The organism is Nonomuraea purpurea (assembly GCF_042650645.1).
GTDB lineage: Bacteria > Actinomycetota > Actinomycetes > Streptosporangiales > Streptosporangiaceae > Nonomuraea > Nonomuraea purpurea.
Window position 1 is genome coordinate 112,383 of the sequence record NZ_JBHSBI010000010.1, and the last position, 111,079, is coordinate 223,461.

The window sequence follows — 111,079 nt, forward strand, 5'->3', positions numbered from 1 at the left end:
TGTCCGTCATGGGCGATGTGAAGATCATCGTGCCCGACGGCGTGAACGTGGACCTCGATGGCATGGCCATCATGGGCGACAAGAAGGTCGACGTGCTGGAGGCGGCTCCCGGCATGAACGTGCCCGTCGTGCGGGTGCGCGCGTACGCGGTGATGGGCGACGTCAAGATCGTCGGCGACTCGCAGGCGCAACCCCTGCAACGCGGGTTCGCGGCCTGGCGGGAGCACTGGCGGCGCATGCACGGCGACGACTGGCGCGCCCTTGGCCGCCGCCTCCGCGCGGAGAGCCGCGAACTGGGCCGCCAGATCCGCGACGAGCACCGTGACGTGGACCGCCAGATCCGCGACGTGCACCGTGAGGTGAACCATCAGCTTCGCGACATGCACCGTGACGTGGGCCGCCAGCTCCGTGGCGAGCGCCGCGACGACCGGGACGACCTGCGCCGCGGTTACTGACCCGCCGCACGCCCGCCAAGCCTGCGGCGAGCCCTTTGTTCAGCCGACGAGTGACACCGGCTGTCGCTGGGCGGCCTCGTAACGTTCCAGCAGGACGTTCGCCAGTTCGGGTGCGGGACCGAGGACGTCGGCCACGACGGCCGCCCCTGCCGCCAGCGCGGCCCGGCGCACCTTGTCGGCGAAGTAGCCCGGTGCCAGCAGGTACGGCGCGACGACCACCCGCGGCGCGCCCGCCCGCAGCAGCGCGGCGACCGCCTCCTCGGGAGCCGGCGCGGCGGCCGACGCGTACGCCGCCGTCACCGTCCACCAGCCGGACCGCCGCCACGTCCGCGCCAGCCCGGAGACCACCGCGTTGGCCCTGGCGTCGCTCGAACCCGCCGACACCAGCACCACCGCGGTATCGGGATCGCCGGGCCGCACGCCCGCCTCGGCCAGCCGCCGCTCCAGCGCGGCCAGGAGCAGCGGATGCGGCCCCAAAGTGCTGCCGTAGTGGACGCGCAGCCGAGGCTCGCGCGCCCGTACCTCGTTCAGCGCCGCCGGCAGGTCAACCCGGCTGTGATATGCCTCGGTGAGCAGCAGCGGCAGCACCACGGCCTCCTCAAGGCCGCACAGGGCCTGCCCGAGCGTGGGCGCGCAGTGGTCCAGGTAGGCCACACGGACGTCCAGCGGCACCTGGTCGAGCAGCGCGGCCACGGTGGCGGCGGCGCGCGGATCTTTCGACCCGTGCGCCACCGCCACCAGTGGCACGCGGCCGGGGGCCGTCCCGCCTGCCAACGGGACGGGTCCCCTGCTGGGGATCACAGGTGAATGCCGCATTCGACCTTCCCCAGGCCCGCCCAGCGACCGCTGCGCGGATCCTCTCCCTCCGCGACCTGCCGCGTGCACGGCGCGCAGCCGATCGAGGGGTAGTTGTCGTAGTGCAACGGGTTGATCAGTACCCCGTTGTCGGAGATGTAGTTGTCGACGTCCTCCTGGGTCCAGCCCGCGATCGGGTTGACCTTGACCATCTGCCGCTTGGCGTCCCACTCGACGGCCTTGGTGCCGGTCCGGCTGGGCGACTCGTCGCGGCGGATGCCGGAGATCCACGCCAGGTACGGCTCCAGCGCCCGGTTCAGCGGCTCCACCTTGCGCAGGTAGCAGCACAGGTCGGGGTTGCGGCCGAACAGGCGCGGCCCGAGGTCGCGATTCTGCTCCTCGACCGTCCGCGACGGCTTGATGTCGATCACGTTGACGTCATAGACCTGCCGCACCGCGTCCCTCGTGCCGATCGTCTCGGCGAAGTGGTAGCCGGTGTCGATGAACAACACGTCCACGCCGGGTTTGACCCTGCTCACCAGGTCGATGAGGAGCGCGTCGCTCATCGAGGAGGTCAGGCACAGCCGGTCGCCGAACGTCGCCGCCGCCCACCGGATGATCTCGCGGGCGGGGGCGCCCTCCAGGAAGGTCGCGGCGGATTCGACGATGTCCTGCAGGTCCAGCGCTCCGCCCTGCTGTTTCAGACCGACCTCGATGTCCACCAGCGTCATATCTTCACTCCGATTCCCAGGAATTTCAGCTTGAAGGCGCGGGCGCAGGCGCGGCAGTACCAACTGCCGTCGCCTTCGGTGTACGGCTCCAGGTCCTCGTCTGCGCAGTAGGGGCAGTGGAAGGGGACCGCTCGTGTCGTCATTTCAGGTCCGCCTCGTCGGCCCGTTGCACCCAGTCGGCGAACGATTCGCCTTCCTTCTTCTGGGTGTCGTAGTTGGTCACGACGCGTGCCACGTAGTCGGGCAGCGCCTTGGCGGTGGTCTTGAGGCCGCGGACCTTGCGTCCGAAGCCGGACTCGACGCCCAGCGAGCCGCCCAGGTGGATCTGGAAGCCCTCGACCTGCTCGCCGTTCTCGTCCACGACGAGCTGGCCCTTGAGGCCGATGTCGGCGACCTGGATGCGGGCGCAGGAGTTGGGGCAGCCGTTGACGTTGATGGTCAGCGGCTCGTTGAAGTCGGGCAGGCGCCGTTCGAGCTCGTCGATGAGCTGCGCGGCGCTGGCCTTGGTCTCGACGATGGCCAGCTTGCAGTACTCGATGCCGGTGCAGGCCATGGTCTGGCGGCGGAACGTGGACGGCTTGACCTGCAGGTCGTTGGCCTCCAATTCGGCCACGATCGAGTCGACCCGGTCGGGGGCGACGTCGAGGACGACCATCTTCTGCTCGACGGTCGTGCGGACGCGGCCGGAGCCGTGCCGCTCGGCGATGTCGGCGATCAGGTGCAGCTTGTCGCCGTCGAGCCGGCCCACCTTCGGCGCGAAGCCGACGTAGAAGTTGCCGTCCTTCTGCGGGAAGACGCCGACGTGGTCGCGGCGGCTGCCGCGCGGCTGCTCGGGCGCGGGCCCGTCGGGCAGCGCCTCCTTGAGGTACTCGGTCTCCAGGATCTCGCGGAACTTCTCCGGCCCCCAGTCGTTGACCAGGAACTTGATGCGGGCGCGGTGCCGCAGCCGCCGGTATCCGTAATCACGAAAAATCCCGACGACACCCTCGAACGCGTCGGTCACCTTCTCCGGCCGCACGAACACCCCGAGCCGCTTGCCCAGCATCGGGTTCGTCGACAGCCCACCGCCGACCCACAGGTCGTAACCGATCTCGCCCCGCTCGTTGACGACGCCGACGAAGGCCACGTCGTTGATCTCGTGCACCGTGCAGTGCGCCGGGCAGCCGCTCAGCGCCGACTTGAACTTCCTCGGCAGGTTGGAGTACTCCGGGTTGCCCACGATGCGCTCCTGAACCTGGTGGATCTGCGCGGTGGCGTCGAGGACCTCCTCGGAGTCGATCCCGGCCAGCGGACAGCCCAAGATCACTCGCGGGGTGTCGCCGCACGCCTCGGTCGTGGACAGGCCCACGGCCTCCAGCCGCTCCCAGATGTCGGGCACCGACTCGATCTCGATCCAGTGGATCTGGATGTTCTGGCGGTCGGTCAGGTCGGCGGTGCCGCGGCCGTACTCGTTGGCGATGTCGGCGATCACCCGGAGCTGGGCCAGGCTGAGCTGGCCGCCGTCGATGCGCACCCGCAGCATGAAGTAGCGGTCGTCGAGCTCCTCCGGCTCCAGGATCGCCGTCTTGCCGCCGTCGATGCCGGGCTTGCGCTGGGTGTAGAGGCCGTACCAGCGCATGCGTCCACGCAGGTCGGCGGGGTCGATGGAGTCGAAGCCCCGCTTGGAGTAGATGTCGATGATGCGCTGGCGGACGTTGAGGCCGTCGTCGTTCTTCTTGTTCTCTTCGTTCTTGTTGAGCGGCTCACGGTAACCGAGAGCCCACTGGCCTTCGCCGCGCGGGCGTTTGTGGTGTCGACTGGCGGGAGTGCGGCTGGCAGGGGTGCTCATTGCGCGTCCTTCGGTTCATGGGCGCGCGCACACTTCCTCCGGCCTCGTCATCGAGGGGCAGGGGTGTGGAGGAGATTTCGCGACGCGCTCAGCGGCAGAAACAGGTGAGTTAACGGGCGTCGCAACAGATGGCACTGCGGACACGCTGAAGATCGACGTGGCGCCGACCGACGAGCATGGGATCCGCTGGCATACTTCGAAGATACTCTGGCTGTCCCGTATGTCCAAGACCGGGTCCAGAGTGTGGACTGTCCTAGCCCTGGCGCGGCCAGTCGAGCTCCGACTCCTTGGGCTTCTCCTCGACCTGGTGCTGGCAGTCGCACCAGGAGCCGCCGCGGCAGTCCTCGTGGCGTTTGTCCTTGCAGCTTTCACAGATCACGCTCGCATTATTCTCCTAGAACGTTGTTCGGGTTACGCTGGCGCGCGTGGAACTGATGTCCGGATTGCTCGACGACCTGCGGGCCGAGACCGCCTCATTCGAGGCGCTGCTGGCGCCCCTGCGGGATGACGACTGGGACAGGCCCACGCCCGCGGAGGGCTGGGCCGTCCGCGATCAGGTGAGCCATCTGGCCTGGTTCGACGACGCCGCCGTGCGGGCCGTGACCGATCCAGAGGCCCACGCCGCCGCGCTGGCCGCCTTCAGGTCGGTCGACGATCTCGTGCTGGACTCACGCGGCCTGTCGCCGGCCGAACTGCGCGAATGGTTCCTCACGGCGCGCGCCCGCAGCCTCGCGGCGTTCGCCACGCTCGGGGCGCGCGAGCGGGTGCCGTGGTTCGGGCCGGCGATGTCGGCCGCCTCCTTCGTCACCGCCCGGCTCATGGAGACGTGGGCACACGGGCAGGACGTGGCCGACGCGCTCGGCGTGGTCAGGAAGCCGACGGCGCGGCTGCGGCACGTGGCCACGATCGGGTTCAGGGCCAGGGCCTACAGCTTCGCCGTCCACGGGCTGCCCGAGCCCGGGGAGCCGGTGCGCGCGGAGCTGACCATGCCCGACGGCACCACCTGGACGACCGGGCCCGCCGACGCGGCCAGTGTCGTGCGCGGCGCCATCCTCGACTTCTGCCTGGTCGTCACCCAGCGGATCCACCTGGCCGACACCGCGCTGCGGCTCGAAGGGGAGCCCGCACGGGCCTGGATGCCCATCGCCCAGGCCTTCGCCGGCCCCCCTGGGAAGGGCCGGGACCCGGCGTGAGGCCCTCCGCCAAACCCCTGGAAATCCTGAGGCCGCAGGTCGGGGGAAGTTCAGGGTGTTGCCGGATGACGCGCGTCACTCTTTCGGTGACATGCTGTAAGTATGCGGACAATTTTGAACGTCATCTGGCTGGTCTTCGCCGGGATCTGGCTCGCGCTCGGCTACGCGCTGGCCGGAGTGATCTGCTGCATTCTGATCGTCACGATCCCGTTCGGCATCGCCTCGTTCAGGATCGCCGCCTACGCGCTGTGGCCGTTCGGAAGGACCGTCGTGCGCGACCCGGACGCGGGCGTGTTCTCCTTGATCGGCAACATCATCTGGTGCGTGGTCGCGGGCATCTGGCTGGCGATCGGGCACGTGATCACCTCGATCCCGCTGTTCATCTCGATCATCGGCATCCCCATGGGCATCGCCAACCTCAAACTGATCCCCGTATCGCTTCTTCCACTGGGAGCGCGCATCGTCGACAACGACTAGGGCAGTGGTGGCAGCGTAAGCTGTCCGGAAGAGCCACTGCGAATAACCCGTTCGCACGGAGCATTGAGCGTTGGGTGCCATGACCTCCACCGAAGCGTCCTCCCGACCTAAGAGGGGGCTCGTTTCCAACGCCCGGGCCAGGCTGAGCTGGGTGCTCGACACCAAGTCGTGGGCGATCGTGCGCGCGGCCACGAACGCCGGAGTCACCTACCGGGTGACCGGCCTGGCGGGCGAGGCCGCGTTCTTCGCGCTGCTGTCGCTGCCCCCGTTCGTGCTGGGCCTGATCGGCGTGCTGGGCAAGCTCGGCACCTGGCTCGGGCCCACGGTGGTCACACAGGTCAAGACGTGGGTGATCGACCAGGCGGGGCTGCTGTTCACCGAGGACGCGGTCCACAAGGTGATCACCCCGCTCCTCACCGACGTCCTCAGCGACGACGCCGGCAAGGTGTCGATCATCTCGCTGGGCTTCCTGCTGTCGCTCTGGTCCGGCTCCCGAGCCCTGTACGTCTACGTCGACCTCATCTCCGTCGCCTATGGCCTCGGCGAGGAGCGCGGCATCATCCGCACCAGGCTCATGTCGTTCGGCCTCTACGTCGTCGGCCTGCTCATCGGCATCATCGTCATGCCGATCCTGGTCGTCGGGCCGACGCTGCTCAAGGACGCCCTGCCCGCCGACTACGGCGTCATGGTCGACCTGCTCTACTGGCCCGTGGTGGTCGTCGGCTCTGTGCTGTTCCTGACCGTGCTCTACCACGTCAGCGTGCCGGTGCGGACCAAGTGGTACCGCGAGCTGCCAGGGGCGATCCTGGCGCTGTTCCTGTGGATCCTCTGCGCCGCCGTGCTGCGGGCCGTACTGGCCGCGTGGTTCTCGCCCGTCTCCGTGTACGGCTCGCTGGCCGCGCCCATCGCGCTGCTGCTGTGGCTCTACATCACCGCGCTGGCCGTGCTCATCGGGGCCATACTGAACGCCGAGGTCGATCGGCTCTGGCCGGGCGTCAGCCGCACCAAGTAGGGCCCGGGTTCCAGAAGTTCACGAAGAATGAGCTCCGTGCCGGATCCGCTATCGTCTGTAGCGAGACGCGACTGGCGCATTCGGTGGGATCGACCACCAGGGAGCGAAGAGCGCGGAGGCCGGGCGCCTGGGTCTTCGCTGACCGTCAACCATCACAGGGGAGTCATGAGTTCTCTCGCTAGCGTCGACCCGCAGCTCGCCGAGCTCATCCGGGCTGAGGAGCGGCGCCAGGCCGACACCGTCAAGCTCATCGCGTCTGAGAACTACGTGTCCAAGGCCGTGCTCGAGGCCACGGGCACGGTGCTGACCAACAAGTACTCCGAGGGCTACGCGGGCAAGCGCTACTACGAGGGCCAGCAGGTCATCGACCAGATCGAGACCCTGGCGATCGAGCGCGCCAAGGCCCTGTTCGGCGTCAACCACGCCAACGTCCAGCCCTACTCGGGCTCGCCCGCCAACCTCGCGATCTACATGGCCTTCCTGCAGCCCGGCGACACCGTGCTCGGCATGGGCCTGCCGTTCGGCGGCCACCTCACCCACGGCTGGTCGGTCTCGGCCACCGGCAAGTGGTTCAACCCGGTCCGCTACGGCGTTCGCCAGGACACCGGGCGCATCGACCTCGACGAGGTCCGTCAGCTCGCGCTGGAACACCGGCCCAAGCTGATCTTCTGCGGCGGCACCGCGATCCCGCGCACGATCGACTTCGAGGGCTTCGCCTCCATCGCCCGCGAGGTCGGGGCCGTGCTCGCGGCCGACATCGCCCACATCGCGGGGCTGGTCGCGGGCGGCGCCCACCCGTCCCCTGCCGGCCACGCCGACGTGATCTCCACGACCACCCACAAGACGCTGCGCGGCCCGCGCGGCGCCATGCTCATGGCGACCAGCGACGAGCACGCCACGGCGCTCAACAAGGCCGTCTTCCCCGGCCTGCAGGGCGGCCCCCACAACCACACCACCGCCGCCATCGCCGTCGCGCTCAAGGAAGCAGCCACCGACGAGTTCAAGACCTACGCCCACCAGGTCGTCGCCAACGCCAAGGCGCTCGCCGACGAGCTGGCCGCCCGCGGGTTCGACCTGGTCTCCGGCGGCACCGACAACCACCTGATCCTGCTCGACCTCACGCCCAAGGGCATCGGCGGCAAGCCGGCGGCCCAGGCGCTCGACCGGGCGGGGCTGGAGACCAACTACAACACGGTGCCGTTCGACACCCGCAAGCCGTTCGACCCGTCGGGCATCCGGATCGGCACGCCGTCCGTGACCTCGCGCGGGATGGGCGAGGCGGAGATGCGGCAGATCGGCGCCTGGATGGACGAGGTCGTCACCGCGCTCGCCAAGGGCGACGCCGAGGACGTCATCACCCGCGTCCACAACGAGGTCAGCGAGCTCACCGCGCAGTTCCCCGCTCCCGGAATTTAAGGGCTTTTCTTTCCTGTACGGCGGGCCTGGTTGGCGCCACCCGCTGTACAGGGCTGAGGGCCTCCAGGAATACGCAATCTGACCCCGCACAGGGTCGGCCGCCGCTACGGCGTCCTGTTGGCCCTCTCCGTGGTTTTCGCCGGCCGCCTTCAGGACGATGTGGTGCTCCGGGGCGTCTACGTAGGTTTTTGCCAGGCGGAAGATTGTGGCGTGGTTGATCGTGTGCTCTGGGGACGGGGCCGAGTCGTCCCCAGAGCGGCCTTCAGCCCAGGAAGAGGTAGTCGGCGCCGTAGGGGACCTTGATCTCCGTGCCTGGCGTGCAGGTGCCTGTGGGGGCGGCGCCGTTCGTGGTGTTCAGGCGGAGGATCTGGGTGGTGTGGGCCAGCAGGCCGCCCTTCGCGCCGGACTGGGTGGCGTCCAGGACCAGTTCGGGGATGTTGCCGTCGCCGTTCGGCGTTCTGGTGACGACCGCGCCGCGCACCGCGCTGCCGTCGGGGGCGATCCACTGCGGCGGGCCCGAGGACGGCGTCACGAACGAGTGGTCGATCTCGCGCCGCAGCTTGGCCGTCACGCCGAGCTGGGTGAAGGCGTAGCCGCCCGAGGGCTGCTGGGCGCAGGAGTAGATCTGCGAGCCGCGCAGCACCTCGGCCGTGAGGGCGCGCGGATGCGTGAACGGCCGGTCTGAGAGCTGTCCGCGGACGCTGTCGCCCAGGTTGACGTAGTAGCGGCCGGGGTCGGCGGCGATCCGCTTGACGACCTTGGCGGCGACCGGCGCCTGGCCCGCCACGCCCGTCAGGTTGTCCGGCAGGGCCCCGGCGAACAGGGCGGCCGCCACCGGCCCGTTCTTGCCGGGCGCGCCCTTGCGCAGGTACCCGCCGGTGACCGCGCCGAGACCCGACCAGGAGGCGGTGTAGGCGATGGAGGAGCCGTTCGGACGCAGCCACCACACGGCCTGGCCGTCCTGGTCGCCGCGCTTCTTGCCGTCGCTCTCCTGGATCCCCTGCCCGCCGTCGGCGTGTGCGGAGAGCGTGGCCTGGTCGCTGCCGTGCAGCACGCCGTTGAGGTCGATGGGCTTGCTCAGCCGGTGGAACTGGCCGCGTACCGCGCCCTTGGGGTGCGCGGCGTCGTGCAGGTTGGCGTAGAAGCCGCCGGGGTCGTCGACGAGCGACTTGACCAGTTCGGCGTCGGTCTTGACGGTGCCGGTGACGCCGAGGACGGTCTTGGGCAGCGGCTTGGTGAAGAAGTCGAGCTTGACGTCGCCGTTCGCGCCCTTGGCGCCCAGGTGGACGTGGCCGGCGGCAGGGGCGCCGATCTTGTTCCAGCGGGCCGCGAACGTGATCTCGTTCCCGCTGATCTTGAGCACGACCGTCGAGCGGCCGTCGGCGTCGCCCTTGGCGCCCACCTCGTTCGCGCCGCGCAGCCCGGCCGCGAGAAACACCTCGTCACCGGAGGCGGCCTGGGCGGGAGCGGGCACGGCGAACAGGGCGGAAGCTAACAGAACGCCAGGAAGAGTGATCTTTCGGATAGACATGATGAAACCTCTTAAAAGGCTTGATATTCCGGTTGGTACGGCAGGCAGTACGCGCCGGAGCCCGAGGAGGTTCAACGGAATCAACCCGTAAAAATACACATAAGGGATTGGGCATGAAAAAGCCCTCCCACCAGCGGCGGGAGGGCTTGGAAGGCCAGGGGTTCAGGCCTGGATGGTGAGCAGTTTCTTGCCTGTGGAGGTGACGACCTCGAAATGATCGACGTCCTTCAGCGGCGTGGCGCTGCCGCCATGCATGTAGAGCGGATCGGGCGAACCCGGCACTCCGTACCCGGCTGGAGGTACGGACCACCCGGTCATGATCCGCCGCTCTCCCGACTTGGAGACGGAGACCAGCTCACATTCCAAGGGCCCCTTGACGCCGGCCAGCTTGAGCGCCGCGTGGGTGCCCCAGCCCTTCGACTCGACCACCAGGCCGCCGGTCACCCCGTCCACGCCCTTGCCGTCGATCGGCTTGCCGTCGGCGTAGAACTGCTCGGCCGGGCCCATGTCGTGACCGTGCCCCTGCGCCGCGACCTGTGGCGCGCCGCCCCCCGAGAGCTGCGTGCCGATCGTCAGCCCGCCGGCCACCAGCGTGATCGCCGCCGCCAGCCCGATCACGAACGTCCCCCTGCGGGTGCGCTTGTCGGAGACTTTCGTCCGCCGCAGCAGGTCGATCACGGGCTCAGGCGAAGGGGGGCGCGGATCCTCGACGGGGCCGATGCCGTCCAGCGCGCTGGCCACGCCGGCCAGATCGGCCAGTTCGGCCCGGCAGGGGGCGCAGCCGAGCAGATGAGCCTCGAACGCCTGCCGGTCGTCCTCATCCAGTAGTCCGAGCGCGTAGGCGCCCACATCCGTGTGCTCGACCCTCGAAGTCACGCTGTCACCCCCCTCTCCTCCAGCGCGATACGCAGCGCGCGAACCGCGTAGTAAACCCGGGACTTCACGGTGCCCACCGGGATGCCGAGCGCCCGCGCGGCGTCGTTGACCGACCGGTCCCGCAGGATCGTCTCGTTGAGGATCTCGCGGTGTGCCGGCGACAACGCCTTCAGCGCCTCAGACACGACCACCTGGTGCAGCAGTCCCTCCATCTCGTCCGGCACGGGCATGCTCTCCAGCGGTCCGTCGCCCGACTCCTGGGGCCGGGCATCCCGGCGTCGCCGGTCATCGATCACGATACGTCTGGCAACCGTGGCGAGCCAGGGCATCAGCGAGACCGAATTCTGGTCAAGCTGGTCCGAACTTCTCCACGCTCGGATCATAGTCTCCTGCACCACGTCTTCCGCCCACTGCCGATCACCCGCCGTCAGCCTGATCACGAAGGCCAGTAAGGGCCTGTGATACTCCCGGTAGAGCGCGGACACGACGACCTCGTCGTCCGGCCGCACACGCCGGATCAAGTGCCTGAAGCGCGGCTTGCCCACCGGGGCCACTCCCTCGGCCGAGGGCGGGGGATACGTGCCGACTCGCATCATTCCCCTTTCTCGTGTCCGTCGGGAGGTGGTACGGCCAGTCGCCCAGGCAGGGTTCAACAAATCGGGTAATGAAATGTGATTGCGTCGCACAGGTCAGGTGCGTAAAGTCGCTCCGGAATCGATCGAGGAGGTGAGGACTATGCGGGTCGTCCCGTTCACGCTGTCGTCCGTCCACCTCCGGGAGCTCCGCTGAGCTGCCCGTTCCTTCTCGATCAAAGGTTTCACCACGTTGTACAACGATCTTTCTCCGCTCGGCTGGGCCGATTCCCGCGCCGCCGAGCTGCCCGCTGACACCGTCCCCGCCCGCGTGGCGCGCGTCGACCGAGGCGCCGCCGAGGTGATCGCCGCCGATGGTCAGATGTCGGTCAAGTACAGTGCCCGTGTGCGCCGTGCCTCGGCGGCCGACCCGCTCGAACTGCCCTGCGTCGGCGACTGGGTCGCGCTCAGGCGGCTGCCGGAGGGCCGCCACGAGCTCGACGAGGTCCTGCCGAGGACGACCGCGTTCATCAGGGGCGGCGTGAGCCGTTCACTGGGGGGCGGCCTTTCCGGCGACGGCCAGGGCCAGGTGCTCGCGGCCAACGTCGACGTCGTCTTCGTGGCCGAGCCGTCCATGCACGGCGGCGACTTCGCCGACCTCGGCCGCATCGAACGCCTCGTCGCGCTGGCCTGGGAGTCCGGCGCCACGCCCGTCGTGCTCGTCACCAAGGCCGACCTGTTCGAGCAGGGCCTCGACCACCTGCTCGCCGACGTGCGCGTGGCCGCGCCGGGCATCGACGTGCACCCGGTTTCCCCGCTGCACGGCGACGGGGTGTCCCTCGCCGCGGGTTACCTCGAAGGCTCCCGTACGGCCGTCATCCTCGGCCCCTCGGGCGCGGGCAAGTCCACCCTGGTCAACGCCCTGGCCGGGAGCACGGTCATGGAGACCCAGCAGGTACGCGCCGGCGACGGGCGCGGCCGGCACACCACCGTGCACCGGGAGCTGATCCCGCTGCCCGGCGGCGGGATCGTCATCGACACGCCCGGCATCCGCAGCATCGGCATGTACGACATCGGCGACGGCGTCGACCGGGTCTTCGCCGACATCGAGTCGCTGGCCGAACGGTGCAGGTTCGGCGACTGCGGGCACCTCAGCGAGCCCGGCTGCGCCGTGCTGGCCGCCCTGGAGAGCGGGGAGCTGCCGGAGCGGCGGCTGACGAGCTGGCGCAAGCTGCAGCGGGAGGCGGCCTGGATGGCGTCCAGGACGGACGCCCGGCTGCGCAAGGAGCAGCAGAACAAATGGAAGGTGATCGACAAGGAGATGCGCCGCTCCAGCCGCAACCGCCCCTGACGCCACGCCCGCCACGCCCGCCCCGATAGGGCGGCCCTGAGCAGGGCGCGAGGAGCGCGTGTCAGCGGGTAGGCACAGGTCATGGAGCTTTTCGCAGACCGGGCAGAGGCGGGGGCGTTGCTCGCCGAGCGGCTGCGGGACGCGCGCGACCCCGTCCTGCTGGCGCTGCCCAGAGGCGGGGTCGCGGTGGCGGCGCCCATCGCGCGCCGGCTCGGCACCCAACTGGAGGTGCTCGTCACCAGGAAGATCGGCTATCCGCCGGCGCCGGAGCTGGGCGTCGGCGCGATGGCCGAGGGCGGGGAGCCGGTGTTCGACCTGCGGTTGCTGCACCGGCTCGGCCTGACGCCCGAGTCCGTCGCGGGCGTGGTCGAGCGGGAGCGGCGCGAGCTGGCCCGCAGGGTGCGCACGTACCGGGGCGATCGTCCGCTGCCCTCGATCGAGGGCCGTGAGGTGATCGTGGTGGACGACGGCCTGGCCACGGGTGGCACCGCGCGGGCCGCGCTCAGGGCCGTCAGGGCGGCCAAGCCCGCCAAGGTGACGCTGGCCGTGCCGGTCGGCGCGCGCGAAACCGTGATGTCGCTGCGGGAGGAGGCCGACGAGGTGGTGGTGCTGCGGGAGCCGGTCGACTTCAGGGCCGTGGGCCAGTGGTACGAGCACTTCGACCAGCTCAGCGACGACGACGTGCTCGAACTGCTCGGCAGGGGATGACCGGCGGGCCTCAGCAGGCGAGTATCGCCCAGACCTGCTTGCGCGCGCCGCCGGGGGAGACCCATCCCCACGTGGAGCACAGGGCGTCGATGAGCCGCAGCCCCCGCCCGAACTCGGCGTACACGTCGGCCGTCGAGGCCATCGGCACCGATCGGCTGTGATCGGTCACCACACATGCCAACTGGGTCTGGTACGACAGCAACCTGAGCTGAACGGCCCCGCCCCCGTGCCGCATGGCGTTGGTGACCAGCTCCGAGACCACGAGCTGAGCGTCGAAGGCGAATTCGAGCACGCCCCACGAGCCGAGCGTCTGATCGACGAACTTCCTGGCCGTCGCCACGCAGGCGGGCTCCAGGGCGGTGCGTTGATGGAAAGGGAACACCGCGTCGCACGCACCGGCGTGGCCGTCGAGCAGAATGGACGATAGCCATCCTGGTGGCCGGGAACCGATGACGGCTTGCGGCCGAGCGTCGAAAGTCGTCATTCAGGCCCCCGAAGCGCGGTCTGGTGATCCAATGCCCATCTTTACGGGGAGTGCTTACCAATGCAAGACTTTTCGTGGTTTACGGATGCAGATCGCATCTGCACGTGCAGATGATCTAGGAGCGGCAAGGTGAGCGCAGAGAGCGCGGAAGGGAAGCTTCTCAGCCATTCGCCGGGAAGCCCGACGGTGCTGCGGATCCTGCTGGGGACCCAACTGCGCAGGCTCCGCACGGAGAAGGGTATCTCGCGCGAGGACGCCGGGTACTCGATTCGCGCATCTCACGCCAAGATCAGTCGGCTGGAGCTCGGCCAGGTCAGCTTCAAGCAGCGCGACGTGGCCGATCTGCTGACCCTGTACGGGGTCAGCGACCCCGCGGAACGCGAGCCGCTGCTCGCCCTGGCCGAACAGGCCAACGCCCCCGGATGGTGGCACAACTACGGCGATCTGCTGCCTCCATGGTTCGAGGTCTACATCGGTCTGGAGGGCGCCGCCTCCAGCATCCGCACCTACGAGAACCAGTTCGTGCCGGGGCTGCTGCAGACCCCCGCCTACGCCAGGGCCGTCATCGAACTGGCCCACGAGAGGGCCACGAAGGCCGAGCTCGACCGGCGGGTGAAGCTGCGCACCATCCGGCAGGACCGGTTGGAGAGTGGGTTGACGCTATGGGCGGTGATCGACGAGGCCGTGGTCCGCCGGATGCTGGGCGGCCCGGAGACGATGCGCGAGCAGATCGGTCATCTTCTGGACGTGACGGCCGAACGCAACGTCACCGTCCAGATCATGCCGTTCGAGCGCGGCGGCCACGCGGCGGCCGGCGGCCCGTTCAGCATCCTGCGCTTCCCGGAGCGCGAGCTGCCCGACGTCGTCTACATGGAGCAGCTCACCAGTGCCCTCTACCTGGATAAACCCGCCGATTCCGACCACTACATGGAGGTCATGGACCGGCTCAGCATCCAGGCGGAGGAGCCCAAGGTGACCAGGCGGTTCTTGGAGCGCCTGATTTCCCGATGAGCTGCGGATACCTCTGTGATCCACTGCATATCGGGAATTTTGGCTGTCCTTTATATGGGGAACAGCCCCCTGCCGTATTGTCGCTTCGCAAATGCGGATGCACGTGCATCCGTAAGATCGCGAGGAGTGTCGCCCCCATGCATGAGTTCCGGAACGGAACGTCCGCCGGCCGCCTTCCCGTCGTCTGGCGCAAGAGCAAGCGGAGCAACCCCAACGGCAACTGCGTGGAAGTCGCGAACCTGCCCACCGGGGAGATAGCCATGCGAAACTCACGCTTCCCCGAAGGGCCGGCGCTGGTGTACACGCGCGCGGAGATCACCGCATTCGTCCTCGGGGCCAAGGACGGCGAGTTCGACGACCTGATCGTCTGACCGGCTCGGCGGGCCGCTGGTTCTGCTGTGACCGGCGGCCCGCCGTGGCTCACCGGTAGACGCGGGGGTCGGCCTTGAGGCCGTGCGTCAAGCGGATGGTGATGAACTCGTTGTCGTCCGGCTTGCCGGGCGTGCGCCCGTTGGAGAAGGGGAAGTTGTTGTCGTCGAGGACGGCGAGCGTGCGGTCGTCCAGGATGGCCACGTCCTCGATCGTCTGGAACGGGAACCTGAACGTCCCCGGCGCCCCGCCGAGCCCGCGCGGGTCGGCGATGTCGAGCAGGTCGGCGACTAGCGTCTTGTCCAGCGCGCCGTCACGGTCCTTGTCCCGCATGTCGGCCAGGTAGAGCCGCTTGACCTTGGCGGCCTCGCCCTGCAGGTTGTCGCGCTCGATGATCAGCAGACGGTCCGCGTCGACCGCGATCGCGTCGCCGATGGCGTGGGAGGGGTCGTCCAGCTTGTAGGTCCACCGCCGCTCGGTGTAGGCGCGCTTGCGCAGGTCGAACTCGTGCAGCCGCAGCGTCCCCGCGGGATCGCCGCTCACCGTGCCCTCCAGCAGCGGGTAGAGCTTGCGCCCGTCCACGGACCTGGCCATGCCCTCGAAGCCCTTGCTGCTGCCGAGGTTCGGCTGGCCGCCGTTCAGGTACGGGTTCTCGGGGGCCTTGACGCCGGGCAACTCGATCGGGGCCTCCATCAGGCGGCCCTTCTGGTCGAAGTGCAGCAGGAACGGGCCGAACTCGTCGCCGATCCAGTGGGTGCCGTCCTGCGTCCGCACGATCGACTCGACGTCGAAGTCGGCGCCGGTCAGCGTACGGTCCTGCCTGGTCAGGGCGAAGGGCACCAGCCCGCGCGGGTCGGTCAGGTTGAAGCCGCCGAGCACCTGGACGCTCTTGGCCTTGAAGTCGGGCTTGACGCGGTGGACGCGCAGCAGGAAGTCCGAGCTGTTGGCCTTGTTGCCGTAGCCGTTGTCGGACAGCACCTCGTAGGTGCCGTCGTGGCGGCGCACGATGCCGCTGAAGCCCTGGACGGGCTGCCCGGGGAAGGGCGGGGTGAGCCCGTTGACCGGGTCGGTGCCCAGCAGCGACCCGGAGGGCTCGCTGCCGGGGACGTAGGTCTGGGCGGGCAGCGACGCGAACCCGGTCAGCGTGGCCCGGCCGAACTCGGGGCGGTCGTGGCGCCCTGGCTCCGGATCGGCGGCGGCCGGCGCGGCCAGGGAGAGCACCGTGGCGCCGGCGCAGATCAGGATGGCGATGCGTTTCATGCCGGGCACCCTAGGGTGGGCAAATGACGCGATCCCGAACAGACGGCAACAGATAATGACGAATGGGCGTCGGGAGCGGCCATGTCGCCTCGGCACTGCCGCGGGAATGAGAAAAGCCCCGGAGGACCAGGGCATCGGATGGTGTGCTTGATCAGGCAGTTGTCCCGACCGGGTTCGCCGGAGCCTGCGCGTGGAGGGCCAGGCTCCGGTTCATCGGGACAACTGCTTGATCACGCGATGATCGTGTTTGCTGCCGGGTGTGTCAGGCGGCGGAGATGCCGGCGCTGGCCGCGCGGCGCATACGACGCCGACGCTCGGAGGCGCGCTCGTCTTCGTTGAGGCCGCCCCACGTGCCGTACTTCTCCGGACGGGACAGCGCGTAGTCTAGGCACTCGGTGCGAACGGGGCACTGGGCGCAGATCGCCTTGGCCTTCCGCTCACGTACGTCACGCTCGGGCTGCCGCTCCCCGTCGGGGCCGAAGAAGAGCACGAGGTCCTCACCCCGGCACGCGGCATCATCCTGCCAACCCCAACTGGGGCGCGGGCGGGCGAGCTGCCGACGTACCTGAGACATGAGAAAACCACCTTCGTGAGAGGTATTTCGGTAATTGAGCCGCATTGGACGCTTTTGGCGTCACTGTTCCAACGCAAGTTAGGGCCGTGATGTTCCCTGATCAGGCGAGGGCGGGCGTGGCGTACCGCACAGGCGTGAGCCTGTCCAGCGAAACCAGCCGGTAGGTGGTGATCGTCTCGGCGCAAGCCGTACCACACGGTGCTGTGAACACCGATGGCTCAACCACAACCTGGAACCGGACGTCGCCGCAGCGCACGATGGCTTCGGTGACGTCGCCGTCCGACCTGGAGGATTCCACGGCCACTGCGCCGACAGAACACTCTCCCGTATGGGCTCGGGCGAAGTGCTCGACGGCCTGCAATGGCTCAGGGATGCCTGCGCGTCCCCGGTAACGGTCGAGAATGATCTCGCCCGACCGGTACGCGTTAGCCGCTGCCAGTGCAGCAGCCTGAGACATGCTGCCGTAGAAAATTCCGTGTGGCAAGCACACGAGGTTGGCGGCGTAGCGATCGCCGCCAACGTGTGACGTTTCCCATACTCTGTCGGGCAGCGATTCGGCCAGCGACCGAGCGAGGGGTAGTCCAATGCGGGCGCAGCACGCATTGCGCTTGGCGTGCGTGCAGACCAGAAATACCGGCTCGTCTTCAAGTATGCAGGACCCGGGGACCACTCCGGCCACGAGCGCGTCCAGGTCAAGATCGTCAGGACCTGCGACGACGCCGCTCGCCAACCAGGGACGATCGCCCGCCGCGTGGGCCACTAGCACACGGATCCCCTGCTCCTGCGGGCGGGTCCGCTTTCCCGGCCGGCGGATCAACTGGGGCCTGATACCGCGTTCGAGCGCCCTGCGTACGAGTTCTGAGATTTTTTCAGGAAGTTCAAAGCTTTCGAGGTGTGACGGCCACGCTCCGGAGTACTCGATGAGCAGCCAGAGCCGGGCTCCCACGGTGGCGCTGGCCAGCGTGGGCACCTCCCCGGTGTGACACCCGACCGGATGCTCGCAACCCCTGGCCAACGCCGCTCTCCCCCTTCGCCACCGAATTAGGTAAGACTAACCTAACGTCATGGCGAGGTCAGAGGCGGGGGATTCGCTCAAATACCTTCCGTGCCGCCGGCAGGGCGCGGTCTCTGTCTTGTTTGACCAGGCCGATCCTCGTCCTCCTGTCCAGCAGGTCGCCCTCGTCGAGCGCGCCCTCGTGCCGGGCCGACCAGAGCAGCTCGCCCTCGGTGACGCCGAGCCCGGCCTCCTCCGGATGGGCCTCGGCGAGCTCCTGGACGGCCGCGGCCTCGCTGCCGTACCGGTCGGTCAGGCGCGGCGGCACCCCGGCGGGCAGGGGACCGGCTCCGACGAGCGGGAGCTTGCGCGTACGGCAGCGGCCCGCCCGGAGGTCTCTGGACGAGACCGCGCGATCGACCGCGTCCTCCGCCATGCGGCGATATGTCGTCAGTTTGCCCCCGACCACGGTCACGATCCCGCCCTCCGACAGCACCGCGTGGCTTCGCGACAGGTCGGCCGAGCGCCCGTCGGCCGCCAGAAGGGGCCTGAGACCCGCGTAGGAGCCCGCAACCGCCTCAGGGGTCACCTGGGTCTCAAGAACCCCGTTCAGTAGCTTCAGAAGGGCTCTCACGTCCTCCTCGGGTACTTCGGGGACGTCGGGCACCGGCCCGTCCACGGGTTCGTCCGTCAGGCCGACGTGGACGCGGCCGTCGCGCTGGGGGAGTACGAGCGCGAATCGGCTGGTCTCTCCGGGAACGGGCAGATGCAGGCCGGCGATCAGCCCGGGAAGCGTCCCCGGCGCCAGCACGAGGTGGGAACCGCGGGAGGGCCGCAGCTTCACCTGGGGGTCCAGGGTGCCGGCCCACACGCCCGTCGCGTTGATCACCGCCCTGGCGCGGAGGGTGAACTCCTCGCCGGTCAGCTCGTCGCGCACCCGCGCGCCGTGGTCGGTGAGCCGCAGGGCGCGGCAGCGGGTGAGCACGCGGGCCCCGTGCGCGGCGGCGGTCCTGGCGATCGCCACCACCAGGCGGGCGTCGTCGAGCAGGCGGCCGTCCCACGACAGCAGCGCGCCGCGCAGGCCCTCGGCGTTCAGCACGGGGGCCAGGGTGCGGGCGCGGGCCGCGTTCAGGCGTGTGGGGCCAGGCAGCAGGCGGCGCGGCGTGCGGGCGGCGGCGCGTAGCCCGTCGCCGAGCCGGTAGCCGGCCATCACCAGGGCGGCCTGCCGCCGCGAGACCTCCTCGGTCAGCGGCAGCAGGTACGGGTGCGCCTTGACCAGGTGCGGAGCCGTCGTACGCAGGAGGACGCCGCGCTCGGCCGCGCTCTCGTAGGCGACGCCGGCCTGCCCCCTGGCCAGGTAGCGCAGACCGCCGTGGATCAGCTTGGAGCTCCACCTGGACGTCCCGAACGCCAGGTCGTGCGCGTCGATAGCCGCCACGCTCAACCCCCGGGACGCGGCGTCGAGCGCGGCCCCCGCGCCGGTCGCGCCGAGCCCCACCACCAGCACGTCCATCCGCTCCTCCGCGACCTCGCGCAGTTCGCGGGCTCTTCTGCGGGCGTTGAGTGAGCTACTCGCCAAGGTAGGCCTCCAACAGGGCGGCGAGCTCGGCGTCGAGCTCGTCCATCGTCACGGGGTCGAGCATGGTGGGCGCCGAGAGCAGGAACGACTGCGCCACCAGCAGCACCGCCCTGGCCCTGCGCGCATCGCCGAGTGCCCGCTCCAGCACCTCGAGGACGGCCTCATGGCCGGCGCCCCGCCGGTCGAGCAGGTAGGGCAGGAGCAGCTCGGGGTCCGCCTCCACGATCTTCCGCCACAACGGGTGCCCGCGCAGCCCCCGCACCCCCGCGACGGCCGCGCGCACCGGGTCGGACATGTCCAGCGCCTCGACGAGGCTGACCCACTCCCTGGTCATCAAGTCCGCGACCAGCGTGCGCACGTCGGGCCAGCGCCGGTAGATGGTCATCCTGGACACCCCGGCCCTGCGCGCCACGTCGGTGAGGGTCGTCCTGCGCACTCCGTAGGCCAGCACGCAGTCGCGGGCCGCGTCCAGAACGCCGTCATTGTGACGAATCGACGTCATATGTCACAGTGTAAGCGTGCCTGCAGAATCCATGCTCTGGTCCGGCTGGGGCGACCCCGCCAAGGCCAGTGAGCTGCCCGAGCCCGTCCGCCGGCTGCTGCGCGACCTCCTCGGGGTGCGCGCGCCGAGCGTTCCCGCCGCCTCGCTGGAGTCGGTGCGCCTGCCTGAGGCGGCCCTGACGCCCGCGGTGCTGGACGCGCTGGCCGAAGTCGTCGGCGCGGAACACGTGCTGACCGGGCACGAGGCGCGCGTCCGGCACACCCGCGGCAAGTCCACCCCCGACCTGCTGCGGATGCGCGCGGGGGACGGCTGCGACGCGCCCGACGCCGTGGTGCTGCCCGCCTCCCACGAGGAGGTGGCCGAGCTGCTGCGGTTGTGCTCGCGCGAGCGGGTCGCGGTCGTGCCCTTCGGCGGCGGCACCTCGGTCGTCGGCGGGCTCGCGGCCGAACGCGCGGGTTTCCCCGGCGTGGTCGCGCTCGACCTGGGACGGCTCGACCGGCTGCGGTCGGTGGACGCGGAGTCGATGGTGGCCGAGTTCGAGCCGGGGGTGCGGGCGCCCGACGCCGAACGGCTGCTCGCCGCGCACGGCCTGACGCTGGGGCACTTCCCCCAGTCGTTCGAGTACGCCACGCTCGGCGGCTTCGCGGCGGCCAGGTCCAGCGGGCAGGCCTCGGCCGGGTACGGGCGCTTCGACGACATGGTCGTGGGCCTGACCGTGGCCACGCCCGCGGGAACCCTGGAGCTCGGCCGGGCGCCCAAGTCGGCCGCGGGGCCCGATCTGCGGCAGCTCGTCCTTGGCTCAGAAGGCGTGTTCGGGGTCATCACGTCGCTGCGGCTGCGGGTGCGGCGGGCTCCCGTCGGGTGGGTCTACGAAGGATGGCGGTTCGCGTCGTTCGAGCGGGGATCGGCGGCCATGCGGGCGCTCGCCCAGAACGGGCCGCTGCCCGCCGTGCTGCGGCTCTCGGACGAGACCGAGACCATGGTCGGCCTGGCCAAGCCGGACGCGATCGGCTCGGGCGGGTCAGGCTGCCTGCTGATCGCGGGCTACGAGAGGGCACCGACGGCGGAGCCCGAGGGAGTTCCGGTGACGGAGCCCGAGGGAGTGCCGGTGACGGCCCCCGGGCAGGCGGCGTCTGGGAAAGCGGCGTCCGGGGAGGCGGTGTCCGGGAAGGCGGGGGCCCGGAAGGCGGCGTCCGGGGAGGCGGGGTTCGAGGGCGCAACGGGCGTTCCGAGCGGCTTCGGGGGCTTTTCCGGCGACGACCGGCGCATCGCCGCGTCCGCCGTGCTGGCGCGGTTCGGAGGTGAGCCTCTTGGGGCCGAGCCGGGGCGGGCGTGGGAGCGCGGCCGGTTCTCCGCGCCGTACCTGCGCGACTCGCTGCTCGCGGCCGGGGCCACCGTCGAGACGCTGGAGACGGCCGGGTTCTGGGCGACCCTGCCCAGGCTCTACGACGCGGTCCGGCTGGCCCTGCTCGGAGCGCTCGGCTCGCCGCTGGTCATGTGCCACGTCTCGCACGTGTACGAGACCGGCGCCTCGCTGTACTTCACCGTCGTGACGCCCCAGGAGGACGACCCGGTGGCGCAGTGGGAGCGGGCCAAGGCGGCGGCGAACGCGGCCATCGTCGCGGCGGGCGGCACGATCACGCACCACCACGGGGTCGGGCGCGACCATCGGGGCGCCTACGCCGCCGAGTTGGGGCCCGTCGGGGTGGCGATTCTGGAGGCGGTCAAAGCGAGGCTCGACCCCGCCGGGATCATGAACCCCGGCGTGCTGCTCAGCCGTCCGGAGGGGTGATCCCGTCCTGCTCAGTCGTCCGGGGTGATCGCGTGCTGCTCAGTCGTCCGGTGGGGTGATCGCGTCGGCCTCGGCCAGCGTGGCGGCGGCCTCGCTGTAGCGGTGGAGCGCCTCGTAGGCGGAGGCGAGGCAGGTCAGCGAGACCACCAGCGGGGCCCCGCCGATCGAACGCGTCAGCGCGACGGCCTCCTGCGCCAGCGGCAGCGCCTGCACGGCGCGGTTGCGCTTGAGCAGGTGCCCGGCCGTGGTGCGCAGGCAGCGGGCCAGCAGCACCGTGTGCTCTTCCGGGGACTTCCCGGCCAGCGTCCTGCTGAGCGCGATGGCCTCGGTGAGGCTGCGCAGGGCCGCGCCGCCCCAGCGCGAACGGCTGTGGGCGTAGGCCAGCAGCCCCTCGACGGCATCCACTTCGGACGTGCCTTTCCTGGTGGCGTCGTCCGGCCCGTTACGCGTCATGGGAGCTCCCCTTGGCGGTCCCAACCGCTGGTTTGGGGGGTGAGGGTACACCATTGCGAACCTTCTGTGTTCTCGACAGTACGGAGCGTTCGGGATGCGTGAATCGGAGATCACGGTAAAGATGTGGTCATGGTGGAAGTCGCGGCCGAGCGCGGAAAGCAGCTTTCCTCACGGGTGTCGGAGGACGGCGCGGGATGGACCTGCACGCAGACCGGAACGTTTGCCCAGCTCAGGCCAGATGATCAGGGATTTTCCTGGCTGAATTTACGGACGTTGTGGCGCTCGCGCAACGAGATCCTGGCCGGGCTGTTCGGCGATCCCTCGGGTGAGGTGCGGGCGCGGTGGATCGCGGCTCAGGAAGCGCGCGGGATAGACCCGGAATTTCGCATCAAGCCACCTCTCGGGGGAAATTTCAGTTTTCTCCTGCTCGGTGATACCGGCGAAGGAGATGCCTCTCAGTACGCCGTTGTTCCGGGGATGCTGAAAGCCGGGAAGGACACGTCCTTCGCCGTCATAGCCAGCGATGTGATCTATCCGACGGGATCGGGGAACGAGTACGGGGACAAGTTCTTCCGTCCGTACAAGGACTACGACGCCCCCATTTACGCCATCCCGGGAAACCACGACTGGTATGACGGGCTCGGCGGGTTCATGCGGGTGTTCTGCGACACGCCGGCGCTCAAGCCCAAGCCGGACCGGGGGCTGCGCGGGCTGCTGTGGCGCAAACCGGACACGATCGACGAGACGCTGCTGACCGAGGCGCGCCGGTTCAGGGACAAACCATCCCAGCAGGCGACGCAGCCGGGGCCGTACTGGGTGATCGAGAGCGACAGCCTGCTCATCGTCGGGGTCGACACCGGCATCAGGAACGTCATCGACAAGGCGCAGACCGCCTGGCTGCGCCGCGTCTCGCTCGATCCCCGGCCCAAGATCCTCGTCACGGGCAAGCCCATCTACACCGGCAACGCCTACAAGCCCTCGAAGCTGGAGGAGGGCGGCACGATTGACGACATCGTGCGCGATCCGGCACACCATTACGTCGCGGCCATCGGCGGCGACGTCCACAACTACCAGCGCTATCCGGTCAAGGTCGGCGACCGGGTCATCCAGTACATCGTGTCGGGCGGCGGTGGCGCGTTCATGCACGCCACGCACACGATCGGCAGGGTGGACGCGGGCGGCGTGCACGAGGACGACTTCAGGTGCTACCCGCTGCGCGGCGACTCCCTGTCGTTCTACAGCCAGCTCTACGCCCGCAGGCTGCGCATGAAGTGGCTCGGGCTGACGCCGTCCGAGGGGCTGTGCATCATGTCGGAGCACATCAAGAACCAGCCGGTCAGGACGCCGGAGGGGCCCGTCACGATCACCCGCAGGATGCGGTGGGCCGCGCGGTTGCTCGGTGCCTGGCCGTGGCCGTTCAGGCTGCCCGTGGACAAGGTGTTCCACCGCTACCTGTCCGAGCTGTCCGACTGGGACACCCCACCGTTCTTCAAGCAGTTCCTGCACATCTCGGTCACCCAGGAGACGCTGACCCTGCGCTGCCTGGCCGCCACCGGATGCCTGGCCCAGGAGGTGGAGCCGCCGCTGGAGGACGAGGTGACGATCCGATTGTCGTAGCCGTTTGGCACCCTTGACCGCGTGTACGTCGTGGTCGCCGCGCAGACGGTGCTCCCTGTCGGGGGCGCGCTTCGCCGTCCCGCCGATCCGGCGAAGGCCGTTCGCGAGATGGAGGAGGCCGAGCGGCCTCGGTGGGTGTGGGCCGAGGCTCGGGAGGACTACGCGCCCCTGCTGCGCGCGGGCGTGCGGGTCGCGCGCTGCCACGACATCGCGCTGACCGAGGGGCTGCTGCTCGCCTACGAGGGCCGCTACGGCGAGCCCCGCTCGGCCAGGGCGGCCCACGCCAGGCTGCACGGGCTGCCCGTGCCCGATGAGCGGCCCAGCGCGCCCGACACGCTGTTCGCGCCCGAGCCGCTCGGCGCGGAGGCGATCGCCGAGGTGCTGGCCGACCAGCTCCGGCGCATCGAGGCGCTGCCCGAGCCCGGCAGGTTCAGGCTGCTGGTGGCGGCCGAGTCGGCGGGGGCGCTGGTGGCGGCCGAGATGTCCCACGACGGCATGCCGTGGCGCAGAGACGTGCACGACGCGCTGCTGACCGATCTGCTCGGGCCGAGGCCCGTCCACGGCATGCGCCCCGTCAAGCTGCAGGCGCTGGCCGACGAGGTGACGGCGGCGCTCGGCCAGCCGGTCAATCCCGACTCGGTGCAGCAGCTCGTCAAGGCGTTCAAGGGGGCGGGAGTGGCGCTGAAGACGACCAGGTCGTCAGAGCTCAAGCAGGTCGACCACCCGGCCGTCGTGCCACTGCTGGCCTACAAGGAGCTGGCCCGGCTGTTCAGCTTCCACGGGTGGGTGTGGGCCGACCAGTGGGTGCGCGACGGGCGTTTCCGCCCCGAATACGTGGTCGGCGGCGTCGTGTCCGGGCGGTGGGCCACCAACGGGGGCGGGGCGCTGCAGATCCCCAAGGTGATGCGGCGCGTGGTGGTCGCCGACGACGGATGGGCGCTCGTCGTGGCCGACGCGGCCCAGCTCGAACCGCGCGTGCTGGCCGCGATGGCCGGCGACGTGGGGCTGGCCGGGGCGGCGGGGGAGATCGACCTGTACTCGGCGCTGGCGCAGTCGTTCGGCGGGCAGCGCGAGAACGCCAAGATCGCGATGCTGTCCGCCATGTACGGCGGCACCAGCGGCGACGCCTCCAAACTGCTCGCCGTCATGCGGCAGCGCTTCCCCAAGGCCTACCAGTTCGTCGAGGACGCGGCCAAGACGGGGGAGGAGGGGCGGATCGTCCGCTCCTGGCTCGGGCGCACCAGCCCGCCCCCTTCGCCGCGCTGGCGGGAGCTGGTCTCGGGGCCCGAAGGCGTGCGGGCCGCCCGCGATCGGGGGCGCTTCACCCGCAACTTCGTGGTGCAGGGCACGGCGGCCGAGTGGGCCCTGGCCCTGCTCGCGGTGCTGCGCGGGCTGCTGCCCGAGCCGGCGCGGCTGGTGTTCTTCCAGCATGACGAGGTGATGGTGCACTGCCCGCAGGCGCAGGCCGAGGAGGTGATCGCGGCCGTCTCCGAGGCCGCCGCCGAGGCCACCCGCCTGCTCTTCGGCGCCACCCCGGTCCGCTTCCCGATGTCGGCGGTGGCGGTGAAGTCGTACGCGGAGGCCAAGTGACCTGCCGTCAGGGGCGGGCGGTGCGCCGGACGGCGGTGAGCCAGAGGCCGGCGGCGGCGACCATGATGCCGACCATGAGCCCGAGCGCCCCGAACGACAGCAGCCCCACGATGGCGCCGGCGGCGATCGTGCCCGTGGCGCCGCAGACGTTCATCAGCAGGTCCGACAGCCCCTGCACGGCCGGGCGGCGATCGAGCGGGACGGACTCGGTGACCAGGGCGGACCCGGCCACCAGCCCGCACGACCAGCCCAGCCCGAGCAGGACGAGCGCCGTGGTCACCTGCCACACCCGTGGTCCGGCCGTGCCCGCCAGCGTGGCCGCGCCGAGCAGCAGGGCCATGCCGAGTACCAGCACCGGCAGTTTGCCCGCCCGGTCGGCGAGCCAGCCCACGACGGGCGACAGGACGTACATGCCGGCGATGTGCAGGCTGATCACGAGGCCGATGACGTCCAGGTTCGAGCCGTCGTGGTGGAGTTTGACCGGGGTCATGGACATGACCGACACCATGGCCGTATGGCTGACCGCGATCACGATGAGGGCGCGGCGGGCCATCGGGGTGGTGCGCAGGGTCTCCCAGGCGGTCCTGATCGTCCGGGTGCGACCGGGTTTGTCGGTCTGTGTGCCGTCCAGGTCGCGGGCCAGCTTGAGCGGGTCGGGCCGCAGGAGGCCGAAGACGATGACGAGCGCCAGCGCGAACGCCAGCGCCGCGAACGCGAACGGCCCCGCCTTCTCCACCAGCCCGAGCCGCATGCCGATCTGGTCGGCGGGCTTGGCCAGATTCGGGCCGGCGACGGAGCCGATGGTGGAGGCCCACACGACCAGCGACAGGTGCCTGGCCGCGTGCCCCTGCGGCGACAGGTCGGTCGCCGAGTAGCGCGCCGCCAGGCTGGCCGCGCTCCCGCCGCCGACCAGCACCAGCCCGGCCAGCAGCAGCGGCCAGGAGCGCAGGCTGATCGCGGCCACGGAGATCGCGCAACCGGCGAGCGCCGCCATGTACGCCAGCGCCAGTCCGGAACGGCGCCCGCCCCTGCTGGACGCCCTGGCCATCGGCAATGCCAGCAGCGCCGCCCCGAGCACGGTCGCCGTGCCGGCGAAGCCGCTGATCACCGTGGATCCGGAAAGCTCGTCCACGACCACCGAGCTGAGCGCCAGTCCGACGGCCACCCCCACCCCGCCCACGATCTGGGCGGCCGACAGGACGGCCAGCGTGCGGCGCTGAATGCTCCGAATACGGTCAGGGGATGAGACAGCGGGCTTTGTGGGGGCACTGGTCACGTGTGAAGTCTCGCATAGGCCCTGACATCCCCCCAAAGGTCTACAGAACGACCACCGGGTCCCCCTGGGTGACGCGGCCCGGCGCGTCCGGGATCAGGTTGATGCCGAACCACACCTTGCCGTCCTGCTTCCTGTGCCGGGACAGCGTTCTGATGGGTTCTTTGCCCTTCGTGTAGGTGGTCGTGTCGATCGTCGTGAGCACACATCGATCGCACCTTTTGGACACCCGAAAGGGGACCTCGCCGATGCGCACCCGCTTCCACCCGTCCTCGGCGAACGCCGTCTCCACCCCGTCGATCACCACGTTGGGCCGGAACCGGTGCATGGGCAGCGGCGGCGGCGCCTCCTCACCGCGCTCCAGCGCCGTCTCCACGATCCAGTCGTTCAGCAGCGCGAGGGAGGCGGTGGTGGTGAGCAGAAGGGGGTAGCCGTCGGCCAGGCTCACCCGGTCTTCAGGGCGTCCGTACGCGGGGTTGACCGGACGGCGGGTCGGGTCGTCGAGCCACTTGAGCCGCACCCGCTGCCCCACCAGCTCCGACAGCCAGAGCGCCGCGTCGTCCCCGCAGTCGGTGAGCTCCACGGAGGTGCCCCGCATGTCCACCGCCGACATGACGCCGTTCGGGGTGACCCGCAGCGGGGCGGCATGCGGCCCCGTCAGCGTGAGCGCGTCGCCGTCGAGCTCGGCCACGCAGGCCAGCAGCCACGGTTCGGTCCGCGCGGTGAGCATCTCGCCGCGCGCGTCGGTGACGAGGTAGCGCCGGTCGCCCGCGAGCCCCCACGGCTGCACCTCGGCCTCTCGCACATGGTGTCCCGCCGTGGACTTGACGGGGTAAAAGTGGATGCTCGCCAGCTTCATGCGGCCGACCGTACCTCACCGCTCTGCGCGGTCCGCAGGGTCTCGACGCCCTTGCGCCCCAGGGCCGAGGCCAGGGCCACGCAGGCGAGGGCGAGCACGCCGATCGCGCCGCCGACCCAGGCCACGGACGGGTAGCCGAGACCGGCGCCGATGGTCAGGCCGCCCAGCCACGGGCCGACGGTGATGCCGACGTTGAACGCCGAGACGTTCAGCGCGGCGGCCAGCGTGGGGGCGTCCTTGGCCAGGGCGAACACGCGGGTCTGAAGCGCCGGGTTGGTGGCGAAGCCGAAGGCGCCGAGCAGGAAGATCAGCACGACGGCCGCCACGGGCAGGGATGCGGACACGGCCAGCGCGGCCGAGGTGACGATGAGAGCGGTGACCCCGGCGTACAGGACGGTGAACGGGCGCGCGTCGGCGTGCCTGCCGCCGATGGTGATGCCGATCAGCGCGCCCGCGCCGTAGAGCGCCAGGACGGCGGGCACCCAGGCGGGGTCCAGGCCGGTGGTGTCGACGAGCAGCACGCTCAGGTAGCTGAAGGAGGCCAGCAGGGCCCCGGTGGTGAGGGAGGTGATGCCGTAGGAGAGCCAGAGCCGGGGGTTGATCATCGAACGCAGTTCGACGCCCAGGTGGGGGCCGTCCCCGGAGGCCCCCTTCCCGCCGGGGATGGTGGCCAGGATGCCGGCCCCGGCGAGCACCGACAGCACGGCCACTGCCCAGAACGCGGCCCGCCAGCCGAGGTGCTGCCCGATGACCGTGCCCGCCGACAGCCCGATGACGGTGGCGACCGTCAGCCCGCCCGCCAGCACGCTCATCGCCTTGCCGCGCGCGTTGGCGGGCACCAGGCCGATCGTGGTGCTGGCCGCCACGGCCCAGAATCCGGCGTACACGAACGCCCCGGCCACGCGGGTGGCGAAGAGCATGCCGTAGCTGGTGGTCAGCGCGCCCACGACGTGGGTCAGGGCGAAGACGGCCAGGAACGCCAGCAGCACCGTACGCCGGGGCCAGCGCAGCGTGACCACGGCCAGCACCGGCGCGCCCACCAGCATTCCCATCGCGAACGCCGAGATCAGCAACCCCGCCTCCGGCACCGACACGCGCAGGTCGGCGGCCATCTCGGGGAGCAGCCCGGCCAGCATCAGCTCAGAGGTGCCCTGAGCGAAGATGGAAAGGCCCAGTATGTAGACCGCCAAGGGCATGGCGGACCTCCTTTTTGGATCGATCAGTTCAAAATGAGGGCGTGAAAAACTCAGAAGACGCTCAGCGCGGTTTTCGCGATGGCTTCGAGCGCGGCCCTGTCGGCCCCGCCCCGCGCGGCCACGCGCAGGCCGCTGACCGTGGTGACGACGAAACCCGCCAGGGCTCCGGAGCCGGCGCCGGAGTCGAGCTCGCCGCGGGAGCGGGCCGTCTCGATCGCCGCCCGCAGGATGCCGAGCCGCTTTTCCGTGTCGCGCCGCAGCAGTTCGGCGAAGTGCGGATCGCGCGGAGCCAGCTCGACCAGCGAGTTGACCACCAGGCACCCGGCCGGGTCTCCGGCGTCGGGGTCGACCGCCCACCACAACACGGTCCGCACCTTCTCCTTGATCGGCAGGTCGCCGTCCATCAGCTCGGCCAGCCGCTCGATGCGCTCGCCGGTGTAGCGGCGCAGCGCCTTCTCGAACAGCTCGCGCTTGCTCGCGAAGGTGTTGTAGATGCTGCTGCGCCCGAGCCCGGTGGCCGCGCACAGGTCCTGCGTCGAGGTGCCCTCGTAGCCCGCGGTCCAGAACGCGCGCATCGCCGCCTCGATCGCCCGGTCCTCCTCGAACGTCCTGGGTCGTGCCATGCCGAGCACGCTACCCGTTTTGGACTGGTCGGTGCAATACGTCTCAGGTGGTCTGCCGGAACGTGTCCAGGAACACCTTGCGGGTCTGCGCCTGGTCGTCCCACTTGAGCTCGGGCAGATCGAACGTGATCGTGAACGCCGTGCTCTCGTCGATCGAGACGTACCTGGTCAGCGCGTGCATGGGGACGCCGTTGGCGGTGGTGTAGGTGTACTCCCAGTCGGCCGCCTTCCAGCCCCGGTAGTCCACCGCCTGCAACTGCACCTGGATGTAGCCCTCGACCCCGCCCTTCGCCTCCCGCCTGTTCAGCTCGGCCAGCCCGCCGTCGGCCTGCGGCGTCGTCTCCTCGACCATGATCCGCATGCCGGAGTCCTTCGGCCCGGTGAACGTGGCCTGCCCGCTGGCGGACGCCGGCTTCCAGTCCTTGGGGACGGCCGCGGCGAACCCGGCGGAGGTGTGCTCGGTGAAACCGCCGGGCACGGCCGACGGCTCGGCGAAGGCGCTCGTGGCGGGCGTGGTCGCGGCGAGGGGGGCGGGCGCCGTAGGGGACGAGCCGTCCGTCGTGATCACCATCACGGCCCCGACGACGGCCGCGATCGCGATGAGCGTGGTGACGATCGTGAGCGGCGTCGGACGCCCGCCGCGCAGCCACGGGCCGTCGTCCTCTTCGCTCCTGCGCCTGCTCTTGCCCGTGCGCGGCGGTGCGCTCGGCAGTGTGGCCAGGCGGTTGCGATGGTCGTCCTGCGACAGGTCGCGCGACTGCTCGCGCAGGTCGTCGGCCGAGGCCAGCGGCCAGGGGGTGGGGGCGCCCGAGGCGCGGCTGTCCGTGGTCAGCGGGAGGATCGGCTGCGGGTGCGGGCCGGAGCCGCCGAGGTCGTCGCCGGTGCTGTAGGCGACGTCGTTCGCGATGCGGTGCGGTCCCGTGGGGGCGCCGAAGGGCTGCCGGGCCTGTGACGGCCCGCTCTGCCCTGTGAAGGCGTCGAAGTCGCCGGATAACTGGTCGGTCCTGTGGCCGCCCGACGGGCTGGACAGGCCGTCGTACGGCATCGGGTGGCCGCCCGACGGGCTGGTCCGCGGGTCGTACGGGACGCGTACCGGACCCGAGGGCGTCTCCACGATCCGCGACGGCATCGGCCCCGACGGGCTCTCCAGCGACGGCAGTTCCGCCGGGGACGAGTCGGACTGGCCGGGCGGCGTCTCAGGCGGGCGCGGCCGGGTGGAGCCGTGCGCCCGCAGCACCGTCTCCAGCATCTCGATGACCTGGTCGGAGGTCAGCCGCTCGGCCGGGCTCTTGCGCAGCAGCCCCTCGATCACCGGCATCAGCGAGCCGGCCCGCTGCGGCCTGATCGGGTCCTGCGTGAGCACCGAGCCGAGCACCGCGACGGGGTCCGGCCCCTCGTACGGCGGCCGCCCCTCGACGGCGGCGTACAGCGTCGCGCCGAACGACCACAGGTCGGCCGCCTGCGTGATCGCCTGCCCGGACAGCCGCTCCGGCGGGATGTAGGCGGGCGAGCCCATGAGCAGCCCGGTCTGCGTGATCGTCACGTCGCCCTCGATGGCGGCGATGCCGAAGTCCGTCAGCACGACGCGGTCGGCCGTCAGCAGCACGTTGCCCGGCTTGACGTCGCGGTGCAGGATGCCGGCGGCGTGCGCGTGCCTGAGCGCGTCGAGCACCCTGATGCCGATCTCGGCGGCCTGGATCACGGGCAGCGGCCCGCTCTGGCGGACGGCCTGCTCCAGCGACCAGGCGCGGACCAGTTCCATCACGATCCACGGGCGGCCGTCCTCCTCGACCACGTCGTGGACCGTCACGATGCCGGGGTGCGTCAGCCGCGCGGCCGACCTGGCCTCGCGCAGCACGCGCCGGTGCGCCATCTGCGTGCCGGTGCGGTCCAGCCCGTACGGCAGGAGCAGTTCCTTGACGGCCACGTCCCGGTCGAGCAGGACGTCGTGGGCGTGCCACACCATTCCCATGCCGCCCCTGCCGACCGGCGACATGAGCCGATAGCGCCGGCCGATCAGGCGGCCCTGGCTCTGCGGTGCGCCGCCGGCGGCGCCTCCTTCAGGGCCGGGTCCGCTGAGCAAGCGGTCGGCAGCCATGATCCCGCCCCCATTTCGCCTCATCCGTCACGTGCGTCTCTGCGCCGGGCGCAGATCGCCAAGGAGAAACCACCGAGCCTGACTGCCGCTACGGCCTTTCACCAGGCGCGATAGGGGGGACGGCAGTCTGACGAGCAGGTTTCTTGTTGGCCTGAGGTTCGTTACGATATCGGCGGCCAATGCCCAATGGAAGCTGATGTTTCCTTACAATGGCCCTGACGTGCGGAAATATCACTAATCAAACCGATCACTTACTCGCATCCGCTAGTGCGTGCAATGCGGTTGTGAAGGCTTCAACGGGCGGTTTGACTAGTCCAGCACCTACTTGTCCGGTGCCAGCGATACGCCCGGCGATGCCGGTGTTGACCACGGGCAGCAGCCCCGTCCTGGCCACCAGCGTGACATCGATCCCCACCGGCGTGCCGCGGAAGCCGAGCCCCGGAATCTGATAAGCGGGATGTTCGGCGAGCGTGATCTCATACATCGACAAAGTGGCCCGCACCGCGTCCCCGACCTCGCCGCCCACGAACCGCACGATGGCCGGCGCCGCCGCCATCGCGAACCCGCCCAGCCCCGACGTCTCGGTGATCGTGGAGTCGCCGATGTCCGGGTTGGCGTCGCCGGGGCCGTACGCGCCGAGGTAGAGCCCGTCGGGCACGCCCGCGGGCCCTGTGAACCAGCGCCCGCCCAGCCCCGACACCTGGACGCCGAAGTCGGTGCCGTTCCTGGCCATGGCGACGACCAGCGAGGAGCCCGGCACGTCGCGGGCGGCGTCCGTGCTGACCTTGGCCGCGGCCATGGCGGCGTTCAGGAAGAAGTGGTCGTTGCCGTTGACGAAGCGCAGCACCTGCGCAGCGACGCCGGGCGCGGCCTCCACGACGGCGGGTGCCAGTTCGCGCAGCAGCAGCGAGGTGGCCGCGCGGTTGCGGTTGTGCAGCTCGTCGCCCATCTGCAGCGCCTGGGCGGCCAGCGCGCGCAGGTCGATCGGCCCGGTGCGCTCGACGGCCGCCGCCAGGGCGGGGCCGAGCACCTCGTCCATCCAGCGCAGCCGCTCCAGCACCTCGGGCCCGTACGCGCCGTACCTGAGCACCTTGCCCAGGCCCTCGTTCAGCGAGCAGTAGGCCACGCCGCCGTGCTCGTCGTCGCGCACCTCGAACAGCCACATCGACGGGCTCACCACGCCCGCCATCGGCCCCACGGCCGCGTGCTCGTGGCACGGCGCCAGCACGATCTCGCCTGCGGCCAGCCGCCGTCCGGCCTCGTGTTCGTCGCCCGCAAGGCCCTCCAGCAGCATCGCGCCGATCAGCGCGCCGCGCATCGGTCCGGAGGCCCGCTCCCACGTGATCGGCGGGCCCGCGTGCAGGAACACCCCTTCGGCCAGCACCTCCGACGCCCGCCGCACCCCCGTCAGGAACGGCCGCGCGGACGTCAGCCGGCCCACGGCCCGTTCGTTGGCCGCCTGCCTGCGCGGATCGGCCAGCACGGCGGCCAGGGCGTCGGCGGTGCCGGGCAGCGGCGGCCGCCAGGACACCGGGATCGTCGGCACAGCCTGAGCCCTGAGTGCCTCGTCGAGCAGGCTCGCGCCGGTCGTGATGACCCTGGGCGGGCCGGAGAGAAGACTCATAGCGGGCTCCTGGCGTGCCGGGCGTCGGAGGTGGACACGGCCGGGCTCATAGCAGGCTCCTGGCGTGCCGGGCCGCCTGGGCGTTGGAGGTGAACACGGCCGCCCCCGCCGCGCGGAAGGCGGCGGCCTGGCGGTGCAGGTCCTGCGGGTCGCCCGCGGTGCCGATCAGGGCGATCACCACGGTGGCGGGCGTGCGGGCGACGGCGTGCGCCAGCGAGGCCGCCGGGTCGGGGTCGGCGCCGTGGCCCAGCACGACGTCCATGAGCACCACGTCGCCGGCCCGCGCGTGGGCGAGGGCCTCGGCACGCAGCGTCGGGTCGATCATCGGATGCGCCCGCCCCCGGGTGTAGACGTCGTCGCCGTAGTCGACGAAGTCGCCGGGGCCGGCGATCATGGCGGCCTCCACGTTGAGCGTCCCGCCCGAGTAGACGCCCTTGATCGTCTTCTTCTGGGCGTCCCGCGCGGTGCCCGGCCAGGACGGCCACTCGGGGACGGGCCTGTGCAGCGCGCGCAGCACCTGCTCGGTGGCCTCGGTGAGATCGGGCGCCCCCGATCCCAGCAGCGCCTCGACCACCGGCGTGGCCAGCCCGGCCACGGCCTCGCGCACGACCCGCGCCACCTGCGGCGCGGGCGGCTTGGAGATCAGCACGATCAGCTCAGTGGCCGGGTCCTCGTCGAGCATGCGCAGGGCCCGCAGCGTCGACAGGCCGCCCACCTCGGCCGACAGGTCCCTGCCGCCCACGCCGAGCACGTGGCTGACGCCCACGCCCGCCCAGTCCAGCAGGGACGTCACCTGTTGGGCGCCGGTGCCTGACGCCGCGACCACGCCGACCGGGCCGGGGGAGAGCACGTTGGCGAAGCCCAGGCCGACGCCGGCGATCGAGGCCGTGCCGCAGTCGGGGCCCATGACCAGGACATCCCTGGTCTCGGCGAGCTCCTTCAGCCGCCGTTCCTGGTCGAGGCCGACGCCGTCGCTGAAGATCATGACGGGGAGTCCCGCGTAGACGGCGTCCAGGGCCTCGAAGAAGGCGTACTCGCCGGGGGTCGAGACGAGCACGAGGTCGGCCGGGGTCCTGGCGGCCGAGCCGGTCGTCAGCGGCGGCTGACCGGACGGCGCCGCCGGCGGGTGGAAGGCGGTGAGCTGCCGCTCGGCCTCGGCGGCGGCGGCCTTCGTGTCGCGGCCGCGCACGGCGATGACCAGGTCGCCAGGGCCGGCCTCCGGCAGCGAGAACCCCATCTCCCGCAGGATCGACACGTTCAGTTCCGTCGCCATGGCGACCATCGCCGACTCCACGCCGGGCAGGTCCGACAGGGCCCTGCTGACCCGCATGAGGGTGACCGAGTCGTGGTAGGCGCCCTTGCGCACGAGCACCAGTTCGTCGCTCATTCGGCCCTGCCCAAGGAGACGACCGCCCGCAGCCCGATCGCGATGCCCTGGGCCAGGTCGGAGCCCGAGGTGTGGCCGAGACGGTGCAGGCGGAGCAGCGCCGGCTGGAGCGGCTGCGAGCCCGCGATGCCGCGCAGCACCCCGATCACCTCCGGGCTGGCCTCGCCCCTGGCGGCGCAGTGCAGCAGCGTCGCGGAGATCGGCGTGGTACGCGTCCGCGCGTCGAACGTGACGGTCGCCGCCAGCCAGTCGGCCAGCCAGCGCGCCCGCTCCGAGCCCAGGTGCCGCAGCGTCACCAGCAGCCCGGCCAGCACGTCGTCCCCGCTGGGCGTCAGCCCGGGACCCAGCCCGACGAGCCGCTCTGCCGCCGTCACCGCCCCCAGCAGCCGCCCCTCGGCGCAACTGTCGGCGAGCAACGCGACGGAGGCGTCGCCGGCCAGGCCGGGCTCGGGCGGGTCGGGCAGCCGCACACGCGCGAGCCGCGCCCGGTCGATCCCGCCCATCGGCGGCGACGGATCCCACCAGCGCCGCACGCTCAGGCTCAGCGGCCCCAGCTCGACCGCCCGGTCGCCCACCGCGGCCTCATCACCCACCGTGACCTGAGGCAGCGGACCTGCCAGCAGCACGGAGTTGGGCAGCCGCGTGGCCTCGCCCGTGATGACCGCGATCACCGAAGGCTCCAGATCGGTCCTGACCTCCAGGTACACGCCAGAAGGGAAGGCGGCCAGCACGCGGGCGGGCTGTTTGGGGGCCGCGAGGACAGGGCGCACCGCCGCGCTGGCCGCACCCGTGACGTGGACGCGGGCACGCCGAGCATGAACACTGACGGTCACCGAACCTCCCAACCGACCTTGGACCTGACCGTAGAACGGCCGGGGAACCCTCCGTACGGGTAAATTTGCCAACAGTCAGCGGGAAGGTTGGCTCTTCCTGACAGACGGCTTCCGGGGTCACAATCTCCCCATGGAGCCCCCCGTCCGTCTGGCCAGCACCGGAACGATCATTCACGGCGTCTCCGTGGGAGAGGTGCTCGGCGTCTCGACCCTCGCCGATGCGAGGCTGATCGCCGGGGAGAGCGGGCTGGGCCGCATCGTGCAACGGCTCAACGTCATGGAAGTGCCCGACATCCTGGCCTGGGTCAAGCCGCACGAACTCCTGCTCACCACCGGCTACCCGCTGCGCAACACGCCGCAGTCGCTCGGGCGCCTGGTGGCCGACCTGGACGAACGCGGGCTGGCCGCGCTGGCGATCAAACTCGGCCGCTACGTCGACGAACTGCCCGACGAGATGGTCGAGCAGGCCGACCGCCTCGGCTTCCCCCTCATCCTGCTGCCGAACGACGTCGGCTTCGACGACATCCTCAACCAGGTGCTGACCGACATCCTCAACCGGCAGGCCGCCGTGCTGGCCCGCGCGGAGGAGGCACACCGGGCGCTGGTCCAGGTCGTGCTGAACGGCGGCGGGCTGGGCGAGGTCGCGGCCGAGGTGGCGCAGTTGCTGGAGGTGTCGGTGGCGGCCGTGGACGGCTCGGGCCGGGTGCTGGCCACCGCGGGCCCCGACGACCACGTCACGATCCTGCGCGAGTCGATCTCCCGCGAGGGCCCGCCGCGCACGCCCGTCGCAGGCCCCATTGCAAGCAGGGCCAGGTCGTTCGCCTCGGTGCCCGTGCTCGCCGGAGGGCACCACCACGGCAGGATCGTCGCCTACAGCGCGTCGGCGGCGATCAGGGACAGCGACGTCGGCATCCTCGAACGCGCCGCCACCGTCGCCGCGCTCGTCGTCACCCGGCAGGAGGCGGTCAACGCCGTCGAGAGCAAGTACCGGGCCGACTTCCTGCGCGACGTGCTCACCGGCAGGGCGGGCGCCGCCGAGCGGGTCACGGCCAGGGCCAGGGCGTTCGGCTGGGACCTGGCGCGGCCCGTGACCGTGCTGGTGGCCGAGCTCGACCCCGACGGCGACGAGCGCAGCGCCCAGGACCGCTTGGTGTCGTGCTGGACGGCGGCGATGCGGCGCCACGACCCCCGAGGGGCCGTGGCCGGCTTCTCGCACGAGGTGGTGGCCGTGGTCGACGCCTCGATCGACGCCACCAGGGTGGCCAAGGACGCGGCCTCCGCCTTCGCCGACGTGCCGCCCGCGACGTTCTCGACCGGCACGTCCCGGCCGAGCCCAGGGGCCGAGACGTTACCCGAGGCGTACTCGCAGGCGCTGAAGGCGGCCAGGGTGGGGCGCCAGCTCCACGGCCCCGGCGCGGTGGCGCACTTCGACCAGCTCGGCGTCTACCGGCTGCTGTCCCTGGTCAACGACACCGACGAACTGCACGCCTTCGTCCGCGAGACGCTGGGGCCGCTGGCCTTGGACGAGGACGCCGAGAACGCCGACCTGCGGCGCACGCTGCAGGTGCTGCTGGAGACCAACCTCAACGTGGCGGAAACCGCCCGGCGGCTGCACTTCCACTACAACACCCTGCGCTACCGGATCGGCAAGCTGGAGCGGCTGCTCGGGAACTTCACCGACGACCCGCACCTGCGCCTCAACCTCACCCTGGCCCTGCACGTGCTGCGCATGCGGGGCATCTAGGCTGGGTGGTTGTGGAATTCGAACTGCGCTCCGAGTACATCCCGCTGTGCGACCTGCTGAAGTACTGCGGGATCACCGAGACGGGCGGCATGGCCAAGCACCTGATCGCCGAGGGCATGGTGCTGGTCGACGGCGAGGTGGAGCTCAGGAAGACGGCCAAGATCCGGGCCGGGCAGGTCGTCAGCGGGGAGGGGTTCTCGATCCAGGTCGAGTGAGACCCTCACGGCGCCGCCGAATCTCGTGTGCGCGAGTTTGCATCTGGTCCCGGGCGCGGTTTTGGCAGATCATGCCCGTGTAGGCGGGTGCAGTCGGGCCTAATGTGCCCGAGGGCGGCTCAGCGCGAGGCCCAGTACACGAGGGGCTGGCATGGTTTTCGGATGGACCAAACACGGTGACGGCAGGCATCTGGCTCCCGGAGAGGTGGTCAGACCCGACGAACGGCTGAGCTGGCCCCGGATGGTGGGGTTCGGGGCGCAGCATGTGATCGCGATGTTCGGCGCCACGTTCGTCTTCCCCCTGGTGATGGGGCTGGACCCGAACGTGGCCGTGATGATGTCCGGCGTCGCGACGATCCTGTTCCTGCTGATCGTCAAGGGCAAGGTGCCCAGCTACCTGGGCACCAGCGCGTCCTTCGTCGGCGGGGTGTTCGCCATCAGGGCGGCGGCCGGGGGCGACACGGCCGGCGCGGACGCGATCGTGACCGGCGCCATCCTGGTCGTCGGGTTCGTGCTGGCGCTGGCCGGGCTGGCCATCCACTTCCTCGGCGTGCGGATCATCCACCGCGTCTTCCCGCCCGTGGTCACCGGTGCGGTGGTGATGCTCATCGGGTTCGGGCTGGCGTATGTGGTGGCGGACGTCTACTGGCCGCAGGACCACTGGGTCGCGCTGGTCACGATGCTGATCACCTTCCTGGTGATCGTGCTTTTCAAGGGGTTCGTCGGGCGGATCGCGGTGCTGGTCGGGCTCGTGGCCGGGTTCGTCCTGTCGTGGGTGCTCGACAGGACGGCAGGGCCGATCACCTCCGTGCTGCCCGGCGCCAACCTGCGCGACGCGGCGGGGGCGGCCTGTCAGTCCGAGGGCACGTACTGCGTGGCCACGGCCTTCCCGCACGAGCGGGTGAACTTCGACGCGGTGGCCTCCGCGCCCTGGTTCGGCCTGCCGAACTTCCACGGCCCCGACTTCAAGACCTCGGCCGTGCTGCTGGTGCTGCCCGCTGTGATCGCGCTCATCGCGGAGAACATCGGGCACGTCAAAGCCGTGGGGGAGATGACAGGGACGGACGTCGACCCGTACGTGGGCCGGGCCGTGCTGGCCGACGGCGTCGGCACGATGGTGACCAGCGCGGTCGGCGGGTCGCCCACGACCACGTACGCCGAGAACATCGGCGTCATGGCCGCCACCAAGGTCTACTCGACGGCCGCCTACTACATCGCCGCGATCATCGCGATCCTGTTCGGGCTCTGCCCCAAGTTCGGCGCGCTGGTCGCGGCCACGCCCGGCGGCGTGCTCGGCGGCGTGACGGTCGTCCTCTATGGGATGATCGGGCTGCTCGGAGCGAAGATCTGGATCGAGAACCGGGTGGATTTCGCCGATCCCGTCAACATGGTTCCGATCGGCGCGGGCATCATTCTGGCCATCGGACCTGTGAGCCACTTCATCGGCGGCGACTTCACCCTTGAGGGCATCGCGCTCGGCACCATCGTGGTGCTGGGCGGATACCACCTGCTGCGCGCCATCGCCGGACGATCCACCGCCCCCGCGGAAGGCGAGGCCGGGTGAAGCCTCCCGCCTTCGACTACCACGCCCCCGGCGACCTCGGCGAGGCGTTGCGGATTCTCGCGGAGGTCCGCGGCAAGGTGCTGGCCGGGGGGCAGAGCCTGATCCCGATGCTGAACATGCGGCTCGTGGCGCCCGGGCACCTCGTCGACATCAACCGCCTGACGTCGCTGGCCACGATCGACTCGACTGGGACGGGCGTGCGGGTCGGGGCGCTGGTCAGGCACTCCGCGGCCGAGAGGTCCGGGGCCCATCCGCTGCTCACCCGGGCGCTCAAGCTGGTCGCCCACCCCGTGATCAGGAACAGGGGGACCGTGGTCGGGAGCCTCGTGCACGCCGACCCGGCCGCGGAACTGCCCGCCGTGCTGGCGGTGCTGGGCGGCTCGGTACGGCTCGCGCGCTGGGACGGCGGCGCCGAGACGAGGCGCGACGTCGACGCCGGGGAGTTCTTCGTCGGCCCCATGGAGTCGGCCGTCCAGCCAGACGAACTGGCCGTGTCGGCATATTTCCCGGCATTGGGCCCACGGACCGGGGCCGCCTTCGAGGAGGTCGCCCGCCGGCACGGCGACTACGCCCTCGCCGGCGTCTGCGCCGTCGTCACGCTCGACGAGGACGGCGGCATCGCCACCGCCAGACTCGCCTGCATAGGGGTGGGGCCGACGCCGGTCGTCATGGACGTGCGCGAGCCGGCCGCCGTACGCGAAGCCGCCGTCGAGCGGGTCAGGCCCGACGGCGACATCCACGCCACGGCCGCCTACCGCCGCCACCTGGTGGGCGTGCTGGCCGAGCGGGCGCTGCGCAACGCGGTCAGAGAGGCGGAAGCCCGTGGAGCATGAGATCACGCTCATCGTGAACGGCACGGCCATGAGGACGACGGTGCCCGCGCGCCGCCTGCTGTCCGACTGCCTGCGCCACGACCTCGGCCTGACCGGCACCCACGTCGGCTGCGAGCACGGCGTCTGCGGCTGCTGCACGGTGCTGCTCGACGGCGAGCCGGTGCGCTCGTGCCTGACCTTCGCCGTCACCGTGGACGGCCACGAGATCACCACCGTCGAGGGGCTGGCCCCCGAGGGCGGGCTGTCGCCGGTCCAGCGGGCGTTCGCCGAGTGCCACGGGCTGCAGTGCGGATTCTGCACACCGGGGTTCCTGTGCACCGTGACCGCCTTCCTGCGCGACAACCCCACGCCCACCGACGAGGAGGTGCTCGAAGGCATCTCCGGCAACCTGTGCAGGTGCACGGGCTACCAGAACATCGTCAAGGCCGTCCATCGGGCCGCCGAGCTGCGGGCGGAGGAAGCATGACGACGAGGCTGTTCGGTGAGCCGGTGCAGCGCCGGGAGGACCCCAGGCTGCTCACCGGGCAGGGGCGCTACCTCGACGACCTGGGCGGCGACGCCCTGGCCGCCGCGTTCGTGCGCTCGCCGCACGCGCACGCCCGCATCCGCGACATCGACGTGGACCCGGCCCTCGACGTGCCGGGGCTCGTGGCCATCTACACCTGGGAGGACCTGCCGGAACGCGTCGGCAGGCCGCTGCCGCTGCTGATCCCGCACCCGGCCCTCACCCACGGGCGCACCGCCTACCCGCTGGCCAGGGACGTCGTCAGGCACGTCGGCGAGCCCGTGGTGATGGTCGTGGCCGCCGACCGCTACGCCGCCGAGGACGCCTGCGCGCTCATCGAGGTCGACTACGAGCCGCTCAAACCGGTCGTCGGCCTGGAGGAGGCCGTGCAGGGCGCCCAGCTCGTGCACGAGGACGTGCCGGGCAACGTCGGCGCGCACCTCGTCCAGGAGGTCGCCGGCGCCGACGGGAGCAGGGCCAGGCAGGCCATCGAGACCTCGCCGCACACCCTCGCCTTCCGGCTCGACATCGAACGCAGCGCCAGCATGCCGCTGGAGGGCCGAGGCGTGTACGCCCGCTGGGACGGCCGCGACCTGCGCGTCTACTCCAGCACCCAGACCTCGACCAGCGTGCGCATGGCCGTGGCCGCCGCGCTCGGCCTGCCGCTGCCGCACGTTGAGGTCATCGCGCCCGACGTGGGCGGCGGGTTCGGCGTGAAGATCGTGCACCCGTGGCCGGAGGAGATCCTCGTGCCGTGGGCGTCGATGACGCTCGGCCGCGAGATCAAGTGGGCCGAGGACCGCAGGGAGCACTTCATCTCCTCCGCGCACGAACGCGGCCAGGTGCAGTACGTGCGGGTGGGCTTCGACGACGACGGCCGCGTCCTCGGGCTGGACGTGACGATCCTGCACGACCACGGGGCATACACCCCGTACGGGATCATCGTGCCGATCGTCACCGCCACGCAGCTGCTGGGGCCGTACAAGATCGGGGCGTACCGGGTCGAGTTCACCGCCGTCTACACCAACACCGTGCAGGTCACCCCCTACCGAGGGGCCGGGAGGCCCCAGGGCGTGTTCTGCATGGAGCGGACCATGGACAAGATCGCCCGCTACCTGGGCAAGGACCGCACCGCCGTCCGCGCGGCCAACTTCATCGGGCCGGGCGAGTTCCCCTACGACCAGGGCATGATCTTCCAGGACGGCCGGCCGCTCATCTACGACAGCGGCGACTACCCCCGGATGCTCGCCATGCTCAAGGAGCTGATCGGCTGGGACGCCTTCGAGCACCGGCCCGGCCTCGGCATCGGGATCGGCTGCTACGTCGAGGGCACCGGCGTCGGGCCCTACGAGGGCGGGCACGTGCAGGTGACCTCCGACGGGCGGGTGCACGTCTCCACCGGGCTGACCTCGCAGGGGCAGGGCCACGAGACGGTCTTCGCCCAGATCGCCGCGACCGAGCTGGGCGTGCCCATCGAACAGGTCAGCGTGGTCACCGGCGACACCCGCAGGTTCGGTTACGCCGTGGGCACCTTCGCCTCGCGCGCGGCCGTCGTCAGCGGCAACGCCATCGCGCTGGCCTGCAGGAAGGTGCGCGAGAAGGCGCTGCGCATCGCCGCCGACGCGCTGGAGGCCGACCCCGCCGACCTTGAGATCGCCGACGGGCTGGTGCACGTGGCAGGGACGCCGAGCGCCTCCATCCCGCTGTCCACCGTCGCCGTCCTGGCCAACCCGCTGCGGTACGCCTTCGACGACGAGACCGCCAAGGCCACGCAGTTCTCCGGCGCCGCCGACTTCGACCGGCCGCCCGTCGCGCAGGGCGAGGAGCCGGGGCTGGAGGGGCGCGACTACTACTCGCCGATCAGGTCCACGTTCGCGGCGGGCATGCACGCGGCGATCGTCGAGACCGATCCCGACACGGCCGAGATCAGGGTCCTGCGCTACGCCGTCGTCCACGACTGCGGCAAGCTGATCAACCCCATGATCGTCGAGGGGCAGATCCACGGGGGAGTGGCGCAGGGCATCGGCGGGGCCCTCTACGAGCGCATGGAGTACGACCCGCACGGGCAGCTCGTGAACGCCTCCTTCATGGACTTCCTCATGCCGTACGCCACCGAGATCCCGCGCGTCGAGACCGCCCACCTGGAGACCCCGTCGCCGCTGAACCCGCTCGGGGTCAAGGGCGCGGGGGAGGCGGGGGTGATCCCCGTCTCGGCGGTCATCGCCTCGGCCATCGAGGACGCCGAGGGCATCCAGATCGACCGCATGCCCATCTCCCCGTCCGAACTCTTCGATCTGCGCGCCCGCATGGAATGATCGGGACCCTGCGGGCTCTATGGCGTGAACGAGGAGTGATGAGCGACCGATGCGCGAGGACCGAGGCGCCGTGCGCGCGCCCGCTGCCGGGCTGACGGCCTTTCCCGACGTCCCCGACGACGTCCGGCTGATCGACCTGGCCTGGAACGAGATCGCCGAACTCCCCGCCCGGGTGGCCGGGCTGACCCGGCTGGAGGAGCTCAACCTCGACGGCAACCGCCTCACGACGCTGCCCGAGCTGTCGGGGCTCACCGCCCTGCGGGCGCTGCACCTGGACGGCAACGCGCTGACGTCCCTGCCCGGCTGCCCGCCGAGCCTGGAGACCCTCTCCCTGTACGGCAACCGCGTCGCCAAGCTCCCCGACCGCCTGGGTGAGCGGCTGCGGCACCTGTCGGCGGGCGGCAACGCCCTCACCGACGTGCCCGCCTCGCTGTGGACGCGTACCGGCCTGGAGTCGCTCAACCTGGCCGAGAACGCCCTCACCGAGGTTCCCCCGGCCGTCGGCGGCCTGACCGGGCTGCGCCTGCTCGACCTCGGGCACAACCGCCTGGCCTCGGTCCCGTCCGAGCTCGGCGACCTGCGCCTGACCGACTACCTCTACCTCAGCGACAACCTGCTGACCGAGGTGCCGGAGTCGATCGGGCGGCTCGGCGAGCTGGCCTACCTCAACCTCACCGACAACCGGCTCACCCGCCTGCCCGGCACACTCGGCGCCATGGCCGGGCTGGTCGAGCTGCGGCTCTACAACAACCGGCTGGAGTCGCTGCCCGAGTCCGTCGGCGGCCTGTCCCGGCTGCGTGAGCTGCACCTGCGCGGCAACCGGCTGACCCGGCTGCCCGCCTCGATCGCCGGGCTCGGAGAGCTGCGCGTGCTCGATCTGCGCGACAACCACCTGTCCGAGTTGCCCGCCGCGCTGCCGCCCGGACTCGAACAACTCGATCTGCGCAACAACCGGCTGCGGACGCTCCCCGACCGCCTGCCGCCGCTGGCGAAGCTGGACCTGCGGTGGAACAAGCTGGACGGCGAGCCGGAGGTGCTGACCCGGCTCAAGGAACGCGGCTGCGTCATCCTGCGCTGACCCGCCGCGAGCCCGGTCTGGCTGCGATGTGACCAAGGTCGCACCCCGTTGCCCAGCATTGCTCTACAGCGTGTAGTACTACTTCAAGTAGATGTACTACAGCCTGTAGAGCTCAGGGATGAGACGGGAAAGATGGACGCACTAGACCTGGCGCGGTGGCAGTTCGGGGTGACCACCGTGTACCACTTTCTGTTCGTGCCCTTGACGATCGGTCTGGGCATCTTCGTGGCCGGCCTCCAGACGGCCTGGCACCGAACGGGCAAAGAGCAGTACCTGAAGCTGACGAAGTTCTTCGGGAAGCTCTTCCTGATCAACTTCGCCATGGGTGTGGTCACCGGCATCGTGCAGGAGTTCCAGTTCGGGATGAACTGGAGTGAGTACTCCATATTCGTCGGCGACGTCTTCGGGGCGCCGCTGGCCATGGAGGCGCTGCTGGCGTTCTTCATGGAGTCCACGTTCCTGGGCCTGTGGATCTTCGGGTGGGATCGGCTGCCGAAGAAGGTGCACCTGGCGTGCATCTGGGCGGCGGCCATCGGGTCTAATTTGTCGGCCTATTTCATCCTTGCGGCGAACGCCTGGATGAAGCACCCTGTCGGCTACGAGGTCGTCGACGGCAAGGCCAGGATGACCGACCTGTGGGCCGTGCTGACCAACTCCACGGCGCTGGCCCAGGTCCCCCACGTGATCGGGGCCGCGTTCGTCGTGGCGGGCGGGTTCGTGCTGGCCGTGAGCGGCTACTGGCTGCTCAAGGAGCGCGCGCCCATGTGGCGCAGCGCCGCCAGGGCCGCGCTGGTCATGACGGCGATCGCGGGGGCCGTCGTCGCGTTCACCGGCGACACGTCGGCCAAGCTGCTGTACGAGCAGCAGCCCATGAAGCTGGCCGCCGCCGAGGGCCTGGCGCGCGACACGGCGGGCGCGCCGTTCAGCGTCGCCCCCGGCATCGAGATCCCGAACGTCCTCAGCTTCCTGGCCACCAACGACCCCAACGCGACCGTCCAGGGCACCGAAGACCTGCAGCGCCGCTTCGAGCAGCAGTTCGGCCCCGGCGACTACCGGCCGGACGAGACGGTGGTCTTCTGGTCGTTCCGGGTGATGATCGTGTTCGGCCTGTCCACGGTGGGCCTGTCGGTGCTGGGGTTGTGGCTGACCCGCAGGAAGCGCCCGTTCCCGAACTGGCTCTCGCGGGCTCTGCTGCTGGCCCTGCCACTGCCGCCGATCGCGATGATCGCCGGATGGCTGCTGAGCGAGATCGGCCGCCAGCCGTGGACGGTCGCGGGTGAACTGCTGACCGCCTCCAGCGTGTCGCCCGGCGTGAGCCTGGCCGAGGTGGCCATCTCCTTGACGATCTTCACGCTGCTGTACGGCGTGCTCGCGGTGGCCGAGGCCGTGCTGCTGACCAGGCACGTCCGCAAGGGAGTCGAGGAGCCGGAGCCGGCCCCGCAGGCCGAGCGGCTCGAACCGTCGCTGATGTACTGAGGGAAACCACCATGATCGATCTCTGGTTCGTCATCATCGCCTTCCTGTGGACCGGCTACTTCGTGCTGGAGGGCTTTGACTTCGGCGTCGGCATGCTGGCGCCGCTCGTCAGCCGCGACGCCGCCGAGCACCGGCAGAGCCTGCAGACCATCGGCCCGGTCTGGGACGGCAACGAGGTGTGGCTGATCACCGCCGTGGGCGCCATGTTCGCCGCGTTCCCCGCCTGGTACGCGGGCGTGTTCAGCGCGTTCTACCTGCCCGTCGTGCTAATCCTGGCCGGGCTGATCGTGCGCGGGGTCGGCCTGGAGTGGCGGGGCAAGGTGACCAACCCGTTCTGGTGCGATCTGGGCATCGTGGTGGGCAGTGCGCTGCCGGCGTTCCTGTGGGGCGCGCTCTTCGCCGACCTGGTGTTCGGCAGCGCGCTCGCGGCGGTGCTCGGCGGCGCGTTCACCCTGGCCGTGTGCGCGCTGCACGGCGCCGTCTTCCTGGCGCTGAAGACCACCGGTCCGGTACGCCGCCGCGCCCGCGTCACGGCCATGGCCGCCGGCGCCGTGACCATCCCCGTGGCCGTGGTCGCGCTGTCGAGCCTGGGCAGCCTCCCCGCGCTGGCGGCCATGGCGGCGCTGGCCGCGGCCACCGCGCTGATCTGGCGGCGCAGGGAGGGCTGGGCGTTCACCGCCACGGCGGCGGCGATCGTGCTGACGACGCTGGCGGTGTTCATGGAGCTGCGCGCGCGGCCGCTGCCCGGCCTGACGCTGGCCGAGGCCGCGTCCGGGGAGTACACGCTGACGATGCTGAGCTGGATCGGGCTGATCACGCTCCCGTTCGTGCTGGTCTACCAGGGCTGGACGTACTGGGTGTTCAGGCAGCGGGTACGCACGGAGCCCGAACCGCACGGCGAGCACGTTCAGGTCGCGGGCGCGCCGCCCAAGTAGAGCCGGCCGAGCCGCGGATCGGCGGCCAGGTCGCGCGCGGGTCCGGAGATGTGCACGCGGCCGAGGTCGAGCACGCAGCCGACGTCGGCCATCTCCAGCGCCCTGCGCGCGTTCTGCTCCACCAGCAGCACCGCGACGCCGGTACGGCGCATGAGGTCGATCTGGTCGAAGACGACCTGCGTGTTGCGCGGGTCGAGCCCCATCGACGGCTCGTCGAGCAGCAGCACGGAGGGCTCCAGCATGAGGGCGCGGGCGAACTCCACCTGCTTCTGCTGCCCGCCCGACAGCAGCCCCGCCATGCTCCCCCACCGCTCGGCCACGACGGGGAACAACTCCTTGACCGCCTCGATCCGGGCGTTGAGCTTGGCGGGGTCGCGCACGCTGAACCCGCCGAGCCGCACGTTCTCCGCCACCGTCATCTCGCGGAAGACGCTGTGGCCCTGCAGCACGTGGGCCAGGCCCAGGCCGAGCAGCCGTTGCGGCGACAGCCCCGCCACGTCCCGCCCGGCCAGGACCACCCGGCCCGAGCGGGGCGCGAGCAGGCCGCTGGCGACCTTGAGCGCGGTGGACTTGCCTGAGCCGTTGGGGCCGACGAGGCAGACGACCTCGCCGGCGCGGACGGTGACGGTCAGGCCGCGCAGGACCGGCGCCGCCCTGCCGTACCCGGCCACGACGTCCTCCAGGGTCAGCAGCACCTCAGACACCGAGATACGCCTCCAGCACCCGCGGGTCCTCCCGCACCTGCGACGGCGGGCCCTCGGCGATGGGCGCGCCCCGGTCGAAGACGATCACGTGGTCGCACATGCTCATCACCATGTCCATGTTGTGCTCGACGACGAGGAACGTGCGGCCTTCCGCGTTGAGGTCGCGTACGAGGGAGACGATGCGGTCGATCAGCGCCGGGTTGACGCCGCCCGCGGGCTCGTCGAGCAGCACCAGGTCCGGCTCGGCCATGAGGGCGGCGGCCAGCTCCAGCAGCTTCTGCTGCCCGTAGGACAGGTCGCGGGCCTCGGCGTCCTCCAGGTGCTCGATGCCCATGCGGCGCAGCCAGTGGCGGGCCCGTTCGATCTCGCCCTTGTCGTGCAGCCCGGCCAGCAGTTCGCGCAGGCGGGTGCGGCGGACGGCGACCAGCAGGTTCTCCAGCACGGTCAGGCGCGGGAAGACGCGGCAGAGCTGGAAGGTGCGGCCGATGCCCGCGTGCGCGATCCGGTGCGGGGAGTGTCGGGTGATCTCGCGCTCGCGGTAGAGCACCCGGCCGCTGTCCGGTTTGATCATGCCGGTGATCAGGTTGAAGAACGTGGTCTTGCCCGACCCGTTCGGCCCGATGAGCGCGTTGATCTTCCCGTCCTGGAGTTCCACGGTCGCCGCGTCCACGGCCAGCACGCCACCGAACGCCTTGGTCAGCCCCTCCGTGCGCAACGAGCTCATGACACCACCCCCTGGAGCCGCTGGTCGGCCGACTGGTCCGGGATGGAGGGGCCGGCGCGTTTTCTGGTGAGCCTGGCGATGATGCCCTCCGGCATGAACAGCACGACCAGCACGAGCACCACGCCGGTCGCGGTCAGGTGGATCTGCGTCTCGCCCAGCGCGATCAGGAAGTACTCGCCCGCCGGGGCCACGATGAGCGCGCCGAGCAGCGGCCCGTACAGGTGCCTGACCCCGCCGAGCAGGCTCATCAGCACCATGTACGAGCTGATCAGGATGGAGAAGACGAAGATCGGGTCGAGGCTGCCGAACCAGAGCGCGTACAGCCCGCCCGCCAGCGCCACGAACAGGGCCGACAGGGCGAAGGCCGCCACCTTGTACACCCCGGTCGGCACCCCCAGGGACTCGGCCTTGTCCTCGTCCTCCCTGATGGCCCGCAGTCCCGCGCCGAACCGGGAGCGGGAGACGTACCACCAGGTCAGCAGCGCCAGCCCGAGCAGCGCCAGGAACAGGTAGAAGAAGACCATGTGGGTCTGTCCCCGGTGCAGGTCGGGGAAGGGCGAGGGCACCTGAAGGCCGGTGGAGCCGCCGGTGAGCGAGCGCCAGCCCTGGACGACGAGGTTCATCATCGACACCAGCGCGATCGAGACGATCACGAAGGACGCGCCGCGCACCCGGACCGCCGCGATGCCGACCCCCACGGCGAACAGGGTCACCAGCAGCGCCGAGACCAGCAGGGCGACGACCCAGGGCACGCCGAGGTTGATGACGAGCAGGCCGGTCCCGTACGCGCCGAGCCCGAAGAAGGCCGAGTGGCCGAGCGAGACGTAGCCGGTGAAGCCGCCGAGCAGGTTCCAGGACGTGGACATGGCGGCGTACATGATGGTGAGCGCGCCCGCGTACACGAGGTAGTAGTTGGGCGCCAGCCACGGATAGGCGATCGCCAGCGCGGCGACCAGCAGCGGCAGCCCTCTAGAAGCGATGCGCAAGACGGCCTCCGAAGAACCCCTGGGGGCGCGCGAGCAGGGTGAGGAAGAGGAAGACGTAGAACATCATCGTCGCCCAGGTGGCGTCCACGGTGACGAGCACGAGGCCCTCGACGACGCCGAGCAGGATCGCGGCCAGCGCCGCGCCGACCACGCTGCCCAGCCCGCCGACCACGATGATGGCCATCAGCTTGCCGATCCACACCCAGTGCGAGGCGGGGAAGAACGGCGTGATCAGCGCCAGCACCGTGCCGCCCACGGCCGCGGTGGCCAGGCCCACGCCGAAGCCGTAGCCGGCCACCCGCTCGGTCTGGATCCCGACCAGCCTGGCCGCCTCCCGGTGCTGGATCGTGGCCCGCAGCGCCTGCCCGAACCGGCTCTTGACCAGCACGGCGAACAGGACGGCGAGCGTGAGCCCCGCGACACCGAAGGCGATGATCTTGTCGTAGGGCAGGTGCACGTCGCCGATCGTCAGGGACTTGGTCGCGTACTCCATGCTGACCGACTTGTAGGAGCCCGTGTAGAACGTCCCGAGCAGCCCTTCGATCGTCAGCGCGATCCCGAACGTCAGCAGCACCGACATCATCGCCAGGTTCTCCGGCGCCAGCCGGGCGACGAGCAGCCGCTGCACCGCCACGCCGAGCACGAAGAACAGCGGCACGGTGATCGGCAGGGCCAGGAACGGGTCCACGCCCAGCGCGGTGTGCACGGTGTAGGTCAGGTAGGCCGCCAGGAACAGGAACGCCGGGTGGGCGACCATGACCACCCGCATCACCCCGAAGTACAGCGACAGCCCGGAGGCCAGCAGCGCATAGAGCCCGCCGGTCAGCACGCCCAGGGCCAGCCCCTGCAGGAGGAGGCTCACCAGGGCTTCTTCGGGTAGACGAGGCCGGCGGTCTTGGCCTGCTCCGGCAGCACGATCTCGACCTTGCCGTTCACGTACTGCTGGATCATGTGCGCCTGCTCGGGCCTGCCCTTGTCGTCGAAGGACAGCGGCCCCACGATCGTGTCGAACGTGGCCTGCCTGAGCTGCTCGGTCAGCTTGTCCTGGCACTCCTTGGTCGGGTCGACGCACTTGGCCGCGTTCACGGCCGCCTCGACGACCTGGCCGACGGTGTAGCCGTTGGCCGCGTCCTCGTTGGCGTCGCCGTTGAACATCTCCTTGTACCGCTTGATCATCTCCTGGTTGCCGGTGAAGGTGGAGGTGGCCGACCAGCCGACCGGCGAGACGATGTGCTCGGCGGCGCCCTTGACGGCGGAGGGGAACTCCGCGAGCGTCGGCCCGGTCGAGAACGCCGCCATCTTCGGCTGCACCTTCAGCTCCTGCAGCGCGCGTACCAGGCCCACCGAGTCCTCGAACTGCGTGCCGCCCACGACCAGGTCGGGCTTGGCGGCGGCGATCTTGGCGGCGATGGGCGCGAAGTCGGTGGTCTCGGGCGGGTAGACCTCGTCCACCACCGTCTTGATCCCGGCGGCGGCCAGTTTGTCGCGCAGCCCGTAGGCGGTGCCCTGCGCGAACGGGTCGTCCAGGCTCGCGTACGCCGCCGTCTTCGGCCGCTGGTCGGCCGGCAGCTTGGTGAGGTAGTCGGCCAGGTAGTTGTAGTGGTCACCGGCGATCGCGGGCGCGGCGTAGAACAGCCGTTTGAAGCCCTGCTCGAAGACCTCCTTGGCGGCCCCTGCCGGCTCCACGAACAACATGTTGTAGGACTCGGCGACCTTGGCCGCCGGGATCACCAGCCGGGAGGAGAACGGCCCGAACACCAGGTTGACCTTGTCCTGGGTGATGAGCGACTCGTAGTCGGAGCTGACCCGGTTGGGGTCGGAGGCGTCGTCGCGGAAGATCAGCTCGACCTTCCTGCCGAGCAGGCCGCCCTTGGCGTTCACCTGGTCGGCCCACACCTGGTAGCCCTCCTGGATGCCCTTGCCGGGCTCGGAGAAGTCGCCGGTGAGGGGCAGGGAGATGCCGATCTTCACCGGTCCCTGCTGTTGCCCGGGCGACTGCGCCGCGCCGGGTTCGTCGGTCTTAGCACAGGCGGTCAGCCCTAAAACGCATATGGAGAAGATCGCCAGGCTCTTGTGAACTCTTGCCATCGAGGTAACCCCCGTCGACGCGGGCCGAAAGCGCTTTCGGAAGCGCTTTCGGTTACGATTACACGGGAATCCGCCCCAGACAAGGGGGGTCGCACCACATGGCAGAGCAACCTTTCCCGCCACCGTCGTCGTCCCCGCCCCGGCTCATCGACGTGGCCAGGGCCGCGGGGGTGTCGCTGGCGACGGCCTCGCGGGCCATGACGGGCAGCAGCGGGGTGAGCGCCGAGGTCGCGGCGCAGGTGCAGGCGGTGGCCACCCGGGTCGGCTACGTGCCCAACAGCCACGCGCGGGCGCTGGCCGGCGGCCAGGCGTCCATGGTCGGGCTGATCGTCCACGACGTCGGCGACCCCTACTTCGGGGAGATCGCCAGGGGCGTGCTGCGCGAGACCGACAGCCGAGGCTACCTGGCGCTGATCAGCCAGACCGAACGCGACCCGCGCGCCGAGCTGGCCAGGATCCGGGCCCTGCGCGCCCACCGGGTCACCTCGATCGTGCTGGCCGGGTCCGGCTACGTCGAGGCGCGCACCGAGCACGACCTCGCCGCCGAACTGCGCTCGTTCACCGCCGCGGGCGGCCGGGCCGCCGTGATCGGCCGCCACCACCTGCCGGTGGACGCGGTGCTGCCCGACAACGCCGATGGCGGCGCCACGCTCATGCGGCACCTGCTGGAGCTGGGTCACCGGCGGCTGGGCGTGCTCGCCGGGCCCGCCAACCTGACCACGGTCGAGGACCGGCTGGCCGGGCTGCGCACGGCGGTCGCCGCGGCCGGGCTCGACTGGCGCGCGGTCCCGGTCGTGCCCGGCGACTTCACCAGGGAGGGTGGCGCGGAGGCGACCGCGCGGCTGATGCGCGCGCACCCCGAGCTGACGGCCGTGGTCGCGCTGAACGACCCGATGGCGGTCGGGGCGCTGTCGTGGCTGCTGAACAGCGGGCGCAGGGTGCCGGAGGAGATCTCGGTGGCCGGGTTCGACGACGTTCCGGTGGCAAGAGACGTCTATCCCGCGCTCACCACGATCCGGCTGCCGATGCTCGCCATGGGCAGGCAGGCGCTCGAACTCGTGCTCCAGCCGCCGGCCGCCCGGCCACGCCGCCGCCGGACGCGGCACGAGCTGGTGGTACGGGCTTCGACCGCGCCGCCGGCCCCTTGACAGGCCGTTCCACCGGGTTAAGATCCGCTGGAACGTAAGCGCTTTCGTAAGCGCTTACGTGAGCGGTTTCGAGCAGAGGGTCCCCCAGATGACAACCTTCCGCAAAGTCACCGTCGCCGTCGTCTTGATGATGACGGCGCTCTGGACGCCCCCCGCGTTCGCGCGGGCGGAGCCCACACCCGTCGACGACCCCATCCCGGAGAAGCCCACCCCATCAGGGCTCACGCTGACGCTGGAGGAGTTCGCCTCCTTCCCCAAGAGCGAGACGATCCCGGAGCCGATCGACCAGCGGCTGGTCCGCTGGGCCAGGATCAACTACCTGGACCAGGTCCCCGACGGCTCGGGCCGCCTGTACGCCAACGACCTCAACGGCAAGCTCTACCTGCTCGACAAGAGCCGGCAGCCGCGCGAGTACCTCGACGTCGCCACCACGTTCGCGCCCGACTTCGTCTCGGGACGCGGCCTCGGCAGCGGCTTCGGCTTCGCCGCCTTCCACCCCGACTTCGCCAGGAACGGCAAGCTGTACACGGTCCACACGGAGTGGGGCAACGCGCTCACCACCAAGACCCCCGACCTGCCGGCCCAGGCGGGCACCAAGTTCCACGGCGTGATCACCGAGTGGACGGCCACGGACCCGAAGGCCGGCGTCTTCTCCGGCACCCGCAGAGAGGTGCTCAGGCTCGGCTTCTTCGGCCAGATCCACGGCATCCAGCAGATCGGCTTCCGCCCGGCCGCCCGGCGCGGCGACAAGGACTACGGCCTGCTCTACGTCGCGGCCGGCGACGGCGCCACGGGCGTCTCCAGCGACGACCCGCAGAACCTGGCCATCCCGCAGGGCAAGATCCTGCGGATCAACCCGATCGTCTCGACCGGCAAGTACGGCGTCCCGAGCGACAACCCGTTCGTCGGCAGGCCGGGCGCGCTCGGCGAGATCTACGCCCACGGCATGCGCGACCCGCACCGCTTCAGCTGGGACGGCCAGCGGCTGCTGCTCGGCCACATCGGCGAGCACGCCATCGAGGCCGTCTACGACGTCGGCCCCGGCGACAACCTGGGGTGGAGCGAGCGCGAGGGCTCGTTCGTCTACAACAAGGCCGACCGCTGCAAGCTCTACACGCTGCCCGACGACGACGCCTCCTTCGGCTACACCTACCCGGTGGCCGCCTACGACCACGACCCGCCGCCGGGACACCCGTGCACCGCCGACAGCGGCCACGCCATCGTGGGAGGCTTCGTCTACCGAGGCGCCAAGCTGCCGCTGCTGTACGGCAAGTACCTGTTCGGCGACATCGTGGACGGCCAGGTCTTCTACACCGTCGCCTCCGAGATGAAGGAGGAGAGCGGCCAAAGGGCCACCATCTACAAGCCGCGCCTGGTCGACGCGACCGGCAAGCAGATCACCATGCAGGACCTGGCCGGCAGCACCCGCGTGGACCTGCGCTTCGGCCAGGACGGCGCGGGCGAGCTCTACGCGCTGTCCAAGGCCAACGGCAAGATCTGGAAGGTCACCAAGGCCGTCATGACGCCGCCCGGCGTGCTGCCTTCCTTCCGTCCCAACCTGGTGGCCGCCTACGACTTCGAGCACCCGCTGCCCGGCGACCCCGCCAAGGAACAGGACCAGGGCCTGTCGGGTACGAACCTCTCGCTCGTCAACGGCGGCGCGGCCATGCGCGTCCGCGACGGCGCCTACCGGGGCAGCACGAACGCGCTGGAGACCAAACAGGTCGAACCGGCGACGACGGGCAACGACGACTGGAAGGCCGGCGTCTACCAGGACACCGGCGTGCAGAGCCTGCGGGCCTTCAACGCCGTCAAGGGCACCACCGTCATGGGCTGGTTCAAGATGCTGGGCGAGGGCCCCGCGCTCAACTCCAACACCCCCGACCCGGCCGACCGCTTCAACGCGATCGGCCTGGCGGGGATCCTCAGCGGCGACTCCCAGGGGCACGACGTGCGTTCCCTGCTGGAGCTCATCACCGTGAACGGCGAATTACGCGTGGTGGCGCTGGCCAGACGGGTGGACGGCGGCAGCTCGCAGACCTTCGCCGCGAACCTGCCCTGGCAGCAGATCCTGCCGCGCGACCAGTGGGTGTTCCTCGCGGCGACGTTCGATTTCGACAACGGGACGATGCGGCTGTTCAAGAACGGCCGCCCGCTCGCCGGGACCTACACGGTCGCCGGCGACCCGTGGGCGGTCGAGGGCGCGCCCGAACCCGATCTCACCTCGGCGACCGACCCACGAGGCATCAAGATCGGTGGTAGCTACCCGCAGAACACCAGAGAGCAGAACCCCTGCGACTGCCGGATGGACGGCCTGATGTTCCTGGACAGGGCCGCGTCCCCGATCGAGATCCTGGCCCAGTACGAGCTGATGCGCCGACGTTAGCCTGAGCCGACCGTCCGCATCTGCTTGGTGCGGTGGTCGGTCAGGTGGAGGTCGCCTCCGAGCCGCTGTTTGAGCTGGTCGAGCACTTTCCTGCTGGACAGGACCGTCCACAGGTTGCCGACCAGGTGCGGGTTGTACTCGGGGGCGGCATCCATCCAGGCGTCCTTGCCCGCCTGGGCGGAGAACGTCGTGACGAAGAACTCCCCGTCCGAGGTCTTGCAGTAGCCGGTGCGGATGTCGGCGGCGTCCACCTGCATCCTCGGCCTGCAGCCGACCTTGGCGGAGAGTTGTTCGACGGTGAGCGGCGCGGTGTTCTGGACGTTCTGCCCTGCTGCGACATAGTCGCCACCGCTCCCGGAGGAGCAGGCGGTGACCAGCCCGGCCAGCAGCGCGAAAGCGGCCAGACGTGGAAATGTCGTCATGCGCGGAGGTACGCGGGCCGTGCCGCTCCGGTTCGACGTGATAACCGTCAGTTGGGTTTCGGCGACTGCGAGACCCGGTGGTCCATCATGTGCAGGTCGCCGCTGAGCGGGATCTTCAGCGCCTCGAGCACCTTCAGCGGGCCGAGGACGGTCCAGCGCGGGCCGACCAGGTGGGGGTTGTACTCCGGCGCCTGGTCCATCCACTCGTCCTTGAGCTTCTCGGAGGAGAAGGTGTTGACGAAGAACTCGCCCTCCTCGGTCTTGCAGTACCCGGTGCGCAGGTCATTGGTTTCGACCTGCATCTTCGGCTTGCAACCGACCTTCTGGGAGAGCTGCTCGATGGTTTGGGGGGTGGCGGGCTGCGGCGGCTGGTTCTTCCCTGCCGCGGCGTAGTCGCTCCAGCCTCCGGAGGAGCATCCGGCGACCAGCCCGGCCAGCAGCGCGAAAGCGGCCAGACGTGGAAATGTCGTCATGTGCGAGGGTACGCAGCCCCGACGGCCGCGGTTCACCCGAACCCGCGAAGAAAGGCGCTCAGCGGCTGACGGTGGCCCGCAAGTACGCCTGGAGGTTGCCCAGCTCGTACCCCCGTCGCTTGATCTTCTTGACCAGGATGCGGAAATCCCTGGCCAGGTTGGGGCGGAAGTGGAGGAGCAGGATGTCGCCTGGGCGGAGCTTCTTGTCGGGCACCTGGTAGGCGATCTTGCCGCCGGGCTGGACTGTGGCCGTCCAGAGCAGGACCGTCTTCATGCCACAGCTCTTGGCGGCCTTGAGCGTGTCGGTGTTGTAGTTGCCGAACGGGGGCCTGAAGAGGGTGGGCCTGGTGCCCAGTTCCTTCTGGATGGCCGTGGAGGCGCCGCAGATCTCGCGGCGTTGGGCCGCGTAGGGGAGCAGGCGCAGGTTGGGATGGGTGAGGGTGTGGTTCTCGATGGGGACGCCGGAGTCCCGCATGTTTCTGAAATATCGCCATTTCCCGGCCCCGACGTAGCGGTTGGCGCCGCCTGACGCGTCCGGGGTGCCCTTGGCCTCCACAGCGTCGCGCATGGCGAAGGCGGTGATGGGGATGCGCTGGTCCCTGATCTGCTTGACGAAGCCCGGGTCCTGCTCCCAGCCGTCGTCGATCGTCAGGAAGACGACCTTGCGCTTGGTGGGGATGGAGCTGATCACCGGCGGCAGCGGGCCGGTGTGGCGGATCGGGCGCACCTCTCCCGCGCGGGGAAGCGCGCCGGGCGGGGACTGCTTGACGGGGCGTTTCTGGGTGCTTTCTGGAGCGGGAGCCGTGGTGGGGGCCGTGGCCGGGGTTCGCGCGGGGGCGCAGGCCACGACGAGCGTCAGGGCGCCTAAGACGCCGGCCGCCCGCGCGCTTCGTGCCCCCGTGAACCCCTGCCCGCTCTGCCCCCTGAACATGGAGCACCATCTTGCCATCATTGATCCACAGGAACGTCCCTCTGCCTTTCTCCTGACTGCCGGGGGCCGTCTGCTTAGAGTTGGCGCATGAGAATGGCGGGCAGTGCGGTGATCGGCGTTCAGCGGGATCTGGTGTGGGCGGCGCTCCACGACCCGGCGGTGCTCGTGCGCACCATCCCGGGGTGCGAGCGGCTGGAGGAGGCGGGGCCGGACACGTACCGGATGACCGTCAACGCCGGGGTGGCCTCCATCAAGGGCGTCTACCAGGGGGAGGTGGCGCTGACCGATCCGCTGGCGCCCGAGAGCTTCACCCTCAAGGCCCGAGGCCAGGGAGCGCCGGGGACGGTGGAGGCGACCGTCCAGGTGCGGCTCAGCGAGGTGGACGGCGGGACCCAGGTCGACTACGACGCCGACGCGGTCATCGGCGGGATGATCGGCGGGGTCGGGCAGCGCATGCTGGGCTCGGCGGCCAAACGCACGGCGGGCGAGTTCTTCACCGCCGTCGAAACCCACCTGCGCGCCCCGGCCGTCGCGGCACCTTCCGAGGAGCCGTTGGCGGCCGCGTCCCCGGCTACGGGGGTGGCCGTCTACCAGCGTCCCCCCAAGGAGCCCACCCAGACGAAGCCGTGGGTGATGCTGGCCTCCTTCGGCATGGGCGCGGGCGTCGCGCTCACGGGCGTCGCGATCGGCTGGCTCTTCGGCCGCGCCGCCCGCCGCTGACCGTCCCCCCTTCGGAGGGTCGGGAGGGCTCTCGCGGAAAAGGATCTCCAGGCGTAGCGTGGCGAGTATGCGCCAGGCACACGCGGAAGACGCACGGACCGAAGCCAGACAGGTCGTACGCAACCTGCTCGGCGATGAGCGCCCGACGGCCGGGACGCTGATCGCGGACGTGCGCCCCGTACTGGGCGAGGACCGCACCGACCGCACGCTCGGGCTGGCGCTCGGCGCCCAGCTCACCCGGCGCTCGGCCGAACTGGCCGCGATCGCCGCGCTCCTGGTCGGCACCCGCGAACTGGGCGAGGAGTGGTGGACGCGGCCCAGGGGCGGCAAGCTGCCCGCTCCGGACGAGGTCGTGCGCACGGCCGTCGCGATCGAGCCCTGGACCGACCTGACCGCGCTGGAGATGCTGGCCGCCTGGATCTCCGACGACGCCGCCGACCGGATGTGGGGCAGGCCCGTCGCCCAGGTGGACCTCAACTCCTGGCAGGCGGAGGATCGGTTCGACCTGCCGCAGGGGGCGCTCCCCGGGCAGCGGCTGGTGGTGCACTTCGACGCCGGCGGGCGGCTCGACGCGGTGGTCACCAGGCGGCCCGACGACGACCTCGGCTCCAACCTCGACTTCCACTCCCTGCGCTACTCCCGCCCCGCCGAGGCCCAGTGGAGCTGGGGTGTCGCGGCAGGGCTCGGGCCCCATCGGCTGCCCGGCGAGGACCCCGACCCCTACGCCCGTCCTGTGCCCTCGGCCGCCGTGGGGGTCCTTCGGGCCTGGGCGGTCCGTCACGGCGCCTCCCGTGAGCAGCTCGGCGAGCGGTGGGAGACGGTCGGCGACGTGGTGGCCGCCATCGAGGGGGTCGACTGGATGTGGCGGAGCGGGGAGTGGTTCGGGTGGTGGCGGGGGGCGTCCGCGCTGGTGGACGACTCCGCCTACCTGCCGTATCGGCTGGAGGAGCTCGCCGCCGGCTGAACCGCAGGAATCGCCGTGCGGAGTGGGTGGTTGAGGTCGTACATGAAGGTTGAGATTTTCTCCGACATCGTGTGCCCCTGGTGCTATATCGGGCACACCAGGTTCACCAAGGCCGCCGAGCGGTTCCGCGCCAAGGGCGGGACGATCGAGGTGACGATGCGCCCGTTCCAGCTCGACCCGGACGCCTCCTCCGAGGGTGAGCCGACGATCACGGCGCTGGAGCGGAAGTTCGGCCAGAACGCCCACCAGATGACGCAGCGCGTCGTCGAGCCCGCCGCCGGCGAGGGGCTGAAGCTCGACTACGACAGGGCCGTGAGCGTCAACACGTTCCAGGCGCACCGGCTGATCGAGGTCGCCGGGCGGCAGGGGCTCGGCGGGGCGATGTCCGAGCGGCTGTTTTTGGCCTACTTCACCGAGGGCCTGAACGTGGGCGACCCCCAGGTGCTGGGCAGGCTGGCCGCCGAGCTCGGTGTGGAGGACTCCGGCGCGGGCGCCGAGGAGGTGCGCGAGCACTTCGCCAGGGCCAGGGCGCTGGGCATCAGCGGGGTGCCGCTGTTCCTGTTCGAGGGCAAGTACGCCGTCTCCGGCGCGCAGCCGGAGGACGCCTTCGCGGCCGCCATCGACGAGGTAGCCGAGCGTACGGGACAGACGCCGATCACCCAGCTCGCCGCCCCGGCCGACGGCTGCGACGACGACGGATACTGTGCCGTGTGACACTCGTGGGGTGTCGCGACACCGCCTCGCTTACCTGCTCAAGACGGCCCGGCGCGGGCCGAGGAGGAGTTCCTGGCCGCGCTGCCGGGCGACGACGCCGGGCGGCTCAGGGAGCTGCTTGACCGTCTGGTGTGAGCGATCCCTCACCGAGCCGGCCCGTGCGGTGGTGGCGGCGGCAGAGCACCTGGTAGCGCACGTGCGCGGCGTCGGTGTCGCCGATCACCACCTGCTCGCCGGTGCGCGCCATGCTCCCGCCCACGATGCGCGCGTTGAGCTGCCCGGGACGCCCGCACCAGCACAACACCTCGACCTGCAGCCTGCACACCTCGTCGGCCAGCTCGAAGAGCCGCTGCGCCGCGGGGAACATCACCGACCTGAAGTCGGAGGCCAGGCCGAAGGCGTACACGTCCACGCCGTGCTCGTCCACGAGGTCCGCGAGCTGCTCGATCTGCTCGACGGTGTAGAAGCAGGCCTCGTCGCAGATCAGGTAGTCGATCCTTTCGTGCGCCGTCACCAGCCGCACCAGATCGAGGGAGTCCTCCACCTCGATCGCCTCCAGCCCGAGCCCGATCCGGCTGGTGACCTTCGGGCCGCCGGAGCGGTCGTGCTTGGTCAGGACGAGGCCCCGCCGGCCCTGACGCCCGTGGTTGTAGTTCATCTGGAGCGCCAACGTGGACTTTCCGCAGTCCATGGGGCCGAAGTAGAACTTCAGCACGGCATCCCTGGCACCAGACGGCACGGCAGACAAGGCAGACAGTTCGGTCACGGGCCGTCAGCTTAGCTGGCTTGGCTTGTTCCATGACCTCGTGGGAGATTTCTCCCCTGAGGTTTCAGGAGGAACTGTGGTCACCGACAAACCACCGGCGCTCGACGCGATGATGACGATGGACGACCTGACGGCTGCCCAGGCCGACGCCACCCGCTGGCGTTACGGCTTCTTCGTCGTCGTGGCGGGCATCGTTGCGATCTTGGTCGCTTTCGGCGCCGCCGTGTTCGCCACCGGGGAGTTCGCCGCGCTGTTCGCGGGCGTGTCCGGCGTGATCGGCACCATCATCGGCGCGTATTTCGGCGTGCAGGCTGGTCAGAGCGGGAAGGCCAGGGTCGAGGCCGAGCTGGCCAAGTCGCAGGAGATGGTGGTCAGGCTGGCGGCCTATGTCGGCACATCGAACGCGCCACGAGTCATCGACGAAGTTCTAGGCCGTCGCCGAAGCTGAGGAGCCCATGCGTAGCGTCCGTATCGGAGTGGACACCGGAGGCACATTCACCGACGTTGTGGCGGTGGACGAGCAGAGCGGTGAGATCCTTTCCACCAAGACACCCTCGACCCCCGCGAACCCGGCGGACGGGTTCATCGCGGGCATCGAGAAGCTGGGCGAGCTGGAGGTCGCCTCGATCGTGCACGGCACCACGGTCGCCACGAACCAACTGCTGGAAGACCGGATAGCCGACCTCGGGCTCATCACCACGGAGGGCTTCGAGTTCATCCTGGAGATCGGCAGGCAGAGCGTGCCCGACGGGTACGGCAACTCCTACTTCTGGGTCAAACCGCCGAGAATCGTGCCCGCGCACCTGGTCAAGACCGTCGAAGGGCGGCTCGACCACCTGGGCGAGGAGGTGCGGCCGTTCTCGGAGGAGCAGGCCGTGGAGGTGGCGCGCTGGTTCCGGTCGAAGGGCGTCACCGCGATCGGGGTCTGCTTCCTGCACTCCTACGCCAACCCGGAGCACGAGCGCCGTATGCGCGAGGTGCTGCGGCGCGAGCACCCCGAGGCGGTGATCTCGCTGTCGAGCGAGGTGCTGCGCGAGTACCGCGAGTACGAGCGCTCGGTCACCACCCTGGTGGACGCCGCGGTCAAGCCCACCATGCGCGGCTACCTCGCGAACCTGTCGAACCGGCTCGGCAGGCCGTTCTCCGTCATGAAGTCCAACGGCGGCGTGTTGTCGGCCCGTGAGGTCGTCAACCAGCCGATCACCACCGTCCTGTCGGGGCCCGCGGCAGGGGCGCTCGGCGCCGCGCTGATCGCCTCCACGGCCGGGCACGAGTCGGTGATCACGCTGGACGGCGGCGGCACCTCGACCGACGTGGCCGTGGTGATCGACGGCGAGCCCTCCGTCACCACGGAGGGGACGATCGGCCGCTACCCGTGCAAGATCCCGATGATCGACATCGTCACCGTCGGCGCGGGCGGCGGCTCGATCGCCTGGATCTCGCCCGAGGGCACGCTCAAGGTCGGGCCCAGGTCAGCAGGGGCCGACCCCGGGCCGATCTGCTACGGCAGGGGCGGGACCGAGGTGACGGTCACCGACGCGCACGTGTTCCTCGGCCGGATCCCGCCGCACCTGCTCGGGGGCGAGATCAGGCTGGACGCCGACGCCGCCCGCGCCGGGATCGAGGCGCTGGCCGGCAAGCTCGGCCTCGACGCCGAGCGCACCGCGACCGGCATCCTGGAGATCAGCGCCTTCAACCAGAGCAACGCGATCAGGCAGCTCACCGTCAAGCGCGGGCTGGACGTGCGGGACTTCCCGCTGGTGACGTTCGGCGGGTCGGGGCCGCTGCTGGCGTGCCGGCTGATCGACATCCTCGGGCTGCCCTCGGTGATCGTCCCGCGCGATCCGGGCAACGTCTCGGCGTTCGGGCTGCTCACGGTGGACGTCAAGAACGACTACGTCCGCACGTACGTCACCCGTGACCTCTCGCTCGGCAAGGCCGTCGAGATCTTCCACGACCTGGAGCATCAGGCGGGCGAGGCTCTCGACCGCGAGGGCTTCGACGACCCGGTCTACCTGCGCAGCGCCGACCTGCGTTACTTCGGTCAGGCGTACGAGGTGCGCGTGCCCGCCCCCGCGGGCGAGATCGACGAGGACTGGCAGGCGGAGGTGGTCAACCGTTTCCACGAGGCCCACGAGAAGTTGTACGGCTACGCCTACCGCGACGACCCCCGTCACGCCGTCGAATGGGTGAACCTGCGCGTCTCCGGCATCGGCCCCATCGCCCGTCCGACCATCCGTCCTCTGGACAAGCCGGGCGAGGGTGCCACGTCCGTCAGGCCGGTGCACTTCGACGAGACCCGCGACACTCCCGTCCACCAGCGTTCCGCGCTGGGCCCCGGCGCGGAGGTCACGGGCCCTGCCGTGATCGAGGAGTACGGCTCGACGATCCCCGTCCACCCAGGTTTCACCGCCAAGGTGGACGCCTACGGAAATGTGGAGATAAGGCGTGACTGATCCAATCCTGGTGGAGATCGTCGAGGGCACGCTGGCCTCCGTGGAGAAGGAGGTCGAGACGGCGATCGCGCGCACGGCCCGCTCGCCGATGATCCGCGACGCGCACGACTTCCGCGCCGGCATCCACGACGCCCGGCTGCGCAAACTCACCGGCCGCTCCTACAGCGCGCTCGTCCAGCCGGTCGTGCGCGACTTCCCGATCGAGACGATGAAGCCCGGCGACGTCTACTTCCACAACGACGTCTACCTGTCGGAGGGCGGCATCGGCCACCTGCCCGACCTGTGCGTCACCGTGCCGGTCTTCCACGAGGGTGCGGTCGTGGCCTTCGTGCAGGCCTTCGGCCACCACGACGACATCGGCGGCGCGGTGCCGGGCTCGATGCCCTCGCACGCCCGGTCGGTCTTCGAGGAGGGCCTGATGGTCCCGCCGATCAAGCTGTGGGACCAGGGCGTGCCCAACGAGGCCGCGCTGCGCATCATGACCCGCAACTCCCGCATGCCCGACTCGCTGGCCGGCGACCTCGACGCCGAGTGCTCGGCCTGCCTGATGGGCGCGCGGCGGCTGGGGGAGCTGTTCGACCGCTACGGCAGGCAGGCCGTCGAGGAGTGCTTCGACGCGATCATCTCCAAGACCACCGAGACGTTCCGCAGGGAGCTGCTGGACAAGATCCCCGAGGGCACGTACGTGTGGGAGGACTACGCCGAGCACGACGGCGTGGACGAGCCCCGGCTGCACGCCCAGCGCATCACGCTGACCGTCGACCACGCCTCGAACGAGCCGCTGACCATTGACTTCACCGGCACCTCGCCGCAGGCCAAGGGCCCGATCAACCACGCGGGCGACTACGCCGACGGGGTGTTTCTGAAGAAGTGGCTGGCGCCGGTGCTGCGCAACCTGGCCGACACGCCGGAGCGGATGGCCGAGCTGGACGTCAACGAGGGCGTCGTGCCGCTGATCAAGATGGTCTTCCCGGAGAAGGGCACCCTGCTCACCCCGATCTTCCCCGCCCCCACCAACGCCCGCACGTTCGTCATCCTGCGCCTGCTCGGCGTGCTGGCCGGCGTGCTGGCCAAGGCCACGGGCGGCCGCATGCCCGCCGACCAGGAGACCATCCGCTACACGGGCGTGTACGGCCAGGACGCCGACGGCTCGCCGTACCTGATGCGCGAGGTCCTCGGGGGCGGCTCAGGCGGGCGCCACTACGCCGACGGCGAGGACACCATCCACGTGGTGCCCGACTCGCGCAACATCCCGGTGGAGTTCGCCGAGGCCCGCTGGCCGTTCCGCGTCGAGCGGCTGGCCCTGGCCTGCGACTCGGGCGGGCCAGGGATGTTCAGGGGCGGGCTGGGCTACGACAAGCACATCCGGATGTTGCTGGACGCGTCGTACATGTCCATCGCCGACCGGTCCATCCTGTCGTGCTGGGGCGTCAACGGCGGCCTGGCGGGGCGGCCGTTCCGGGTGGAGATCGCGGGCAAGGAGATGGAGGGCCTGGTGGACGACCACCAGGTGCAGGCCGGCGAGATCATCCGCATCCGCACCACCGGGGGCGGCGGCTGGGGGTCGCCCTACGACCGCGACCCGCGCGCCGTGGCGGCCGACGTCCGCGACGGGAAGGTCTCCATCGCCGGCGCCCTCGGCGACTACGGCGTGGTCCTGGACGGCGACCGCATCGACGAGCAGGCCACGGCCGAGCTCAGGGCCCGCCTGCGGCCCCCGGCCGACCGCTTCTTCGACCGCGGGCCCGGTTACGCCAAGCTCTCGGGCGGACGCGCGTTCGCCGAGGTGGACGAGCTGTAGGGAGAGCCACGTTCATGCGCGTTGTCCTGGCGGGGCTGGCCACCAGCCATCCCTACACCGACGCCCGCACCCTGACCCGCCACGCCGAGCTCGTGGTGTGGGAGCAGGATCCCGAGCGGTTGCGGCGCTTCACCGAGGAGCACCCGGCGGCGAAGGTGGCCGGCAGTCTCGGCGACGCGCTGGCCGCCCGGCCGGACGGCGTGGTGCTGACCGTGCCCAATCCGCAGGTGCCCGAGGCCCTGGCGCGGGTGCTGGAGAGCGGCGTGCCGTGTTTCGTGAACAAGCCGGCCGCCGCCAGCAGGGACCAGCTTGAGGCCCTCGACCGGCTGGCGATCCACGAGCGGGTGTTGTCGAGTTCGGTGCTGAGGTTCGCCCCCGCGTTCGCGGGCGTCCGGATCGATCCCGGGGAGGTGCTGGCCGTGCGGGCCACCGTACGGCATGACGTGGGGTTGTGGGCCGGCGGCTACAACGCCTGGCAGGACACGCCGGGCCAGGGCGGCGGAACGATGGTGACCATGGGCGTCCACGGCGTGGAGCTGCTGGTCGCGCTGCTCGGCCCGGACGTGCGGCTGGTGGGCGCCGCCGGGGCCAAACGGCACTATCAGGGCCTGCGTTCCGAGGACACCGGCGTGATGGCGCTGCGGTGGGGGAGCGGCGTCACGGGGACGGTGGAGATCCTCGGCGTCACCGAGGACGAGTCCTACGTCGTCACCGTGCACGGGCGGGACGGCTCGCGGACGATCGCGATCGAGAGCGGCGACGATCCGCTCGTGGGGCTGGGCTACGAGGGGACCATCGAGGCGTTCCTGGCCATGGTGCGCGACGGCGCGCCCAGCCCGGTGCCCTGGGCGGAGACCAGGGCCATCCTCGACGTGCTGGTGACCGCCCGCGAGGTGACCTGACGCAGTTGTGCGTACCCGTTGACAGCCGAAGTCTGTCCCAGTTACGGTCTGGACCGTAACTGGGAGACGGAGGAGAAACCCGCGTGCGCACGACAGCGGAACTCGAGGAACGGCTGGCGCGTCCGAGCGCCGGGCTCGTGGACGATCTCGGCGGCCTCGACGGCGACATTCTGATCCTGGGCGCCGGCGGCAAACTGGGCCCCAGCCTGGTACGGCTGGCACTCAACGCCACCAACGGGGACCGGCGGATCATCGCCGTCTCGCGCTTCTCCGAACCGGGGCTGGCCGACTCGCTCGCCGAGCTCGGCGCGACGGTGGTGGCCGCCGACGCCTCCGACGAGCGGGCGCTGCGCGAGCTGCCGGAGGCACCGAACGTGGTCTTCCTGGTCGGCGCCAAGTTCGGCACCCAGGGGCGCGAGCACGCCACCTGGTTCACCAACGCCTACCTGCCAGGACGGGTCGCCGACCGGTTCAGGCACAGCAGGATCGCCGCCCTGTCCACCGGGAACGTCTACCCGCTCGTCCCCGTCACCGGCGGCGGCAGCACGGAGGGCTCCCCGACGGGCCCGGTGGGCGACTACGCCATGAGCTGCCTGGGCCGCGAGCGGGTGCTGACGCACTTCAGCGAGACCCACGGCACGCCGATGTCGCTCATCCGCCTCAACTACGCGGTCGAGCTGCGCTACGGCGTGCTCGTCGACCTGGCCCAGAAGATCCTCGCGGGGGAGCCGGTCGACCTGTCCACCGGGCAGGTGAACGTGGTCTGGCAGGGCTACGCGAACGAGGTCGCGCTGCGCTCGCTCGCGCTGGCCTGCGCGCCGCCGTACGTGCTCAACGTGACGGGGCCCGAGTTGCTGTCGGTGTGGCGGGTCGCGTTGGACCTCGGCGCGGCGCTGGGCAAGGAGCCGGTGTTCACCGGGCAGGAGGCGCCGACCGCGCTGCTGTCGAACGCGGGGCGCTGCCACCGCCTGTTCGGCTACCCGGAGCTGACGCCCGCCGAGCTCATCGAGCACACGGCGCGGTGGGTGGCGCGGGGCGGTCCGCTGCTCGGCAAGCCCACCAAGTTCGAACGCCGCGACGGCCGGTTCTGATCAGCCACACCAACGACCAAGGGGGGACCTCACGTGCTCAGCACCGCTCCGGAGGCGCAGACGTCGGTACGCGACCTGTTCAGGCGCGGCCTGGTGATCCCGGCGCACCCGCTCGCGCTCACCGAGGACAGGAAGCTGGACGAACGCCGCCAGCGGGCGCTGACCCGCTACTACGTCGAGGCGGGCGCGGGCGGGCTGGCGGTGGGGGTGCACACGACGCAGTTCGCCATCCACGGCACGGGACTGCTGCCGCCCGTGCTGGAACTGGTGGCGCGCACCGCCGGGGAGTCCGAGCGCGAGGTGGTGCTGGTGGCCGGCGCGACCGGGCCCACCTCCCAGGCGGTGGCGGAGGCGGAGCTGGCCAGGTCGCTCGGGTACCACATGGTGCTGCTGAGCCCGTACCGGGAGCTGGACGAGAACGCGCTCATCGAGCGGGCCAGGGCGGTCGGCGAGGTGCTGCCGGTGGTCGGCTTCTATCTCCAGCCGGCGGTGGGCGGCCGGCCTTTGTCGCGAGATTTCTGGACACGTTTGGCGGCCGTGGAGTCCGTGGCCGGCATCAAGGTCGCCCCCTTCGACCGCTACCGCACCCTCGACGTGCTGCACGGCGTCGTACGGGCGGGACGGGTCGGCGAGGTGGCCCTCTACACCGGCAACGACGACCACATCCTGGCCGACCTCATCACACCGCACCGGGTGGTGGTGGACGGGCGCGAGGTGGAGGTCGAGTTCGTCGGCGGCCTGCTCGGACAGTGGGCGGTGTGGGTGCGCCGGGCCGTCGAACTGCTGGAACAGGCCAAGCTCGCCCGCGGCGGTGACGACGCGACGGTACGGCGGCTGCTCACCCTCGACGGGCACCTGACGGACGCCAACGCGGCCATCTTCGACTCCGCGAACGGCTTCCACGGGTGCATTCCCGGCATCCACGAGGTGCTGCGGCGGCAGGGGCTGCTGGCCGGGCGGTGGTGCCTCGACCCCGAGGAGGAGCTGTCTCCCGGGCAGCTCGCGGAGATCGACCGGATCTGGGGGGCCTACCCGTGGCTTCGGGACGACGACTTCGTCTCGGCCGGGCTCGACCGCTGGTTGTCCTGACTCTCGTGCGCCGGTCAGAGCGTGAGGCGGTAGAGGGTCAGCGGGCGCCCGCTGGAGCCGCTGGTCAGGTTGCCGGTGCGCTCCGCGAGCCCCGCGAGCTCCAGCCGGTGCAGCATCCGGCGGGCCGTGCGCTGCTGGACGGCCAGCCGGTCGGCGATCTCGCGCGTCGTCAGCGGCTCCTCGCCGGCGGCGGCCCGCGCCTCCAGGAGCTTCTCCAGCGTGGGCACCGACAGCCCGACGCGGCGGGCGATGACCGACAGGCTCTGCGTCGCCGTGGAGGCGGGGACGACCGACTCCAGGACGATGTCGGTGTCGGCCCGCAGCGACAACACGGCGGCGACCTCGCCGATGCGGCGGGCCCTGGCCAGGGCGCGGCGGGCCAGGCTCTCGGCCTCCGCCGCGCTGCGGCCCAGGCCGAAACCGACCCTGACCACGTCGTTCTGGCCGGCCAGCCGGGCCAGCATGGGCAGCCCGGTGAAGCCGCCCGTGGCGTCGTGCAGCGGGCCCCGGGTGGTCACCAGCAGGTGGGTGCCGCCGCGGAAGGCCGCCACGGTGCCGCCCAGCGCCGTGGCCTCGCGCAGCAGCCCCTCCTCGTTGGCCACCTCGATGAGCCCGAGCGCGATCTGGGCGTCCTCCTGCGCCTGGCCCTCGGCGGTCAGCATGAGCTGGCGCAGCGCCACGCGTACCGAGTGGACGGAGGGCACCAGGCGCAGGACGTGGAATTCGTCGCGCAGGGCCTCGTGCACGGAGCTCAGACAGGTGATCACCGCGTGCGCGGGGCCCTTGCGGTGGAAGGCGACGGCCTTCTTGGAGGTCACCTCCGGCCGGTACGGCAGCGTGCGCAGGTCGGCGGTCGGCAGCCCCGCCTCGGCGAAGGTGGCGGCGACGTCGGCGGCCGGCAGGGTGTCGATCGACAGCCGGGTGACGTCCTGGCCCTGGTGCTGGAGGCGTACCAGGGCGCTGAGCAGCGTCGCGCCGGAGTAGTCGACGAACGCCGCGGGGCGGGTGAGGGCGTCGGCGTCGCGGGAGAGCATGTAGGGCACGATGCCGGTGAACAACCATCCCTCGACGGAGGCGGCGTGCGCCTCGACGATCGCGGGCGCCTGCGACTCATGGTCGTAGTCGAGGCGCAGCGTGCTGAGGCCCGGCTGCTCCTCGCAGACGGCCGCCACGTCGTCGACCAGGTCGTGCGGGCCGACGACCCCGATGACGATTCCCACCCACGCCTCCCTTTCGCTCATTTCGGTCGCTTATTTCGGTCGCTTATTTCGGTCAAGGCCGCAATTATATCTTGTGAGGTGCCCGGTGAAGTTTCCTTCCATGGCAGAACCGGACGGCCGCACGCTCGGCGACGAGGAGGTGGCCGCCGCCGAGCGGGTGATCCGCTCGGGCATGCTCAACTCCGTCTGGGGGACCGAGGCGCGGGCGCTGGAGCGTGAGATCGCCCGCCTGTACGGCACCCGCCACGCGATCACCTGCAGCTCCGGCACCGCGGCCCTCCATCTGTCGGTCGTCGCGGCCGCGCCGGACCCCGGGGACGAGATCATCACGACGCCGATCACGGATTTCGGGACCGTGGCCCCCATCTTGGCGCAGAACGCCGTCCCTGTCTTCGCCGATGTCGATCCCCGCGACGGCAATCTCGACCCCGGCTCGGTGGCCGCGCTCATCGGGCCACGGACGAAAGCGATCATGGCGGTTCACCTGTTCGGCGCGCCCGCCAGGGTCGCGGAACTGCGCGCGCTCGCCGACGAGCACGGCCTGACGCTGATCGAGGACTGCGCGCAGGCCTGGCTGACCGAGCTGCCGGGCGGCCGGCTCGCCGGCACGGCGGGACAGGTCGGCTGCCTCAGCCTCCAGCAGTGGAAACACATCACGTGCGGTGACGGCGGGGTGGCGATCACCGACGACGACGAGCTGGCCGGGCGGATGCGGCTCTTCTCGGACAAGGGCTGGGACCGCGCGTCCGGACGTTCGCACGCCGCCTTCGCTCTCAACTACCGCATGACCGAGCTCCAGGCCGCCGTGGCCCGCGCCCAGCTCGCCAAGCTCCCCGGCGTGGTCGCCGCCCGCCGCCGCACCGCCGCACAGCTCATCGACGCGCTCAAGGGCCTTGCCCGGCTACGGCTGCCGCGCCAGGACGGCCACGCCTGGTGGCTCTTCCCGATCGTGTGCCAGGACGGCGACGCGCCCGAGCTGGCCGCCCACCTGGCCAAGGCCGGGATCCCGGCGCGGGCCGGTTACCTCGCGGAGCCGCTGAACAGGGCGCCGGTGTGGGACGCCGCCGTCTACGGCACCTCCCGTTACCCCCTGGACGGCTACCGCCCGAACCCCTGCCCGCAGGCCGAGCGCATGGTGGACCGCACGCTGCTGGTCATCGACTGGAACGAGAACTACACGGCCGCGCACGTCGAGCTGATCGCCGCCGAAATCACGGTCCTGTATCAGGGATTGACCCGGCCAAGACGCGCTCATTAGGTTTCGGTCAGGACCGGTATTAGTCGAAAGGAAGCCGCCGATGAAGAAGGCAGCGGCAGTCGGCGTCGTGGCCGCCCTGAGCCTCGCGGCCGCCGGGTGCGGAGCCGGCAGCGGCTCGGACAAGAGCACCGTGACCTTGTGGATGTATCCCGTCATCGGAGACCAGGCCAAGAGCCAGGCGTTCTGGGGCAAGGTGGAGAAGGACTTCGAGGCCGCCAACCCCGCGATCGACGTCAAGCTCGACCTGCAGCCCTGGGAGGGCCGCCAGGAGAAGGTCACCACCGCGCTGGTCTCGCGCAAGGGCTTCGATCTGGTGGTGCTCGGTCCCGACCAGATCCCGCAGTACGTCCGGCAGGGCACGGTCGAGGCGGTGGACGACGTCGTCGCCGCCGACAAGGCCGCCTACCTGCCGAACGCCCTCACCTCGCTCACCACTGACGGCAAACTCTACGGCGTCCCGATTTATCAGACGATCACCGCTCCTATCTACAACAAGAAGCTGTTCGCCGAGGCAGGCGTCGACAAGGCGCCGCAGACGCTGGCCGAGCTGAAGGCGGCCGCGCCCAAGCTGGCCGCCAAGCAGGTCGCCGTACTCGACTACCCCGGCAAGCCCGAGGTCAGCCTGAACCAGAGCTTCTACCCCATCCTGTGGGCCAACGGCGGCTCCGTCTTCGCCCCCGACGGCAAGAGCGTCGCCTTCAACAGCCAGGAGGGCATCGCCAGCCTGCAACTCCTGCTCGATCTGAAGGCCGCCGGCGGCCTGCCGGGGAACGCCGCCAGCAAGGGCAACGACATCGAGGGCGGCGCCCTGGCCGCCGGCAAGACCGCCATGTACCACGCGGGCAGCGCCGCCCAGGCCGACCAGCTCGTCGGCGCCATCGGCGCCGAGAACGTCGGCATCGGCCTGCCGCTCGAAGGGGCCAAGCGGGTCGCCTTCGGCATCCCCGGCGCCCTGGTGCTGGCCAAGCACTCCGAGAAGAAGGAGGCGGCCAAGAAGCTCGCCGGCTACCTGGCCTCGCCCGCGGTGAGCGCCGAACTGGCCAAGGAGTCGGGCTTCTTCCCCGCGCGCACGGACGTGACCGTGCCGGGCCAGACGGAGTCGTCCAAGGAGTTCGCCAAGTCCCTGCAGTACCTCTACCCCGGCGACACCCACCCCAAGGCCCGTCAGGTCATGGGCGTCATCGGCCCGCACATCCAGGCGGCGCTGCTCGGCAAGGAAGACGCCAAGACCGCGCTCGACGCGGCCGCCAAGGAGGCCGCCGAGCTGCTCGGCAGCGGCGGCTGAGGTAGGAAAGGAAACACCTGGTGCGTCAACGCCTGCGTGACCCGGTCACCGGCCTGCTGTTCGTGCTGCCCGTGCTCGTCCTGTTCCTGATCTTCCGGATCTTCCCTTCGCTGGGCGCGGCCGGGATGAGCCTGACCAACTGGAACATCGGCGGCGAATGGGACCTCATCGGCGCGGACAACTACGCCCGGCTGCTCGACGACGTGAACTTCTGGTTGAGCCTGCGGGTCACGCTCGTGTACGCCGCCGTCTACGTGCCGCTCACCCTGCTCGTGGCGCTCGGCACGGCGTTGCTGCTCAACCAGGTGGTCTTCATGCGCGGGCTGTTCCGCGGCATGCTCTTCCTGCCGTACGTGACGAGCTTCGTGCTGGCGGGCATCATCTGGCGCTGGATCTACGAGTTCGACGGGCTGATCAACGGCCTGCTCGCCAAGATCGACCTCGGCCCGGTGGGGTTCCTCGAACAGACGGCCGTGGTCCTGCCCGCGCTGGCCGTGGTGTCGGTGTGGAAGGGGTTCGGCTACTCGATGCTGATCCTGCTGGCCGGGCTGAAGTCGATCCCGTCCTCCTACCTGGAGGCCGCCACGGTCGACGGGGCCAGCTCCTGGCAGCGCTTCCGCAGGATCACGCTGCCGCTGCTCAAACCCACGATCTTCTTCGTCGTGGTGATCGAGACGATCAGCGCGTTCCAGACTTTCGACACCGTGTACGTGATGACCGGCGGCGGCCCGGTCAGGGCCACCTACACCCTCATCTACGGCATCTACGACCACGGCTTCCGCTCCTTCGACTTCGGCTACGCCGCCACGTGGGGCATGGTGCTGTTCGCCATCGTGCTGGTCGTGTCGCTGATCCAGCGGCGCTTCCTGGATCGGGGGAACACATGACGATCACCGCGTCCCGGCCCGCCACCCGGACGCCGCAGACCCGCGAAGCCCGACGCCGGCGGTGGCGGGGCACGTGGCCGCCGGCGGCCCTGCTCGCCGTGCTGTCGGTGCTGACCGTCAGCCCGTTCGCGGCGATGGTCATCGTGGCGCTGTCGCCCGCGGGCCGCCCGACCGTGCCCCTGCAGTGGCCGGACTCGCTCACGCTCGACAACATCACGCGGGTGTTGTCGTCGTCGGGATTCGTCACATGGACGGTCAACTCGCTGGTGTACTCCGTGGTCTCCGTGGTGATCATCCTGCTCACCTCGTCCATGGCCGGGTACGCCTTCGCCAAGAAGCGCTTCCCCGGGCGCGAGGCCATGTTCTGGACGTTCCTGGCCACCATGATGGTGCCCTTCCAGGCCACGCTCATCCCGACGTTCGTGCTGGTCAACAGCTTGGGCGGGGTGGACACGTTCTGGGGCCTCATCGTGCCGACGCTGGCGAACTCGCAGGCCGTCTTCCTGATGCGGCAGTTCATCCTGGGGCTGCCCGACGAACTGTTCGACGCGGCCAAGGTCGACGGCGCCTCGGAATGGCGGGTCTACTGGACGATCGTGCTGCCGCTCACCAAGCCGATCCTGGCGACGCTCGGCGTGTTCGTGTTCCTGTGGCACTGGAACGACTTCCTGTGGCCGCTGGTCGTCGGGCAGAGCGACGCCACCCGGACGCTGACCGTGGGGCTGACCACGCTGCGCACCGAGGAGATGCAGCTGTCGATGCTCATGGCGTCGGCGGCCGTGTCGGTGCTGCCGTGCCTGCTGGTGTTCTTCCTGCTGCAGCGCTACCTGGTCAACAGCATCGCGATGACCGGCCTGAAATAAATAGGGTCTTACGGGTGGACATCGCTGTACGAAACCTTCGTGACCGGCTCCGCGGTGCGCTGATCGCCGCCGCGGCCACCCCCATGACGACGGCCGGCGAGGTGGACCTCGACGTGGTCTCCCGCTACCTCGCCGGTCTGGTGGCCGACGGCGCCACCGGCCTGGCCGTACTCGCCCACACCGGCCGAGGCCCCTACCTCGCCCCTGACGTCCGGGCGGGCGTCATCGAACGCGCGCTCGCCCTGGGCGTCCCGGTGCTGGTCGGCGTAGGCGGCGGCCCTCCTGCGGGTTCGTCCGGTCCTTCCGGCACGGTGGCGCAGGCGCGGGTGGCGGCCGAGCTCGGCGCGGACGGCGTGCTCGTCTTCCCCTCCGACGGCGACCGCCTGGCGCTGCACGAGCAGGTGTGGCGGGCGGCCCGCCTGCCCATGATCGCCTTCGACCTCTACACCCGGCCGTGCCCGACCGGCACGCTGCGCGACCTCCTGGCGCATCCCGGCGTCGCGGGGCTCAAGACGGCCCTGCTGTCGGACGCGATGGGCTGCCAGCGCGCCATCACGCTCACCCGGCAGGCGGACCGGCTGGCCATCACCGGCGAGGACCGCATGTTCGGGCCGTCCCTGCTCTGGGGCGCCGAAGCGGCCCTGGTCGGCATCGCCGCGGCGAGCGTCGGCGTGACGGCCGCCGTTCTGGAGGCTTACGCGGGCAAGGACCTGCGGGCGTTCGAGGAGGCGTCGGGGCGGCTGGAGCGGCTGGCCCAGGTCACCTTCACCGAACCGATGGAGGGGTACGTGCAGCGCATGCTCTGGCTGGCCGCCGCCGAGGGCCGTGTGCCCGGCTCCCACGCCCACGACCCTTACGGCCCGCCCCTGCCCGAGGAGGAGCGGGCCGGAGTGGTCGCCATCACCCGCTGAAGGGGATACCGAAGAGGGTCGCGGCGTTGCGCCAGGCGACCCGCTCGGCCGTCTCGCCGGTGAGCTCCGCCGCCGCGACCGCGCCGAACGCCGAGGACGGGTCGATCAGCGTCGCGTCGGTGCCGAACAGGAGCTGCGCCGCGTCCACGGCCGCCACCACCTCGGCGATGCGGCCCGCGGGGGCGTGCGACCAGCAGGGCTCCAGATAGAGGCGGTCGCAGGCGTGCGCGGCCTCGATGGCGTGCCGGAACCCGTCGGCGCCCATGTGCCCGGCGATCACCCTCAGGCCGGGGACGTCCAGGCAGACCTCGGCCAGGGTGAGCACCGAGGAACCCCAGGTGTGGACCAGCGCCGGCCTTCCGGTCGCGGCCACCAGCGTGAGCGCCTCGCGCAGGCGGTCGGAGCCGACCGGTGAACCCGTGTAGTCGGTGTGGATCTTCACGCCGACGAACCGGCCGCCCGGCAGGTACGCCGCCAGGTCCTGCTCCGCCTCGCGCAGCCGGCGCGGGTTGACCGTGACGTAACCGAGCAGGCGGTCCTGCGTCTCCAGGTAGGCGGCCAGGGCGCGGTTGCCCGAGGGGGCGTCGTAGATGACGGCCTCGGTGGCCGAGACGATCGCCCGGTCGATGCCGTAGCGGTCCATGGTGGCGAGGTTGGCTTCGGCCACGTCCATGGTGAAGAACCACGGGCCCCAGTGGGCGTGCACATCGATGATCACGACCGCGTCCTCCCTGCCTGGCCGCCCGCCGGATCCCCGGCCTTCGCCACCTGGTCGCCGGTCAGGAGGCGGATCGCGTTGCCGCCCGCCACCGCCGCGACCTCCTCCGGCTTCAGGCCGCCGGTCGCCAGCCGCAGCAGGGGCACCAGGGGTTCGTAGTGCGGGGCGCGTGAGCCGTACAGCAGCCGATCGGCGCCGACCTCGGCGGCGGCCAGCTCCAGCGCGTCGGGGGAGTTGAGCAGGCGGGTGGAGGTGTGGAAGCCCGGCTCGTCCGCGGCCGCCACCAGGAAGTCGCCCAGGTGGTAGAAGTGTGTGTCGAGGAAGACCACGGTGGCGCCCAGCCCGGCGAAGGGCTGCCAGAACCTGCGGACGTCACCGCCGGTGAGCACCGTCAGGCCGAGCAGGGCCGCCCGCCGCGCGACGTGCCGTACGGACGGGAACCCCGCCTCGACCCCCTGCTCGTCGGGGAACAGCCGGATCGCCCGAACCCCGGCCGCCACCAGCCGTTCCAGCTCGCGCCCCGTGCCGACGGGGTCGCGCAGGTCCACGGCCCCGACGGGGACGACCTCCCGAGCCTCGTGCGCGAGCAGCTCGTCGTTGCCAGAACGCACGTCGAACAGCGCGGCCCGCAGGCTGGCCACCGCCGCCGCCCTGATCCGGTGCCCGTCCAGCACGCCCAGCACCGACTCCGGTGAGCCGGTCGGCCCGTCGCGGTCCGGGCCCCGAACAGCACGTCCACGTCCAGGGCCACCTCCAGCCCGCCGATCAGCCGCCAGGCGTCGAACGGCATACCGGTCCGATCCTCAATCGCCATGCCGCACATCATGTCATCGGCGAAAGCTCCTGAGAAAGTTACGGTCTGGACCAAAATCAATCAGCAATGAATGCGAGGCCGCCGGCGACATTGCCGAGGCCCTTGCGAAGGTGCTCCAGAATGGTGTGAAGATGGCGACATGGGACCGGACCTGATCGCCGCCGTACGACATGGGGAAAGCGCGGCCAACCTCGCCTTCCAGCAGGCGGCTGAGAAACCGCTGGTCTACGAGTACAGCGATGACGAGGTGAGGCTGACCGAGCTGGGCAGGACGCAGGCCGAGGCCCTTGGACGGCTGCTGGCGAGTCTGCCCGGCGGCCAGGCGCCCGACCTGGTCTGGTGCTCGCCCTACCTGCGTGCGCTCGAAACCTGGCAGCACGCCCAGCGGACGTGGGGCGCGGCGCCGCTGCCCGTCACCGTCGATGATCGGCTCAGAGACCAGGAGGCCGGGGCGTTCGCGCGCTACAACCTGGCGGCGATCAGGGAGCGGTTCCCGCAGGAGCTGGCGCGGCGGGAGGCCGAGGGCGCCTACGCCTACAGGCCGCCGGGCGGCGAGTCGCTGGGAGACGTCGTGGTCCGCCTGCGCGACTGCCTGTCCGATCTGGAGCGGCCGGCAGACGGCCGGCGGGTGCTGATCGTCGCCCACGACTCGGTGGTGCTGGCGCTGCGGCACGTCATGGCCGGCCGCCCCGACGCGGAACTGGCCGAGGTGCTCGCGTTCGCCCCCGTGCTGAACGCCTCCTTCTCCCTCTGGCGCGGCGACGTCGGGCGGTTCGAGCTCATGCGCTTCAACGACGTGGCCCATCTCGGCCCGTAGCCGCCGTCTCGACGATCAGGTCGGCCCGCTCGCGGGTGCGGTCCGCGGCGAACCACGCCCGTTCCAGCGCGAACCACTCCCGCCAGCGCGGTTCCAGCGCGGGCCCGTCCCGCTCCAGCACGCGGGCCAGGCGTGTCTCCTCGGGGGCCTCCACCCAGACGACGTAGGCCAGCAGGTGAGCGATCGAGGCGCGGGCCGTCCCGACGCCCTCGATGACGAGGGCCGGTGCGACGGGGACGTCCACGTGCTCCATGTACCTCCCGCGCACCCAGTCGTACCTGCGGAAACCTCCCGGCAGCCCGTGCCGGAGCGGGACGATCACCTGCGACTCCAGCGCCGCGAACCAGCCCTCCGGGCCTTCCTCCCATGGCACGGGGAAGTCGTCGCTGTGCACGACCTGGCAGCCCAGCGCCGCCGCCAGCTCGTCGGCGTAGGTGGTCTTGCCCGCCCCCGCGGGCCCGTCCACGGCCACCAGCCTGACGGGGCCGCACGAGGGCGCAAGCTCCTTGATAGGGAGGGCCGGCGAAATCACCGACCCAGGGTAGAGGAAGGGGGACGGGCAACTGAGAGAATGTTCTTTCGCCCCGAATGCGAGGAGGAGGTTGATCTTGCTCGGACCCCTCGACGACATCGTCGTGCTCGATCTGTCCAGGGCCCTGGCCGGGCCGCACGCCGCGCAAATGCTCGGCGACCTGGGAGCTCGGGTGATCAAGGTGGAGCATCCGGACGGGGGCGACGAATCGCGCGGCTGGGGGCCGCCATTCGTCGGACCGGATCACGATATTTCGACATATTTTCTGGCAGCGAACCGTAACAAGCAGTCCATCGCCATCGACCTCAAGTCCGCCGAAGGCAAAGCGCTCATCGAACGCCTCGTCCGCCAGAGCGACGTCCTCATCGAGAACTTCCGCACCGGCGTGCTCGACCGCCTCGGCTTCTCCGTCGAGCGCCTGCACGAGCTCAACCCGCGCCTGGTCATCCTGTCCATCACCGGCTTCGGCCACGACGGCCCCGAGGGCGGGCGTCCTGGCTACGACCAGATCGCCCAGGGCGAGGCGGGCCTGATGTCACTGACCGGCCCCTCACCCGACGAGCCCTACCGCGTCGGCTCCTCCATCTCCGACCTGCTCGCCGGCATCCACGGCGCCTACGGCGTGGCAAGCGCCCTCTACGAGCGCGAACGCACCGGCAAAGGCCGGGTCGTACGCACCTCGCTGCTGGCCGCCGTCACCGGCGTGCACTCCTACCACGGCACCGCCTGGACGGTCGGCGGCACCGTGCCCCGCGCGGGAGGCAACCACCACGCCTCCATCGCCCCCTACGGCTCCTTCCGCTGCGCCGACGGCATGCTGCAGATCGCCGCCGCCAACGACGGACAGTGGAAGAAGGTCGCCACACTCCTCGGCATCGACCCCGGCCAGCCGAGATACGCCACCAACCGGCAGCGGTTCGCGCACCGCGACGAGCTGATCGCCGACATGGAGAAGGCACTGGCCGCCCACGACCGCGCCTTCTGGCTGGCCGAGCTCGGCGCGGCGGGCGTGCCGGCGGGCGCGATCAGGTCGATCGACGAGGTCTACACGTGGGAGCAGACCCGCTCGCAGGGTCTGGTCGTCCAGGTGGACCACCCGGTGCTGGGCAGCATCGAGCTGCCAGGGCCGCCGCTGCGCTTCGACGGCCTCGACGAGGCCGAGCACACCGCGCCGCCCGCGCTCGGCCAGGACGGCGACGCCGTGCTCGCCTGGCTCGAAGAGCGTGAGCGATGAAGCGCGGACGGTGGCACCGACCGGTGCGCTCGTGCGTCAACATTGCAACGTTGATTGACATCTAGGGAGCGATAGTGAGCCGTCCGGACGCGCGCACACTGATTGAAACGGTCCTCGACAAGGGGTCGTGGAAATCGTGGGACGCGCCGCCCGTCGATCCGGCCGAGCCCGGCTCCTCCTACGCCGACGAGCTGGCCGCGGCCCGGGTCAAGTCCGGCTACGACGAGGCGGTCGTCACTGGCGAAGGGCTGCTCGGCGGGCGCAGGGTGGCCATCGCGGCCTGCGAGTTCTCGTTCATGGCGGGCTCGATCGGGGTGGCGGCGGCCGAGCGGTTGACGGCCGCGGTCGAACGGGCCACCCGCGAACGGCTGCCGCTGCTGGCCGCGCCCGCCTCGGGCGGCACCCGGATGCAGGAGGGCGCGCTGGCCTTCGTCCAGATGGTGAAGATCACCGTGGCGATCCAGGCGCACCGGGCCGCCGGCCTGCCCTACGTGGTCTACCTGCGCCATCCGACCACGGGCGGGGTGTTCGCGTCATGGGGCTCGCTCGGGCAGGTGACGGCGGCCGAGCCGGGGGCGCTGATCGGGTTCCTGGGGCCGAGGGTGTTCGAGTCGCTGCACGGCTACCCGTTCCCCGAGGGCGTCCAGGTCGCCGAGAACCTTCACCGCCACGGCCTGCTCGACGCGGTGGTCTCGGCCGAAGACGCGCGCGAGGTGGCGATCAGGGCGCTGTCCGTGCTCGCCCCCGACAGGTCCGGCATCGTGGCAGGCACGCCCCCTGAAGAGGACCTGCGGCCCGTGGAGGCGTGGGAGGCCATCACCCGCTCGCGCCGCGACGACCGGCCCGGGCTGCGCGCGCTGCTCAAGCTCGCCGCCACCGACGTGACCCCGCTCAGCGGCACCGGCGTCGGCGAGAAGGAGCCCGGGCTGGTGCTGTCGCTGGCCACGTTCGGCACCGCGCCCGCCGTCGTGCTCGGCCAGGACCGGCGGCTCCAGCGGACCAACTCGCCGCTCGGCCCCGCCGGGCTGCGGGTGGCCAGGCGCGGCATGCGGCTGGCCGCCGAGCTGGGCCTGCCGCTCGTCACCGTGATCGACACCGCAGGGGCCGACCTGTCGAAGGCCGCGGAAGAGGGCGGACTGGCCGCCGAGATCGCCCGCTGCCTGGCCGAGTTGGTCACCCTCGACGCGCCGACCGTCTGCCTGCTGCTCGGCGAGGGCGCGGGCGGCGCGGCGCTGGCGCTGCTGCCCGCCGACCGCGTGCTGTGCGCGCAGCACGCCTGGTTGTCGCCGCTGCCGCCCGAGGGCGCCTCCGCCATCCTCTACCGCTCGGTCGACTTCGCCCCCGAGATCGCCCAGGCCCAGCACATCCGCGCCACCGACCTGCGCCGCGACGGCATCGTCGACCGGGTGATCCCCGAACTGCCCGACGCCGCCTACGAGCCCAGGCAGTTCTGCGAGCGGGTGGGGCGGGCGCTGGAGTACGAGATCGCCCGCCTGCTGGAGACGAGCCCGGCCGACCGCCACGCGGCCCGCCAGGCCCGCTACCGCAACCTCGGCTGACATCAGCCTTGGCTGCCGGACCTCGGCCGAAACCGGCCCCGGTTGCCGCAGCCTCGGCTGAGATCGGCCTCGGTCAGTCCCGCCACAGCTCCTTGCCGTCGGCGTCATAGCCGGTGATCGTCATCCCGGCCGAGAAGTCGGCCCCTTCGGTCTTCGGCCCGGCGAAGAACGCCACGCCCTGCCCCCACGGGTCCGGGGTGGTCTCGGCCGTGACGGTGACGCCGTTCTCCATCGTCGCCGTCACCTTGACCGTGCCCGCGGGCGCGTAGCCGTACCAGGCGTTGTTGCCGTTGCCGTACCACAGTTTCCGCTCGGGGCCGAACAACTGGCTCAGCTTCACTCCGGGCAGCGGCCCCGGCAGCGAGTGCACGATCTCGCCGCCCTCCCAGAAAGCCACGCAGCCCCGATCTGTCAGCAGGGCGGAGACGTTCGCGGGCAGGGACAGGCGGGGGGCCTCGGAGATCGTGGCCCTCCTGTCGCACCCCTTGTCGAAGCGTTCGATCTTCTCCTGCGACTCGCCCTTCACCTTGCGGGAGAAGGCCAGCAGGTCGGCGTCGAACGGGAGCTTGACGTACCAGATCCGGACCGGGGTGTCCTTGCCGCGCAGGAACTCGGCGCGGACCCGCCGCCCGTCGGCGAGCACCGCCTCGATCGACTCATAATCCTCCCAGGCCATGCCCAGATAGACCTGGGCGCCGGGTTCCGGCAGGTAGCTGGTCGCCTGCTGCGGGATGAAGCCCTGCTGAGCCGCGACACAGCGGGGACGGCCCGGTGTCGCGTCTCCGGAACGGCACAGCATCGTCATGCCGTTGTCCGCCGGGGAGACCGGGGAGAACCAGGCGCGGATCGGGCCGCCGGCGAACTCCTCGGTGCCGGGGATGGTCATGACCTCTCCCGCCGCCTTCTCGGGGGTATCGTCCGTGGGCACCCGGGACGGCTCGTTCTGACGCCACACCTCCTTGCCCGCCGCGTCATAGGCGACGATCTGATAGCCGCCGCGCCAGTCACCGGCCGGAGCCAGGGCGGAGAACAGCCCGATGCTCATGTTCCACGGGTCCGGCCGGGTTTCGGCGTTCGCTGTGCCCCCGCCGTGGATGGACAGCTCGATCCTGGCGACGTCCTTGCGGGTGAAGCCGGTGATCACCTCATCGCCGACCAGCGCGGTCACCGGGTCGGTCTCGGTTTTCGGTCTCGCCCCGCCGAGACTGACCCCGGCGCGCGTCCAGTACAGCGCCGTCCCGTCCTTCTCCGCGTACGGCCGCGCGGAGACGCCCTCGGGCAGGTCCACGGGCGCACCGGCGGGTTGCGGGGGCACGAACACGTCGTGGGAGAACCGCCCGAAACTCCTCCCCTTGGGGTCGGCGTACTCGACCGAGGACAGTTCGTCCTGGGCGGGATAGGTTACGGTCCAGACCTTGTACGGGGCGCCGTCCGGCGTCATCAGCGTGCCGGGGACCTTCCGCCCGGCCTTGGTGACACCGGTGACGGCGCCGACGTCCAGGCCGGACAACCCCCAGGTCAGCGCGGTCGGCACGTCCTCGCGCCGGCTGCCGCCCGTGACCCACACGGCCGTGTCCTCGTTCAGGTCGATCGGAGCGCAGCCCCCGTACGGGTCCGCCTCGGCCCGTTCCATGACGTAGCAGAGCTCGGGATTGCCCAGTTTCGCCCTGGCGAACCAGAGCCGCAACGGCCGGCCCTCGCTCGGATTGTCGATGGTCACCGACTCGCCCGCGGCCGTCCTTTCGGTCATGAGCCGCTGGTAGATCGTGTCGGGGTCGGCCGCGCTGTTCCTGCCCAGGCCCCCGTTGAGCAGGACGGGAACGAACACGGCCAGCAGCGCCACCGGCAGCGCGGCCAGCAGCCGGCGGCCCGGCGCCCGGTGCGGCCGGCGGTCGCGGATGCGGGCCCACGCGTGCGGGCTCGCCTCGAAGGTCTGGGCCTGGGCGTCGAACGCGGCCCGCAGCCGCGCCTCCAGATCGTTCACGCGTCCTCCTTCAGCGCCTTGCCCAAGCTCGCCAGAGCCCTGCTGGCGTGGGTCTTCACCGATCCGGGCGAGACGCCCATCGCGTCGGCGATCTCGCGTTCCGACAGGTCCAGCCAGTAGCGCAGGACCATCGCCTCGCGCTGACGGCGCGGCAGGCGGTCGACGGCTTCGAGCAGCTCGCGGTGCTCCTCCGAGACGAGGTAGGCGTGCTCGCTGCTGCGGGCCGGTTCCGGGGGATCGGGGCGGCGCAGCCGGATGAGTCTGAGGTGGCGCAGCCGGTTGCGGGTCAGGTTGCAGACGGTCGCGCGTAAATAGGCCAGCGCGGCCCCGTCGTCGCGCAGCCGTCTGGTGTGCAGCCGGGCGAACGCCTCCTGGGCGATGTCCTCGGGGTCGTCCGCGCCGAGCAGACCGGCCAGTCGTACCAGGGACTGGTACTGGGCCGAGAACAGATCGGCGAACGACGGCTGCGCCATGGTCGCTGTTTCGGTCACATCACTTCAGACACCCGAGGCGGGCGTCCGTTGACTCAGGGGACCGGAATCCTTTCGACCCGGATGGAGAAGACCTCCTCCCGGGGCACCACGACCTCGTAGGCGCCGTGGTCGACCATCCAGTAGCCCAGCGCCTCGGCCTTCATCCCGCTGTGGCCGGTGTAGGCGATGTGCAGCCCGTCCTCGTCCTCGTCGAGCACGATGCACGGCTCGCCGCCGAACGCGCCCACCGTGCGGATCAGCACCAGCCACTCCACCTGTGATCTGGGCACCAGCCGTCGCCAGTAGCCGGAGGCGGCCTCGAACCCCTCCAGCTCCTCCTCGCTGAACAGCACCACCTGGTCGCTGTCGGGGCCGAGGGCGGCGGGCAGCGTGTGCTCGCCGTAGCGGGCGACGAAGCCGGAGGCGACCGGCGTGATCTCCTCGCTCAAGCGCCCTCCTCTGCTCTGCTCGCTCATGCGGCGGGCCGCCAGGTCAGCCCGTCGTACTCGGCGAAGGGCCGCTCTCCCGCATCGGTCACGTGGATGATCTCCGCTCCCGCCGGGATCGGCATCGGCACGGTGTGGAACTGCGGCACCACGTGCTCCGACGACGTCGTGAACCCGTTGCCGGCGAACGGCGGACTGTCGCTCCAGTCGCCTCCCATGTGCGGCCCGTACGGCACCGCGTAGGTGTCGACGTCGCGGGCGAACCAGCGCATGACATACAGCTCTGGCACCTCCGCGAACAGCTCCGACACCTCGAAGCCCAGGTCGAGGCCGTAGTAGAGGGCCTCGGGGGTGGTCAGTCTGACGCAGTCCTGGACCCGGTAGACGTAGCCGGAGATGACCGTGCGCTTGCCCGCCAGATATGGCACGAGCAGACGCGGCGGGACAACCTTCTGCATCTGCGTTCCGCTCACTGTTCCACTTTACGATCGCTTGACGTCAGAGCACCCGATGTTGGAGGCACGGCAGGGTGGCCCTGGCCGTCGCCGTCCACTCATGATCGACCTGTACGAGTTGCACGCCGGGGCCGGTGCCGGCGTCGGCGCGGACCACGCCCAGGGGGTCGACCAGCATGCTGCGCCCGACCCCGTACCCGTCGGAGGACTCGGCCGGGTTGGGCGCCTGGCCGACGGCCGCGGTCCACATGGTGTTCTCCAGCGCCCGCGCCTTGACCAGGGTCACCCAGTGTTCCTCCTTGAGGGGCCCCGAGCCCCAGGCGGCGATCACCGCGAACAGCTCCGCGCCCCGGTCGACCAGCGCCCTGAACAGCTCGGGGAAGCGGAGGTCGTAGCAGGTCGCCAGCCCCACCCTGAGCCCGGCCAGCTCCACGACCACGGGCTCGGCCCCCGGCGCGACCAGGTCGGACTCCTTGGCCCCGAACGAGTCGAACAGGTGGATCTTCCGGTACGCCGCCCGCAGCGCACCCTGCGCGTCGAGGACCACGGCCGTGTTGCGCACGCGGTCGTCCCCCGATTCGAAGACCCCGGCGATCACCGGCAGACCGTGCTCCCCGGCGGCCTCGGCCAGGCCGGACACGAACGGCCCGTCGAGGGGCTCGGCGAGCTCGGTGATGCGCCTGCCGTAACGGGTGAGCGTGGCCTCGGGAAAGATCGCGAGATCGGCTCCCTCGGCTCTGGCCAGAGCCTCTTTGACCCTCTTGAGGTTCGTCGGCGGGTCAGGGGACACCGGGATCTGACAGAGGGCGATTGTGGTCACGGCCCGACTCTAACCGGTTAGACACCAGTCGAAACCAGGTCAGGCATCGCCAAATCCATTCGAGTGGGCCGTACCTGAATCTGGCCAGCCACCACCGGCTGAACAGCACCTGAACGCCCACGGTCGCCAGCGCCAGCGCCACCACCGCCCAGCGGGTCCTGTCGGCGTTCAGCAGCGGCGTGGCCGCCACGATCACCGCGGTGCCCGAGACGTAGTTGGTCAGCGCCATCCGCCCCAGCGGCTCCAGCACCGCCGACAACCACGGCCGCAGGACGAGCAGCAGGCCCAGCGAGTACGCGGCCGCGCCCATCAGGGCGGCCACGCTGTAGAGGGTCCACGAGTTCGTCACGGCCCACGCGCCGCTCAGCAGGATGGTGGCCAGCGTCGTGACCGCGAACGCCGGCAGCAGCAGCCGCCTGGACGGGCGCAGCTCCCACAGCGCCATCCCGAGCAGGAACAGGCCGGGGATGAGCAGCGGCCCGCCGCCCACCAGCACCGCCCACGCGATCACCACCAGCGCCAGCAGCAGTACCGGCAGGCCGCCCGGCAGGAACGAGGCGGGCAGCAGCACCGCCGCGCCGTAGAAGGCGTAGTCGGTCAGCACCTCGCCCTTGTAGAAGGCGTGCTGGGCCATCCCGATCCAGAACAGCCAGAACAGCCTGCTCAGCAGCGCCCAGCGGCTGTTGCCGCGCAGGAACAGCATGAAGCTGATGCCGAACAGCAACGAGAAGATCGGGTAGAACCGGCTCTGGAACAGCGCGTCGATCGTCCAGTCGACCGCCGTGCGCGGCTCCTTGGCGGTGTGCTGCCAGGTGTTGACCAGCATGATGCCGCCCACCGCGAAGCCGCGTAGGGCGTCGAGTTCACGGATACGCGTCAAAGGAACCAGGTGAACCACCATATGAGGAATCCGCCGCTGATGACGGCAGCCGTGATCTGCGGCCACCGGCGGTCGTGGCGCAGCGCCGCCGCGGTCAGCACCGCCGAGACGGCCGCGATCCAGGTGTAGAACCCGACCATGTCGGGGACGCCGACGGCCAGCGCGGTCTCGTTCCTGCCGGCCAGGGCGGAGATCGACTGGACGATGAGCCCGGCGAACGCCACGCCCGCCAGCCCGCCGAAGGCCGCCAGGCCCCTGCCCTTCAGCGCGGCCGTGACGAGCTGGATCAGGGACGTCAGCGCGAACAGCGCGAAGGGGGCGGCCAGCCAGGGGGACCGGGAGATCTCGTACGGCGCCAGGGTCACGTGCATGCCGCCCGCCGGGGCGAGGGTGTCGTCGAGGCAGGGGGAGGCCGTGTGGCGCGCGGGGTCGCCGACGAACTCGGCGATCTGCGCGCGGGCGCACGCGCTGCTCAGGAAGACGGCGTGGGAGGCGCCGGCGAACTCCTGGAAACGGGCGTTGGGCAGGGCCTCGGCGGCGGGCTTGGCGGTCCTGACAGGGGTGGTGGGGTCGTACTGGCCGCCGAGCACGTACACGGGGGCCTTGGCGGTGGCGTTGACGGGCGCGGATTTGGGGAGCTGCCAAGCATCGCACACCGCTTTATCGCCATTTACGGTGAAAAGTCGGGATTTGGTGGTGAAGGTGTTGAACGGGACCTCGTCTTGGCACTGCACCGCGTGATACAGCCCGAACTCGTGCGACACCAGCCCCTCGCCCACGGCGTCGGCCAGCGGGCGCAGCAACTCGTCGTGGCCCGTGGCCAGCGCGTTCACCATCGCCGGAGCCACCGCGGCCACGTCAGCCTCGTGCAGCGCCTCCGCCATGATCGTGGCGACGCCGTCGCCGCTCATCCGCGCCGTGAACGCCCTGCCCAGCAGCGGATCGGTGGTCGCCACCCGCGCCGGCGACCGGTTGAGCCGCGCCACCATGGCGTCGAACCCGCCCGTCACCCCCAGCCAGGCCATGGCGTCGGCCAGGTTCCTGCCGGCGTCGTCGTACCAGCGCACGCTCTCCGGCAGGAACGAGTCCAGCACCACCGACCGCACCCCCTCGGGGTCGGCCGCGGCCACGTCCATCATGACCCGGGTCGAGTAGCTGACGCCGAACAGGTTCCACGAGGTGTACCCGAGCTGCCGGCGCAGCGCCACCACGTCGGCCACGATCTCCTTGGTGTTGTAGCCCCGCAGGTCCACGCCCTGCTGCCGGAGCCGCTCGCGGCACCTCACCGCGGCGGCGGCCATGTCGGCGGGCGGGGTCCTGAGCTGCCCCAGCAGCGCCTCGGCCGTCTCGGGGCAGCTCAGGACCGGTTTGGAGTACTTGCTGCCGCGCTGTTCGATCGTCACCACGTCGCGGTCGGGGAACATCTGGCTCAGAAACCCCGTGAGCTGGATCGACGACGAGGCGGGGCCGCCGCCCATGTAGACGATCGGGTCCGCTTTGCGGTCCTTTGCGGTCGAGGAGTGAACCGCGTACCCGACCTCGATCGTCGCGCCCGGGGCGTCCCTGCGCTCGGGGACCACGAGGAAACCGCAGGTGGTGCGGGGCGGCATGGCGACGGGACAGTCCGCCGCGGCGGCCTCGCCGGAGGTCATGGCGGGAGGAAAAGCCAGGGCGAGGGCGAGCACGACCCGAGTGATCACGGAACGAGACTAATAGTGTGGAGCCGTGACCGAACCACTTGTTACCCGGATGCGCGCCTTCGGCACGACCATTTTCGCGGAGATGAGCGCGCTGGCCGCACAGACCGGATCGATCAACCTGGGACAGGGCTTCCCCGACACCGACGGGCCCGCGGCGATGCTCGACCGCGCGGTCCAGGCGATCGGCGCCGGCGCCAACCAGTACCCACCGGGCCCCGGGCTCATGGAACTGCGGCGGGCGGTCTCCGACCACCGGGCGGCGCACTACGGCCTCGACTACGATCCGGCCGGCGAGATCCTGGTCACCGTGGGCGCCACAGAAGCCGTCGCGGCCAGCGTGCTGGCCCTGTGCGAGCCGGGGGACGAGGTGATCGCGTTCGAGCCCTACTACGACTCCTACGCCGCCTCGATCGCCCTGGCCCAGGCCCGGCTGGTGGCCGTGACGATGCGGCCGCAGGCGGGCCGCTTCACCTTCGACCCCGACGAACTACGCGCCGCCGTCACCCCGCGCACCCGCGCCATCCTGGTCAACTCACCGCACAACCCGACAGGCACCGTGTTCACCCGCGATGAGCTCACCCTCATCGCCGAGCTCTGCCGGGAGCGCGGGCTGATCGCGATCACGGATGAGGTGTACGAGCACCTGACCTTCGACGGCGTCGAGCACATCCCCCTGGCCACGCTGCCGGGCATGCGCGAGCGCACGATCATGATCTCTTCAGCGGGGAAGACGTTCTCGGTGACCGGCTGGAAGACCGGCTGGATCTGCGCGCCGCCCGACCTGGTCACCGCCGTGCAGACCGTCAAACAGTTCCTCACCTTCACGGCGAGCGCGCCCTGGCAGCTCGCGGTGGCCTTCGGGCTGCGACACGAACTCGACTGGGTCTCGGCCCTGCGCGCCGGGCTCCAGGACAAACGCGACCGGCTGATGGACGGGCTGGAGGCGGCCGGCTTCTCGGTGCTGCGGCCCTCCGGCACGTACTTCGTCCAGACCGACATCCGGCCGCTGGGCTTCGAGGACGGCCTCGAACTGACCCGCCGCCTGCCCGAACTGGCCGGGGTGGTGGCCATCCCCACGCAGGTCTTCTACGACCACGCCGAACGCGGGCGCCACTTCGTCCGCTTCGCCTTCTGCAAGAAGGACGAGGTCATCGACGAGGCCGCATCCCGCCTCAAACGTTTGTCCGCCTGACTCCCGTCAGTTCAACGCATCGTAACGAAGGGTAAACTCACCGTGGTGGTATCGCGGTGATACCACCTTCGACCTACGATGGGGGGTATGGCTATGACCCTTCGCCTGACCGACGAGCAGACCGAGGCCCTTCGCAAGCGCGCCGAGTTCGAGGGGCGCAGCATGCAGCAGGTCGCCCTGAACGCGATCGAGGAGTATCTGGCTCGGCACGCCGCCGACGAGGAGGTCCGTCGCCTTGGCGCGAAGTCCAGGGACCGCTGGCGCAATGTCCTTGATCGGCTTGGCGAATGACCCGGTATCTCACACTGGAGCAGGTTCTCGAACTCGCCGAGGCCGAGCTGGGCAACGTTCTGGCAGTGAGAGACCTCGGCCTGCTCGACTCGGCCGTGCATCGGCCGAGCTCGACCATGTTCGGCCAGGAGGCCTATCCCGACCTGATGACGAAGGCGGCGGCGCTGTTGCACTCGGTGGCGACCAACCATCCGCTCATCGACGGCAACAAGCGGCTGTCCTGGTTGGTGACTGATGTCTTCCTGCGGTTCAACGGCGTCGAACTCGACACCGACGACGACTCCGCCTACGACCTGGTCATCGCCGTGGCCTCCGGCAAACTCGCCGAAGTCGACGAGATCGCCGACGTCCTGCGTACCTTCACGAAAGCGGCCTGATCGCCCTCAGCGGCTCGGCTCGTCCAGCGGGGTCAGCGCCTCCGTGGCCGCCTCGTACTCCATGCCGGTCGCCTGAAGCAGGTCCACGACCACGGACCGGAGCTGCGCGATGATCACGTGTGCCGAGAACCCGAGCCCGTCGGGCCGCTCCCGCGCCGCCACCGCGAGCAGCGCCTGCCGGGCCAGCGTCGGCTCCCGCCCGGCGCCCAGTTCGAGCTGCAGCAGCAGCGCCGCCTCCGACACCTCGCGCATCGCCTCGGCCAGTGAAGCGGGTGGCGGGCTCGCCTCGCCGAGCGCGGCCAGCGTCCGCCTGGCCAGCACCCGGGCGTTGCGCATGGCCAGATCCACCGGCACGGCCGCGGTCTCGTACTGGGCCAGCCGGGCCCGGCGATGCCAGTGCAGCGGTGAGATCAGGGTGATCTCCTTGCTGGTCTCCAGCGCCATCTCGTACTCCTCCACCGCCGCCTGCGTGTTGCGCGCCTCCTCCAGCGCTTCGGCGGCCAGGTCCACGTCCCGCTTCTCGATCGCCTCCGCGGCCTTCTCCATCACCGTGGACAGCGCGTCCAGCACCCCGGACAGGTGCTTGGCCGCGATCGTGAACGGGCTCGCGGGCATCAGCGCCACCGCCGCGATCGCGATCACGCCCCCGGTGAGCGCGTCGGCCATCCGGTCCAGCCCGCCCGCGCCCTCGCCCGGCACCAGCGTGGCCACCAGCACGGCCGACGAGCCGGCCTGCGCCACGAACAGCGCCCCGCTGTTCAGCAGCACGGCCACCGCCATCGCCAGCCCCACCACGAGCGCGATCTGCCAGGCGCCTGAGCCGATCCACGCCACCAGCAGGTCGCCGATGCCCACCCCCAGGCTGACGCCCACGACCAGTTCGACGACCCGGCGCAGCCGTTGGCCGAGCCCGACGCCCACGCAGACGAGCACGGAGATGGGGGCGAAGAAGGGGCGGGGGTGGCCGAGCAGTTCCATGGCGATGACCCAGGCCAGCGCGGCGCCGACCGCGGATTGCGCGATGGAGGGCGCCATCAGGCCGAACGTGCCCAGCCGTTCCTTCATGTGATCGCTGAGCCTGGTTCGCACCCCTCCACCTTGGCGGATCTTTATGACATTGGGGTCACGTTTGCCCTGTTTTCGGGTGGGCTAACTCTTTCGGGACGTCGAGCGGCGGCAGCGCCGCCACCGCCTCCTCGCGTTCCGTGCCGGTCGCCTGCAGCAGGTCCACGATGATGGACCGGAGTTGAGCGATCATCACATCCGCCGAGAATCCCCACCGCTCCGAGCCCTGCCGCGACGCCACCGACAGGATCGCCTGAGCGGCCTGCTCCGGAGTGCGTCCGGCGGCCAGCTCTTCGCGCAGCACCAGGGTGGCCTCGGCGAGTTCGCGCAGCGCCCCGGGCATCCACGGCGGCAGTGGGCTGGAGCCGTCGAGCGCCACGATGGCCCGCCTGGCCAGCACCCTGGCGTTCCTGAGCGCGTGGTCGAGAGGCACGGCCGCCTTCTCGTACCCCTCCAGGCGGGTGCGGCGGTGGCGGTGCAGCGGCGAGATCGTGGCGATCTCCCTGCTGGTCTCCAGCGCCTGCCTGAACTCCTCCACGTTCGACTGGGTGCCCCGAGCGGCGTGCAGGGCCTCGGCGGCCAGGCCCGAGTCGCAGCGCTCGATGGCCTCCGCGGTCCGCCGCAGCGCGTCCGCCAGCGCGTCGAACATCCCCGAGGCGTGCCGCGTGGCCAGCGCGGACGGGCTGGCGGGCAGCAATGCGACGGCCGCCAGCCCCATCAGGCCGCCGAGCAGGGCGTCCAGCATCCTGTCGAACCCGCCGGTGCCGCTCGGCGGCAGCAGCGTGGCCACCAGCACCGCCGAGGAGCCGGCCTGGAGCACGATCAGCGAGCCGCTGTCGAGCACCACCGCGGCGGCCATCGCCAGCGCCACCACGAGCGCGATCTGCCAGGCGCCCGAGCCGATCCACGACACCAGCAGGTCGCCCACGCCGACGCCCACGCTGACCCCGACGACCAGCTCGACCACCCGCCGCAGCCGCTGGCCCAGGCCGACGCCGATGCACACCACGACCGCGATGGGGGCGAAGAAGGGGCGGCTGTGGCCGAGCACGTCCTTGGCGATGAGCCAGGCCAGCGCCGCGGCGACGGCGCACTGGCCGATCGAGGGCGCCATCAACCTCAGACGACCCAGGCGCTGGTGTACATGCATGTCGACCACGCCTCTACCCTGGCCCGCGCACGTGACACGGGGGTTACGCGCAGGTTCAGGCGCGCGAAAACCGTCAGGGGCTGGACGAGTAAGTCCTGAGCCGGGTCAGTGGGCATAGGCGATCTTGGCCATGCCTATATCCTGACTTGCATGATATGCTGGGATGGTGAACATTACAGAGCCCATGTTCCTGGCGCTCACCGCCCTGGTCGATGAGCCGCGCCACGGTTACGGCATCGTCCAGGAGGTCGACCGGCTCTCCGGCGGGCGGGTGCAGCTCAAGATCGGTTCCCTGTACGGCGTCCTCGACCGGCTGGCCGCAGAGGGGCTGGTCGAACTCGACCACGAGGAGGTCCAGCAGGGGCGGCTGCGCCGCTACTACCGGCTGACCGACTCCGGCGCGCGCGCCCTTCACGAGGACGCCACCCGGCTCGCCGACACCGCCAGTGTGGCGATCACCCGCCTGCGAGCCAGGACCGCCGGAGGCGCCGCGTGACCGCGTCCCTGCTGGAACAGCGTTACCGCCACGTCCTGCGACTGCTTCCCGCCTCCTACCGCGCCGAGCGCGAGGAGGAGATGGTGGCCGAGTTCATGGACATGTCCGGCGAGGTGCCCGACGAGGTGAACCCCCGTCCGCGCTGGGGCGAGATCGCCAGCGTGCTGGCACTGTCCGTCCGGATCCGGCTCGGCATCACTCCTCAGTACGTCGCCTGGGGCGAGACCGTGCGGCTCGTCGCGGTGCTCGGAGTGGCCTTCCACGCATTGACCGCACTGTCCGCCGTCGCGGACCTGGTTGTCAGCGTCACCGTCCTGGGAGAACCGCAGTTCGTCGGCATGCCCGGCTCCACGGAACGGCTGTTCAAGATCGGCGAGGCGGCTGCGCTCTGCCTGTGGGTTGTCGCCTTTGTGGCGCTCATGCGGGGACGCGCCCGGCTGGCCAAGGTGACGGCGGCGCTGGGCGGCGCCTGGTCCCTGTTCCTGGTCGACATCCACGGTTCCTCCCTGATGGGAGCGTCCTCCGTGCTGCTCGTGGCGGTGCCGGTGCTGGCCACGCTGGTGGGCTTCCACGGCGACGCCCCACCGGCCCGCCGTCCCTGGTGGGTGGCCCTGCTGCCACTGACGGCAGTGACGCTGCTGGCGTGGGCGGCCCCCTTGCTGATGACCGAGGACACGCTGTGGTTGTACCCCTGGCTCAATCGGATGGGCATCGCCGTCCTGGCGGTCGTGGTGGTCGGGACGCACTGGCTGGTCAGGGGCGGGTCACCGGCACTGCCGCTCGCGCTGGCGATCCTGGGGGCCCTGGCGCTGCTCACCCGCCTGCCAGAGCTGGGCTGGAATCCCCCCGACACCAACCCCGACTTCGTGGGCGAGATCTACTGGACCTCGATGCTGGTCCAGTGCGTAGCGCTGGGTGTGATGACGGTGACACTTGCCGTCGCCGGCCTCCGGGCGCTCCCCGCCACACGGGTGGCGTGGTCGGTCAGGTAGTCCTCGACGGCCGCTGAATGCTTGTCACTTCCTCATGGCTGTGCAGTACCAACAGCGCGCGTCAGGAGTCCAGGAACGCCTCCACCGTGCGCAGGAAGTCGGCGCGGGCGTTCACGTGGATGAGGTGCCCGACCTCGATCACCACGAACTGCGCCCCCGGGATCCGCTCGGCGACCTGTCCCGCGTCGAACAAGCTCTGTTTGCCGCCGCCGATCACCAGGGTCGGCGCCGTGATCTTTCCGAGCCCGTCGATCCAGGCCGGGTCGGGGTCGAGGAGCTGGCGCTCGGTGTCGTGCATCATCCGCCAGTCGAACCCGGTGGAGTCGTCCTCCACCAGGGGCAGGCGCCCTTCGAGCGGGCTCGGCGGCACCGGATCCTCCAGGACGAGCCGCTCGACCCGGCCGGGGTGGCGCATGGCCAGGTGGTAGGCCACCGCGCCGCCGAGCGAGTGGCCGATCAGCGTGGCGCGGTCGGCGCCGAGGTGATCGAGCAGCCCGGCGACGTCCTCGGCCATGGCGGGCAGCGGGTAGACGCCCGGGCGGTCGCTGGCGCCGTGGCCGCGCAGGTCGGGGACGACGACGTGGTGGCGGGCGGCGAAGTGCCGGGTGATGCCGTTCCAGTCGTTGTGGTTGGCGGTGCGGCCGTGCAGGAGCAGCAGCGGGGGAGCGGCTGGGTCGCCTTCCTCGCGGTATACGAGTTTGATCCCGTTTACGTGCGCTTCGCGAATCACATCCGCGACCCTACCGGCCGCCCCGGTGGGGTACTCATGTCGCATGGCATGCCGTATCAGCGAATTGGTGATGGACAGCCGCGACCCCGAGCGTCTGGCGGCGTTCTGGTGCGAGGTGCTCGGCTACGTGGTGCACGATCGGATCGAGGGGAGCGTCCGGATCGGCCCGCCCGGCTCGGGGTTCGGCGGCCCTTGGCCGACCATCGCCTTCAACCCCACCAACCACCCCAAGGCCGGCAAGCTCCCGCTGCACATCGACGTCAACCCGACCGATCGTGATCAGGCGGGCGAGCTCGACCGCCTGCTGGCCCTCGGCGCCCGCCCCGCCGACGTCGGGCAGAGCGGCGACGAGCCCTGGCACGTGCTGGCCGACCCGGAAGGCAACGAGTTCTGCCTGCTGCGCGAGCGGCTGGACCCGGTCGGCGCACCTTGACATCGTCGGAGGGGTTCGTGGGCAGACATTGACCATGAACCACGCTGACCCGCTCGGCTAGCGTCGCGAAAGGGTACGGGAGGAAAGGGACTTCACATGCCGGAACCGATCGAAGTGCGCAAGGTGCCGATCGAGAGTGTCACCGACGCCTCCGGCCTGTCGCGGCTCATCGCCGACGGGGTGATCGAGGCGCGCCGGGTGCTCGCCGTCATCGGCAAGACCGAGGGCAACGGCGGGGTGAACGACTACACGCGCATCCTCGCCGACCGCGCCTTCCGCGAAGTGCTGGCCGAGCACGGCCACCCGGCCCCCGACAGCGTGCCGCTGGTGTGGTCGGGCGGCACCGACGGAGTCCTGAGCCCGCACGCCACCATCTTCGCCACCACCGCCGACGCGCCCGCCTCCGACGAGCCGAGGCTGTCGGTGGGCGTGGCCATGAGCGAGGTGATCCTGCCCGAGGACATCGGCAGGCCCGCCATGGTGGAGAAGGTCGCCGCCGGGGTCCGCGAGGCCATGAAGATCGCCGGGATCGACGATCCGCGCGACGTGCACTACGTGCAGACCAAGACGCCGCTGCTCACCCTGTCCACCATCAGCGAGGCCAAGAGCCGGGGCCAGGACACCGCCATCGAGGAGACCGGCCCCTCCATGGACCTGTCCAACTCCACCACCGCCCTCGGCATCGCCGTCGCCCTCGGCGAGATCGACATGCCGCGCGCCGACCAGATCCACAAGGACCTGTCGCTGTACTCGTCGGTCGCCTCCTGCTCGTCGGGCGTGGAGCTGGACCGGGCGCAGATCGTCCTGGTCGGGAACGTCCGCGGCGTCGGCGGACGCTACCGCATCGGCCACGGCGTCATGAAGGACGCCCTGGACGCCGACGGCATCTGGGACGCGATCAGGGACGCGGGCCTGCCGCTGCCCGACCGGCCGCACCCTTCCGACCTCGGAGACCGGCTGGTGAACGTGTTCATGAAGTGCGAGGCCGACCCGTCGGGGCGGGTGCGCGGGCGGCGCAACATCATGCTCGACGACTCCGACGTGCACTGGCACCGGCAGATCAAGGCCGCGGTGGGCGGGGTCGCGGCCGCCGTCACGGGCGATCCGGCGGTCTTCGTCTCGGTGGCCGCCGTCCACCAGGGGCCTTCCGGCGGCGGCCCGGTGGCGGCCATCGCCGACCTGGGGTAGGGGGCGGGGCGGCTGGCGCTCACATCCAGGTCCGACCGTCCCTTGGCCATCGAACCCGCGCTCGGGGCGAGTCCCGGCGCGGGTAGTCTCGGTGGTTGTGCCGAGCATCCCGCAACCCCTTGACCCCCACGACGACGGCGGTGCCGCGCCCGCCGTGACCGCCGCGCTCGCCGCCTATGAGGCGGGCACGGCCGAGGCCGCCGACGTGCTGAACGCCCTCAGCGGCGCCCGGCTGCTCGTTCCCGTCGTCGCCCTGCTGACCGAGTCCGAGGTCGGCGCGGGCGGGCTGCGGCAGGAGAAGGAGAGCGAGATGGCCCTGCCCAAGCTCGTCGGGCAGGACGGCAGGCAGGCGGTTCTGGCGTTCACCGGCGCGCAGGCGCTGGCCAGGTGGCGGCCCGACGCCAGGCCGATCCAGGCCACCACGCTCCAGGTCTGCCAGGCCGCCGTCCAGGAGCGCGCGGCCGCGGTCGTGGTGGACGTGGCCGGTCCCGTGCAGTTCGTGATCGAGGGGCAGGTCCTGGAGGCGCTGGCCGCGATCGAGTCCGGCACCCTCGACCGGCTCGGCGGCGTGACCATGGCCAAGGTGGAGCCGGCCCGCAAGCGCCGCTGGTTCTCCAGGAGGTCATAGCCGTTGCGGTGATCGGCGCGCTTGCGGCGGCGGGCGCGGTTAGGGTGCGCTCGTGGTCGCACTCATGGCGTTGATCGGCCTGGTCTGCGGGCGTGCCGTCCGGGCGCTGGCCGACTCCTACGACTCTCGCGGCGGCGGCGTCATGCCCGTGCCCGCCTGGCCCCCGGCCGTGGAGGTGCTGACCGCCGCCGTGGCCGCGCTCGTCGCCTGGCGGATCGGGCCGCCATTCGTGTGCTTCGCCGTGATCGGCACGGCGCTGGCCGTGATCGACTGGCGTACCTGCCTGCTGCCCGACGCGATCACGCTCCCGGCGTACCCGATCATGGCGCTGGCCCTCCTGCCGACGGGAGAACTGCCCAGGGCGCTGGCCGGCGGGGCGGCGCTGGCGGCCGCCTACGGGCTGCTCTGGTTTCTCCGCCCGGACGCCATGGGCCTGGGCGATGTCAAACTGGCAGGCCTGATCGGCATGGCGAGCGCGGCACTGAGCTGGCAGGCGCTGATCGTCGCCGCCGTCTGCGGCCAGTTACTCGGCGCCGTCTACGGCCTGGCCCTGCTGCTGACCAGGCGCGGAACCAGGCACACCGAGTTCCCCTTCGGCCCGTTCATGCTGCTCGGCGCGTTCGCGACACTCGGTCTCACCTGGTGAACGTGGGACGTCTCACTGGAGAGCACATGGAAGACTTATACGTATGTTGCGCTGGTTGACCGCCGGAGAATCTCACGGACCCGAACTCGTCGCCATCCTCGAAGGCCTCCCGGCCGGAGTGGAGGTGACCACGGCCGCGATCGACGAGGCCCTGCGCCGCCGCAGGCTCGGTTACGGGCGCGGCGCCCGCATGAAGTTCGAGCAGGACCAGGTGACGATCGTGGGCGGCATCCGCCACGGGCGCACCATGGGCAGCCCCGTCGCCATCCGCATCGGCAACACCGAGTGGCCCAAGTGGGAGAAGGTGATGGCCGCCGACCCGGTCGACCCGGCCGAGCTGGAGGGGCTGGCGCGCAATGCCCCCAGATCCCGGCCCCGCCCCGGCCACGCCGACCTGGCGGGCATGCAGAAGTACGGGTTCGACGACGCCAGGCAGGTGCTCGACCGGGCCAGCGCCCGCGAGACCGCGGCCCGCGTCGCGCTCGGCGAGGTCGCCAGGCGCTTCCTCAAGCAGGCGCTCGGCGTCGACATCATCAGCCACGTCACCGAACTCGGCGGCGCCCGCACCCCGTCGGAAGACCTGCCCGGCCCCGGCGACCTGGGCCGAATCGACGACGACCCGGTCCGGTGCTTTGACCCCGAGGGCAGCGCCGCCATGGTCGCCGTGATCGACAAGGCCCACAAGGACGGCGACACGCTCGGCGGCGTCGTCGAGGTGCTCGCCTACGGCCTGCCGCCCGGCCTGGGCAGCTACACCCACTGGGACCGCAGGCTCGACTCCAAGCTCGCCGCCGCCCTCATGGGCATCCAGGCGATCAAGGGCGTCGCGGTCGGCGACGGCTTCGAGACCGCCAGAAGGCCGGGCTCATGCGCCCACGACGAGATCGAATACACCACCGACGAGGGCGTCCGGCGCATCACCAACCGCGCGGGCGGCATCGAGGGCGGCATGACCAACGGCGAGATCCTGCGCGTCAGCGCCGCCATGAAGCCGATCTCCACGGTGCCCAGGGCGCTGGCCACGATCGACGTCAAGACCGGCGAACCGGCCAAGGCCCACCACGAACGCTCCGACGTGTGCGCCGTTCCCGCGGCCGGGATCGTGGCCGAGGCGATGGTCGCGCTGGCGCTGGCCGACGCGGCGATCGAGAAGTTCGGCGGCGACTCCGTGGAGGAAGTCGCCCGCAACCTGTCCGGATACCTCTCTTCCATGGTGATCAAATGACCAAGGCGGTGCTGATCGGGCCACCCGGCTCCGGCAAGACCACGCTCGGGCAACTCCTCGCCGAGCGGCTCGGCGTCGGATTCCGCGACACCGACACCGACATCGAGGCCGTGGCCGGCAAGCCCGTCTCCGACATCTTCGTCGAGGACGGCGAGGCCCGCTTCCGCGAGCTGGAGCACGAGGCCGTGCGCCGTGCGCTGGCCGAACACGACGGCATTCTGTCGCTGGGCGGCGGCGCCGTGCTGAACGAGGAGACACAGGCGCTGCTCGCCGGCCACCACGTCGTCTACCTGCAGGTGGGGCTCTCCGACGCGGTCCAGCGGGTCGGGCTCGCCTCCGCCAGGCCACTGCTCGTGCTCAACCCGCGCAGCCGGCTCAAGAAGCTCATGGAGGAGCGGCGGCCCGTCTACGAGCGGCTGGCCGTGGTGACCGTGGTGACCGACAAACGAGAGCCGGAAGAGCTCGCCGACGAGATCGTGAAGGGGCTGCCCGCATGAGCGCGACGCGGATCCCCGTACGCGGAGACAGCCCGTACGACGTGGTGATCGGCACCGGCGTGCTGGCCGAGCTGCCCACGCTGCTCAAGCCCGGCGTGCGCACGGCCGCGGTCATCCGCCCCGAGACCCTGCCCGAGATCTCCAGGCCCGTCTGCGCGGCGCTGTCCGAGGCCGGCTACGAGGTCGTCGAGCTGCCCGTGCCCGACGGCGAGCAGGCCAAGACCGTCGAGGTCGCCGCCCAGCTCTGGTCCGCGCTCGGCCGCCACGGTGTCACCCGCTCCGACGCCGTAGTGGGCGTGGGCGGGGGAGCGACGACCGACCTGGCCGGGTTCGTGGCCGGCACGTGGCTGCGCGGCGTCCAGGTCGTGCTCGTGCCCACGACGCTGCTGGCCATGGTCGACGCGGCCGTCGGCGGCAAGAACGGCATCGACACCCCCGAGGGCAAGAACCTCGTGGGCACCTTCCTGCCGCCCGCGGGCGTCCTGTGCGAGCTGTCCACGCTCACCAGCATGCCCAAGGCCGACTACGTGGCCGGGCTGGCCGAGATCATCAAGGGCGGCTTCATCGCCGACCCCGTCATCCTCGACCTCGTCGAAGCCGACCCCGAGGCCGCCACCAGGCCCGACGGGCCCCACACCCGCGAGCTGATCGAACGCAAGATCCAGGTCAAGGCCGACGTCGTCGGCGCCGACCTGCGCGAGGCCGGGCTGCGCGAGATCCTCAACTACGGCCACACGCTCGCCCACGCCATCGAACGTGACGAGCACTACGCCATCCGCCACGGCGAGGCCGTCGCCATCGGCATGGTCTACGCCGCCGAGCTGTCCAGGCTCTCCGGCCGCGCCGACCTCGTCGCCCGTACCCGCTCCATCCTCACCGGCGTCGGCCTGCCCATCGGCTACCGCGCCGACGCCTGGCCGCGCCTGCGCGAGCACATGCGCCTGGACAAGAAGAACCGCGGCGCCAAACAGCGCTTCGTGGTGCTCGACGACCTGGCCAAGCCGGGCCGCCTCGAAGACCCGGCCGAAGAACTCCTCGAAGCCGCCTACAAGGAGATCTCCGCATGATCCCCGTGAACCTCCTCGGCACCCGCGAGCCCGTCAAGGAGATCTCCGCATGATCCTGGTGTTGAACGGCCCCAATCTCCAGCGCCTCGGCACCCGCGAGCCGTCCGTCTACGGTGCCGAGACCCTCCAGGACCTGGCCGACCTCTGCCGCGACACCGGCAGGAAGCTCGGCGAGCACGTCGAGGTGCGCCAGACCGACGACGAGGCCGAGATGATCGGCTGGATCCACGAGGCCATCGACGGCCGCATCCCCGTGGTGCTCAACCCGGCCGCCTTCACCCACTACTCCTACGCCCTGCGCGACGCCATCGCCCAGCGCACCGCCCCGCTCGTCGAGGTCCACATCTCCAACCCGGCCGCCAGAGAAGAGTTTCGACACACCTCGGTCGTCGCCGGGGTGGCGACGGGCACCATCGCGGGGTTCGGACTACAGTCATACGTCCTTGCGCTGCACGCTATCGCGGAGAAGAAACCGACCTCATGAGGCACTACAAGTCCTTCGTCGCCCTCGGTGACAGCTTCACAGAAGGACTTAACGACCCCGGCACCAACGGGCGCTACCGTGGCTGGGCCGACCGGGTGGCCGAGCGGCTCGCCGCCGACGACCCCTCCTTCCGCTACGCCAACCTGGCCGTCCGCGGCAAACTGCTCGGCCAGATCGTCGCCGAGCAGGTGCCGCTGGCCGTCGAGATGGCCCCCGACCTGGTCAGCTTCTGCGCCGGAGGCAACGACCTGCTCAGACCGGGCAGCGACCCCGACGTGATGGCCAAACAACTCGCCCGCGCCGTGCGCGACCTGCGCGCCGGCGGGGCCGACGTGCTGCTGTTCACGGGCGTGGATCCGCGCGACACGCCGCTGATGCGCCGGCTGCGCGGCCGGTTCGCGATCTACTACCTGCACCTGCGTTCCATCGCCGACCTGTATGGGTGCCGGCTTGTCGACCAGTGGTCCATGCAGGGGCTGCGGGACTGGCGGGCGTGGAGCGTCGACCGGCTCCACATGAATGAGGACGGGCACCGGCTGGTGGCGGCCCGGGTGCTCGACGTGCTGGGGGTGCCGTTCGACGACTGGCGCAAGGAGTGGCCCGAACGGGTGGTCGACCCCCGCGCCCGGCGGCGCGAAGACGCCCAATGGATGCGCGAACACCTGGTCCCCTGGGTGTCCCGCCGCCTCCGGCGCTCCTCCTCGGGCGACGGGGTTTCTCCCAAGCGCCCGGAGCTCTCTCCGTTTTCTTGAATTTCCATCTTGCACGCGCTCCCATGGCCGGCCACCCGATTTGGGTTTTCATCTTGTACGCGCTGCCGTGGTCGGCCACCCGCCGCACTTCGGCTGATGGCCCTCCAGGAAACGGCCGCTGACCCTTCACCGGCTGGTCGCCGTTACGGTGCGAAACGATTGACCCGCTTCGTGGTCAAAACCCGGTTGCGTTGGCCAGGTCGCGTAACGGGTGTGCTGGCCGCCGTTCGCGTTGCGCCGAGCGCCGCCGTTGTGCTTCTCGCCGCACCGGCGCCTTGGGCGGCGAGTCAGCCTGCGGCGGCGGGCGCGTTCGTGTTCCGAGCCCTGGTGTTGGGCTGTCTCCACGTCCCCGGATGCGGGTGTCAGGACTCTGTGGACAGGCGTTTGAGGGCGGCTCGGGGGACGGTGGGGTCTGTGGTGCGCCAGAACGGGGGGAGGGAGCCCAGGAGGAAGCTGCTGTAGCGGGCCGTGGCCAGGCGGGGGTCGAGGACCGCGATGACGCCCTTGTCGGACTGGGAGCGCAGGAGGCGGCCGGCACCCTGGGCCAGGAGGAGGGCGGCGTGGGTGGCGGCGACCGACATGAAGCCGTTGCCGCCCTTGGCCACCACGTGGCGTTGCCTGGCCGAGGTCAGCGGGTCGTCGGGGCGGGGGAACGGTACCCGGTCGATGATGACCAGCCGCAGCGAGGGCCCCGGCACGTCCACCCCCTGCCACAGTGACAGCGTGCCGAACAGGCAGGTCGGCTCCTCTTCGGCGAACTGCTTGACCAGCAGCATCGTCGAGTCGTCGCCCTGGCACAGCAGCGGCACGTCCAGCCGGTCGCGCAGCGCTTCCGTGGCCGCCTTGGCCGCGCGCATCGACGAGAACAGCCCCAGTGTGCGCCCCCCGGCCGCTTCGATGAGCTCGGCGATCTCGTCGAGGTACTGCTGGGGCAGCCCGTCGCGGCCCGGCTGGGGCAGGTGTTTGGCGACGTACAGGATTCCGGCGCGCTGGTGGTCGAACGGCGAGCCCACGTCGAAGCCCTGCCAGCCCTTGCCGTCGCCGAGCCCCCATTGGGCGGCCAGGCCGTCGAAGGTGCCCCCGAGCGCGAGCGTGGCCGAGGTGAGGACCACCGTCCGCTCTCCGAACAGCCTCTCGCGCAGCATGCCGCTCACGCTCAGCGGCGCGACCCGCAGCATGGGCGGGCGCCGGTCGGTGCCCGCGTCGAGCCAGACCACCTCGGCCCGGTCGGCTTCGGACGCGTGTCCGTAGGCGTCGAGTATGCGGACGGCGGTGTCGTGCACCTCGTCGAGCGCCGTGAACGCGGCCTTGCGCTGCCCCGCCTTGTCCGGGTCGTCCTTGTCGGCGCCCCGGGGGCCCATGGCGGTGATGCAGCGCCAGGCGGTGTCGCGTACGAGCTGCAGGGTGAGCCCGAGCACCTGCGGCATGTCGTCGATGCGCCCGGCAGGCGCGGCGGCCAGCAGCGCCTTGAGGTCTTCTCCCGCCTCCATGAGCTGGTCGGCGATCGGCTGGTCGATCAGCCGGCCGACCCGGCGCACGGCGAGCATCACCGACGACTCCGACAGCTCGTTGGTCACCACCGAGGTGACCCGGTCGACCAGTTCGTGGGCCTCGTCCACGACCACGACCTCGTGCTCGGGCAGCACCGGCAGCTCGCCCATGGCGTCGATGGCCAGCAGCGCGTGGTTGGTCACGACCACGTCGACCTCGCCCGCCCGCGCTCTGGCCAGTTCGGCGAAGCACTCGGCCCCGCTCGGGCAGCGGTTGGCGCCCAGGCACTCCTGCGCGCTGACGGAGAACTGCCGCCAGGCCTGCTCGCTGACCCCGGGCACCAGTTCGTCGCGGTCGCCCGTCTCGGTCTCTTCCGCCCATTCCTGGATGCGCTGGACCATGCGCCCGGTCGCGCTCACCTCGCGCGGGTCGAAGAGCTGGTCCTGCTCGTCCTCCTCGGGCCAGCCCGCCGTCGCCTTGTAGCGGCACAGGTAGTTGCGCCGGCCCTTGAGGATCGCGAACGTCGGCTCGTGCGGCAGCTCCTTGCCCAGTGCCTCGGACAGCCTCGGCAGGTCGCGGTCGACGAGCTGGCGCTGCAGCGCGATGGTGGCCGTGGAGATCACGACGGGCTTCTCGCTGTCCATCGCGTGCCGGATCGAGGGCACCAGGTACGCCAGTGACTTGCCGGTGCCCGTGCCCGCCTGGACCGCGACGTGCTCCTGGTCGTCGATGGCTTTCTGAACGGCGTGGACCATCGTCATCTGGCCCTGCCGTTCGCTCCCTCCGAGAGCGTTGACCGCGATGCTGAGCAGCTCGTCCACTGACGGGAGATGGGAGTCCGGCACGGCAGTAAACGCTACCCGCATTCCCGAGTCGCCGTGCCGAACGGCGAGTGATCGGCCAGACGCATCCCGGCGTTCCGGGGCGCTTTCGCCGGCGCGCGTGGCACACTGGGCGATCGGGACTCCAACCGGTCGGTGAAAGCTTAACCCGGTGTGACCAGAGGGGTTCTCGGTGTAGATGGAAAGACCGGTTCCATAGGGTTTTCCGGGGTTGAGTGGACGAATAAAGGCTGGTTAAAGCAGTATGTCTGCCATGTCGGAAGTTGTCCCGTTGCCGTCGTTCGGCGAAGTCTTCTTCGATGCGCGAGGTCAGGAGCGTAGTCTCCGTGTCACGTGGCATGAGGGCACGCTGGTGCTCAGCTTGTGGCGGGGCGAAATGTGCACAGCGAGCTTCCGCATGCCGATGGAGGACGTCGGCCGGCTGCTCGACACCCTCGACGAGGGTTTCGCGGAGGCCACCGGCGAACAACCCGCCGTCCCCGCTCAGGAACCGGGCACCGAGGTCATCCCGGGCACCGGTACATACCAGCGGCCGGCGCAGATCACCGGGCAGCAGCTCGCGGCGCCGCAGCAACATGCGCCCGCCCCCCAGCACGCCCCGGCGCCTCCGCAGCACGCCCCCGCACCTCAACCGCAGGTCCCGCAGCAGCACGCGGACGACCGTCCGACCGCAGCCCTGTCGCCGAACGACGTCCTCGTGGCCAGGGGCACGCCGCCCGCGCACCAGGACAAGCTGGTGGCCTCCTACGGCGAGACGACCGCCCCGCGGGAGACGGCGGCCCCGGCCTATGGCGATCGGGCCCCGTTCACCGGCCCTCAGTACGTCGAATCGACCGCGCCGCAGCCCAAGTACGCCGGTGACCCCTTCAGCGGCCCCCAGTACATCTCCGACCCCCTCAGCGGGCCGCACCAGGTCCAGCCGGATACCTTCACCGGGCCGCAGTACGTCGAGAACGAGCCCGTCTACCAGATGTCCGGCGAGCAGCACCGCCCGTCGCCGCTGGGCACCGACCCGCTCGGCTTCCCCTCGCAGGCCGCGGAGCCGTACCAGCCCGCCCAGCAGCAGTACCCGTCCGATCCGTACGGGCGGCGCGCCGACAGCTACCTGCAGGCCGACAACTACCAGCAGCCGGACAACTACCAGCAAGCGGACCACTACCCGCAGCCCGACTACCAGCAGCCCGACGCATACCACCAGCAAACGCCTCAGCAGAGCCAGACGCAGCAGGCCGCCAGCGGGGCCGGGCTCGGCACGCCCATGCACGGCATCCCCGGTGCGGGCCGGCCCCGTCCGATGCCCCAGATGCGTCAGCAGGCTCCCCAGCAGCAGCCCGACTATTCGGCCTACCAGACCCCGCCGCCGTCCAACCCCGTGGACCCGCTGCTCGCCCTCGGCCGCCAGGACCAGTACCCCCCGCACGGCTCCGACCCGGCGGCCATGTCCCGGCCCTACGTCGGGGACCCCATGTTCTCCACCGGTGAACGCCTCCGGCCTGAGCAACAGCAGCAGGAATACCCTGACAGGAGCGACCGCAGGGAGTGGTGACCGCCCGGCCCGCTCGCCCCTGCGGGCGGTCGGGGTCCTTCCGGAACGACGATCGGACCGGGCGTCCCGACCGGCAACCGTGAGCCGCGGCGCGACCACCACGATCACACGGCGTATCCGGCCCAGTGGCGGGACGTTGGGAACGGCCGGTGCTTCGCATGCGGTGTGGTCGTTGTGGGGAATGACCAGGCCAGACGGCGAGTTCTGTTCAATTGCGTCTGAGCCGATCGTCCCGGACGGGGCTGCCTTCGAAGTGAGCTGATCGGGTCGGTCGCGCCTTTGTAGCGGAGTGAGCCGGCCGTGCCTTTATGGTGACGGTGCTCGGGCTGGGTGGGAGGAGGACCGGTGAATCCGATCTTGGGCCTGCAGTTGCTGGTGGTCGCCGCCGGTGCGATCGGCGTCGCGGCCATCGCGCGGCGCCGAGGATGGCCGGCGCCGCTGTTGCTGGTGGCCGCGGGGCTGCTGGTGTCGCCGCTGATCCCGCCGGTGCCACTCCAGCCGGAACTGGTCCTGTTCGTGTTCCTGCCGCCGCTGCTCTACTCCGCCGCCTTCGACAGCTCCTATCTGCGCCTGCGCGACGTCAGAAGGTCCGTGACGCTGCTGTCGGTCGGCCTGGTGCTGTTCACGACGGCTGTGGTGGGGTGGGTCGTCCACCTGCTCCTGCCCGACCTCCACCTGGCCCTGGCGTTCGCGCTGGGCGCCATCATCGCCCCGCCCGACGCCGTGGCGGCCGTCGCGGTCGGACGGCGACTGGGCCTGCCGCGCCGGTCGCTGACCATCCTCATCGGCGAGAGCCTGTTCAACGACGCCACCGCCCTGACCGCCTACCGCGTGGCCATCGGCGCGGCCGTGGGCGGCACCGTGAGCCTCCTGGACAGCATCGGGCAGTTCTTATTCGCCGCAGTGGGCGGCGTGGCGATCGGGCTCGCGCTGGCGTTCGCGTTCGCCTGGCTGTTCCAGCACACACGCGACTCGCTGGTCGAGAACACGCTGATGCTGCTGATCCCGTTCGCCGCCTACCTGGCGGCGGAGTCCGTGCACGCCTCAGGCGTGATCGCGGTCGTGATCGTCGGCCTCCACCTGGGCAACAGCATGCACCTGCGCGGGTTCGGGACGCGGCTGGTGTCCGGCGCGGTGTGGAAGGTCACCGACTTCTTCCTCGAAGCGATCGTGTTCGCGCTCATCGGGCTGCAACTCGTGACCGTGATCAGGGGCATCTCCGGCTACCGCCCCTGGGAGGTCGCCGGCTACGCCGCCGCCGTGCTCGGCGTGACGATCGTCAGCAGGTTCGTGTGGGTGTTCGCCACATACCTGCTCAAGCTCCTGAGCAAGGGAGACAGCCAGCCGACCGTGCCGCAGACGGTCATCCTCGGCTGGGCGGGCATGCGGGGCGTGGTGTCGCTGGCGGCCGCGTTCGCCATCCCGCCGGAGGTGCCGGAGCGGGACCGCGCCATGCTGCTGTTCCTGACGTTCACGACCGTGATCGGGACGCTGCTCATCCAGGGCATGACGTTCCCCTCGCTGATCAAGCGGCTGGGCGTCTCGAGCGAGCAGGAGCAGTACGAGGACCGCCTGGCGGAGGCGGCGGCCCAGCAGGCGGCGCTGGAGGCGGGCCTGGCGGAGCTGGAGCGCCTGGTGGCCGAGGTGGGCGAGCCCGACGAGATCCAGAAGCAGGTCATCGACCAGCTCAGGGAGAAGTCGTGGCGGCGCTCGCTGACCGCCTGGGAACGCCTCGGCGGCGGCACGGGGCCGGGCGGCGCCGAGACCCCCAGCGCCCTCTACCGGCGGCTGCGCCGCGAGATGCTCCAGGCCGAACGCCGGCTCTTCGTCCGCCTGCGCGACGAACGCCGCCTCGACGACGAGGTCCTGCGCAAGGTCATGGCCGAACTCGACTTCGAGGAAGCGATCCTGGAACGTTAGGAGCGGAATGCCTGACGGAAGGCGAACGGAGTGATGATCCAGACACCGGCCGGCAGCCCTGTCAAGCCATCTGGTTGTCCACGAAGCACCAGCGCCAGCTCTCACCGGGTTCGAACGACTGGATCACCGGATGCGTGGTCGTGTGGAAGTGCTGGGTGGCGTGCTTGCCGGGCGAAGAGTCGCAGCACCCGATGTGCCCGCACTCCAGGCACCGCCGCAGATGCACCCAGCGCCCCCCGACGGCCAGACACTCCTCGCAGCCCTCAGGTGTGTTCGCGGCCGGGTCGTCGACCTGGGAAAAATGCTCGCATGTTGCCATATCAGCAATCCTAGGCGCATCGTTCCAGCAGATTCCGGCCGGGCCCCTTGCGAGTTTCCGGGTGAACGCGGACATCGTGCTCATCGCGGAAAGTGACATAGGTCACACGATCCCGAGGAGCCGTGAGCTGATCGGCGCTGCCACGTTCACGCCGGTTGGTGGTTGCGACGTTGGGGTGGGGGGTGCCGGGGCGGGGTCGTCAGTTCGGTTCGGAGTGTTCCTGCTCCTGTTGAGTGGGGTCGGGCAGGAGTGGGTCGGTTTCTTCGGGTGGGTCCGGGCGGCAGTTCTGGTCGCAGCCGCCGAAGCGGGCCGTGTTGATCGGGGTGAACGGGGTCGGCGGCACGTTGACCAGCGCCGAGGTCATCGTGTCCTTCCAGATCGGGCCGGGGATGCTGGCTCCGGCGACCAAACCGTAGTGCCGGCCGCCGATCGTGACGCCGGTCAGCTTGTGTTTCTGGGAGCCGCGAGGGTCTCCGAGGCTGACGGCGGCGGCCAGGTTCGGGGTGAAACCGGCGAACCAGGCCGTCGCGTAGTCGTCCGTGGTGCCCGTCTTGCCCGCTGCTTCGCGGCCGATGCCTCCGACGTTGCGCATCGTGCCCTTGGTGAACACTCCCGACAGGACGTGGGCGGTGGCGTCCGCTACCTCGGGGTCGAGGGATTGGCGGCATTTGGGGCGGTAGCGGGTGGTTTTGCCGTCTCGGTCGGTGATGTGGGTGATCGCCATGGGCGTGCAGTGCCGGCCGCGGGCGGCGATGGCGGCGTAGGCGCTCGCGACCGTGACCGGGTCCATCTCGTTGATGCCGAGCGTGAATGTCTCGTACTCCTGCAGCTCCTTGCCGTCAGAGCGGCGGACGCCGAGCGACTTGGCCGTCTCGACCGTGGCGCAGAGCCCGACCCGGCGTTCGAGTTCCATGAAGAACGTGTTCACCGACCCCCACGTGCCGGTCCGCAGCGTCTTCCAGCCGGGGGAGCCCTCGTCGTTGGTGACGGTGTGGGTCGGGTCGCCGATGTTCTGGCCCGCGCAGTTCTTGAACGTCGAGTAGCCGGGGGCCCGGTAACCGGCGCCCGCCTCGAACCCGTCGTCGACCTTCATGCCCTGGCGCAGCGCGGTGATCAGGGTGAACGTCTTGAACGTGGAACCCGCCTGGAAACCGACCCCGCCGCCGTGCGCGGCGTCGGCGACCACGTTGTAGGAGATCTGGTTCCTGGCCGCGTTCGAGCCGTATCGTCTGCTGGCCGCCATGGCCTTGATCGCGCCGGTGCCCGGTTCGACCAGCGCCTCGGAGGCGACCGGGTGGTCGGACGCGCCGACCCACTTCTTGATCGCCTGGTCGGCTGCAGCCTGCATGGTGGGGTCGATCGTGGTTTTGATCGTCAGGCCGCCGCGGTTGAGCATCGCCAGGCGGGCCTTGGCCGTGCGGCCGAAGTCGGTGTTGCTCAGGATCTCGTGCCGGACGTAGAGGCAAAAGTAGGGATATTTGCTGGATTCGCAGCCGCCGGGGAGTTTCGTGCCCTTGTAGCCGAGCTTCGCGGCCTGGGCCTTCTCCGCCTCGGCTGGGGTGATCTTGCCCAGCTCGGCCATCCGGGCCAGCACGACGTTGCGGCGCTTCAGCAGCCGTTCGCGCTGCTCCCTGCCCAGGTTGGGGTCGGTGGCGTTCGGATCCTGTACGGCGCCCGCCAGCGTCGCCGCCTGCGGCAGCGTCAGCTTCCTGGCCGTGACGCCGAAGAAGCGCTTGGCCGCCGCCTCGACGCCGTAGGCGCCCGCGCCGAAGTAGGCGATGTTCAGATATTTCTCAAGGATTTGGTCCTTGGTGTATTTGTCCTCGACCCCCATGGCGTACCGCAGCTCGTTCAGCTTGCGCGCGTAGCTGGCCTCCAGGGCCGCGTTCCGCTCCTTGTCGGTCGTGGCCGAGTTCAGCAGCACCTGCTTGACGTACTGCTGGGTAATGCTCGACCCGCCCTGGCTGACCCGGCCCGAGCTCATGTTCTTGGCCAGCGCGCGGAGCGTGCCCTCGATGTCGATCGCGCCGTGCTCGTAGAAGCGGTAGTCCTCGATCGCCACGATCGCCGTCTTCATGATGCCGGCGATCTCGTCGAAGCCGACGACCTCGCGGTACTCCTCGTAGAAGCGCGCGATCTCCTTGCCGTCGCGGTCCTGCACGATCGTGACCTCGGCCGGCGGCGGCTCCACGAGGGCGGCCGGCTTGAGGTTCACCTCCTCGGCCGCCGCCATGAACCCGAACCCCGCGCCCCCGACGGCGGGGACCGCGATCCCCGCCACGAGCAGGCCCGCCGTCACCCCGGCGACGGCAAGCCCAACGACCTTCGCCCCCCGAGCGCCCCGAGCGCCCCGAGCCCCCCGAGTCGCCCGAGCCCCCCGAGGCTCGGACGTTCCCCCAGACGTCACCTGAGTCCTGGCAGTCCCGCCAGTCCCCTGAGTCCCCCGACCGGCCATCAGAGTCTGCCGAGCCCGCGGGCCAGGATGGTGGCGGTGTCCGCGATGGCCTTGTCGCCGGCCGTGGCGTCAGGGGCCGTGCGGTTGGTGTAGATCGCCATGATGATGGGGGCGGCCGACTTCTTCGGCCAGATGACGGCGATGTCGTTGGCGAGCCCGGCCGTAGCATTCGTGCCCGTCTTGTCGCCGACGGTCCAGGTCTTGGGCAGGCCGGCGCGGATGCGGTTGTCGCCGGTCGTGGCGGCGATCAGCCAGCCGTTCAGCCGCTCGCGGCTCTTGGCGTCGAGCGCCTTGCCGGCCGAGAGCGCCCGCAGGTCGCGGGCGGCGGCAGCGGGCGTCGTGGTGTCGCGCTTCTCCTTGGGCGTCCAGTCGTTCAGCTCGGTCTCCCAGCGGTCGAGCCGGGAGAGCGGGTCCTTGAGCGTACGGAAGTACCCGGTCAGGCCGGCCGGGCCGCCGACCTGCTTGAGCACCATGTTGCCCGCGGTGTTGTCGCTCACGGTCACGGTCGCCTCGCAGAGCTGGGCGACCGTCAGCCCGTCGGCCACGTGCTTCTCGGTGACGGGGGAGTGCGGCTTCAGGTCGTCGGTCGTCCACTTGACGACCTTGTCCATCAGGCCGGGGGCGGAGGTGCGGGCCTTGTGCAGCGCGGCCCCGCAGACGAACGCCTTGAACGTGGACAGCAGCGGGAACCGCTCGCCTGCCCGGTAGGCCAGGGTCTTGCCCGTGCCGGTGTCGATGGCGTACGCGCCGATGCGTCCCTTGAAGGAGCTCTCCAGCGCCCGCAGCTCCTTCGTGACCTGCACCTTGGGCTCTGCCGACGCCGGTGTCGCGCCTCCGGCCAGGAGGGAGAGCACCAGAGCGGCCGCTGCCGCCAGACGGCTGTGTCGCATGTCAGATCCTTTGTCGTCGTCCGTCGGACGGCAGGAGCAAAGCAGATGCGATCAGCCGATGTCTAATAGCGATATCACCAACGAATCGATATCCATTATCGAATGATCCCAGGTCGGAAGGCCAGAACGAGCAGGCCGGCGACGATCAGCCCGCCCGCGTGCAGGCACAGGGTCGCGACGATGCCGAGCGTGCCGCCGAGCACCCCGGCCAGTGCCGTGCCGAGCAGGGCCGTGGCGGCGTGGGCGCTGCCCAGCAGGCCGATGACGGCGCCCCGGTGCTCGTCGGCGGTGACCGTCTGGGCCAGTGTGGTGAAGCCCGCCATCGCCGCCGCCGCCGGAGCCCCGGCCAGCCCGATCAGCACGAGCGCCGGCCACAGCGCGGGCACGGCCAGCGGGTAGACGAACAGCGCCAGGTCGGTCAGCCCGAACACGATCGTCGCGCCGCCGAGCAACGTCCAGGGCTTGGCCGCGCCCGCGTACGCCGCCACGAGCAGACCGCCGGCGATCCCGCCGACCGCCTGCACCGACAGGAACAGGCCGTAGGCGTCACCGCCGCCGCCGAGCACCTCCGCGACGAAGGGCGCGGCGAGCGTGGAGAAGATGCCCTCGCCCAGCCCGGCGATCGCCATGTAGGCGACCAGCAGCCGCACGCCCGCGTGCCGCGCGGCCAGCCGCAGCCCGGCGGCCCACTGCCCGCCCATCGACGTCGTCGCGGACGGGCGGCCCGGCGTGCGCAGACTCGCCTGGAGCGCCGCCGAGATCGCGAAGCTGGCCACGTCGATCAGGACGACGGCGCCGAGCCCTCCCGCGCTGACCGCGACCCCGCCCAGCATCGCCCCCAGCAGCCGGGCGATCTGCCCGCACTGGGCGTGCAGGGCGTTGGCCCGCACGAGCTGCTCCCGCGCCACGAGCTGGGGGACGAGCGCCTTCTGCGCGGGAGGCAGCAGCGTGCCCAGGACCCCGGTCCACAGGGCGACGCCGTAGACGATCCAGATCTGGGACGGCTCGTGGACGGCCAGGAGCGGCAGCAGCCCGAGCGCGAGCAGCACGTCCGTGCCGACCAGCAGCCGGCGGCGGTCCCAGCGGTCGGCCAGGACCCCGGCCACCGACCCGAGCAGCACGTCGGGCAGTCGCGTGATCAGCAGCATGGTCGCGGTGGCCAGCGTGGAGCCGGTGAGCTGGTAGACGTAGAAGGCCAGCCCGGTGCTGATCACCCAGTCGCCGGTCTGGGAGATCACGCTGGCGGCCAGCAGCCGCCGGAAGTCGCGGTTGCCGCGCAGGAGCCCCCGTAAGCCGTTCCCCCGAATCGGGGACGAGCCCTCGTCCGCGGGCGGCGCCTCAGTCACCGGACTCCGTCGGCCGCAGCGGGACGCAGATCTGGGTCAGCAGCACCGGCCGCGCCCCGGGCGGCCGCGATGACGGGTCGGCCCCGCGGGCCATCAGCGGCTCCAGCAACCCCCAGATGGCCGAGCTGATCTCCGCGAACTCCTCGGGCGTGGTGTAGAGGTAGGCGTTGCCGATTCCGCCGGCCGGCCGCCACTCCTCGGGCTCGTCGGCCCGCCGCTGCTGCCAGTCGATCAGCCGCGACAGCGCCCGCTCGGCCATGACCTGCTCGAGCAGGCTTCTGGCGGCCGATTGCTCGGGATCCGTCCCCGACCCGTTCCAGTCCTGGGCGGTCTCGGTCACCTTCCACGGCCGTTCCCGCTCGTCACGGGCCTCGGCCTGGACGGCGAAGCCGTACTTGGCCAGTTGCCGCAGGTGGTAGGAGGCCAGCGCCTGGCTGATGCCGACCTCTCTGGCCGCCTCCGCGGCGGTCATCGTGCCCATGCGCATCAGCAGCTCGTGCAGCTCCAGGCGGACGGGATGGGCGAAGGCCCGCATCGCCGCGGGATCGTCGAGCCGCCGTCGCGCCCGCCCCTGCGTTGATTCCAAAGACATGCTTGGAATCTTCGGCGCGCTGCTGCGTCGATATCAAGGGTTTGTTTGGAATGACGGTCACGCCGCGTGGCCGGGCAGTTGGGTAGTGTCCAAACCATGCGTCACCTCAAGAGCCGGTTCCTGCCTCTCACCGTCTTCGCCATGGCTGTCTTCGCCGCCGGGTGCGGTGAGGTCAACAGCACCATCGACAAGGCCCAGGCGTGTCTGGAGGCCCCGAAGATCGTCACCGACCTGGGCGCGCAGATCGCCAAACTCACCAACGACCCCCAGGCCATGGACAAGGCCATCGACGATGCCGCGGCCAAGCTCAACGAGACGGCCGACAAGGCCGCCAACACCACGCTCAAAGAAGCCAGCGACGACCTGGCCAAGACCCTGAGCGGCATCAACGTCGACAATGTCAACGACGCCGTCGACGCGGTCCAGAAGGTCGGCACCGACAGCGCCGCCTACCTGGAGAAAGTGGCCCAGGCCTGCAGCTAACCCGGTTTCTTTAGGGGAAATGGGGACGAATTACCGTTTTTCCTATGGAACCCGACCCGCGTTTCACCTTGGCCAATGAACGCACCTTCCTCACCTGGCTGAGCACGGCGCTGGCGCTCAGTGCGGGTGGGGTGGCCATGGCGGCGGTTCCCGCCGACGTGTTCGTGCCGTGGATCCGTACCGCGCTGGCCGTGGTGCTGGTCACACTGTCCGCGCTGGCGGCGGGCATGGCCTACCCGCGCTGGCGCAACATCCAGCGTGCCCTGCGCCGGCAGGACCCGCTGCCGCCGCCCGCGCTCGCGGCCGTCTTCGGCTACGGGGTGGCGGCGGTGGCGATCATGGCTCTGATCCTCATCATCCTGGCCGCCTGACATGGCACCCGAAGAGGAGATCTGGGACAAGGGGCTGCAGAGCGAGCGCACCCGGCTGGCCTGGGTGCGCACGGCCGTGGCCCTGTCGACCGGCGGGCTCGGCGCGGCAGGAGTGTCGCTCAGGAACGCCCTGCCCGTGCCGGCGACCGTCGCCTTCGCGCTGGCCGCGCTCTGCGGCGGCGTGCTGCTGATCAGAACGCGGGCGCGCTTCCGCCGCGTGCAGGAGGCGCTGCACGGAGGCAGGCCGCTGGAGGCCGGACTGGACGTGCTGTTCGCCTGGCTTGGCACGATCAGCGTGGTAGCAGGCGCTTTCGCCTTTGTTCTCACCGTTCGGTAAGACGGCTTGCGGGATTCGGAGCGGCGGGCGGACACTCGAAGTAAGGGGGTGACCGCCTTGGTCGAAGAATTCAAGATCGTGCCCTTCGAGTGCCGGGGCTGCTGGCACGTCTGGGAAGAGGAGTACGTCGTCCGGCACGTCGACGACCGTCGCGGCAACGAGCGGGAGGTCTGGCTGCGTGACGGCCTGCCCGTGCCGCCGCCTTCGTCGGGTGTCATCTGCCCGCGCTGCGGGTCCCAGCAGGCCACCACGTTCCCGGAGGGTTATCTCGCCCATCATCCGGAGCTGATCCCGTCCGTCGAGCCCACCGCGCCGGACGCGACTC

General features: G+C 70.7%; 113 protein-coding genes and 1 riboswitch (2 of these 114 only partly in view). Of the genes, 60 read left to right on the plus strand and 53 right to left on the minus strand.

Annotated features, from left to right (window positions below; all coding sequences use genetic code 11):
- Positions 1–455, plus strand: the 3' portion of a protein-coding gene (locus ACFOY2_RS20930) for a DUF1707 SHOCT-like domain-containing protein (protein ID WP_379529737.1). It extends 379 nt beyond the left edge of the window; only the last 455 of its 834 coding nucleotides appear in the window; its start codon lies beyond the left edge, outside the window; its stop codon occupies positions 453–455.
- 39 nt (positions 456–494) lie between these two features.
- Here ACFOY2_RS20930 and ACFOY2_RS20935 read toward each other — a convergent pair whose 3' ends face one another.
- From ACFOY2_RS20935 to ACFOY2_RS20960, 6 genes are all read right to left on the minus strand, one after another.
- On the minus strand, positions 495–1,271 hold the full coding sequence (locus tag ACFOY2_RS20935) for a sirohydrochlorin chelatase (RefSeq protein WP_379529738.1): 777 nt from the start codon (positions 1,269–1,271) through the stop codon (positions 495–497).
- Positions 1,253–1,981 carry a phosphoadenylyl-sulfate reductase gene (locus tag ACFOY2_RS20940; RefSeq protein ID WP_379529739.1) on the minus strand — a complete coding sequence of 243 codons (729 nt, stop codon included), beginning with the start codon at positions 1,979–1,981 and terminating at the stop codon, positions 1,253–1,255. The genes ACFOY2_RS20935 and ACFOY2_RS20940 overlap by 19 nt, the downstream gene beginning before the upstream one ends.
- Positions 1,978–2,124: an Insertion element protein gene (locus tag ACFOY2_RS20945; RefSeq protein ID WP_379529740.1), complete on the minus strand. Its 147-nt coding sequence runs from the start codon at positions 2,122–2,124 to the stop codon at positions 1,978–1,980. Before ACFOY2_RS20945 ends, ACFOY2_RS20940 begins: the two co-directional genes overlap by 4 nt.
- The gene (locus tag ACFOY2_RS20950; protein ID WP_379529741.1) at positions 2,121–3,809 is read right to left on the minus strand and encodes a nitrite/sulfite reductase; all 1,689 of its coding nucleotides are present in this window, start codon (positions 3,807–3,809) and stop codon (positions 2,121–2,123) included. The genes ACFOY2_RS20945 and ACFOY2_RS20950 overlap by 4 nt, the downstream gene beginning before the upstream one ends.
- A gap of 109 nt (positions 3,810–3,918) precedes the next feature.
- On the minus strand, positions 3,919–4,002 hold the full coding sequence (locus ACFOY2_RS20955) for a putative leader peptide (RefSeq protein WP_311132608.1): 84 nt from the start codon (positions 4,000–4,002) through the stop codon (positions 3,919–3,921).
- Positions 4,003–4,062: 60 nt separating this feature from the next.
- Complete coding sequence (locus ACFOY2_RS20960) at positions 4,063–4,188, minus strand: hypothetical protein (RefSeq protein WP_357804948.1); 126 nt, start codon at positions 4,186–4,188, stop codon at positions 4,063–4,065.
- Positions 4,189–4,243: 55 nt separating this feature from the next.
- On the opposite strand from ACFOY2_RS20960, the gene ACFOY2_RS20965 reads away from it, so the two are divergent.
- From ACFOY2_RS20965 to glyA, 4 genes are all read left to right on the plus strand, one after another.
- Positions 4,244–5,002, plus strand: coding sequence for a TIGR03084 family metal-binding protein (locus tag ACFOY2_RS20965; RefSeq protein ID WP_379529938.1), 759 nt, complete (start codon positions 4,244–4,246; stop codon positions 5,000–5,002).
- Positions 5,003–5,104: 102 nt separating this feature from the next.
- Positions 5,105–5,479 carry a YccF domain-containing protein gene (locus ACFOY2_RS20970; protein WP_357804952.1) on the plus strand — a complete coding sequence of 125 codons (375 nt, stop codon included), beginning with the start codon at positions 5,105–5,107 and terminating at the stop codon, positions 5,477–5,479.
- Between the two features lie 79 nt (positions 5,480–5,558).
- Positions 5,559–6,491 carry a YihY/virulence factor BrkB family protein gene (locus ACFOY2_RS20975; RefSeq protein WP_379529742.1) on the plus strand — a complete coding sequence of 311 codons (933 nt, stop codon included), beginning with the start codon at positions 5,559–5,561 and terminating at the stop codon, positions 6,489–6,491.
- 57 nt (positions 6,492–6,548) lie between these two features.
- Positions 6,549–6,631: riboswitch (ZMP/ZTP riboswitch) on the plus strand.
- Between the two features lie 25 nt (positions 6,632–6,656).
- Entirely contained in the window at positions 6,657–7,907 is a 1,251-nt protein-coding gene (gene glyA / locus ACFOY2_RS20980) for a serine hydroxymethyltransferase (protein ID WP_379529743.1), read from the plus strand.
- Between the two features lie 262 nt (positions 7,908–8,169).
- On the opposite strand, the gene ACFOY2_RS20985 is transcribed toward glyA, so the two are convergent.
- The 3 genes from ACFOY2_RS20985 to ACFOY2_RS20995 all read right to left on the minus strand — a co-directional run bounded on the left by ACFOY2_RS20985 (position 8,170) and on the right by ACFOY2_RS20995 (position 10,907).
- A complete protein-coding gene (locus ACFOY2_RS20985; RefSeq protein ID WP_379529744.1) occupies positions 8,170–9,438 on the minus strand; it encodes a CHRD domain-containing protein in 1,269 nt (422 codons plus the stop codon).
- 162 nt (positions 9,439–9,600) lie between these two features.
- Positions 9,601–10,314, minus strand: a complete 714-nt coding sequence (locus ACFOY2_RS20990) for an anti-sigma factor family protein (RefSeq protein ID WP_379529745.1) — start codon at positions 10,312–10,314, stop codon at positions 9,601–9,603.
- Entirely contained in the window at positions 10,311–10,907 is a 597-nt protein-coding gene (locus tag ACFOY2_RS20995) for a sigma-70 family RNA polymerase sigma factor (protein ID WP_379529939.1), read from the minus strand. Before ACFOY2_RS20995 ends, ACFOY2_RS20990 begins: the two co-directional genes overlap by 4 nt.
- A 232-nt stretch (positions 10,908–11,139) precedes the next feature.
- Between ACFOY2_RS20995 and rsgA the strand changes: the two genes are divergently transcribed.
- Complete coding sequence (gene rsgA / locus ACFOY2_RS21000) at positions 11,140–12,237, plus strand: ribosome small subunit-dependent GTPase A (protein WP_379529746.1); 1,098 nt, start codon at positions 11,140–11,142, stop codon at positions 12,235–12,237.
- An 81-nt stretch (positions 12,238–12,318) separates the two neighbouring features.
- Positions 12,319–12,945 (plus strand): phosphoribosyltransferase, encoded by a 627-nt coding sequence (locus ACFOY2_RS21005; RefSeq protein WP_379529747.1) that lies wholly within the window; start codon positions 12,319–12,321, stop codon positions 12,943–12,945.
- A gap of 10 nt (positions 12,946–12,955) precedes the next feature.
- Here the strand turns inward: ACFOY2_RS21005 and ACFOY2_RS21010 are convergent, their stop codons facing one another.
- The gene (locus ACFOY2_RS21010; RefSeq protein ID WP_379529748.1) at positions 12,956–13,429 is read right to left on the minus strand and encodes an ATP-binding protein; all 474 of its coding nucleotides are present in this window, start codon (positions 13,427–13,429) and stop codon (positions 12,956–12,958) included.
- A 129-nt stretch (positions 13,430–13,558) separates the two neighbouring features.
- On the opposite strand from ACFOY2_RS21010, the gene ACFOY2_RS21015 reads away from it, so the two are divergent.
- Together ACFOY2_RS21015 and ACFOY2_RS21020 are read left to right on the plus strand one after the other, a co-directional pair.
- Positions 13,559–14,440, plus strand: coding sequence for a helix-turn-helix domain-containing protein (locus ACFOY2_RS21015; RefSeq protein WP_379529749.1), 882 nt, complete (start codon positions 13,559–13,561; stop codon positions 14,438–14,440).
- 137 nt (positions 14,441–14,577) lie between these two features.
- The gene (locus tag ACFOY2_RS21020) at positions 14,578–14,811 is read left to right on the plus strand and encodes a DUF397 domain-containing protein (RefSeq protein WP_357804998.1); all 234 of its coding nucleotides are present in this window, start codon (positions 14,578–14,580) and stop codon (positions 14,809–14,811) included.
- Positions 14,812–14,860: 49 nt separating this feature from the next.
- Here the strand turns inward: ACFOY2_RS21020 and ACFOY2_RS21025 are convergent, their stop codons facing one another.
- The 5 genes from ACFOY2_RS21025 to ACFOY2_RS21045 form a co-directional block, all read right to left on the minus strand.
- A complete protein-coding gene (locus ACFOY2_RS21025) occupies positions 14,861–16,069 on the minus strand; it encodes an esterase-like activity of phytase family protein (protein WP_379529750.1) in 1,209 nt (402 codons plus the stop codon).
- Positions 16,070–16,331: 262 nt separating this feature from the next.
- Positions 16,332–16,643, minus strand: coding sequence for a WhiB family transcriptional regulator (locus ACFOY2_RS21030; protein ID WP_101784355.1), 312 nt, complete (start codon positions 16,641–16,643; stop codon positions 16,332–16,334).
- A 100-nt stretch (positions 16,644–16,743) separates the two neighbouring features.
- Positions 16,744–17,613, minus strand: a complete 870-nt coding sequence (locus tag ACFOY2_RS21035) for a sucrase ferredoxin (RefSeq protein WP_379529751.1) — start codon at positions 17,611–17,613, stop codon at positions 16,744–16,746.
- Positions 17,614–17,716: 103 nt separating this feature from the next.
- Positions 17,717–19,216 (minus strand): glycerol-3-phosphate dehydrogenase/oxidase, encoded by a 1,500-nt coding sequence (locus tag ACFOY2_RS21040; protein ID WP_379529752.1) that lies wholly within the window; start codon positions 19,214–19,216, stop codon positions 17,717–17,719.
- Positions 19,206–19,718, minus strand: coding sequence for a TetR/AcrR family transcriptional regulator (locus tag ACFOY2_RS21045; RefSeq protein ID WP_379529753.1), 513 nt, complete (start codon positions 19,716–19,718; stop codon positions 19,206–19,208). The genes ACFOY2_RS21040 and ACFOY2_RS21045 overlap by 11 nt, the downstream gene beginning before the upstream one ends.
- 31 nt (positions 19,719–19,749) lie before the next feature.
- Here ACFOY2_RS21045 and ACFOY2_RS21050 point away from each other — a divergent pair, with 31 nt between their 5' ends.
- On the plus strand, positions 19,750–21,510 hold the full coding sequence (locus ACFOY2_RS21050; protein ID WP_379529940.1) for an FAD-binding oxidoreductase: 1,761 nt from the start codon (positions 19,750–19,752) through the stop codon (positions 21,508–21,510).
- Positions 21,511–21,549: 39 nt separating this feature from the next.
- On the opposite strand, the gene ACFOY2_RS21055 is transcribed toward ACFOY2_RS21050, so the two are convergent.
- Positions 21,550–21,963, minus strand: a complete 414-nt coding sequence (locus ACFOY2_RS21055) for a hypothetical protein (RefSeq protein ID WP_379529754.1) — start codon at positions 21,961–21,963, stop codon at positions 21,550–21,552.
- A gap of 330 nt (positions 21,964–22,293) precedes the next feature.
- Here ACFOY2_RS21055 and ACFOY2_RS21060 point away from each other — a divergent pair, with 330 nt between their 5' ends.
- Positions 22,294–23,580, plus strand: a complete 1,287-nt coding sequence (locus tag ACFOY2_RS21060; RefSeq protein WP_379529941.1) for a metallophosphoesterase family protein — start codon at positions 22,294–22,296, stop codon at positions 23,578–23,580.
- A gap of 21 nt (positions 23,581–23,601) precedes the next feature.
- A complete protein-coding gene (locus tag ACFOY2_RS21065; RefSeq protein WP_379529755.1) occupies positions 23,602–25,170 on the plus strand; it encodes a bifunctional 3'-5' exonuclease/DNA polymerase in 1,569 nt (522 codons plus the stop codon).
- A 7-nt stretch (positions 25,171–25,177) separates the two neighbouring features.
- Here ACFOY2_RS21065 and ACFOY2_RS21070 read toward each other — a convergent pair whose 3' ends face one another.
- The 8 genes from ACFOY2_RS21070 to ACFOY2_RS21105 form a co-directional block, all read right to left on the minus strand.
- Positions 25,178–26,446, minus strand: coding sequence for an MFS transporter (locus tag ACFOY2_RS21070; RefSeq protein WP_379529756.1), 1,269 nt, complete (start codon positions 26,444–26,446; stop codon positions 25,178–25,180).
- Between the two features lie 40 nt (positions 26,447–26,486).
- Positions 26,487–27,302, minus strand: coding sequence for an MOSC domain-containing protein (locus tag ACFOY2_RS21075; RefSeq protein ID WP_379529757.1), 816 nt, complete (start codon positions 27,300–27,302; stop codon positions 26,487–26,489).
- Positions 27,299–28,498 (minus strand): Cmx/CmrA family chloramphenicol efflux MFS transporter, encoded by a 1,200-nt coding sequence (locus tag ACFOY2_RS21080; RefSeq protein WP_379529758.1) that lies wholly within the window; start codon positions 28,496–28,498, stop codon positions 27,299–27,301. The genes ACFOY2_RS21075 and ACFOY2_RS21080 overlap by 4 nt, the downstream gene beginning before the upstream one ends.
- A 50-nt stretch (positions 28,499–28,548) precedes the next feature.
- On the minus strand, positions 28,549–29,121 hold the full coding sequence (locus ACFOY2_RS21085) for a TetR/AcrR family transcriptional regulator (protein WP_379529759.1): 573 nt from the start codon (positions 29,119–29,121) through the stop codon (positions 28,549–28,551).
- A gap of 43 nt (positions 29,122–29,164) precedes the next feature.
- A complete protein-coding gene (locus ACFOY2_RS21090; protein ID WP_379529760.1) occupies positions 29,165–31,219 on the minus strand; it encodes a serine/threonine-protein kinase in 2,055 nt (684 codons plus the stop codon).
- 247 nt (positions 31,220–31,466) lie between these two features.
- Positions 31,467–32,843, minus strand: coding sequence for a YlbE family protein (locus ACFOY2_RS21095; RefSeq protein WP_379529761.1), 1,377 nt, complete (start codon positions 32,841–32,843; stop codon positions 31,467–31,469).
- 46 nt (positions 32,844–32,889) lie between these two features.
- Complete coding sequence (locus tag ACFOY2_RS21100; protein WP_379529762.1) at positions 32,890–34,230, minus strand: FdrA family protein; 1,341 nt, start codon at positions 34,228–34,230, stop codon at positions 32,890–32,892.
- The gene (locus tag ACFOY2_RS21105; protein ID WP_379529763.1) at positions 34,227–35,063 is read right to left on the minus strand and encodes a DUF2877 domain-containing protein; all 837 of its coding nucleotides are present in this window, start codon (positions 35,061–35,063) and stop codon (positions 34,227–34,229) included. The genes ACFOY2_RS21100 and ACFOY2_RS21105 overlap by 4 nt, the downstream gene beginning before the upstream one ends.
- Before the next feature lie 130 nt (positions 35,064–35,193).
- On the opposite strand from ACFOY2_RS21105, the gene ACFOY2_RS21110 reads away from it, so the two are divergent.
- From ACFOY2_RS21110 to cydB, 9 genes are all read left to right on the plus strand, one after another.
- On the plus strand, positions 35,194–36,807 hold the full coding sequence (locus tag ACFOY2_RS21110) for a PucR family transcriptional regulator (protein WP_379529764.1): 1,614 nt from the start codon (positions 35,194–35,196) through the stop codon (positions 36,805–36,807).
- A gap of 11 nt (positions 36,808–36,818) precedes the next feature.
- Positions 36,819–37,022 carry an RNA-binding S4 domain-containing protein gene (locus tag ACFOY2_RS21115; protein ID WP_357805041.1) on the plus strand — a complete coding sequence of 68 codons (204 nt, stop codon included), beginning with the start codon at positions 36,819–36,821 and terminating at the stop codon, positions 37,020–37,022.
- Positions 37,023–37,173: 151 nt separating this feature from the next.
- Positions 37,174–38,586 (plus strand): uracil-xanthine permease family protein, encoded by a 1,413-nt coding sequence (locus tag ACFOY2_RS21120; protein ID WP_379529765.1) that lies wholly within the window; start codon positions 37,174–37,176, stop codon positions 38,584–38,586.
- On the plus strand, positions 38,583–39,419 hold the full coding sequence (locus ACFOY2_RS21125; RefSeq protein WP_379529766.1) for an FAD binding domain-containing protein: 837 nt from the start codon (positions 38,583–38,585) through the stop codon (positions 39,417–39,419). Before ACFOY2_RS21120 ends, ACFOY2_RS21125 begins: the two co-directional genes overlap by 4 nt.
- A complete protein-coding gene (locus ACFOY2_RS21130) occupies positions 39,409–39,885 on the plus strand; it encodes a (2Fe-2S)-binding protein (protein WP_379529767.1) in 477 nt (158 codons plus the stop codon). The genes ACFOY2_RS21125 and ACFOY2_RS21130 overlap by 11 nt, the downstream gene beginning before the upstream one ends.
- Positions 39,882–42,239, plus strand: a complete 2,358-nt coding sequence (cutA, locus tag ACFOY2_RS21135; RefSeq protein WP_379529768.1) for an aerobic carbon-monoxide dehydrogenase large subunit — start codon at positions 39,882–39,884, stop codon at positions 42,237–42,239. Before ACFOY2_RS21130 ends, cutA begins: the two co-directional genes overlap by 4 nt.
- 49 nt (positions 42,240–42,288) lie before the next feature.
- Entirely contained in the window at positions 42,289–43,317 is a 1,029-nt protein-coding gene (locus ACFOY2_RS21140; protein ID WP_379529769.1) for a leucine-rich repeat domain-containing protein, read from the plus strand.
- A 132-nt stretch (positions 43,318–43,449) separates the two neighbouring features.
- Complete coding sequence (locus tag ACFOY2_RS21145; protein ID WP_379529770.1) at positions 43,450–44,793, plus strand: cytochrome ubiquinol oxidase subunit I; 1,344 nt, start codon at positions 43,450–43,452, stop codon at positions 44,791–44,793.
- 11 nt (positions 44,794–44,804) lie between these two features.
- Positions 44,805–45,728, plus strand: coding sequence for a cytochrome d ubiquinol oxidase subunit II (gene cydB / locus ACFOY2_RS21150; protein ID WP_379529771.1), 924 nt, complete (start codon positions 44,805–44,807; stop codon positions 45,726–45,728).
- Here the strand turns inward: cydB and ACFOY2_RS21155 are convergent.
- From ACFOY2_RS21155 to ACFOY2_RS21175, 5 genes are read right to left on the minus strand one after another with little or no spacing between them, the layout of a single operon-like run.
- Complete coding sequence (locus tag ACFOY2_RS21155; protein WP_379529772.1) at positions 45,701–46,432, minus strand: ABC transporter ATP-binding protein; 732 nt, start codon at positions 46,430–46,432, stop codon at positions 45,701–45,703. The two genes, cydB and ACFOY2_RS21155, sit on opposite strands and share 28 nt — an antisense overlap.
- Positions 46,425–47,156 (minus strand): ABC transporter ATP-binding protein, encoded by a 732-nt coding sequence (locus ACFOY2_RS21160; protein WP_379529773.1) that lies wholly within the window; start codon positions 47,154–47,156, stop codon positions 46,425–46,427. The genes ACFOY2_RS21155 and ACFOY2_RS21160 overlap by 8 nt, the downstream gene beginning before the upstream one ends.
- Positions 47,153–48,142, minus strand: coding sequence for a branched-chain amino acid ABC transporter permease (locus ACFOY2_RS21165; protein WP_379529774.1), 990 nt, complete (start codon positions 48,140–48,142; stop codon positions 47,153–47,155). The genes ACFOY2_RS21160 and ACFOY2_RS21165 overlap by 4 nt, the downstream gene beginning before the upstream one ends.
- The gene (locus ACFOY2_RS21170; RefSeq protein WP_357805079.1) at positions 48,126–49,004 is read right to left on the minus strand and encodes a branched-chain amino acid ABC transporter permease; all 879 of its coding nucleotides are present in this window, start codon (positions 49,002–49,004) and stop codon (positions 48,126–48,128) included. The genes ACFOY2_RS21165 and ACFOY2_RS21170 overlap by 17 nt, the downstream gene beginning before the upstream one ends.
- The gene (locus ACFOY2_RS21175; protein ID WP_379529775.1) at positions 49,001–50,230 is read right to left on the minus strand and encodes an amino acid ABC transporter substrate-binding protein; all 1,230 of its coding nucleotides are present in this window, start codon (positions 50,228–50,230) and stop codon (positions 49,001–49,003) included. Before ACFOY2_RS21175 ends, ACFOY2_RS21170 begins: the two co-directional genes overlap by 4 nt.
- Positions 50,231–50,328: 98 nt before the next feature.
- On the opposite strand from ACFOY2_RS21175, the gene ACFOY2_RS21180 reads away from it, so the two are divergent.
- Both ACFOY2_RS21180 and ACFOY2_RS21185 read left to right on the plus strand, forming a co-directional pair.
- Positions 50,329–51,378, plus strand: a complete 1,050-nt coding sequence (locus ACFOY2_RS21180; protein WP_379529776.1) for a LacI family DNA-binding transcriptional regulator — start codon at positions 50,329–50,331, stop codon at positions 51,376–51,378.
- 88 nt (positions 51,379–51,466) lie between these two features.
- A complete protein-coding gene (locus tag ACFOY2_RS21185) occupies positions 51,467–53,764 on the plus strand; it encodes a PQQ-dependent sugar dehydrogenase (protein ID WP_379529777.1) in 2,298 nt (765 codons plus the stop codon).
- On the opposite strand, the gene ACFOY2_RS21190 is transcribed toward ACFOY2_RS21185, so the two are convergent.
- From ACFOY2_RS21190 to ACFOY2_RS21200, 3 genes are read right to left on the minus strand one after another with little or no spacing between them, the layout of a single operon-like run.
- A complete protein-coding gene (locus tag ACFOY2_RS21190; RefSeq protein ID WP_379529778.1) occupies positions 53,761–54,186 on the minus strand; it encodes a hypothetical protein in 426 nt (141 codons plus the stop codon). The two genes, ACFOY2_RS21185 and ACFOY2_RS21190, sit on opposite strands and share 4 nt — an antisense overlap.
- Before the next feature lie 47 nt (positions 54,187–54,233).
- Entirely contained in the window at positions 54,234–54,659 is a 426-nt protein-coding gene (locus tag ACFOY2_RS21195; protein ID WP_379529779.1) for a hypothetical protein, read from the minus strand.
- Positions 54,660–54,717: 58 nt separating this feature from the next.
- Complete coding sequence (locus tag ACFOY2_RS21200) at positions 54,718–55,590, minus strand: polysaccharide deacetylase family protein (RefSeq protein ID WP_379529780.1); 873 nt, start codon at positions 55,588–55,590, stop codon at positions 54,718–54,720.
- Positions 55,591–55,677: 87 nt separating this feature from the next.
- Here ACFOY2_RS21200 and ACFOY2_RS21205 point away from each other — a divergent pair, with 87 nt between their 5' ends.
- The 3 genes from ACFOY2_RS21205 to ACFOY2_RS21215 all read left to right on the plus strand — a co-directional run bounded on the left by ACFOY2_RS21205 (position 55,678) and on the right by ACFOY2_RS21215 (position 57,988).
- Complete coding sequence (locus ACFOY2_RS21205) at positions 55,678–56,310, plus strand: SRPBCC family protein (RefSeq protein WP_379529781.1); 633 nt, start codon at positions 55,678–55,680, stop codon at positions 56,308–56,310.
- Positions 56,311–56,377: 67 nt separating this feature from the next.
- Positions 56,378–57,274, plus strand: a complete 897-nt coding sequence (locus tag ACFOY2_RS21210) for a hypothetical protein (RefSeq protein WP_379529782.1) — start codon at positions 56,378–56,380, stop codon at positions 57,272–57,274.
- Between the two features lie 42 nt (positions 57,275–57,316).
- The gene (locus ACFOY2_RS21215) at positions 57,317–57,988 is read left to right on the plus strand and encodes a DsbA family oxidoreductase (protein ID WP_379529783.1); all 672 of its coding nucleotides are present in this window, start codon (positions 57,317–57,319) and stop codon (positions 57,986–57,988) included.
- Between the two features lie 106 nt (positions 57,989–58,094).
- On the opposite strand, the gene ACFOY2_RS21220 is transcribed toward ACFOY2_RS21215, so the two are convergent.
- Positions 58,095–58,754 carry a thymidine kinase gene (locus ACFOY2_RS21220; protein ID WP_379529784.1) on the minus strand — a complete coding sequence of 220 codons (660 nt, stop codon included), beginning with the start codon at positions 58,752–58,754 and terminating at the stop codon, positions 58,095–58,097.
- Positions 58,755–58,830: 76 nt separating this feature from the next.
- Between ACFOY2_RS21220 and ACFOY2_RS21225 the strand changes: the two genes are divergently transcribed.
- The 6 genes from ACFOY2_RS21225 (at position 58,831) to ACFOY2_RS21250 (ending at position 66,093) form a co-directional block, all read left to right on the plus strand.
- A complete protein-coding gene (locus ACFOY2_RS21225) occupies positions 58,831–59,202 on the plus strand; it encodes a hypothetical protein (RefSeq protein ID WP_379529785.1) in 372 nt (123 codons plus the stop codon).
- 7 nt (positions 59,203–59,209) lie between these two features.
- A complete protein-coding gene (locus ACFOY2_RS21230) occupies positions 59,210–61,210 on the plus strand; it encodes a hydantoinase/oxoprolinase family protein (protein WP_379529786.1) in 2,001 nt (666 codons plus the stop codon).
- The gene (locus ACFOY2_RS21235) at positions 61,203–63,011 is read left to right on the plus strand and encodes a hydantoinase B/oxoprolinase family protein (protein ID WP_379529787.1); all 1,809 of its coding nucleotides are present in this window, start codon (positions 61,203–61,205) and stop codon (positions 63,009–63,011) included. Before ACFOY2_RS21230 ends, ACFOY2_RS21235 begins: the two co-directional genes overlap by 8 nt.
- Positions 63,012–63,025: 14 nt before the next feature.
- A complete protein-coding gene (locus ACFOY2_RS21240) occupies positions 63,026–63,913 on the plus strand; it encodes a Gfo/Idh/MocA family protein (protein WP_379529788.1) in 888 nt (295 codons plus the stop codon).
- An 83-nt stretch (positions 63,914–63,996) separates the two neighbouring features.
- Positions 63,997–65,004: an NAD-dependent epimerase/dehydratase family protein gene (locus tag ACFOY2_RS21245; RefSeq protein ID WP_379529789.1), complete on the plus strand. Its 1,008-nt coding sequence runs from the start codon at positions 63,997–63,999 to the stop codon at positions 65,002–65,004.
- 33 nt (positions 65,005–65,037) lie between these two features.
- On the plus strand, positions 65,038–66,093 hold the full coding sequence (locus tag ACFOY2_RS21250; protein ID WP_379529790.1) for a dihydrodipicolinate synthase family protein: 1,056 nt from the start codon (positions 65,038–65,040) through the stop codon (positions 66,091–66,093).
- Positions 66,094–66,107: 14 nt separating this feature from the next.
- On the opposite strand, the gene ACFOY2_RS21255 is transcribed toward ACFOY2_RS21250, so the two are convergent.
- A complete protein-coding gene (locus ACFOY2_RS21255; RefSeq protein WP_379529791.1) occupies positions 66,108–67,313 on the minus strand; it encodes a hypothetical protein in 1,206 nt (401 codons plus the stop codon).
- A gap of 100 nt (positions 67,314–67,413) precedes the next feature.
- On the opposite strand from ACFOY2_RS21255, the gene ACFOY2_RS21260 reads away from it, so the two are divergent.
- From ACFOY2_RS21260 to ACFOY2_RS21280, 5 genes are read left to right on the plus strand one after another with little or no spacing between them, the layout of a single operon-like run.
- On the plus strand, positions 67,414–68,571 hold the full coding sequence (locus tag ACFOY2_RS21260) for a DegT/DnrJ/EryC1/StrS family aminotransferase (protein ID WP_379529792.1): 1,158 nt from the start codon (positions 67,414–67,416) through the stop codon (positions 68,569–68,571).
- Between the two features lie 40 nt (positions 68,572–68,611).
- Positions 68,612–69,856 (plus strand): ABC transporter substrate-binding protein, encoded by a 1,245-nt coding sequence (locus tag ACFOY2_RS21265; RefSeq protein ID WP_379529793.1) that lies wholly within the window; start codon positions 68,612–68,614, stop codon positions 69,854–69,856.
- 20 nt (positions 69,857–69,876) lie between these two features.
- Positions 69,877–70,743, plus strand: coding sequence for a carbohydrate ABC transporter permease (locus tag ACFOY2_RS21270; RefSeq protein ID WP_379529794.1), 867 nt, complete (start codon positions 69,877–69,879; stop codon positions 70,741–70,743).
- Positions 70,740–71,606, plus strand: a complete 867-nt coding sequence (locus tag ACFOY2_RS21275; protein WP_379529795.1) for a carbohydrate ABC transporter permease — start codon at positions 70,740–70,742, stop codon at positions 71,604–71,606. Before ACFOY2_RS21270 ends, ACFOY2_RS21275 begins: the two co-directional genes overlap by 4 nt.
- A 14-nt stretch (positions 71,607–71,620) precedes the next feature.
- Positions 71,621–72,517, plus strand: coding sequence for a dihydrodipicolinate synthase family protein (locus tag ACFOY2_RS21280; RefSeq protein WP_379529796.1), 897 nt, complete (start codon positions 71,621–71,623; stop codon positions 72,515–72,517).
- On the opposite strand, the gene ACFOY2_RS21285 is transcribed toward ACFOY2_RS21280, so the two are convergent.
- Together ACFOY2_RS21285 and ACFOY2_RS21290 are read right to left on the minus strand one after the other, a co-directional pair.
- Positions 72,507–73,235, minus strand: a complete 729-nt coding sequence (locus tag ACFOY2_RS21285; protein ID WP_379529797.1) for an amidohydrolase family protein — start codon at positions 73,233–73,235, stop codon at positions 72,507–72,509. The two genes, ACFOY2_RS21280 and ACFOY2_RS21285, sit on opposite strands and share 11 nt — an antisense overlap.
- Positions 73,232–73,918 carry an amidohydrolase family protein gene (locus ACFOY2_RS21290; protein WP_379529798.1) on the minus strand — a complete coding sequence of 229 codons (687 nt, stop codon included), beginning with the start codon at positions 73,916–73,918 and terminating at the stop codon, positions 73,232–73,234. The genes ACFOY2_RS21285 and ACFOY2_RS21290 overlap by 4 nt, the downstream gene beginning before the upstream one ends.
- A gap of 270 nt (positions 73,919–74,188) precedes the next feature.
- On the opposite strand from ACFOY2_RS21290, the gene ACFOY2_RS21295 reads away from it, so the two are divergent.
- Positions 74,189–74,866 (plus strand): histidine phosphatase family protein, encoded by a 678-nt coding sequence (locus ACFOY2_RS21295; protein ID WP_379529799.1) that lies wholly within the window; start codon positions 74,189–74,191, stop codon positions 74,864–74,866.
- Here ACFOY2_RS21295 and ACFOY2_RS21300 read toward each other — a convergent pair.
- Positions 74,838–75,398, minus strand: a complete 561-nt coding sequence (locus ACFOY2_RS21300) for a uridine kinase family protein (RefSeq protein ID WP_379529800.1) — start codon at positions 75,396–75,398, stop codon at positions 74,838–74,840. The two genes, ACFOY2_RS21295 and ACFOY2_RS21300, sit on opposite strands and share 29 nt — an antisense overlap.
- 76 nt (positions 75,399–75,474) lie before the next feature.
- Here ACFOY2_RS21300 and ACFOY2_RS21305 point away from each other — a divergent pair, with 76 nt between their 5' ends.
- Positions 75,475–76,632 (plus strand): CaiB/BaiF CoA transferase family protein, encoded by a 1,158-nt coding sequence (locus ACFOY2_RS21305; RefSeq protein WP_379529801.1) that lies wholly within the window; start codon positions 75,475–75,477, stop codon positions 76,630–76,632.
- Between the two features lie 74 nt (positions 76,633–76,706).
- Positions 76,707–78,191 (plus strand): carboxyl transferase domain-containing protein, encoded by a 1,485-nt coding sequence (locus tag ACFOY2_RS21310; RefSeq protein ID WP_379529802.1) that lies wholly within the window; start codon positions 76,707–76,709, stop codon positions 78,189–78,191.
- Between the two features lie 73 nt (positions 78,192–78,264).
- Here the strand turns inward: ACFOY2_RS21310 and ACFOY2_RS21315 are convergent, their stop codons facing one another.
- Genes ACFOY2_RS21315 through ACFOY2_RS21345 form a run of 7 tightly spaced genes read right to left on the minus strand, consistent with a single transcriptional unit; the run spans position 78,265 to position 84,949 of the window.
- Positions 78,265–80,175, minus strand: coding sequence for a hypothetical protein (locus tag ACFOY2_RS21315; protein WP_379529803.1), 1,911 nt, complete (start codon positions 80,173–80,175; stop codon positions 78,265–78,267).
- Positions 80,172–80,666, minus strand: a complete 495-nt coding sequence (locus ACFOY2_RS21320) for a sigma-70 family RNA polymerase sigma factor (RefSeq protein ID WP_379529804.1) — start codon at positions 80,664–80,666, stop codon at positions 80,172–80,174. Before ACFOY2_RS21320 ends, ACFOY2_RS21315 begins: the two co-directional genes overlap by 4 nt.
- A gap of 35 nt (positions 80,667–80,701) precedes the next feature.
- Positions 80,702–81,097, minus strand: coding sequence for a hypothetical protein (locus tag ACFOY2_RS21325; RefSeq protein WP_379529805.1), 396 nt, complete (start codon positions 81,095–81,097; stop codon positions 80,702–80,704).
- Between the two features lie 23 nt (positions 81,098–81,120).
- The gene (locus ACFOY2_RS21330; RefSeq protein ID WP_379529806.1) at positions 81,121–81,567 is read right to left on the minus strand and encodes a hypothetical protein; all 447 of its coding nucleotides are present in this window, start codon (positions 81,565–81,567) and stop codon (positions 81,121–81,123) included.
- 25 nt (positions 81,568–81,592) lie between these two features.
- Positions 81,593–82,369, minus strand: a complete 777-nt coding sequence (locus ACFOY2_RS21335) for a carbon-nitrogen hydrolase family protein (protein ID WP_379529807.1) — start codon at positions 82,367–82,369, stop codon at positions 81,593–81,595.
- Positions 82,329–83,249: a DUF418 domain-containing protein gene (locus ACFOY2_RS21340; protein ID WP_379529808.1), complete on the minus strand. Its 921-nt coding sequence runs from the start codon at positions 83,247–83,249 to the stop codon at positions 82,329–82,331. Before ACFOY2_RS21340 ends, ACFOY2_RS21335 begins: the two co-directional genes overlap by 41 nt.
- Positions 83,246–84,949, minus strand: a complete 1,704-nt coding sequence (locus tag ACFOY2_RS21345) for an alpha/beta fold hydrolase (RefSeq protein WP_379529809.1) — start codon at positions 84,947–84,949, stop codon at positions 83,246–83,248. The genes ACFOY2_RS21340 and ACFOY2_RS21345 overlap by 4 nt, the downstream gene beginning before the upstream one ends.
- Positions 84,950–84,974: 25 nt before the next feature.
- Between ACFOY2_RS21345 and ACFOY2_RS21350 the strand changes: the two genes are divergently transcribed.
- The 3 genes from ACFOY2_RS21350 to ACFOY2_RS21360 all read left to right on the plus strand — a co-directional run bounded on the left by ACFOY2_RS21350 (position 84,975) and on the right by ACFOY2_RS21360 (position 86,809).
- A complete protein-coding gene (locus ACFOY2_RS21350) occupies positions 84,975–86,141 on the plus strand; it encodes a pyridoxal phosphate-dependent aminotransferase (protein ID WP_379529810.1) in 1,167 nt (388 codons plus the stop codon).
- A gap of 87 nt (positions 86,142–86,228) precedes the next feature.
- Positions 86,229–86,432 carry a CopG family transcriptional regulator gene (locus ACFOY2_RS21355; RefSeq protein ID WP_379529811.1) on the plus strand — a complete coding sequence of 68 codons (204 nt, stop codon included), beginning with the start codon at positions 86,229–86,231 and terminating at the stop codon, positions 86,430–86,432.
- Positions 86,429–86,809 carry a type II toxin-antitoxin system death-on-curing family toxin gene (locus tag ACFOY2_RS21360; protein WP_379529812.1) on the plus strand — a complete coding sequence of 127 codons (381 nt, stop codon included), beginning with the start codon at positions 86,429–86,431 and terminating at the stop codon, positions 86,807–86,809. Before ACFOY2_RS21355 ends, ACFOY2_RS21360 begins: the two co-directional genes overlap by 4 nt.
- A 6-nt stretch (positions 86,810–86,815) precedes the next feature.
- Here ACFOY2_RS21360 and ACFOY2_RS21365 read toward each other — a convergent pair whose 3' ends face one another.
- Both ACFOY2_RS21365 and ACFOY2_RS21370 read right to left on the minus strand, forming a co-directional pair.
- Positions 86,816–87,898: an FUSC family protein gene (locus ACFOY2_RS21365; protein ID WP_379529813.1), complete on the minus strand. Its 1,083-nt coding sequence runs from the start codon at positions 87,896–87,898 to the stop codon at positions 86,816–86,818.
- A gap of 34 nt (positions 87,899–87,932) precedes the next feature.
- Positions 87,933–88,988: an FUSC family protein gene (locus ACFOY2_RS21370; RefSeq protein WP_379529814.1), complete on the minus strand. Its 1,056-nt coding sequence runs from the start codon at positions 88,986–88,988 to the stop codon at positions 87,933–87,935.
- Positions 88,989–89,187: 199 nt separating this feature from the next.
- Here ACFOY2_RS21370 and ACFOY2_RS21375 point away from each other — a divergent pair, with 199 nt between their 5' ends.
- The gene (locus tag ACFOY2_RS21375; RefSeq protein WP_379529815.1) at positions 89,188–89,520 is read left to right on the plus strand and encodes a PadR family transcriptional regulator; all 333 of its coding nucleotides are present in this window, start codon (positions 89,188–89,190) and stop codon (positions 89,518–89,520) included.
- On the plus strand, positions 89,517–90,512 hold the full coding sequence (locus ACFOY2_RS21380) for a hypothetical protein (RefSeq protein WP_379529816.1): 996 nt from the start codon (positions 89,517–89,519) through the stop codon (positions 90,510–90,512). The genes ACFOY2_RS21375 and ACFOY2_RS21380 overlap by 4 nt, the downstream gene beginning before the upstream one ends.
- A gap of 61 nt (positions 90,513–90,573) precedes the next feature.
- Here the strand turns inward: ACFOY2_RS21380 and ACFOY2_RS21385 are convergent, their stop codons facing one another.
- Positions 90,574–91,242 (minus strand): alpha/beta fold hydrolase, encoded by a 669-nt coding sequence (locus tag ACFOY2_RS21385; protein WP_379529817.1) that lies wholly within the window; start codon positions 91,240–91,242, stop codon positions 90,574–90,576.
- Between the two features lie 43 nt (positions 91,243–91,285).
- On the opposite strand from ACFOY2_RS21385, the gene ACFOY2_RS21390 reads away from it, so the two are divergent.
- The 9 genes from ACFOY2_RS21390 to ACFOY2_RS21430 all read left to right on the plus strand — a co-directional run bounded on the left by ACFOY2_RS21390 (position 91,286) and on the right by ACFOY2_RS21430 (position 98,162).
- Positions 91,286–91,675, plus strand: a complete 390-nt coding sequence (locus ACFOY2_RS21390; RefSeq protein WP_379529818.1) for a VOC family protein — start codon at positions 91,286–91,288, stop codon at positions 91,673–91,675.
- A 96-nt stretch (positions 91,676–91,771) separates the two neighbouring features.
- Entirely contained in the window at positions 91,772–92,863 is a 1,092-nt protein-coding gene (locus ACFOY2_RS21395; protein ID WP_379529819.1) for a barbiturase, read from the plus strand.
- Positions 92,864–92,960: 97 nt separating this feature from the next.
- The gene (locus ACFOY2_RS21400; RefSeq protein ID WP_379529820.1) at positions 92,961–93,491 is read left to right on the plus strand and encodes an SseB family protein; all 531 of its coding nucleotides are present in this window, start codon (positions 92,961–92,963) and stop codon (positions 93,489–93,491) included.
- 52 nt (positions 93,492–93,543) lie between these two features.
- Positions 93,544–94,137, plus strand: coding sequence for a prepilin peptidase (locus ACFOY2_RS21405; protein WP_379529821.1), 594 nt, complete (start codon positions 93,544–93,546; stop codon positions 94,135–94,137).
- A 43-nt stretch (positions 94,138–94,180) separates the two neighbouring features.
- Positions 94,181–95,362: a chorismate synthase gene (aroC, locus tag ACFOY2_RS21410; protein ID WP_379529822.1), complete on the plus strand. Its 1,182-nt coding sequence runs from the start codon at positions 94,181–94,183 to the stop codon at positions 95,360–95,362.
- Positions 95,359–95,859 carry a shikimate kinase gene (locus tag ACFOY2_RS21415; protein WP_379529823.1) on the plus strand — a complete coding sequence of 167 codons (501 nt, stop codon included), beginning with the start codon at positions 95,359–95,361 and terminating at the stop codon, positions 95,857–95,859. The genes aroC and ACFOY2_RS21415 overlap by 4 nt, the downstream gene beginning before the upstream one ends.
- Positions 95,856–96,926, plus strand: a complete 1,071-nt coding sequence (aroB, locus tag ACFOY2_RS21420; RefSeq protein ID WP_379529824.1) for a 3-dehydroquinate synthase — start codon at positions 95,856–95,858, stop codon at positions 96,924–96,926. Before ACFOY2_RS21415 ends, aroB begins: the two co-directional genes overlap by 4 nt.
- 49 nt (positions 96,927–96,975) lie before the next feature.
- Positions 96,976–97,410, plus strand: a complete 435-nt coding sequence (gene aroQ / locus ACFOY2_RS21425) for a type II 3-dehydroquinate dehydratase (protein ID WP_379529825.1) — start codon at positions 96,976–96,978, stop codon at positions 97,408–97,410.
- The gene (locus tag ACFOY2_RS21430) at positions 97,407–98,162 is read left to right on the plus strand and encodes an SGNH/GDSL hydrolase family protein (RefSeq protein WP_379529826.1); all 756 of its coding nucleotides are present in this window, start codon (positions 97,407–97,409) and stop codon (positions 98,160–98,162) included. Before aroQ ends, ACFOY2_RS21430 begins: the two co-directional genes overlap by 4 nt.
- Before the next feature lie 362 nt (positions 98,163–98,524).
- Here ACFOY2_RS21430 and ACFOY2_RS21435 read toward each other — a convergent pair whose 3' ends face one another.
- Positions 98,525–100,519, minus strand: coding sequence for an ATP-dependent DNA helicase (locus tag ACFOY2_RS21435; protein WP_379529827.1), 1,995 nt, complete (start codon positions 100,517–100,519; stop codon positions 98,525–98,527).
- Positions 100,520–100,748: 229 nt separating this feature from the next.
- Here ACFOY2_RS21435 and ACFOY2_RS21440 point away from each other — a divergent pair, with 229 nt between their 5' ends.
- Together ACFOY2_RS21440 and ACFOY2_RS21445 are read left to right on the plus strand one after the other, a co-directional pair.
- The gene (locus ACFOY2_RS21440; RefSeq protein ID WP_379529828.1) at positions 100,749–102,041 is read left to right on the plus strand and encodes a hypothetical protein; all 1,293 of its coding nucleotides are present in this window, start codon (positions 100,749–100,751) and stop codon (positions 102,039–102,041) included.
- Between the two features lie 345 nt (positions 102,042–102,386).
- Complete coding sequence (locus tag ACFOY2_RS21445; RefSeq protein ID WP_379529829.1) at positions 102,387–103,961, plus strand: Na+/H+ antiporter; 1,575 nt, start codon at positions 102,387–102,389, stop codon at positions 103,959–103,961.
- 61 nt (positions 103,962–104,022) lie between these two features.
- Here ACFOY2_RS21445 and ACFOY2_RS21450 read toward each other — a convergent pair whose 3' ends face one another.
- From ACFOY2_RS21450 to ACFOY2_RS21470, 5 genes are all read right to left on the minus strand, one after another.
- Positions 104,023–104,280 carry a ubiquitin carboxyl-terminal hydrolase 14 gene (locus ACFOY2_RS21450; protein ID WP_379529830.1) on the minus strand — a complete coding sequence of 86 codons (258 nt, stop codon included), beginning with the start codon at positions 104,278–104,280 and terminating at the stop codon, positions 104,023–104,025.
- Between the two features lie 199 nt (positions 104,281–104,479).
- A complete protein-coding gene (locus ACFOY2_RS21455; protein ID WP_379529831.1) occupies positions 104,480–106,579 on the minus strand; it encodes a transglycosylase domain-containing protein in 2,100 nt (699 codons plus the stop codon).
- Positions 106,580–106,734: 155 nt separating this feature from the next.
- Positions 106,735–107,625: a class A beta-lactamase gene (gene bla, locus ACFOY2_RS21460; protein ID WP_379529832.1), complete on the minus strand. Its 891-nt coding sequence runs from the start codon at positions 107,623–107,625 to the stop codon at positions 106,735–106,737.
- Positions 107,626–107,720: 95 nt separating this feature from the next.
- Positions 107,721–108,971 (minus strand): MFS transporter, encoded by a 1,251-nt coding sequence (locus tag ACFOY2_RS21465; RefSeq protein ID WP_379529833.1) that lies wholly within the window; start codon positions 108,969–108,971, stop codon positions 107,721–107,723.
- Complete coding sequence (locus ACFOY2_RS21470) at positions 108,964–109,563, minus strand: ArsR/SmtB family transcription factor (protein ID WP_379529834.1); 600 nt, start codon at positions 109,561–109,563, stop codon at positions 108,964–108,966. The genes ACFOY2_RS21465 and ACFOY2_RS21470 overlap by 8 nt, the downstream gene beginning before the upstream one ends.
- A 96-nt stretch (positions 109,564–109,659) precedes the next feature.
- On the opposite strand from ACFOY2_RS21470, the gene ACFOY2_RS21475 reads away from it, so the two are divergent.
- The 4 genes in view from ACFOY2_RS21475 to ACFOY2_RS21490 are tightly spaced (at most 57 nt apart) and all read left to right on the plus strand, a layout consistent with a single transcriptional unit that may run on beyond the window.
- Entirely contained in the window at positions 109,660–110,046 is a 387-nt protein-coding gene (locus ACFOY2_RS21475; RefSeq protein ID WP_379529835.1) for a hypothetical protein, read from the plus strand.
- Between the two features lie 44 nt (positions 110,047–110,090).
- Entirely contained in the window at positions 110,091–110,417 is a 327-nt protein-coding gene (locus ACFOY2_RS21480; protein WP_379529836.1) for a YidH family protein, read from the plus strand.
- A 1-nt stretch (position 110,418) separates the two neighbouring features.
- Positions 110,419–110,754 carry a DUF202 domain-containing protein gene (locus ACFOY2_RS21485; RefSeq protein WP_379529837.1) on the plus strand — a complete coding sequence of 112 codons (336 nt, stop codon included), beginning with the start codon at positions 110,419–110,421 and terminating at the stop codon, positions 110,752–110,754.
- Positions 110,755–110,811: 57 nt separating this feature from the next.
- Positions 110,812–111,079 carry the 5' portion of a hypothetical protein gene (locus ACFOY2_RS21490; protein ID WP_379529838.1) on the plus strand. The gene runs 35 nt beyond the window's last position, so 268 of the gene's 303 nt are visible here — the first part of the coding sequence; its start codon is at positions 110,812–110,814; the stop codon falls past the right edge of the window.

Bases quoted from the DNA above. Each gene is read 5' to 3' on its own strand.
- ACFOY2_RS20935 (WP_379529738.1), bottom strand. From the start codon at position 1,271: ATGCGGCATTCACCTGTGATCCCCAGCAGGGGACCCGTCCCGTTGGCA.
- ACFOY2_RS20940 (WP_379529739.1), bottom strand. From the start codon at position 1,981: ATGACGCTGGTGGACATCGAGGTCGGTCTGAAACAGCAGGGCGGAGCG.
- ACFOY2_RS20945 (WP_379529740.1), bottom strand. From the start codon at position 2,124: ATGACGACACGAGCGGTCCCCTTCCACTGCCCCTACTGCGCAGACGAG.
- ACFOY2_RS20950 (WP_379529741.1), bottom strand. From the start codon at position 3,809: ATGAGCACCCCTGCCAGCCGCACTCCCGCCAGTCGACACCACAAACGC.
- ACFOY2_RS20955 (WP_311132608.1), bottom strand. From the start codon at position 4,002: ATGCCAGCGGATCCCATGCTCGTCGGTCGGCGCCACGTCGATCTTCAG.
- ACFOY2_RS20965 (WP_379529938.1), top strand. From the start codon at position 4,244: ATGTCCGGATTGCTCGACGACCTGCGGGCCGAGACCGCCTCATTCGAG.
- ACFOY2_RS20970 (WP_357804952.1), top strand. From the start codon at position 5,105: ATGCGGACAATTTTGAACGTCATCTGGCTGGTCTTCGCCGGGATCTGG.
- ACFOY2_RS20975 (WP_379529742.1), top strand. From the start codon at position 5,559: ATGACCTCCACCGAAGCGTCCTCCCGACCTAAGAGGGGGCTCGTTTCC.
- glyA (WP_379529743.1), top strand. From the start codon at position 6,657: ATGAGTTCTCTCGCTAGCGTCGACCCGCAGCTCGCCGAGCTCATCCGG.
- ACFOY2_RS20985 (WP_379529744.1), bottom strand. From the start codon at position 9,438: ATGTCTATCCGAAAGATCACTCTTCCTGGCGTTCTGTTAGCTTCCGCC.
- ACFOY2_RS20995 (WP_379529939.1), bottom strand. From the start codon at position 10,907: ATGCGAGTCGGCACGTATCCCCCGCCCTCGGCCGAGGGAGTGGCCCCG.
- ACFOY2_RS21005 (WP_379529747.1), top strand. From the start codon at position 12,319: ATGGAGCTTTTCGCAGACCGGGCAGAGGCGGGGGCGTTGCTCGCCGAG.
- ACFOY2_RS21010 (WP_379529748.1), bottom strand. From the start codon at position 13,429: ATGACGACTTTCGACGCTCGGCCGCAAGCCGTCATCGGTTCCCGGCCA.
- ACFOY2_RS21020 (WP_357804998.1), top strand. From the start codon at position 14,578: ATGCATGAGTTCCGGAACGGAACGTCCGCCGGCCGCCTTCCCGTCGTC.
- ACFOY2_RS21025 (WP_379529750.1), bottom strand. From the start codon at position 16,069: ATGAAACGCATCGCCATCCTGATCTGCGCCGGCGCCACGGTGCTCTCC.
- ACFOY2_RS21030 (WP_101784355.1), bottom strand. From the start codon at position 16,643: ATGTCTCAGGTACGTCGGCAGCTCGCCCGCCCGCGCCCCAGTTGGGGT.
- ACFOY2_RS21045 (WP_379529753.1), bottom strand. From the start codon at position 19,718: ATGACGTCGATTCGTCACAATGACGGCGTTCTGGACGCGGCCCGCGAC.
- ACFOY2_RS21050 (WP_379529940.1), top strand. From the start codon at position 19,750: ATGCTCTGGTCCGGCTGGGGCGACCCCGCCAAGGCCAGTGAGCTGCCC.
- ACFOY2_RS21055 (WP_379529754.1), bottom strand. From the start codon at position 21,963: ATGACGCGTAACGGGCCGGACGACGCCACCAGGAAAGGCACGTCCGAA.
- ACFOY2_RS21075 (WP_379529757.1), bottom strand. From the start codon at position 27,302: ATGAAGCTGGCGAGCATCCACTTTTACCCCGTCAAGTCCACGGCGGGA.
- ACFOY2_RS21080 (WP_379529758.1), bottom strand. From the start codon at position 28,498: ATGCCCTTGGCGGTCTACATACTGGGCCTTTCCATCTTCGCTCAGGGC.
- ACFOY2_RS21085 (WP_379529759.1), bottom strand. From the start codon at position 29,121: ATGGCACGACCCAGGACGTTCGAGGAGGACCGGGCGATCGAGGCGGCG.
- ACFOY2_RS21090 (WP_379529760.1), bottom strand. From the start codon at position 31,219: ATGGCTGCCGACCGCTTGCTCAGCGGACCCGGCCCTGAAGGAGGCGCC.
- ACFOY2_RS21095 (WP_379529761.1), bottom strand. From the start codon at position 32,843: ATGAGTCTTCTCTCCGGCCCGCCCAGGGTCATCACGACCGGCGCGAGC.
- ACFOY2_RS21100 (WP_379529762.1), bottom strand. From the start codon at position 34,230: ATGAGCGACGAACTGGTGCTCGTGCGCAAGGGCGCCTACCACGACTCG.
- ACFOY2_RS21110 (WP_379529764.1), top strand. From the start codon at position 35,194: ATGGAGCCCCCCGTCCGTCTGGCCAGCACCGGAACGATCATTCACGGC.
- ACFOY2_RS21120 (WP_379529765.1), top strand. From the start codon at position 37,174: ATGGTTTTCGGATGGACCAAACACGGTGACGGCAGGCATCTGGCTCCC.
- cutA (WP_379529768.1), top strand. From the start codon at position 39,882: ATGACGACGAGGCTGTTCGGTGAGCCGGTGCAGCGCCGGGAGGACCCC.
- ACFOY2_RS21140 (WP_379529769.1), top strand. From the start codon at position 42,289: ATGCGCGAGGACCGAGGCGCCGTGCGCGCGCCCGCTGCCGGGCTGACG.
- ACFOY2_RS21145 (WP_379529770.1), top strand. From the start codon at position 43,450: ATGGACGCACTAGACCTGGCGCGGTGGCAGTTCGGGGTGACCACCGTG.
- cydB (WP_379529771.1), top strand. From the start codon at position 44,805: ATGATCGATCTCTGGTTCGTCATCATCGCCTTCCTGTGGACCGGCTAC.
- ACFOY2_RS21160 (WP_379529773.1), bottom strand. From the start codon at position 47,156: ATGAGCTCGTTGCGCACGGAGGGGCTGACCAAGGCGTTCGGTGGCGTG.
- ACFOY2_RS21175 (WP_379529775.1), bottom strand. From the start codon at position 50,230: ATGGCAAGAGTTCACAAGAGCCTGGCGATCTTCTCCATATGCGTTTTA.
- ACFOY2_RS21180 (WP_379529776.1), top strand. From the start codon at position 50,329: ATGGCAGAGCAACCTTTCCCGCCACCGTCGTCGTCCCCGCCCCGGCTC.
- ACFOY2_RS21185 (WP_379529777.1), top strand. From the start codon at position 51,467: ATGACAACCTTCCGCAAAGTCACCGTCGCCGTCGTCTTGATGATGACG.
- ACFOY2_RS21190 (WP_379529778.1), bottom strand. From the start codon at position 54,186: ATGACGACATTTCCACGTCTGGCCGCTTTCGCGCTGCTGGCCGGGCTG.
- ACFOY2_RS21195 (WP_379529779.1), bottom strand. From the start codon at position 54,659: ATGACGACATTTCCACGTCTGGCCGCTTTCGCGCTGCTGGCCGGGCTG.
- ACFOY2_RS21200 (WP_379529780.1), bottom strand. From the start codon at position 55,590: ATGTTCAGGGGGCAGAGCGGGCAGGGGTTCACGGGGGCACGAAGCGCG.
- ACFOY2_RS21205 (WP_379529781.1), top strand. From the start codon at position 55,678: ATGAGAATGGCGGGCAGTGCGGTGATCGGCGTTCAGCGGGATCTGGTG.
- ACFOY2_RS21210 (WP_379529782.1), top strand. From the start codon at position 56,378: ATGCGCCAGGCACACGCGGAAGACGCACGGACCGAAGCCAGACAGGTC.
- ACFOY2_RS21215 (WP_379529783.1), top strand. From the start codon at position 57,317: ATGAAGGTTGAGATTTTCTCCGACATCGTGTGCCCCTGGTGCTATATC.
- ACFOY2_RS21230 (WP_379529786.1), top strand. From the start codon at position 59,210: ATGCGTAGCGTCCGTATCGGAGTGGACACCGGAGGCACATTCACCGAC.
- ACFOY2_RS21240 (WP_379529788.1), top strand. From the start codon at position 63,026: ATGCGCGTTGTCCTGGCGGGGCTGGCCACCAGCCATCCCTACACCGAC.
- ACFOY2_RS21260 (WP_379529792.1), top strand. From the start codon at position 67,414: ATGGCAGAACCGGACGGCCGCACGCTCGGCGACGAGGAGGTGGCCGCC.
- ACFOY2_RS21265 (WP_379529793.1), top strand. From the start codon at position 68,612: ATGAAGAAGGCAGCGGCAGTCGGCGTCGTGGCCGCCCTGAGCCTCGCG.
- ACFOY2_RS21275 (WP_379529795.1), top strand. From the start codon at position 70,740: ATGACGATCACCGCGTCCCGGCCCGCCACCCGGACGCCGCAGACCCGC.
- ACFOY2_RS21295 (WP_379529799.1), top strand. From the start codon at position 74,189: ATGGGACCGGACCTGATCGCCGCCGTACGACATGGGGAAAGCGCGGCC.
- ACFOY2_RS21355 (WP_379529811.1), top strand. From the start codon at position 86,229: ATGGCTATGACCCTTCGCCTGACCGACGAGCAGACCGAGGCCCTTCGC.
- ACFOY2_RS21360 (WP_379529812.1), top strand. From the start codon at position 86,429: ATGACCCGGTATCTCACACTGGAGCAGGTTCTCGAACTCGCCGAGGCC.
- ACFOY2_RS21370 (WP_379529814.1), bottom strand. From the start codon at position 88,988: ATGGCGCCCTCGATCGGCCAGTGCGCCGTCGCCGCGGCGCTGGCCTGG.
- ACFOY2_RS21375 (WP_379529815.1), top strand. From the start codon at position 89,188: ATGGTGAACATTACAGAGCCCATGTTCCTGGCGCTCACCGCCCTGGTC.
- ACFOY2_RS21390 (WP_379529818.1), top strand. From the start codon at position 91,286: ATGGCATGCCGTATCAGCGAATTGGTGATGGACAGCCGCGACCCCGAG.
- ACFOY2_RS21395 (WP_379529819.1), top strand. From the start codon at position 91,772: ATGCCGGAACCGATCGAAGTGCGCAAGGTGCCGATCGAGAGTGTCACC.
- aroC (WP_379529822.1), top strand. From the start codon at position 94,181: ATGTTGCGCTGGTTGACCGCCGGAGAATCTCACGGACCCGAACTCGTC.
- ACFOY2_RS21415 (WP_379529823.1), top strand. From the start codon at position 95,359: ATGACCAAGGCGGTGCTGATCGGGCCACCCGGCTCCGGCAAGACCACG.
- aroB (WP_379529824.1), top strand. From the start codon at position 95,856: ATGAGCGCGACGCGGATCCCCGTACGCGGAGACAGCCCGTACGACGTG.
- aroQ (WP_379529825.1), top strand. From the start codon at position 96,976: ATGATCCTGGTGTTGAACGGCCCCAATCTCCAGCGCCTCGGCACCCGC.
- ACFOY2_RS21430 (WP_379529826.1), top strand. From the start codon at position 97,407: ATGAGGCACTACAAGTCCTTCGTCGCCCTCGGTGACAGCTTCACAGAA.
- ACFOY2_RS21435 (WP_379529827.1), bottom strand. From the start codon at position 100,519: ATGCGGGTAGCGTTTACTGCCGTGCCGGACTCCCATCTCCCGTCAGTG.
- ACFOY2_RS21440 (WP_379529828.1), top strand. From the start codon at position 100,749: ATGTCGGAAGTTGTCCCGTTGCCGTCGTTCGGCGAAGTCTTCTTCGAT.
- ACFOY2_RS21450 (WP_379529830.1), bottom strand. From the start codon at position 104,280: ATGGCAACATGCGAGCATTTTTCCCAGGTCGACGACCCGGCCGCGAAC.
- bla (WP_379529832.1), bottom strand. From the start codon at position 107,625: ATGCGACACAGCCGTCTGGCGGCAGCGGCCGCTCTGGTGCTCTCCCTC.
- ACFOY2_RS21470 (WP_379529834.1), bottom strand. From the start codon at position 109,563: ATGTCTTTGGAATCAACGCAGGGGCGGGCGCGACGGCGGCTCGACGAT.
- ACFOY2_RS21475 (WP_379529835.1), top strand. From the start codon at position 109,660: ATGCGTCACCTCAAGAGCCGGTTCCTGCCTCTCACCGTCTTCGCCATG.
- ACFOY2_RS21480 (WP_379529836.1), top strand. From the start codon at position 110,091: ATGGAACCCGACCCGCGTTTCACCTTGGCCAATGAACGCACCTTCCTC.
- ACFOY2_RS21485 (WP_379529837.1), top strand. From the start codon at position 110,419: ATGGCACCCGAAGAGGAGATCTGGGACAAGGGGCTGCAGAGCGAGCGC.